General features: G+C 67.6%; 93 protein-coding genes. 44 read left to right on the forward strand and 49 right to left on the reverse strand.

Going from position 1 to position 95011, the window contains the following annotated elements:
* Positions 1 to 190: 190 nt before the first annotated feature.
* Positions 191 to 1060 carry a pyridoxal kinase gene (gene pdxY, locus ACN0T5_RS06770; protein WP_417767862.1) on the reverse strand — a complete coding sequence of 290 codons (870 nt, stop codon included), beginning with the start codon at positions 1058 to 1060 and terminating at the stop codon, positions 191 to 193.
* Positions 1057 to 2310, reverse strand: coding sequence for a flavodoxin-dependent (E)-4-hydroxy-3-methylbut-2-enyl-diphosphate synthase (gene ispG, locus ACN0T5_RS06775; RefSeq protein WP_417767863.1), 1254 nt, complete (start codon positions 2308 to 2310; stop codon positions 1057 to 1059). The genes pdxY and ispG overlap by 4 nt, the downstream gene beginning before the upstream one ends.
* Before the next feature lie 228 nt (positions 2311 to 2538).
* Here ispG and ACN0T5_RS06780 point away from each other — a divergent pair, with 228 nt between their 5' ends.
* The 4 genes from ACN0T5_RS06780 (at position 2539) to ACN0T5_RS06795 (ending at position 6335) form a co-directional block, all read left to right on the forward strand.
* Positions 2539 to 3450 (forward strand): 4-hydroxy-3-methylbut-2-en-1-yl diphosphate synthase, encoded by a 912-nt coding sequence (locus tag ACN0T5_RS06780; protein WP_417767864.1) that lies wholly within the window; start codon positions 2539 to 2541, stop codon positions 3448 to 3450.
* A gap of 121 nt (positions 3451 to 3571) precedes the next feature.
* Entirely contained in the window at positions 3572 to 4333 is a 762-nt protein-coding gene (locus tag ACN0T5_RS06785; protein ID WP_417767865.1) for a hypothetical protein, read from the forward strand.
* A gap of 176 nt (positions 4334 to 4509) precedes the next feature.
* Complete coding sequence (locus ACN0T5_RS06790; protein WP_417767866.1) at positions 4510 to 5292, forward strand: 3-hydroxybutyrate dehydrogenase; 783 nt, start codon at positions 4510 to 4512, stop codon at positions 5290 to 5292.
* 26 nt (positions 5293 to 5318) lie between these two features.
* The gene (locus ACN0T5_RS06795; protein WP_417767867.1) at positions 5319 to 6335 is read left to right on the forward strand and encodes a patatin-like phospholipase family protein; all 1017 of its coding nucleotides are present in this window, start codon (positions 5319 to 5321) and stop codon (positions 6333 to 6335) included.
* A 385-nt stretch (positions 6336 to 6720) separates the two neighbouring features.
* Here ACN0T5_RS06795 and ACN0T5_RS06800 read toward each other — a convergent pair whose 3' ends face one another.
* Positions 6721 to 7218: a L,D-transpeptidase gene (locus tag ACN0T5_RS06800; protein ID WP_417767952.1), complete on the reverse strand. Its 498-nt coding sequence runs from the start codon at positions 7216 to 7218 to the stop codon at positions 6721 to 6723.
* Positions 7219 to 7448: 230 nt separating this feature from the next.
* On the opposite strand from ACN0T5_RS06800, the gene ACN0T5_RS06805 reads away from it, so the two are divergent.
* Both ACN0T5_RS06805 and gluQRS read left to right on the forward strand, forming a co-directional pair.
* Entirely contained in the window at positions 7449 to 8306 is an 858-nt protein-coding gene (locus ACN0T5_RS06805) for a pentapeptide repeat-containing protein (RefSeq protein WP_417767868.1), read from the forward strand.
* A 56-nt stretch (positions 8307 to 8362) separates the two neighbouring features.
* Positions 8363 to 9238 (forward strand): tRNA glutamyl-Q(34) synthetase GluQRS, encoded by an 876-nt coding sequence (gluQRS, locus tag ACN0T5_RS06810; protein WP_417767869.1) that lies wholly within the window; start codon positions 8363 to 8365, stop codon positions 9236 to 9238.
* A 21-nt stretch (positions 9239 to 9259) separates the two neighbouring features.
* Here the strand turns inward: gluQRS and ACN0T5_RS06815 are convergent, their stop codons facing one another.
* Positions 9260 to 10213 (reverse strand): AEC family transporter, encoded by a 954-nt coding sequence (locus ACN0T5_RS06815; protein ID WP_417767870.1) that lies wholly within the window; start codon positions 10211 to 10213, stop codon positions 9260 to 9262.
* Positions 10214 to 10337: 124 nt separating this feature from the next.
* On the opposite strand from ACN0T5_RS06815, the gene ACN0T5_RS06820 reads away from it, so the two are divergent.
* Positions 10338 to 11597 carry a response regulator gene (locus ACN0T5_RS06820; protein WP_417767871.1) on the forward strand — a complete coding sequence of 420 codons (1260 nt, stop codon included), beginning with the start codon at positions 10338 to 10340 and terminating at the stop codon, positions 11595 to 11597.
* A 20-nt stretch (positions 11598 to 11617) separates the two neighbouring features.
* Here ACN0T5_RS06820 and ACN0T5_RS06825 read toward each other — a convergent pair whose 3' ends face one another.
* The 7 genes from ACN0T5_RS06825 to ccmA all read right to left on the reverse strand — a co-directional run bounded on the left by ACN0T5_RS06825 (position 11618) and on the right by ccmA (position 16665).
* Positions 11618 to 12505 (reverse strand): cation diffusion facilitator family transporter, encoded by an 888-nt coding sequence (locus ACN0T5_RS06825; protein WP_417767872.1) that lies wholly within the window; start codon positions 12503 to 12505, stop codon positions 11618 to 11620.
* 142 nt (positions 12506 to 12647) lie between these two features.
* A complete protein-coding gene (locus ACN0T5_RS06830; protein ID WP_417767873.1) occupies positions 12648 to 13340 on the reverse strand; it encodes a DUF1223 domain-containing protein in 693 nt (230 codons plus the stop codon).
* Between the two features lie 266 nt (positions 13341 to 13606).
* On the reverse strand, positions 13607 to 14248 hold the full coding sequence (locus ACN0T5_RS06835; RefSeq protein ID WP_417767874.1) for a DsbE family thiol:disulfide interchange protein: 642 nt from the start codon (positions 14246 to 14248) through the stop codon (positions 13607 to 13609).
* Entirely contained in the window at positions 14245 to 14472 is a 228-nt protein-coding gene (ccmD, locus tag ACN0T5_RS06840; protein ID WP_417767875.1) for a heme exporter protein CcmD, read from the reverse strand. The genes ACN0T5_RS06835 and ccmD overlap by 4 nt, the downstream gene beginning before the upstream one ends.
* Complete coding sequence (locus tag ACN0T5_RS06845; RefSeq protein WP_417767876.1) at positions 14469 to 15227, reverse strand: heme ABC transporter permease; 759 nt, start codon at positions 15225 to 15227, stop codon at positions 14469 to 14471. Before ACN0T5_RS06845 ends, ccmD begins: the two co-directional genes overlap by 4 nt.
* Positions 15228 to 15322: 95 nt before the next feature.
* Positions 15323 to 16024 (reverse strand): heme exporter protein CcmB, encoded by a 702-nt coding sequence (ccmB, locus tag ACN0T5_RS06850; protein ID WP_417767877.1) that lies wholly within the window; start codon positions 16022 to 16024, stop codon positions 15323 to 15325.
* Complete coding sequence (gene ccmA, locus ACN0T5_RS06855) at positions 16021 to 16665, reverse strand: heme ABC exporter ATP-binding protein CcmA (RefSeq protein WP_417767878.1); 645 nt, start codon at positions 16663 to 16665, stop codon at positions 16021 to 16023. Before ccmA ends, ccmB begins: the two co-directional genes overlap by 4 nt.
* A 362-nt stretch (positions 16666 to 17027) precedes the next feature.
* On the opposite strand from ccmA, the gene acnA reads away from it, so the two are divergent.
* The 4 genes from acnA to acs all read left to right on the forward strand — a co-directional run bounded on the left by acnA (position 17028) and on the right by acs (position 23045).
* Positions 17028 to 19775, forward strand: a complete 2748-nt coding sequence (acnA, locus tag ACN0T5_RS06860) for an aconitate hydratase AcnA (protein ID WP_417767879.1) — start codon at positions 17028 to 17030, stop codon at positions 19773 to 19775.
* 145 nt (positions 19776 to 19920) lie between these two features.
* On the forward strand, positions 19921 to 20469 hold the full coding sequence (locus ACN0T5_RS06865) for a hypothetical protein (protein WP_417767880.1): 549 nt from the start codon (positions 19921 to 19923) through the stop codon (positions 20467 to 20469).
* A gap of 58 nt (positions 20470 to 20527) precedes the next feature.
* Positions 20528 to 20926, forward strand: a complete 399-nt coding sequence (locus ACN0T5_RS06870) for a DUF1761 domain-containing protein (protein WP_417767881.1) — start codon at positions 20528 to 20530, stop codon at positions 20924 to 20926.
* Between the two features lie 178 nt (positions 20927 to 21104).
* Positions 21105 to 23045: an acetate--CoA ligase gene (gene acs, locus ACN0T5_RS06875; protein ID WP_417767882.1), complete on the forward strand. Its 1941-nt coding sequence runs from the start codon at positions 21105 to 21107 to the stop codon at positions 23043 to 23045.
* Between the two features lie 317 nt (positions 23046 to 23362).
* On the opposite strand, the gene ACN0T5_RS06880 is transcribed toward acs, so the two are convergent.
* From ACN0T5_RS06880 to ACN0T5_RS06930, 11 genes are all read right to left on the reverse strand, one after another.
* The gene (locus tag ACN0T5_RS06880) at positions 23363 to 24766 is read right to left on the reverse strand and encodes a pilus assembly protein TadG-related protein (RefSeq protein ID WP_417767883.1); all 1404 of its coding nucleotides are present in this window, start codon (positions 24764 to 24766) and stop codon (positions 23363 to 23365) included.
* Between the two features lie 170 nt (positions 24767 to 24936).
* The gene (locus tag ACN0T5_RS06885) at positions 24937 to 25509 is read right to left on the reverse strand and encodes an HNH endonuclease (protein WP_417767884.1); all 573 of its coding nucleotides are present in this window, start codon (positions 25507 to 25509) and stop codon (positions 24937 to 24939) included.
* 176 nt (positions 25510 to 25685) lie between these two features.
* Complete coding sequence (gene leuC / locus ACN0T5_RS06890; RefSeq protein WP_417767885.1) at positions 25686 to 27098, reverse strand: 3-isopropylmalate dehydratase large subunit; 1413 nt, start codon at positions 27096 to 27098, stop codon at positions 25686 to 25688.
* A gap of 107 nt (positions 27099 to 27205) precedes the next feature.
* A complete protein-coding gene (locus ACN0T5_RS06895; RefSeq protein WP_417767886.1) occupies positions 27206 to 27367 on the reverse strand; it encodes a hypothetical protein in 162 nt (53 codons plus the stop codon).
* Between the two features lie 178 nt (positions 27368 to 27545).
* Positions 27546 to 28838, reverse strand: a complete 1293-nt coding sequence (locus ACN0T5_RS06900) for a TRAP transporter large permease (RefSeq protein ID WP_417767887.1) — start codon at positions 28836 to 28838, stop codon at positions 27546 to 27548.
* Between the two features lie 94 nt (positions 28839 to 28932).
* Positions 28933 to 29457, reverse strand: a complete 525-nt coding sequence (locus tag ACN0T5_RS06905) for a TRAP transporter small permease (protein WP_417767888.1) — start codon at positions 29455 to 29457, stop codon at positions 28933 to 28935.
* Positions 29454 to 30467, reverse strand: coding sequence for a TRAP transporter substrate-binding protein (locus ACN0T5_RS06910; RefSeq protein WP_417767889.1), 1014 nt, complete (start codon positions 30465 to 30467; stop codon positions 29454 to 29456). The genes ACN0T5_RS06905 and ACN0T5_RS06910 overlap by 4 nt, the downstream gene beginning before the upstream one ends.
* A gap of 32 nt (positions 30468 to 30499) precedes the next feature.
* Positions 30500 to 32041, reverse strand: a complete 1542-nt coding sequence (locus ACN0T5_RS06915; RefSeq protein ID WP_417767890.1) for an AMP-binding protein — start codon at positions 32039 to 32041, stop codon at positions 30500 to 30502.
* On the reverse strand, positions 32038 to 33309 hold the full coding sequence (locus ACN0T5_RS06920) for an acyl-CoA dehydrogenase family protein (RefSeq protein ID WP_417767891.1): 1272 nt from the start codon (positions 33307 to 33309) through the stop codon (positions 32038 to 32040). The genes ACN0T5_RS06915 and ACN0T5_RS06920 overlap by 4 nt, the downstream gene beginning before the upstream one ends.
* Positions 33306 to 34112 carry an alpha/beta fold hydrolase gene (locus tag ACN0T5_RS06925; protein ID WP_417767892.1) on the reverse strand — a complete coding sequence of 269 codons (807 nt, stop codon included), beginning with the start codon at positions 34110 to 34112 and terminating at the stop codon, positions 33306 to 33308. The genes ACN0T5_RS06920 and ACN0T5_RS06925 overlap by 4 nt, the downstream gene beginning before the upstream one ends.
* Entirely contained in the window at positions 34109 to 35155 is a 1047-nt protein-coding gene (locus ACN0T5_RS06930) for a peptidase M29 (protein ID WP_417767893.1), read from the reverse strand. The genes ACN0T5_RS06925 and ACN0T5_RS06930 overlap by 4 nt, the downstream gene beginning before the upstream one ends.
* Before the next feature lie 226 nt (positions 35156 to 35381).
* Here ACN0T5_RS06930 and ACN0T5_RS06935 point away from each other — a divergent pair, with 226 nt between their 5' ends.
* From ACN0T5_RS06935 to ACN0T5_RS06945, 3 genes are all read left to right on the forward strand, one after another.
* Complete coding sequence (locus ACN0T5_RS06935) at positions 35382 to 35873, forward strand: flavin reductase family protein (RefSeq protein ID WP_417767894.1); 492 nt, start codon at positions 35382 to 35384, stop codon at positions 35871 to 35873.
* Positions 35874 to 35899: 26 nt separating this feature from the next.
* Complete coding sequence (locus ACN0T5_RS06940) at positions 35900 to 36379, forward strand: MarR family winged helix-turn-helix transcriptional regulator (protein WP_417767895.1); 480 nt, start codon at positions 35900 to 35902, stop codon at positions 36377 to 36379.
* A gap of 204 nt (positions 36380 to 36583) precedes the next feature.
* The gene (locus ACN0T5_RS06945) at positions 36584 to 37360 is read left to right on the forward strand and encodes a class I SAM-dependent methyltransferase (RefSeq protein ID WP_417767896.1); all 777 of its coding nucleotides are present in this window, start codon (positions 36584 to 36586) and stop codon (positions 37358 to 37360) included.
* Between the two features lie 40 nt (positions 37361 to 37400).
* Here the strand turns inward: ACN0T5_RS06945 and metW are convergent, their stop codons facing one another.
* Both metW and metX read right to left on the reverse strand, forming a co-directional pair.
* A complete protein-coding gene (metW, locus tag ACN0T5_RS06950) occupies positions 37401 to 38030 on the reverse strand; it encodes a methionine biosynthesis protein MetW (protein WP_417767897.1) in 630 nt (209 codons plus the stop codon).
* Positions 38027 to 39247, reverse strand: coding sequence for a homoserine O-acetyltransferase MetX (gene metX / locus ACN0T5_RS06955; RefSeq protein ID WP_417767898.1), 1221 nt, complete (start codon positions 39245 to 39247; stop codon positions 38027 to 38029). Before metX ends, metW begins: the two co-directional genes overlap by 4 nt.
* A gap of 283 nt (positions 39248 to 39530) precedes the next feature.
* Here metX and hisC point away from each other — a divergent pair, with 283 nt between their 5' ends.
* On the forward strand, positions 39531 to 40637 hold the full coding sequence (gene hisC, locus ACN0T5_RS06960; protein ID WP_417767899.1) for a histidinol-phosphate transaminase: 1107 nt from the start codon (positions 39531 to 39533) through the stop codon (positions 40635 to 40637).
* Positions 40638 to 40694: 57 nt separating this feature from the next.
* On the forward strand, positions 40695 to 41663 hold the full coding sequence (locus ACN0T5_RS06965) for a prephenate/arogenate dehydrogenase family protein (RefSeq protein ID WP_417767900.1): 969 nt from the start codon (positions 40695 to 40697) through the stop codon (positions 41661 to 41663).
* A gap of 9 nt (positions 41664 to 41672) precedes the next feature.
* Here ACN0T5_RS06965 and folK read toward each other — a convergent pair whose 3' ends face one another.
* From folK to ACN0T5_RS06985, 4 genes are all read right to left on the reverse strand, one after another.
* A complete protein-coding gene (gene folK / locus ACN0T5_RS06970) occupies positions 41673 to 42176 on the reverse strand; it encodes a 2-amino-4-hydroxy-6-hydroxymethyldihydropteridine diphosphokinase (RefSeq protein ID WP_417767901.1) in 504 nt (167 codons plus the stop codon).
* Positions 42173 to 43042, reverse strand: coding sequence for a dihydropteroate synthase (gene folP, locus ACN0T5_RS06975; protein ID WP_417767902.1), 870 nt, complete (start codon positions 43040 to 43042; stop codon positions 42173 to 42175). The genes folK and folP overlap by 4 nt, the downstream gene beginning before the upstream one ends.
* A 134-nt stretch (positions 43043 to 43176) precedes the next feature.
* The gene (locus ACN0T5_RS06980; RefSeq protein WP_417767903.1) at positions 43177 to 44535 is read right to left on the reverse strand and encodes a Bcr/CflA family efflux MFS transporter; all 1359 of its coding nucleotides are present in this window, start codon (positions 44533 to 44535) and stop codon (positions 43177 to 43179) included.
* On the reverse strand, positions 44532 to 44987 hold the full coding sequence (locus tag ACN0T5_RS06985) for a MarR family winged helix-turn-helix transcriptional regulator (RefSeq protein ID WP_417767904.1): 456 nt from the start codon (positions 44985 to 44987) through the stop codon (positions 44532 to 44534). Before ACN0T5_RS06985 ends, ACN0T5_RS06980 begins: the two co-directional genes overlap by 4 nt.
* Before the next feature lie 167 nt (positions 44988 to 45154).
* On the opposite strand from ACN0T5_RS06985, the gene typA reads away from it, so the two are divergent.
* The gene (typA, locus tag ACN0T5_RS06990; protein ID WP_417767905.1) at positions 45155 to 46978 is read left to right on the forward strand and encodes a translational GTPase TypA; all 1824 of its coding nucleotides are present in this window, start codon (positions 45155 to 45157) and stop codon (positions 46976 to 46978) included.
* A gap of 65 nt (positions 46979 to 47043) precedes the next feature.
* Here the strand turns inward: typA and ACN0T5_RS06995 are convergent, their stop codons facing one another.
* Positions 47044 to 48465 (reverse strand): MFS transporter, encoded by a 1422-nt coding sequence (locus ACN0T5_RS06995; RefSeq protein ID WP_417767906.1) that lies wholly within the window; start codon positions 48463 to 48465, stop codon positions 47044 to 47046.
* On the reverse strand, positions 48462 to 53258 hold the full coding sequence (locus tag ACN0T5_RS07000) for an NAD-glutamate dehydrogenase (protein ID WP_417767907.1): 4797 nt from the start codon (positions 53256 to 53258) through the stop codon (positions 48462 to 48464). Before ACN0T5_RS07000 ends, ACN0T5_RS06995 begins: the two co-directional genes overlap by 4 nt.
* Positions 53259 to 53493: 235 nt before the next feature.
* On the opposite strand from ACN0T5_RS07000, the gene ACN0T5_RS07005 reads away from it, so the two are divergent.
* From ACN0T5_RS07005 to leuD, 3 genes are all read left to right on the forward strand, one after another.
* On the forward strand, positions 53494 to 54066 hold the full coding sequence (locus ACN0T5_RS07005) for a peroxidase-related enzyme (RefSeq protein ID WP_417767908.1): 573 nt from the start codon (positions 53494 to 53496) through the stop codon (positions 54064 to 54066).
* 123 nt (positions 54067 to 54189) lie between these two features.
* Positions 54190 to 55140: an N-acetyl-gamma-glutamyl-phosphate reductase gene (gene argC / locus ACN0T5_RS07010; protein ID WP_417767909.1), complete on the forward strand. Its 951-nt coding sequence runs from the start codon at positions 54190 to 54192 to the stop codon at positions 55138 to 55140.
* Between the two features lie 33 nt (positions 55141 to 55173).
* Positions 55174 to 55779: a 3-isopropylmalate dehydratase small subunit gene (gene leuD, locus ACN0T5_RS07015; RefSeq protein WP_417767910.1), complete on the forward strand. Its 606-nt coding sequence runs from the start codon at positions 55174 to 55176 to the stop codon at positions 55777 to 55779.
* A gap of 111 nt (positions 55780 to 55890) precedes the next feature.
* On the opposite strand, the gene ACN0T5_RS07020 is transcribed toward leuD, so the two are convergent.
* Entirely contained in the window at positions 55891 to 56379 is a 489-nt protein-coding gene (locus ACN0T5_RS07020) for a MarR family winged helix-turn-helix transcriptional regulator (protein WP_417767911.1), read from the reverse strand.
* Positions 56380 to 56567: 188 nt separating this feature from the next.
* Here ACN0T5_RS07020 and ACN0T5_RS07025 point away from each other — a divergent pair, with 188 nt between their 5' ends.
* Positions 56568 to 56990: an organic hydroperoxide resistance protein gene (locus tag ACN0T5_RS07025; RefSeq protein ID WP_417767912.1), complete on the forward strand. Its 423-nt coding sequence runs from the start codon at positions 56568 to 56570 to the stop codon at positions 56988 to 56990.
* Positions 56991 to 57262: 272 nt separating this feature from the next.
* On the opposite strand, the gene ACN0T5_RS07030 is transcribed toward ACN0T5_RS07025, so the two are convergent.
* Together ACN0T5_RS07030 and ACN0T5_RS07035 are read right to left on the reverse strand one after the other, a co-directional pair.
* Positions 57263 to 57784: a cyclic nucleotide-binding domain-containing protein gene (locus ACN0T5_RS07030; protein WP_417767913.1), complete on the reverse strand. Its 522-nt coding sequence runs from the start codon at positions 57782 to 57784 to the stop codon at positions 57263 to 57265.
* 75 nt (positions 57785 to 57859) lie between these two features.
* Positions 57860 to 58543, reverse strand: a complete 684-nt coding sequence (locus tag ACN0T5_RS07035; RefSeq protein ID WP_417767914.1) for a response regulator transcription factor — start codon at positions 58541 to 58543, stop codon at positions 57860 to 57862.
* A 423-nt stretch (positions 58544 to 58966) separates the two neighbouring features.
* On the opposite strand from ACN0T5_RS07035, the gene ACN0T5_RS07040 reads away from it, so the two are divergent.
* From ACN0T5_RS07040 to ACN0T5_RS07065, 6 genes are all read left to right on the forward strand, one after another.
* The gene (locus ACN0T5_RS07040; protein ID WP_417767915.1) at positions 58967 to 59539 is read left to right on the forward strand and encodes a L,D-transpeptidase family protein; all 573 of its coding nucleotides are present in this window, start codon (positions 58967 to 58969) and stop codon (positions 59537 to 59539) included.
* A 159-nt stretch (positions 59540 to 59698) separates the two neighbouring features.
* Entirely contained in the window at positions 59699 to 60616 is a 918-nt protein-coding gene (locus tag ACN0T5_RS07045; RefSeq protein WP_417767916.1) for a pirin family protein, read from the forward strand.
* 212 nt (positions 60617 to 60828) lie between these two features.
* Positions 60829 to 61737 carry a diaminopimelate epimerase gene (gene dapF / locus ACN0T5_RS07050; RefSeq protein ID WP_417767917.1) on the forward strand — a complete coding sequence of 303 codons (909 nt, stop codon included), beginning with the start codon at positions 60829 to 60831 and terminating at the stop codon, positions 61735 to 61737.
* On the forward strand, positions 61734 to 63020 hold the full coding sequence (gene mtaB / locus ACN0T5_RS07055) for a tRNA (N(6)-L-threonylcarbamoyladenosine(37)-C(2))-methylthiotransferase MtaB (RefSeq protein ID WP_417767918.1): 1287 nt from the start codon (positions 61734 to 61736) through the stop codon (positions 63018 to 63020). The genes dapF and mtaB overlap by 4 nt, the downstream gene beginning before the upstream one ends.
* 4 nt (positions 63021 to 63024) lie before the next feature.
* On the forward strand, positions 63025 to 64299 hold the full coding sequence (gene ftsY, locus ACN0T5_RS07060) for a signal recognition particle-docking protein FtsY (RefSeq protein ID WP_417767919.1): 1275 nt from the start codon (positions 63025 to 63027) through the stop codon (positions 64297 to 64299).
* Positions 64299 to 64943 (forward strand): septation protein A, encoded by a 645-nt coding sequence (locus ACN0T5_RS07065; RefSeq protein ID WP_417767920.1) that lies wholly within the window; start codon positions 64299 to 64301, stop codon positions 64941 to 64943. The genes ftsY and ACN0T5_RS07065 overlap by 1 nt, the downstream gene beginning before the upstream one ends.
* A 70-nt stretch (positions 64944 to 65013) precedes the next feature.
* On the opposite strand, the gene ACN0T5_RS07070 is transcribed toward ACN0T5_RS07065, so the two are convergent.
* From ACN0T5_RS07070 to ACN0T5_RS07085, 4 genes are all read right to left on the reverse strand, one after another.
* On the reverse strand, positions 65014 to 66273 hold the full coding sequence (locus tag ACN0T5_RS07070; RefSeq protein ID WP_417767921.1) for an alpha/beta hydrolase family protein: 1260 nt from the start codon (positions 66271 to 66273) through the stop codon (positions 65014 to 65016).
* Positions 66274 to 66354: 81 nt separating this feature from the next.
* On the reverse strand, positions 66355 to 66561 hold the full coding sequence (locus tag ACN0T5_RS07075; protein ID WP_417767922.1) for a DUF1737 domain-containing protein: 207 nt from the start codon (positions 66559 to 66561) through the stop codon (positions 66355 to 66357).
* 35 nt (positions 66562 to 66596) lie between these two features.
* Complete coding sequence (locus ACN0T5_RS07080) at positions 66597 to 67490, reverse strand: HpcH/HpaI aldolase/citrate lyase family protein (RefSeq protein WP_417767923.1); 894 nt, start codon at positions 67488 to 67490, stop codon at positions 66597 to 66599.
* 106 nt (positions 67491 to 67596) lie between these two features.
* Positions 67597 to 68514 carry a DMT family transporter gene (locus ACN0T5_RS07085; RefSeq protein WP_417767924.1) on the reverse strand — a complete coding sequence of 306 codons (918 nt, stop codon included), beginning with the start codon at positions 68512 to 68514 and terminating at the stop codon, positions 67597 to 67599.
* 193 nt (positions 68515 to 68707) lie between these two features.
* On the opposite strand from ACN0T5_RS07085, the gene ACN0T5_RS07090 reads away from it, so the two are divergent.
* Complete coding sequence (locus ACN0T5_RS07090; RefSeq protein ID WP_417767925.1) at positions 68708 to 69169, forward strand: GNAT family N-acetyltransferase; 462 nt, start codon at positions 68708 to 68710, stop codon at positions 69167 to 69169.
* 20 nt (positions 69170 to 69189) lie between these two features.
* On the opposite strand, the gene ACN0T5_RS07095 is transcribed toward ACN0T5_RS07090, so the two are convergent.
* Positions 69190 to 70239, reverse strand: a complete 1050-nt coding sequence (locus ACN0T5_RS07095) for a DUF2125 domain-containing protein (RefSeq protein ID WP_417767926.1) — start codon at positions 70237 to 70239, stop codon at positions 69190 to 69192.
* Positions 70240 to 70404: 165 nt separating this feature from the next.
* Here ACN0T5_RS07095 and ACN0T5_RS07100 point away from each other — a divergent pair, with 165 nt between their 5' ends.
* Complete coding sequence (locus tag ACN0T5_RS07100; RefSeq protein WP_417767927.1) at positions 70405 to 70950, forward strand: gamma-glutamylcyclotransferase; 546 nt, start codon at positions 70405 to 70407, stop codon at positions 70948 to 70950.
* Positions 70951 to 70956: 6 nt separating this feature from the next.
* Here the strand turns inward: ACN0T5_RS07100 and ureG are convergent, their stop codons facing one another.
* The 9 genes from ureG to ACN0T5_RS07145 are packed head-to-tail and all read right to left on the reverse strand — an operon-like array spanning position 70957 to position 77275.
* The gene (ureG, locus tag ACN0T5_RS07105; protein ID WP_417767928.1) at positions 70957 to 71601 is read right to left on the reverse strand and encodes an urease accessory protein UreG; all 645 of its coding nucleotides are present in this window, start codon (positions 71599 to 71601) and stop codon (positions 70957 to 70959) included.
* A 48-nt stretch (positions 71602 to 71649) separates the two neighbouring features.
* Positions 71650 to 72396 (reverse strand): urease accessory protein UreF, encoded by a 747-nt coding sequence (locus ACN0T5_RS07110; RefSeq protein WP_417767929.1) that lies wholly within the window; start codon positions 72394 to 72396, stop codon positions 71650 to 71652.
* The gene (locus ACN0T5_RS07115; protein ID WP_417767930.1) at positions 72386 to 72943 is read right to left on the reverse strand and encodes an urease accessory protein UreE; all 558 of its coding nucleotides are present in this window, start codon (positions 72941 to 72943) and stop codon (positions 72386 to 72388) included. Before ACN0T5_RS07115 ends, ACN0T5_RS07110 begins: the two co-directional genes overlap by 11 nt.
* Positions 72940 to 73548: a glutathione S-transferase family protein gene (locus tag ACN0T5_RS07120; protein WP_417767931.1), complete on the reverse strand. Its 609-nt coding sequence runs from the start codon at positions 73546 to 73548 to the stop codon at positions 72940 to 72942. Before ACN0T5_RS07120 ends, ACN0T5_RS07115 begins: the two co-directional genes overlap by 4 nt.
* A 30-nt stretch (positions 73549 to 73578) precedes the next feature.
* On the reverse strand, positions 73579 to 75291 hold the full coding sequence (gene ureC, locus ACN0T5_RS07125) for an urease subunit alpha (RefSeq protein ID WP_417767932.1): 1713 nt from the start codon (positions 75289 to 75291) through the stop codon (positions 73579 to 73581).
* Between the two features lie 34 nt (positions 75292 to 75325).
* A complete protein-coding gene (locus tag ACN0T5_RS07130; RefSeq protein ID WP_417767933.1) occupies positions 75326 to 75757 on the reverse strand; it encodes a lysozyme inhibitor LprI family protein in 432 nt (143 codons plus the stop codon).
* Positions 75758 to 75776: 19 nt separating this feature from the next.
* Entirely contained in the window at positions 75777 to 76082 is a 306-nt protein-coding gene (locus ACN0T5_RS07135; protein WP_417767934.1) for an urease subunit beta, read from the reverse strand.
* A 7-nt stretch (positions 76083 to 76089) separates the two neighbouring features.
* Positions 76090 to 76392: an urease subunit gamma gene (locus ACN0T5_RS07140; protein ID WP_417767935.1), complete on the reverse strand. Its 303-nt coding sequence runs from the start codon at positions 76390 to 76392 to the stop codon at positions 76090 to 76092.
* Between the two features lie 31 nt (positions 76393 to 76423).
* Positions 76424 to 77275, reverse strand: a complete 852-nt coding sequence (locus tag ACN0T5_RS07145) for an urease accessory protein UreD (protein WP_417767936.1) — start codon at positions 77273 to 77275, stop codon at positions 76424 to 76426.
* A gap of 485 nt (positions 77276 to 77760) precedes the next feature.
* Between ACN0T5_RS07145 and ACN0T5_RS07150 the strand changes: the two genes are divergently transcribed.
* Both ACN0T5_RS07150 and ACN0T5_RS07155 read left to right on the forward strand, forming a co-directional pair.
* Positions 77761 to 79143 (forward strand): D-alanyl-D-alanine carboxypeptidase family protein, encoded by a 1383-nt coding sequence (locus tag ACN0T5_RS07150; protein WP_417767937.1) that lies wholly within the window; start codon positions 77761 to 77763, stop codon positions 79141 to 79143.
* 43 nt (positions 79144 to 79186) lie between these two features.
* Positions 79187 to 80422, forward strand: coding sequence for a CobW family GTP-binding protein (locus ACN0T5_RS07155; protein ID WP_417767938.1), 1236 nt, complete (start codon positions 79187 to 79189; stop codon positions 80420 to 80422).
* Here the strand turns inward: ACN0T5_RS07155 and tesB are convergent, their stop codons facing one another.
* Positions 80423 to 81310, reverse strand: a complete 888-nt coding sequence (tesB, locus tag ACN0T5_RS07160) for an acyl-CoA thioesterase II (protein WP_417767939.1) — start codon at positions 81308 to 81310, stop codon at positions 80423 to 80425.
* 144 nt (positions 81311 to 81454) lie between these two features.
* On the opposite strand from tesB, the gene ACN0T5_RS07165 reads away from it, so the two are divergent.
* The 9 genes from ACN0T5_RS07165 (at position 81455) to ACN0T5_RS07205 (ending at position 88563) form a co-directional block, all read left to right on the forward strand.
* Positions 81455 to 82684 (forward strand): ubiquinone biosynthesis hydroxylase, encoded by a 1230-nt coding sequence (locus tag ACN0T5_RS07165; RefSeq protein WP_417767940.1) that lies wholly within the window; start codon positions 81455 to 81457, stop codon positions 82682 to 82684.
* A 51-nt stretch (positions 82685 to 82735) separates the two neighbouring features.
* Positions 82736 to 83614 carry an SDR family oxidoreductase gene (locus ACN0T5_RS07170; protein WP_417767941.1) on the forward strand — a complete coding sequence of 293 codons (879 nt, stop codon included), beginning with the start codon at positions 82736 to 82738 and terminating at the stop codon, positions 83612 to 83614.
* Between the two features lie 41 nt (positions 83615 to 83655).
* Positions 83656 to 83853: a twin transmembrane helix small protein gene (locus ACN0T5_RS07175; protein WP_306030909.1), complete on the forward strand. Its 198-nt coding sequence runs from the start codon at positions 83656 to 83658 to the stop codon at positions 83851 to 83853.
* Positions 83854 to 83884: 31 nt separating this feature from the next.
* Entirely contained in the window at positions 83885 to 84460 is a 576-nt protein-coding gene (locus ACN0T5_RS07180; protein ID WP_417767942.1) for a cob(I)yrinic acid a,c-diamide adenosyltransferase, read from the forward strand.
* Positions 84461 to 84562: 102 nt separating this feature from the next.
* Entirely contained in the window at positions 84563 to 85255 is a 693-nt protein-coding gene (locus tag ACN0T5_RS07185; protein ID WP_417767943.1) for a rhomboid family intramembrane serine protease, read from the forward strand.
* Positions 85256 to 85456: 201 nt separating this feature from the next.
* Positions 85457 to 86206 carry an electron transfer flavoprotein subunit beta/FixA family protein gene (locus ACN0T5_RS07190; protein WP_417767944.1) on the forward strand — a complete coding sequence of 250 codons (750 nt, stop codon included), beginning with the start codon at positions 85457 to 85459 and terminating at the stop codon, positions 86204 to 86206.
* Positions 86207 to 86231: 25 nt separating this feature from the next.
* Positions 86232 to 87173: an electron transfer flavoprotein subunit alpha/FixB family protein gene (locus tag ACN0T5_RS07195; protein ID WP_417767945.1), complete on the forward strand. Its 942-nt coding sequence runs from the start codon at positions 86232 to 86234 to the stop codon at positions 87171 to 87173.
* A 215-nt stretch (positions 87174 to 87388) separates the two neighbouring features.
* On the forward strand, positions 87389 to 88270 hold the full coding sequence (locus ACN0T5_RS07200; RefSeq protein WP_306030904.1) for a 3-hydroxybutyryl-CoA dehydrogenase: 882 nt from the start codon (positions 87389 to 87391) through the stop codon (positions 88268 to 88270).
* Positions 88271 to 88365: 95 nt separating this feature from the next.
* Complete coding sequence (locus ACN0T5_RS07205) at positions 88366 to 88563, forward strand: hypothetical protein (RefSeq protein ID WP_417767946.1); 198 nt, start codon at positions 88366 to 88368, stop codon at positions 88561 to 88563.
* A gap of 37 nt (positions 88564 to 88600) precedes the next feature.
* Here the strand turns inward: ACN0T5_RS07205 and tlpA are convergent, their stop codons facing one another.
* Positions 88601 to 89260 carry a thiol:disulfide interchange protein TlpA gene (gene tlpA, locus ACN0T5_RS07210; protein WP_417767947.1) on the reverse strand — a complete coding sequence of 220 codons (660 nt, stop codon included), beginning with the start codon at positions 89258 to 89260 and terminating at the stop codon, positions 88601 to 88603.
* A 43-nt stretch (positions 89261 to 89303) separates the two neighbouring features.
* Between tlpA and argH the strand changes: the two genes are divergently transcribed.
* The 4 genes from argH to ACN0T5_RS07230 form a co-directional block, all read left to right on the forward strand.
* Positions 89304 to 90701, forward strand: a complete 1398-nt coding sequence (gene argH / locus ACN0T5_RS07215) for an argininosuccinate lyase (RefSeq protein ID WP_417767948.1) — start codon at positions 89304 to 89306, stop codon at positions 90699 to 90701.
* A 133-nt stretch (positions 90702 to 90834) separates the two neighbouring features.
* Positions 90835 to 91047 (forward strand): LPS translocon maturation chaperone LptM, encoded by a 213-nt coding sequence (gene lptM / locus ACN0T5_RS07220; protein WP_417767949.1) that lies wholly within the window; start codon positions 90835 to 90837, stop codon positions 91045 to 91047.
* Positions 91048 to 91182: 135 nt separating this feature from the next.
* On the forward strand, positions 91183 to 92457 hold the full coding sequence (gene lysA, locus ACN0T5_RS07225; RefSeq protein ID WP_417767950.1) for a diaminopimelate decarboxylase: 1275 nt from the start codon (positions 91183 to 91185) through the stop codon (positions 92455 to 92457).
* A gap of 109 nt (positions 92458 to 92566) precedes the next feature.
* Positions 92567 to 95011 (forward strand): TIGR02302 family protein (locus tag ACN0T5_RS07230; RefSeq protein WP_417767951.1); only part of this gene is annotated, 2445 nt, incomplete at its 3' end.

A 95011-nucleotide genomic window follows, 5' to 3' on the forward strand; every position in this document is an offset into this window, starting at 1 on the left:
GGCATGTCGACCGCGATGGCCTTCAGCGTCGCATCGCCAATGAGCGCGGCGATGCGCCCGGCCATGACGAGCGTGGGGCGCGGGCCGGCATCCGGTTGCCGCGCGGTCCGCTCGCGAATGACGGCGATCCACCCCGCACGGCACCCGTCGACACCGGCAACGCGCAGGCCGGCACGCATCCTGTCGTCCTTCAGGCGCGCAGCGGCGCGTCGAGAACGCGCCGGCAGGAGACGAGCGCCATCGGGTTGACGAGGGCCGCCTGTTCGGCAGCGATCAGCAGGTCGCGCGCGCCATGCTTGACGGAGCGGGCGACCAGTTCGAACACCGACGCGGCGGCACGTTTCAGGGCGGTCTCGTCGTCGAGACCGGCGAGCAGGTTGGCCGTCAGGAGGGCGGCGATCAGGTCGCCGGTGCCTTTCGGTGCATCCGGCACCAGGCCGTGCTCGGCGGCAATGGCGCCGCGCGCGGTGACCAGCAGGTTGGCGACCGAGTTGCGGCGCAGGGCCGGCGACGAGGTGACCAGCACCCGCGCCGGGCCGAGCGCACGGGCTGCCGCAATCGCCTGCGTCTCGCTTTCCAGCCGGCCGCCGGTCATCCACTCCAGTTCGAAGAGGTTCGGGGTGGCGACATCGGCAAGCGGCAGAAGCCGGTCGCGGATCGCGGCGGCGGTTGTCTCGGGCACGTAGAGGCCGGACTGGTCGCCGATCACCGGGTCGCAGAGATAGAGCACATCCGGATTGGCCTTGCGCACCGCGCCGACAAGTCGCGCCACCTCGTCCGCCTGGCCGGGGCTGCCGAGATAGCCGGAGATCACCGCGCCGACATTGGCGAGCGTGTCCGCGCCGGCGATATTGGCGGCAAGGGCGGCAAAGCTGGCGTCGGCCGGCACTTCGCGATGGCCGATGCCCTGCTCGGGCTGCCAGGGCAGCAGCACGGTGGGCAGGAACCAGACGGGAAAGCCGAGGCGTTCCAGCGCGAAGACGGAGGGGCGACCGCCGACGGCGCCGCGCACGACCTGCGAGGTGATGACGAGGATCTCGCCTCCCGGCCGCGCGCTCATTCGGCTGCGTTTCGCTCGGCGCCGCCGAAGCGGGCCTCGATATAGTCGTCGACCATTGCCTTGAAGTCGTCGGCGATGGTCGGGCCGCGCAGGGTGGCGACCTTCTTGCCGTCGACGAAGACCGGCGCGGCCGGGCTCTCGCCCGTGCCCGGCAGGGAGATGCCGATATCGGCGAACTTGCTCTCGCCCGGTCCGTTGACGATGCAGCCCATCACCGCGACGTTCAGGGTCTCGACGCCGGGATATTTTTCCCGCCACAGGGGCATCGAGACGCGGATGTTCTCCTGGATGTCCTGGGCCAGCTCCTGGAACACGGTCGAGGTGGTGCGGCCGCATCCCGGGCAGGCGGCGACGATCGGGACGAAGGCGCGGAAACCCATCACCTGCAGCAGTTCCTGGGCCACCTGCACCTCGCGGGTGCGGTCGCCGCCCGGTTCCGGCGTCAGCGACACGCGGATCGTGTCGCCGATGCCCTGCTGCAGCAGGACGCCCATCGAGGCGGCGGAGGCGACGATGCCCTTGGTGCCCATGCCGGCCTCGGTGAGGCCGAGATGCAGCGCATAGTCGCAGCGCGCGGCGAGATCCGCATAGACCTGGATCAGGTCCTGCACCTGGCTGACCTTGGCCGACAGGATGATCTTGTCGCGGCCCATGCCGAGGTCCTCGGCGCGGGCGGCGGAGAGCAGGCCCGAGCGGATGATCGCCTCGCGCATCACGGCGGAAGCGGAGACGGGGGCCGCGCTCCTGGCGTTCTCGTCCATCAGGTGGGTGAGGAGTTCCTGGTCGAGCGAGCCCCAGTTGACGCCGATCCGGACCGGCTTGTCGTGTTTCAGCGCGATCTCGATGATGTCGGAGAACTGCCGGTCGCGCTTGTCCTTGAAGCCGACATTGCCCGGGTTGATCCGGTATTTCTCCAGCGCCTCGGCGCAGGCCGGATGATCGGTGAGCAGCTTGTGGCCGATATAGTGGAAGTCGCCGACCAGCGGCACATGGCAGCCGATGCGCGCCAGCCGGTCGCGGATCTTCGGAACGGCGGCGGCGGCCTCGTCGCGGTCGACGGTGATGCGCACGATCTCCGATCCGGCGCGCGCCAGCGCCGAGACCTGGGCGACGGTGGCATCGATATCGGCCGTGTCGGTATTGGTCATCGACTGGACGACGACGGGCGCGCCGCCGCCGACCGTCACCGGGCCGATCTTCACGGGCACCGAGACGCGGCGCGGCGCGGGACCGGCAAGGGTCTCCCTCATCGTGGTTTCCGCGGCCGGCGGGCTTTTGGCCAGTGCTCCGGGGTTGGAAGTGCCGCTCTGCATGGTGCCGGTCCGTCCGATCTCGCGGCGCATCGCCTTGCGCCGCCAACTGGGGATACTGCCGATTGAATAGGGCGCGCCGGGCCTCCTTGCAAGGCGGGCGGCCCGTGTGTTCTTGACGCGGGGGGCACCAGAGCGCATCTGAAGGAGGCAAAGGAGCCCCGCCCCATGCTGCTTGTCGTCCTCAGTCGCACGCTCGATCTTGCGCGCCACCGGTTGCCCACGCTGTTTTCCGCCGGCTGGGGCTACATGCTGGTGCTCGTCGCGCTGAATGTTGCGATCAGCCTGCAGATGATGCCGGAAAACGGGTTCACCACAGGCTCCTACATGATGGAGCCGCTGACGGCAACGGGTGACGCGGCGGCCCGCGAGAAGGCGCTGCGGGGCCTTGCGGTGCTTGCCAATATCCTTGCCGGCTTTTCCATCGCGGTTGCCTATCTGCGCCGGGTGCTGCTTGGCGAACGGGGCTTTCCGCTGGCCTTCGGGGCGCGCAACATCCGCGTCGCCTGGAAGCTCTTGGTGCTCGGCCTCCTCGGCGTGCTGATGTTCCTGCCGCTGCTGCTGCTCGGCGGGCTGCTGACGCCGCTTGCCGGGCCGGTCGGGGCGCTGGCGATGCTGGCCAGCCCTTTCGTTGCCCTGATGCTGGTGCAGCGCATGTCCCTGGTGCTGCCGGCGGCGGCGCTCGATGACGAGATGTCGCTGAAGGAGTCCTGGCGGCTGACCTCGGGCATCGGTTGGGCGCTGGCGGCGGCGGCCATCGTCGTCTCGCTGCTTGCCGGGCTCGGCATCGGCGCGCTTGCCGGCGTTCTGGCGCTCACCGATCTCTTCCTGTCGGGCACCGGGCCGCTGGCGCCGCTGCGCTCGGCGCTGTTTCCCATGGGAGCGATGGTCATCCTTACCTGGCTTTTCGCCTCGCTGCACGCCACCGCCTACGCCCTGACGCGCGAGCGCTTCGTCGAGAAGGCGGGCCTGCGCATGGCGGATGCGGAACGGGTGGCGGCGCGGCGGGAGGAGGTGCATCGCGACAAGGCGCGGCAGGCGGTGCGCTCCGTTCTCGGCCCCCGGTCGCGGCGCGACTGAGGGTCCCGCCAGCCCCGCCTCAAGGGCCAATTTTCTTGCCTTCACCGCTCTCCGGTTGCAGTTTGCCCCTTGAAAATTGTGCCGCGCCGATATCGCGCGGCGAAAGCCATTGGGGGCAGGGATGTTTGCAAGGGTTACCGGCCGGCTGTTCACCGGCACGTTCAAGGCATTGTTTTCCGATTTCGACGCGTTCATCCGGATCGTCTGGGCCTGGTATCTGCTGGTCGCGGTGCTCTCCGTCGCCGGCCGGCTGTTCGCCGCCCAGTCTGTCGCGGTCACCGCTGTCACCGCGCTGGTCTTCCTCTGCGCCTCCGCGTCAATCTCTGTGGCCTGGCATCGCAACCTGCTGCTGCGGGAAAGCCCGGCCTCGATGCATCTCGCCTTCGGCCGGCGCGAGGTCTCCTACGTGCTGAAGACCGTCCTGATCCTGTCGATCATGGTGGTTCCGGCGACAATCCTCGTCATGCTCGCGGTGCTGTTTGCGAACAAGGGATCACTTGTCACGTTTGTGATTGCCGCGGTGCTCATATCGCTGCTGCTGACCCCGCCCTTCATGCGGATGTGCCTTGTCCTGCCGGCCACAGCGCTCGATGAAAAGCTTGGCATTGCCGAGGCGTTCCGCGACAGCGAGGGCCTCGGCCTGCCGATGGCGATCGCCGGCATCGCGGTCGGGCTCATCGTCAGTGCCCTTCAGTACGGCCTTGGCTGGTTTGCCGGTCTCTTCGGCACCGGGTCGCTGTTCGGTGTCGTTGCCCTCTTCATCCTGTCGGTGGCGCTGCAGATCGCGGTGACCGCCCTGCAGATCGGTGTGCTCACCGGCGGCTACTACATCCTGCGCGAGCGCCAGATGGCCGAGCCGGGAGGCCCCCCGGCCGCCGACTGAGCCGCGCTTCCGGCCCCGCCGGGTGCTGCCAGCCCCTTGTTGCGGTGCAGCGCGATCTCATGTTCTATGTGGCGGGCTTTCCAAGGGGCGCTGCCAAGGGCGCCCGCCGTGCCAGAAGGCGCCGCAAGGGCGCCGGCCGGGCGTCCCTCGCCCGGCAGGACAGGAGATCGTTTCGCATGCTGACCAACAAGACCGCCCTCGTCACCGGGTCCACCTCCGGCATCGGCCTTGCCATTGCCCGCATCTTCGCCGCCAACGGCGCCAATGTGGTGATCAACGGCTTTGGCGACGCCGAAGCGATCGAGAAGGAACGGTCCGGGATCGAGAGCGAGTTCGGCGTCACCTGCCGCTATTCGGGCGCCGACATGACCAAGCCGGACGAGATCGCCGCGATGATGGCGGAGGCGGAGGACGTCTTTGGCGGCGTCGACATCCTCGTCAACAATGCGGGCATCCAGCATGTCGCGCCGGTCGAGGATTTTCCGGTCGCGAAATGGGATGCGATCATCGCCATCAACCTGTCCTCGGCCTTTCACACGACGCGGGCCGCCGTGCCGGGCATGAAGAAGAAGGGCTGGGGGCGGATCATCAACACCGCCTCGGCCCACGCGCTGGTCGCCTCGCCGTTCAAGAGCGCCTATGTGGCGGCCAAGCACGGCATCGCCGGCTTCACCAAGACCATCGCGCTGGAAGTGGCGCAGTCCGGCGTCACCGTCAACGCCATCTGCCCGGGCTATGTCTGGACGCCGCTGGTGGAAGCCCAGATCCCCGATACGATGAAGGCGCGCGGGATGACCGAGGAAGAGGTGAAGCGCGACGTGCTTCTCGCCGCCCAGCCGACCAAGGAATTCGTCACCGTCGACCAGGTTGCGGCACTGGCGCTTTATCTGACGGGTGACCAGGCCTCGGCGATCACCGGCACGATGCTGCAGATGGACGGCGGCTGGGTCGCCCAGTGACGGCCGGCACGGGCCGGGAGACGGAGATGGACGGCGCGCCCAAGCCGATCAACCTTGCCCTGCAGGGTGGCGGCGCCCATGGCGCCTTCACCTGGGGCGTACTGGACTGGCTGCTGGAACGCGAGCTGTTCACCATCGAGGGCGTCAGCGGCACCTCGGCCGGGGCGATGAACGCGGTGGTGCTGGCCGCCGGCATGCACGAGGGCGGCGAGGAGGGCGCGCGCGCCGCGCTCCACCGCTTCTGGAAGGCGGTCAGCGATCGCGCCTGGCTGAGCCCGATCCGGCGCACGCCGCTTGACGTGATCATGGGCCAGTGGAGCCTCGACATGTCGCCGAGCTTCCTCGCCTTCGACATCGCCTCGCGCTTCGCTTCCCCTTACGAGTTCAATCCGCTCAACATCAACCCCTTGCGCGAGGTGGTGGAGGAAACCGTCGATTTCGACGCGGTCAATGCCTGCCAGGCGATCCGGGTCTTCATCAGCGCGACCAATGTCCATAGCGGCAAGATCAAGGTCTTTTCCGGCGAGGAGATCACGCTTGATGCGGTGATGGCGTCGGCCTGCCTGCCGCATCTCTTCCAGGCGGTGGAGATCGACGGGGTGCCCTACTGGGACGGCGGCTACATGGGCAACCCGCCCCTGTTTCCGCTGTTCGGCACCACCGGAACGCCGGACACGGTGCTGGTGCAGATCAACCCGGTGGAGCGCCGCGAGACGCCGCGCACGGCGCGCGAGATCCTCAACCGGCTGAACGAGATCACCTTCAACTCGACACTCTTGCGCGAGATGCGCGCCATCGAGTTCGTCACGCGGCTGATCGAGGACGGCAAGCTCGACCGCAAGGACTACCAGAAGGTCCATATCCACCGGATCTCGGCGGAAGGACTCAAGCCGTTGCAGGCCTCCTCGAAGGTCAACGCGGAATGGCGCTTTCTCACCCATTTGCGCGACATCGGCCGTCAGGCGGCCGAGCAATGGGCGGGCGCGCATTATGATTCGGTCGGCACCCGCTCCAGCGTCGATCTGCGCGAGGAATTCATGTGAATCCCGCTTCCCGGGGGCCTTTTGAGCGGCTTCGTTAACGCGCCTTTACCACCGCTCGCATCCCGCCTTGCGAAATGCGTCGCAGGAGAGGTTAGCAAAGCCCTAACAGCCTCAACATGTTGTGGAAAGGGAGGGTCGCGCGCGCAGATCCTGTGGGATCGGCGTGCCAACGATTTGGCAAGGGTTTTGCTCCATCATTGGCACGCTGATAGTAGGTAGTGCGTCGTCAGCGATTGGCGGACGAGGGAAGGCGGCAAATGCGACCCCGCTGTCTTCCTTCGTCCCGCCAGCCTCCTCCCGCTTGCGCGGCGGGAGACCGATCGCTTCACTTTATGCGCCCCGTGCCGTTCCGAAAAGGGGGCAGGCACGCGATCGCCGGTAAAGGTTACCGGGTGATAACGATTCGCGCATTGCGTTTTCCCGACTGGCGGATCATCGAGAAGAGTTTCCTTGCATTGCCGGGATGCAGGCGGATGCAGCCATGCGAGGCCGGTTGCCCGAGCCGGCGGATCTGGTCGGTGCCGTGGATGGCGTAGCCGCCATGAAAGAACACCGAGTGGGGCATCGGCGCGCCGTTGTATTTCTTCGAGAAGTAGCGCTTGTACATGCGCCCGGGACGAAAGGTTCCCACAGGCGTGCGGTAGCCGCGACGGGCGGTGGAGACCGGCCAGGAATAGGCTCGCCGGCCGTCGACATAAACGCGCATGCGCTGGTCGGACAGGTCGATGCGGGCGACGATTTCCGCAGCCCGGGCCGGGGCCTCTCCCATTGCCGCGACCGCAAGCAGGGCAGCGGCAAGGAGACCGGCGAGGCGCGATGCCCGTCCGCGCGGGCCGGTTCCGGCCCCCTGTCCGGCCTTGGGGAATTTCAGAGGGTTCTTCATTGCAGCCACCCCGGTTCTCCTGACAATATTCACAGGATACTAACAAGTTGACCGCAGAGAGTCCCCGGCTTCTTCCACAAGGCTGCAACTGCAAGGGCTCCGCGCGGTTAACCCGATGTGCAGGTGTCCCGCCCTTAAAATGGCCGTGGTGGGTGCCTACCTGAGAGATATATATCGAGGATGATGTGTTCCGGTTTGGGGCGGCCGGACGTACGGGAGGACTGTCCGGGATGGCTTTGGGTTCACGTGTTGGCCGTCTTGGCCGCTTGGCCTTGGCGATGGCGCTTGCCGGGTTCATGGGCACAGTGCTCGCCGGCATGGCGGCGGCGGAGAGTGATGTCGAACGTCTGAAGCGCACCGGCGAATGCGCGCGCTGCGACCTGCGCCTGTCGGAGCTGCGCGGTCTCAAGCTGGAGAAGGCAAGGCTTTCGCGTGTCATCCTGCGCGAGGCCGACCTCAAGGAAGCTTCGCTTGTCGGTGCCGACCTGCGCGGAGCCGACTTGCGGCGTGCCGAAGTCGAGCGCTCCGATCTTTCGGGCTCCGACCTGACAGACGCCTCGATGCGCGGCGTCGATATGGAAAAGGCGGTACTGGACGGGGCCCGGCTCGATGGGGCCGACCTGCGCAACGCCGACCTGAGCGGGGCGACACTTACCGGCGCGAGCCTTGCCGGTGCGGACCTGCGGCTGGCGATGTTGATCCGCGTCGAGGCGGCGGGCGCCAGTTTTCAGGGCGCCAAGATGACTGGCGCCAATCTGGAACGCGGCGATCTGACGAATGCCGACCTGTCGGACGCCCGGCTTTCCTTTGTCGATTTTGACCGGGTTAAGGCGATCGGCGCGAACTTTCGCGGGGCGGATCTGTCCGGAGCGCGTTTCTCCAGCGCCGACCTGACGGGCGCCGATCTGTCCGGCGCCAATCTGGACGAGGTCCTGATGCGGCGGACGCGACTGGTGGGCGCGGACCTGACCGGTGTGCGCGGGCTTGACGCCGCGCGCATGGTCGGGGCCTGCGGAGATCCGACGACGAAACTGCCGAAGGGTGTCTACCTGAAGACCTGCAGCGACATGGACGACGCCGACCGCTGATCGTCGGGCCGACCGGCATTGACCGGAACCTGCCAGTGCCGGACAACAGGGGCGACATGACACGCCCGGTTTTTCGTTTCGCTCCCTCGCCAAACGGCCGCCTGCATCTCGGCCATGCCCTGTCCGCCCTGCTCAACGCCGACATGGCGCGGCGGGCGGGCGGACGCCTTCTGGTCAGGATCGAGGATATTGACCGCGCGCGCTGCACGCCGGAGCTCGAGGCGGCGATGCTGGCCGACCTCGCCTGGCTTGGCGTCTCGTGGGAAGCGCCGGTGCGCCGGCAGTCCGAGCATTTTTCCGACTACGCGGCGGCTCTTGCCCGGCTCGAGGCGATGGGCCTTCTCTATCGCGGCTACCTGACGCGCGGCGAGATCCGCCAGGCGGTTGCCGATTTCGAAGCGCGCGAGGGCACGCCTTTTCCCCGCGATCCCGATGGCGCGCCGCTCTATCCGGGCGATGCCGCCGTGCTGCCTGAGGAGGAGATCGGGGCGCGGGCGGCGGCGGGCGCGCCTTTTGCGCTCAGGCTCGACATGAACGCCGCGCTTGCCCGTCTTGCCGCGCCGCTCGCCTGGAAGGAACTGGGCGAGGATGGGCGCGTCGCGGAGATTGCCGCCGATCCGGCCCGTTGGGGCGATGTGGTGCTGGCCCGCAAGGACACGCCGACGAGCTATCATCTTTCCGTTGTTCTCGACGATGCGCTGCAGGGCGTCACCCATGTGGTGCGCGGACGCGATCTCTTCGAGGCGACTGCCGTTCACAGGCTGCTTCAGATGCTGCTGGGGCTGGGCGAACCCGTCTACCGCCATCACCGCCTGGTGCTGGACGGGGACGGGCGCAAACTGTCGAAGTCCCGGGGAGACACGGCGCTGGCGGAGCTCAGGGCGCAAGGGGCGGGGCCGGCGGACATCCGCGCCATGGTCGGGCTCGCCTGATCGCCGTGCAGGCGTCCGGCGTCAGAGCCCCAGAAACGCCATCCAGGCACCGGTGGCGACCACGGCGAGGGCCGTTGTCAGGGTGATCGAATTGGCCGACATGGCGTGCCCGGTGCCGTAGCGGTTGGCGAACAGGAAGGCGTTGATGCCGGTCGGGCAGGCCGCGGTCAGTGTCGCCACCGAGATCCACAGCGGTGGCAGGTACACCACATGTGCGGCCATCACATAGACGACGGCCGGCATCACCACGATCTTCAGCACGCCGAGGACGAGGCCGGGGGCGAGATTGCCGCGAATGCCGTAGGCGACCATGCTCATGCCGAGCGAGAACAGGGCGATCGGGATCGCCGCGCCGGCGATGCGGCCGAGCACGTCGGCGAAGATGCCCTCGACCGGCAGTCCGGTAATGCGCCAGATGCCGCCGGCCAGGATGGCGATGACGATCGGGTTGGTCGCAAGGTTGCGGGCGATGCCGGCGAGCAACTCGCCCAGCGGCTTGGCCTCCTGGGTGCCGTCGAGAACGGCGGCGCGCTCCATCAGGACGGCGCAGACGATGGTCAGCACGGGCAGGTGGATGGAGATCAGCACGAAGAGCGGCACGAGGCCGGCCTCGCCGTGAAGCGCGGTGATCAGCGGGATACCGACCAGCACGGTGTTGGCGAAACCGGCATTGATGCCGCCGATGACGCCGGCGCGTGCCTCGCGCTTGAAGACCTTGCGGATGATCAGCGTGCCGGCCGTCCACACCACCGCCACGCCGGTGAAGTAGGAAATCCAGAAGCCCCAGGGCGACACGCCGTCGAGCGAGCTTGTCGCCAGGATCCGGAAGATCAGCACCGGGATCGCGATCACATAGACGAACTGGCCGAGCGCATCGCCGACACGGGCGTCGAGCAGCTTGATGCGGGCGGCGATGTAGCCGATCGCGATCAGCGCGAAAACCGGCAGGACGATGGCAAGGATCTGGTCAACCATGATGGGTCTTTCGCATGGGTCCGCCCCGACGACAAGATGTAGGCTTGATTCGGCTGGCGGCTCGGTCACAGTGCCCGGCATATCGTGCGGGCGCGGGCGCGCCCGCATCACGGAAGGAGACGGCATGTCCGCAACGACCGGAGGAGAGGACGAACGGCGCGCGGCGGGATCGCACGAGGGCCCGTCAGGTCTTCTCGACGGCGCCGCGGACGGGTCGGCGCTTGCGGGCGGGGAGGCTGCCCAGGACGCGCGCATCTCGATCCTGCTGCATGACCTGCGCACGCCGCTTTCGGCCATGCGCACGGCGGTCGAGATCATCGACACCGAGCCGACGACACCGCGTCAGACCTCGGCGATCCGCACGCTGGAAATGGCGATCGACGCGCTTCTGTCGATGACGGCGGAAGGGCTCTCGGGGGTGGAAATGCCGCGCGCCGACGATACGCGCGATCTGGTCGGGATCATCCGGTCGGTCACCGATCTGTTTGCCGCCGATGCCCGGGCCAGGGGGCTGTCCAGCCGGTGCGACATCGCCGCGGAGCTCGACGCCTACCGCGTCGCCGACCCGCTGGCGCTCAGGCGCGTGCTGTCCGTGCTCTACGACAATGCGCTGAAATACACCGGCGAAGGGGGCATCGCGCTCACCGCCAGTCTGGAGCCTGGCGGGGCCCGCCCGGTCGTGGCGATCCGGCTGGCCGATACCGGGATCGGCATTCCGGACGAGGAACAGCCGTGGCTGTTCAGGGCCCGCCGGCGCGGCGAACTGGCCCGTGGCACCGCCTCGGGCTCGGGGCTCGGCCTGTGGAGCGCGGCGCGGCTTGCCGCCGCGCAGGGCGGAGGGCTGACGCTTTTTGAAAGTTCTCCGCAAGGCAGCTGCTTCGAGTTGCGCCTGCCGCTCCTCGCGCCGGCGGCGACCCGGCCCGGGGCCGGCGATGCGGACGAGGGGGAGCGTCCGGCATTCGCGGGGGCGGCCGGCGTTCCGGCGCGCGGGAATGTCCGCAAGATCGCCCGGCGCCGCCTGCTTGTCGTCGACGACAACGAGGCAAACCGGCGGATGATGGAGGCGATGCTCGGCGCGTTCGGATGCGACACGGTGCTGGCCGAGAGCGGCGAGGCGGCGCTCGAGCGGCTTGACGCGGAACCTTTCGACGCGGTGCTGCTCGACATCAACATGCCGGGAATGGACGGTGTCGCGACGCTGGCCGGCATCCGCTCGCGCGCTGCCACCGCCCGGCTTCCGGTGATCGGGATCACCGCGGCGGCGCTCGCCGACCGTCCCGGACTGGAAACCGCGGGCTTCGACGCGCTCATGGAAAAGCCGGTGCTGCCGGCGATGCTGTTTTCCGCGCTCGACCGGGCGATCCTCGGTCGCGCCGCCGGCTGACGGGCGGTCCTGTCTGTCGTTCAGATGACGACGATGCCGGTGTGCTTGGCCTTGTGCTCCGGCTCCACATGGATGGTGCTGCGGGCGCCCGGCACATCCGCGGAGATGGCCTCCTCGATCCGGTCGCAGATCTCGTGGGCGCGTTCGACCGTCATGTCGGCGGGCACCACCAGGTGGAAATCCACGAAGATCACGTGTCCGGCCGAGCGGGTTCTGAGATCGTGCGCCTCGATGGCGCCGTCGCCGGCCGAGGAGATCACGTCGCGGATGCGGTCCTGCAGCGCCGGGGCGACGGCCTCGTCCATCAGCCCGCCGAGCGATTCCTTCATCAAGCCCCAGCCCGACCACAGGATGTTGAGGGCGACGAGGCCGGCAAGCAGCGAATCGAGCGCCTGGATGCCGGTCGCGAAGACGAGCAGCACGCCGAAAAGCACGGCGAGCGAGGAAACGACATCGGTGGTCAGGTGCTTGCCGTCGGCGACGAGCGCCATCGAGCGGTGGCTTCGCCCGACGCGGATCAGCACGAAGGCCCAGGCGCCGTTGATCACGCTGGCCAGCGCGTTCATGCTAAGACCCTCGGGCGTGAAGGCGACCGGCGGCGGATCCTGATAGGCCAGCCAGGCCTCGCGGGCGATCGACAGCGCGGCGAGCACGATCATCACGCCGACGAGCACGGCGGCCATGTATTCGGCCTTGTGGTGGCCGTAGGGATGATTGCTGTCGGCGGGCTTGGCGGCGAACCAGACCGCCAGGAAGGCGGCGATCGCGGAGGCGACGTTGACCACGGATTCGAGCGCGTCGGAATAGAGCGCGACCGAGCCGGTCCACCAATAGGCCAGGAATTTCAGCCCGAGCACGATCAGGCCGACAAGGATGCTGGCAAGCGCGACGCGCAGGCGAAGTGACATGGCGGGCGGCCTTCAGCACGAAACCGGAGACGCCGGCCTGCCGGAAGGCGCGGGCGTCGGGAACTGTCCCCCGGCAGGCCGGCGGCGGCAAAGGCCTACCCTGTTTTCCCGGGAATGACAAACCCGCGCATGTCGGCGGACTTCAGTGAATCGCGGCGCCGAGGATCGCCCCCGGACGCCCGCCGTCCTCGATCTGGACGAGCACGGCGCAATGGCCGGCCTTCATCTTGGCCATCTCGCTTTTCGGCAGGCGGTAGGTGGCCGGCCCGCCTTCCCACATGCCGACGGCGCGAATGCCGCGCACGACATGGTGATAGGTCACCGCGCGGCCGCCATTCTCGCCGCGGCCGATGTCGACGGTGACGGGTTCGGCAACGAAGACGAAATAGACGGTGGCCATCTTCCGGCGCGGCGGCAACGCCCCGTCGACGCGTGCTTCCAGCAGGTCGCCGGCCATGCGCAGGTCGACCGTGACAGGCAGCGACGGCCGGCGGGAGAGCTCGCGCTTCAGCGCCGCGCGGTCGCTGCCGATGACATGGGCCGGGCCGTTGACGATGATCTGCGGCGTGTAGACGGAGCGGTCGCCACGGGCCTCGGCATAGGCACGCTGACGGGCGCTGTTGTCGCGCGAGGCGAGCGTGTCGCGCCAGCCGAGATAGTCCCAGTAGTCGACGGGATAGGAGAGCGCGACGAGATCGCGGCGCCCGGCCAGTTCGCCCATCAGCTTGTCGGCGGGCGGGCAGGAGGAGCAGCCCTGGCTGGTGAACAGCTCCACCACGGCGCGCTGGTCGCCGGCACGGGCGGTGCCGGCCTCCATGGCCAGAAGCAGAAGCATGAAAGCAAGGAACCGGGACACTGTCCGCATTGCGCCTGTCGCACTGTTGTCCGGCGCCACGATGCCGTGAACGGCCGTGTCGTCCGGTTGACCTTCGGCGCCGGCCCCGTGCCGGTGCGCCGCCCTCGCTGCGGACAATAGGTTGCGTTGCCGGGGAAGGCCACTCACGAGGACTTGAGATCACGCAAACGGGAAGATCGCGCGCGAACCCTTGTTCCGTCGAGGGGTGCTTGCGGAACCTGTCGCCAGCCCCGCTCGCGCGGGGCCTATCCTTGCGGAGTGGCGAGAACCTTTTCCAGCTCCGGCAGGAAGGCGCCCTCGTAGGTCTGCGGCGAAAGCGGACCTATGAACTTGTAGCGGATGGTGCCGCGCGCATCGACGATGAAGGTTTCCGGTACGCCGTAGACGCCCCAGTCGATGGCGGCGCGGCCGTTCTCGTCGGCGCCGACCAGATCGTAGGGATTGCCCAGCGTGCCGAGGAAACGGCGGGCGTTTTCCGCCTTGTCCTTGTAGTTGATGCCGATCATCTGCGCCTTGCCGGAGCGGGCGAGGTCCTCCAGCAGCGGGTGTTCCTGCCGGCAGGGCGCGCACCAGGAGGCAAAGATGTTGACGACGCTGACCTTGCCGAGAAGGTCGGCGCGCGCGACGCCTGCAACGCCGGCTCCCTCCCGCGTGAGCCCGTCGACCGGCGGCAGGGTGAATTCCGGGGCCGGCTTGTCGATCAGCGCGGAGGGCACCTGGGAGGCGTCCTTGCCGCTGAGCAACTGCACCAGAAAGAGCGCCGCCAGCAGCGAGAAGACGATCAGCGGCAACAGCGCCAGCAGCGGGATGCGGCGGCGCGGCGCGGCGCCCTTGCCGTCTGGCGAAACATTGCCTGCCGGATCGCCGGTCGTCTCCACCTTGCTCATCGCCCGGCTCCCGTCGCGGTTTTCCTGGGTTCCGTGCCGTCGCCGGCCGCTGCCTGCCCTGATCGCCGGCGCACGCCCTGGGCCTCCAGCCGTGCGAGCGCGGCGACAAGCCGGGCCCGGTCAGAGCGCAGCCAGAGGAAGAGGCCGGCAACGGTTGCCAGCGTGATCGCGTAGCAGGCGAGGATGAAGCCCGCATGGGGGCCTAGGTCGGAAAGGACGGTCATTCGGCGGCCTGCGGGCGGGCTGTGGCGGTGCGGGCGCTGGCCGCGCCGAGCTGCAGGGTGCGCAGCCGGCGGCGCAGCACCTCGTTGCGCATCGCCATCATGTGCATGGTGAAGAACAGCAGGGTGAAGGCGAGCGCCATCACCAGCAGCGGCCACAGGATCGTGGGATGGATGGCCGGCCCGTCGAGGCGCACGACGCTTGCCGGCTGATGCAGCGTGTTCCACCAGTCGACGGAGAACTTGATGATCGGCAGGTTGATCGCGCCGACCAGCGTCAGCACGGCGGTTGCCTTGCCGGCGCGGATCGGGTCCTCGACCGTGCGCCACAGCGCGATCAGGCCGAGATACATGATGAACAGCACCAGCACGGAGGTCAGCCGCGCGTCCCACACCCAGTAAGTGCCCCACATCGGCTTGCCCCAGAGAGAGCCGGTGATCAGCGACAGGAAGGTGAAGGCGGCGCCGATCGGGGCCGCCGCGCGGGCCGAGACATCGGCGAGCGGATGCTTCCAGATCAGGGTGCCGAGGGCGGAGACCGCCATCACCGAGTAGCACATCATGGCAAGCCATGCGGCGGGCACGTGCAGGAACATGATCTTCACCGTCGCGCCCTGCTGGTAGTCGTCGGGGGCGACGAAGAAGGTCATGTAGAGGCCGGCGGCGAAAGCAAGCGCGCAGGCCGCGCCCAGCCACGGCAAAAGCCGGCCGGACAGGGCCATGAAACGGGTCGGGTTGGCGAGGTCTGCGATTGCCATCGAACTGTTCTAATGTCGGGGCGGTCCGCTTTCAATGCGGCATGCGGTGCACATTCGTGCCAATCCGGGTCAAGCCGGCGCGAGACACGTGCCGTTCAGTCGGAGGAAAACCGCAGAGCCATGGCGGCGGCGAAGGGGCCGACGACGGATGCGACCAGCGTCAGCGCACAGAGAAAGAGAAACGGCGCCAGGAACGGGGCAGGGTCGGTGATCGCGCCGTCGGCGGCGCTGACGCCGAAGATCAGCACCGGAATGCTGAAGGGAATGACGAGCACCGCGAGCAGCAACCCGCCGCGGCGCAGGGAGACGGTGAGCGCCGCGCCGATCGCGCCGATCAGCGTCAAGGCCGGTGTGCCGACGGCCAGCGTCAGGGTCACCGCGCCGGTCGCCAGCGGCTCCAGGTTGAGAAAGATCGCAAGCACCGGGGCGGCGATCACCAGCGGCAGTCCGGTTCCGGCCCAGTGGGCCAGGCACTTGACCAGCACGACGAGTTCCAGCGGCCGGCCCGCCATCAGCATCAGGTCGAGCGAGCCGTCGTCGCGGTCGGCCTGGAACAGCCGGTCGAGGCCGAGCAGCGTGGCGAGCAGCGCGCCGATCCACAACACTGCCGGGCCGATGCGGGCCAGAAGGTTGAGGTCCGGTCCGACGCCGAAGGGGATGACGGTGATCACCGCCAGGAAGAACAGCACGCCGATCAGCGCGCCGCCGCCGACGCGGACGGAAAGGCGCAGCTCGCGCGCGAACAGCGCGCCGACCCAGGTGCCGGTGACGCCGCTGTCAGACGCCGACCCGCTCATGTGGCAGCCTCCAGATGCAGCGTTGCGACCCTTCGGGGGCCGGTGCCGAGATCGAGCGGCTGGTGGGTGGCGGCGACGATCATGCCGCCGGCTTCGACATGGGTGCGCATCAGCCCCGTCAGGGTTTCCTCGGACGCCGCATCGAGGGCGGCGGTCGGTTCGTCGAGCAGCCACACCGGTCGGGGGGTGACGAGAAGCCGCGCCAGCGCCAGCCGCCGGCGCTGGCCGGCGGACAGATAGGCGGCGGGCAGGTCGGCGACATGGCCGATGCCGACCCGTTCCAGCGCCGCGTCCGGATCGCACGGGGCAAGGCCGAGGAATGCCGGTTGGGCGGGCGCGGACAGGAAAGCACGCCAGAAGAGAAGGTTCTCGGCAACGCTCAAGGCGGGCTTCAGCGCATCGAGATGGCCGGAATAGTGGCAGTGCTCGCCCGCTGTCGCCTCGCTGTCGCCGTTCTCGATGGCGACACGTCCCTCTGCCGGCTGGACGAGGCCGGCCAGCACGCGCAGCAGGCTCGACTTGCCGACGCCGTTGGGACCGGTGACGACGAGGGCCGTGCCGCTTTCGAGGGACAGCCCGACACCGGCAAAGACACGACGGCCGCCCCGGTCGCAGGCAAGATTTTCGGCGATCAGACGCATGGCGTTCCGGTTTCGAGGGCGGCGAACGGTGCGAAAATGCCCGCCCGCGGAGTCGAGCCATCGCATGGGGAGGCAGGGCGATCAAGGCGCAAAGCGCCACGGCAGGGCGCCGGTTTTCCCCGTGATCGGACCTGACCATATTGAGAATGTCGGCGGCGGCGCTATCCACTGGCCCCCGGCGCTGAAATTCGCTATACGGGCGCCGACCCGTGCGCGGATGCCCAAGTCCGCGCGCGCGAGACGGCGAGCCCGGCTTTCGGCGTTTTTCCAGGACGACGACCGCAAGGCGGGCGAACGCATTCGTTGGGCGCGACGCGGCCATGGGGTCAGCCGCGCCCGAGACAACAAGGGGACCGCCAGCCGTGACCAAATCGCTCGACAGTTTCAAGGCCAGGAAGACGCTTCAGGTCGGAGACAAGACCTACACCTATTTCTCCATCCCCGAGGCGGAGAAGAACGGGCTGGAAGGCGTTTCCAGGCTCCCCTACTCGCTCAAGGTGGTGCTGGAGAACCTGCTGCGCTTCGAGGACGGGCGGACGGTCACCAAGCAGGACATCCTGGCCTGTGCCGAATGGCTGAAGACCCGCAAGTCCAGCCACGAGATCTCCTACCGCCCGGCGCGCGTCCTGATGCAGGACTTCACCGGCGTTCCGGCCGTGGTCGACCTTGCGGCCATGCGCGATGCGGCCGTCAAGCTCGGCGGCGACCCGAAGAAGGTCAACCCGCTGGTGCCGGTCGACCTGGTCATCGACCACTCGGTCATGGTCGACTATTTCGGCACCGCTGGCGCCTTCAAGCGCAATGTCGAGCTTGAATACGAGCGCAACAGCGAGCGCTACGAGTTCCTGCGCTGGGGCCAGTCCGCCTTCGACAATTTCCGCGCCGTGCCGCCGGGAACCGGCATCTGTCACCAGGTTAACCTGGAGTATCTCGCCCAGACCGTCTGGACCAAGGACGAGGACGGCGAGACGGTTGCCTATCCCGACACGCTGGTGGGCACCGACAGCCACACGACCATGGTCAACGGCCTTGCCGTTCTGGGTTGGGGCGTCGGCGGCATCGAGGCCGAGGCCGCGATGCTCGGCCAGCCGATTTCCATGCTCATTCCCGAGGTCGTCGGCTTCAAGCTGACCGGCGAATTGAACGAGGGCATCACCGCCACCGATCTGGTGCTGCGCGTCGTCGAGATGCTGCGCAAGAAGGGTGTGGTCGGCAAGTTCGTCGAGTTCTTCGGCCCGGGCCTCGACAACCTGAGCCTCGAGGATGCGGCGACGATCGCCAACATGGCGCCGGAATACGGCGCCACTTGCGGCTTCTTCCCGGTCGATGGCGACACGCTCCAATACCTGCGCTCCACCGGCCGCGATGCGGAGCGCGTCGCGCTGGTCGAGGCCTATTCGAAGGCGCAGGGCATGTACCGCTCGGGCGGCGAGGAGCCGGTCTTCACCGACACGCTCGAACTCGACATCTCGACAGTTGTGCCCTCGCTTGCCGGCCCGAAGCGTCCGCAGGACCGTGTCGCGCTGGACGAGGCAGCGGTGAAGTTCGCCGAGGCGCTGAAGGAGATCAAGGGCGGCGGCAAGGACCCGGCGGCGACGCCGGAATCGCGCGGCGAGTCGCGCTTTGTCGGCGAGGGCGCCACCGGCGTCGTCGACAAGGCGCGCCAGCGTTACGACGTCAACGGCCGCGATCACGGACTTGCCGACGGTGACGTGGTGATCGCCGCGATCACCTCCTGCACCAACACCTCGAACCCGAGCGTGCTGATCGGCGCCGGCCTCGTCGCCCGCAATGCGCTGAGGAAGGGGCTCAAGGTCAAGCCGTGGGTGAAGACCTCGCTGGCGCCCGGCTCGCAGGTGGTCACCGACTATCTGGAAAAGGCCGGCGTGCAGGCCGATCTCGATGCGCTGGGCTTCAACCTGACGGGCTACGGCTGCACCACCTGTATCGGCAATTCGGGTCCGCTCGACCCGGCCATCTCGCAGACGATCAACGACAACGATCTGGTCGCCTGTTCGGTGCTGTCGGGCAACCGCAACTTCGAGGGCCGCGTCAATCCGGACGTCCGGGCGAACTACCTCGCCTCGCCGCCGCTTGTCGTCGCCTACGCGCTTGCCGGTTCGATGCACATCAACGTCGCCGAGGACCCGCTTGGCGAGGATCAGGATGGCAACCCGGTCTATCTCAAGGACATCTGGCCGACCAACGAGGAGATCACCGACCTGATCCGCTCGTCGATCACCGAGGAGATGTTCCGCACCCGCTATTCCGACGTCTTCAAGGGCGACGAGCACTGGCAGGGGATCAAGGTCGAGGGTGGCATGACCTATGGCTGGCCGGGTGGCTCGACCTATGTGCAGAACCCGCCCTATTTCGAGGGCATGACCATGGAGCCGAAGCCGCTCGAGGACATCGAGGGCGCGGCGGTTCTGGGTCTCTTCCTCGATTCGATCACCACCGACCACATCTCCCCGGCCGGTTCGATCAAGGCCGAGGCGCCGGCGGGCACCTACCTGCAGGAGCACCAGGTCGCCCGCAAGGACTTCAACTCCTACGGCGCGCGACGCGGCAACCACCAGGTCATGATGCGCGGCACCTTCGCCAATATCCGCATCAAGAACCAGATGGTGCCGGGCGTCGAGGGCGGCGTCACCATGAAGGACGGCGAGCAGAAGTGGATCTATGACGCGGCGATGGAGTACCAGGAGACGGGCACGCCGCTGGTCATCTTCGCGGGCAAGGAATACGGCACCGGTTCGTCGCGCGACTGGGCGGCGAAGGGCACGCGCCTGCTCGGCGTGCGCGCGGTGATCGCGCAGTCCTTCGAGCGCATCCACCGCTCCAACCTGGTCGGCATGGGCGTCCTGCCCTTCACCTTCAAGGACGGGGAAAGCTGGCAGTCGCACAACATCGCCGGCACCGAGAAGGTGACGATCAAGGGCGTCGCCGACCTGAAGCCGCGCCAGATGGTCGATGTCGAGGTGGAATATGCCGACGGCACGAAGAAGGTGATCGAGCTGCTTTGCCGCATCGATACCGAGGACGAGCTGGAATATGTCCGCGCCGGCGGCATCCTGCATTACGTCCTCAGGAACCTCGTCACCTCCTGATCCGCGACTGGCGGAACAGGGTGACCGACTGGCAGGCCGCCGGCGGATTTTCGCCGGCGGCCTTTTCGTGTCGGCGGCACCGCGCTCAGGCTGTTTTCGATTTTTTACACTGGCGAGAGTTCACGATACGTTCTAGATTGCCGACATGAAACAACCGGCCTCACCGGCGCGGCAGGCTCCCGGCGAAGGCGGGGCGCACCGCGCCGCCGATACGGCTTTGGCCGACGATACGCCGTCTTCGGCCTCTCCGGCGCGGGCGCCGGACGATGCCGCGCCTGTGGCAGGGCAGGGACGCGCCGTCGAGGCGCCGCGGGCGGCGGAAGATCTCGGGCTTGGCGACCGCTACCGTTATCTGGCCGGCGCCTCCGGGACCCGCTATCTCTTTTCCCTCGTGCCGACCGACGCGCTCGAGGATTTCCGTAACGCGGTTGTGCTGATCGAGCTCGGCCCGCGCCGCCGTCGGGGCAAGCCGGACGGGTCGGGGACGGGCGGCCAGGACCAGCCGCGCACCGTGTGGATCGGCGAGCTCGACCGCTACGGGACGCGGCGCGGACCGCCCCTGTCGGCGGCAGAGCTGCGCGGGCGCGAGGCGCTGGTCCATCTGCTTGCCGGGCGCTCGGCCGAGCGTCGCCAGGTGCTGGAGGATCTGGTGGCCGCGTTCGAGGACGGCGCCACGCGGGTTCTCTTCGGCTGACCGCAACAACGGGCGGCGATAGCGGACGGAAACAGGTTTTTCACGGGAGGTGTCCGGGATGATGTTCGACGGGATCAATCTGGTCGCGGTGCTGGCTGCGGCTGTCGCGTCCTTTGCGGTCGGAGCGCTCTGGTACGGCGTTCTCGGCAGGGCCTGGATGCGCGCCGCACGGCTCGGCGAGGAGCATTTCAAACCAAATCCGCTTTTGTATGCCGGTACTTTCGCCTGCCAGCTGGTCATGGCCTTCGTCTTCGCCGGCATCATCTATCACGCCGGGCCGGTGACGCTTGGCAACGGGTTCCTTTCAGCGGTTCTCGTGTGGGTCGGCCTGCTCGCCACCAGCCTCATCGTCAACCACCGTTTTCAGGGCCAGTCCTGGGCGCTGACGGTCATCGACGGCGGCCACTGGCTTGCCGTGCTCATCGTCCAGGGCTGCGTGATCGGCCTGTTCGGCTGACGGCGTCCGGCGCACGCGCCGGAGTTTACGCGGGGGCGGGTACGGGTTCCTGCGAGCCTACGAAAGAACGATTTCAGCGAAGTGGACGGCCCGGGCCGCGATCCTCATAATGCGCGGCGATCACAAGGGGCGCGGATGGCCAGCCAGCGCCCCCGGAAAACACCTCGGGAGGGTCCGTATGTCCGAAAATCTCTATCCGGTCCCGGCGGAAATCGCCGCCGCCGCCTATGCCGACCACGACAAGTACCAGGAGATGTATGCGGCATCCGTCTCGGATCCCGACGCGTTCTGGGGCGAACATGGCAAGCGGATCGACTGGATCAAGCCCTATTCCAGGGTCAAGAACACCTCCTATGACCCGCACAACGTCTCGATCAAGTGGTTCGAGAACGGCACGCTCAACGTCTCGGCCAACTGCGTCGACCGGCATGTGGCGAGCCGCGGCGACAAGCCGGCGATCATCTGGGAGGGCGACGACCCGTCCGAGCACAAGGTCATCACCTATCGCCAGCTCCACGACGAGGTGAACCGCTTCGCCAACGTGCTGAAGGATCTCGGTGTCTCGAAGGGCGACCGGGTGACGCTCTACCTGCCGATGATCCCGGAAGCGGCCTATGCGATGCTCGCCTGCGCCCGTCTCGGCGCGGTTCATTCGATCGTCTTCGGCGGCTTTTCTCCCGACAGCCTGTCGCAGCGCATCACCGGTTGCGACAGCAAGGTGGTGATCACCGCAGACGAGGGCCTGCGCGGCGGACGCAAGGTGCCGCTCAAGGCCAATGTCGACAAGGCGGTGGAGAAGCTCGCCGTCGACAAGGTGCTGGTGGTGCGCCGCACCGGCGGCGACGTCGCCATGAAGGACGGCCGGGACGTGTGGTATCACGAGGCGGCGGCCGGGGTCGCGGCCCATTGCGAGCCGGTCGAGGTGAATGCCGAGGACCCGCTGTTCATCCTCTACACCTCCGGCTCCACCGGCCAGCCGAAGGGCGTCTTGCACACGTCGGGCGGCTATCTGGTCTATGCCTCGATGACGCATCAGTATGTCTTCGACTGCAAGGACGAGGACATCTACTGGTGCACCGCCGACGTGGGCTGGGTGACCGGGCATTCCTACATCGTCTATGGCCCGCTCGCCAACGGCGCCACGACGCTGATGTTCGAGGGCATCCCGACCCATCCGTCTCCGGCCCGGTTCTGGGAGGTGGTCGACAAGCACAAGGTGACGATCTTCTACACCGCGCCGACGGCGATCCGCGCGCTGATGGGAGCCGGTGCCGAGCATGTGAAGTCGACCGACCGCTCCTCGCTCAGGATCCTCGGGTCGGTCGGCGAGCCGATCAATCCGGAAGCCTGGGTCTGGTATCACGAGCAGGTCGGCGACAAGCGCTGCCCCATCGTCGACACCTGGTGGCAGACCGAGACCGGCGGCATCCTGATCACCCCTCTGCCCGGCGCGACGGCGCTGAAGCCGGGTTCCGCGACGCGGCCCTTCTTCGGCATCCAGCCGGCGCTGGTCGACGCGGAAGGCACGATCCTGGAAGGGGCCGGCGAGGGCAATCTTGTGATCACCGACAGCTGGCCGGGGCAGATGCGCACGGTCTACGGCGATCACGAGCGCTTCGTGCAGACCTATTTCTCCACCTACAAGGGCATGTATTTCACCGGTGACGGCTGCCGGCGCGACGAGGACGGCTATTACTGGATCACCGGCCGCGTCGACGATGTTCTCAATGTTTCCGGCCATCGCATGGGCACGGCCGAGGTGGAATCGGCGCTGGTTGCCCATCCCAAGGTGTCGGAGGCGGCCGTGGTCGGCTATCCGCACGACCTCAAGGGGCAGGGCATCTATGTCTATGTGACGCTGATGGCGGGCGAGGAGCCGAGCGAGGAGCTCGCCAGGGAGCTGCGCGGCTGGGTGCGGCAGGAGATCGGTCCGATCGCCTCGCCGGACCTGATCCAGTTCGCACCGGGCCTGCCGAAGACCCGGTCGGGCAAGATCATGCGCCGCATCCTGCGCAAGATCGCCGAGGACAGCTTCGACAATCTCGGCGACACCTCGACGCTCGCCGATCCGGCGGTCGTCGACGACCTGATCCAGAACCGGCAGAATCGCGGCGCCTGACAGGGTCGACGCGCGCTCCTTTCCTGACCAGGAGAGGAGCGCGCGCGGGCATGGTGCTTGCCTGCCATGCACGGGCCATACTTGCGGGCCTGTCCCCGGCGCGGCTGTTGCGCCGGGGCGGGACGCGGGGCGCGACCTTCCCCCGGGCCGTCATCCCGGCCAAGCGTCAGCGCAGAGCCGGGATCCATCGGCAACCCCGGCAGGCGTGAAGGCTCTCATCGGTCGCGGCAGGCAGAGGCCGAGACCGGCTCAAGCAGCTGCCCGACCGCTACACGTCATCCGCCGCGAGCGGAAACAGCGCCCGCCGCCCGTCTGCCTCAGCGCGACAGATAGGTGGTCTTGATCTGGTTGGCGATGGCCGAGAAACGGGTTTTCAGTTCCTCGTCGTTGTCGGCGAGGTAGTAGTCCGCCGGCGAGGAAGCGCACTGGCTCATCACCTTCTTGGCGTTGGCCAGACTGCCGATCTGGAAGCCGACGGTGATGATCTTGATGCCGGAACTCTTGGCAGCCGCGCAGAGCTTGATGGCCCGGTTGGTGGATTCCGAGCTGCTTTGCTCGGCGATCCAGTCATAGGTCTTGCCCTTCACCTTGGTCGGGCCGTCGAACCATGTGTTGAACTCGCCATCCGTCATCAGCAGCATGTATTTCAGCACGCGCTCGTCGGTATAGGGGGCGGGCTTGCTGCTTGCCGGCCACAGGGCGGACCAGGAACTGGACAGCGTGTACCAGCCCCAGGCGACGCCGGTCTGTCCGGCGGTGTTGCCGCTGGCCGGCAGGTTGGCGATCGTGTGCAGCGGTGTGCCGGACTTGGTGGCCGAGCCGGGGTCGAGGGTCAAGGGGACGAGCTCGACACTGGGGCAGACGTAGCCCGCGCTGTCACTGATGTCCCCTGATGAGTTGCGGTAGTAGCCCTTCTTGTTCGACGCCTGCTGGGGGCCCGGTCCGACGGACGCGGTGATGTAGCCGGCATCGGTATAGGCCTGCGCGCCGTCGCGCTCGGTGACGCAACCCGTGTAGGAGGTCCGGCTCAGGTTGGCGCCCTTGGTGGCGAGCGTTGCCCGCGTCGTGCCGATATTGACGCCGGAGGCATAGGGCACGACGGCGATCTTGACCTTCTCGTTGCTTGCCACGGCATCGGGGGGAATCAGGGTGTTGACGAAGGTTGTCGCGGCCTCGCGCAACGCCTTGATCTTGCTGCCGCCCATCGAGCCGGTGACGTCCAGGACCAGCACGGCCTCGACGCTCTTGGGGTAGACGGCCTGCGCGTTGACGCTGACATTGAGCACATCCGGTCCGATGCCGGCGAGATGGATGAAATAGGTCGGTATCTGGGAGCTTGCCGAAACTTCGATCTTCCGCGTTTCGGTGTCGATTTTCGGATCGTCGATGACGATCGTCGCGTCCTTGATGCCGGAGCCTGCCGCGTTGGCGCCGAAATACGCCTCGTAATTGCTGTCGAGATAGGCCTTGATCTCGGCGGAGGACATGTTGCGCACCGAGAGTTCGCGGGCCACCGCGAGCATCGCCGCGTCAAGGCCGCGCGCGACCGCCTGGCGCTGGTTGATGGCGCGGCCGAAGTCGAGCCCGGCGCCGGCCGCGACGATGATCACGACGATGACGATTGCAAGGAACGGAAGGATCGCGCCCCTGCGGTCCTGCCGGAAGGCATCGAGAAGGCCGGAGGCCCGCTTCAGGATCGGATGCTTGTCGCGCGCGTTCATCTGTCGTCCCACTCCCGTTGCCGGCTTCCGGCGACGTCCTTGGGGTTGAAAATGGCAGCAAGAAGCGACCGGTTGGTTAAACCGATCTCCGAAACCCGGGCCTTTCGGCGACTGGGTTGAGAAACCGTGAACGGGAACGGCGACAGCGGAGGGCGTTTTCGGGGCGCGGTCTACGGCTCCAGCTCGGTGTCCCAGTAGAGAAAGTCGAGCCAGCTGTCGTGCAGGTAGTTGGGCGGGAACATCCGGCCGTTGTTGTGCAGGTCCTGGACCGACGGCGGGAAGGGCATGTGCATCGGCCACATGCCGATGTCGGAGCAGGCCTTGTTGGCCTTGCGCAGGTTGCAGGGCGAGCAGGCGGTGATGACATTGTCCCAGGTGGTCTGCCCGCCCCGGGACCGGGGAATGAGATGATCGAAGGTGAGTTCCTCGCGGGAGCCGCAATACTGGCACTGGAAGCGGTCGCGAAGGAAGACGTTGAAACGGGTGAAGGCGGGGTGCCGGCTCGGCTTGATGTAGCTCTTCAGCGAGACGACGCTGGGCAGGCGGAATTCGCTGCTCGGACTTCGGACCGTGACGTCATATTCGGAGACGATGTTGACCCGGTCGAGAAACACGGCCTTCACGGCATCCTGCCACGCCCACAGCGAAAGGGGGTAGTAGGCCAGCGGTCGATAGTCAGCGTTGAGCACCAGGGCCGGGTGAGCACCTGGAGAGATGGCGACATTCACACCTTCGCTCCTCATGCCTGCTTGGCCGGAATCACCTGGATCAGGCAAACCCGACACGGCGATAGTGTAGAGCGACAGTGACAGTCTTGTGAAGCCCGACAAATGGCGCGACAGGGCCGCGCCATGCGGAAAGGGCGCAGCTCGCGCCGCGCCCTTCGGTCAATGCATGCTGCGGGACGCCGTCGCCCGGTTCAGGCCTTCGGCCACTCGCGGATGTCGACGAAATGTCCGGCGATCGCGGCTGCCGCGGCCATGGCCGGAGAGACGAGATGGGTGCGGCCCTTGAAGCCCTGGCGTCCCTCGAAATTGCGGTTCGAGGTCGAGGCACAGCGCTCGCCGGGAGACAGCTTGTCGGCGTTCATGGCAAGGCACATCGAACAGCCCGGCTCGCGCCAGTCGAAACCGGCCGCCTTGAACACCTTGTCGAGGCCCTCGGCTTCCGCCTGCGCCTTCACAAGGCCCGAACCCGGGACGACCATGGCGTTGACGGTGCCGGCGACCTGACGCCCGCCGATGACGGCGGCGGCGGCCCGCAGGTCCTCGATGCGGCCGTTGGTGCAGGAGCCGATGAAGACGCGGTCGACGGCGATCTCGGTGATCGGCGTTCCGGCGGTCAGGCCCATGTATTGCAGCGCACGGCGCTTCGAGGCGCGGCGGTTCTCGTCGGCGATTTCTTCCGGATCGGGCACGCGGCCGGTGACGGCGATGACGTCTTCCGGGCTCGAGCCCCACGTCACGATCGGCGGCAGGTTGGCCGCGTCGAGGCGGATCTCCTTGTCGAAATGCGCGCCCTCGTCGGTGAACAGCGTCTTCCAGTAGGCGACGGCCTGGTCCCACGCGGCGCCCTTCGGCGCCTTGGGGGTGTCCTTGATATAGGCGAAGGTCTTCTCGTCCGGCGCGATCAGGCCGGCACGGGCGCCGCCTTCGATCGACATGTTGCAGACGGTCATGCGGCCTTCCATCGACAGGGCGCGGATCGCCTCGCCGGCATATTCGATCACATGACCGGTGCCGCCCGCCGTGCCGATCTCGCCGATGATGGCAAGGATGATGTCCTTGGCCGTGACGCCGTCGGGCAGGGTGCCGTCGACCGTCACCCGCATGTTCTTCGCCTTCTTCTGGATCAGCGTCTGGGTGGCGAGCACATGCTCGACCTCCGAGGTGCCGATGCCGTGGGCGAGCGCACCGAAGGCGCCATGGGTGGAGGTATGGCTGTCGCCGCACACGATGGTCATGCCGGGCAGGGTGAAGCCCTGCTCGGGGCCGACGATGTGGACGATGCCCTGGCGGGCGTCGGTCTCGCTGTAATACTCGACGCCGAACTCGGCGGCGTTGTTCGCCAGCGTGTCCACCTGCAGGGCCGATTCCGGATCGTCGATGCCGTGGCTGCGGTCGGTGGTCGGCACGTTGTGGTCGACCACGGCCAGCGTCTTGCCGGGCTGGCGCACCTTGCGCCCCGTCATGCGCAGCCCCTCGAAGGCCTGCGGGCTCGTCACCTCATGGACGAGGTGGCGGTCGATATAGAGGAGCGAGGTGCCGTCCTCCTGCGTCTCGACCACATGGTCGTCCCAGATCTTGTCGTAAAGGCTGCGCGGGCTGCTCATCTGTCTCTCCTGAAGGATGTGTCGGGGGCTTGCTGGAGCCTTGGCCCCGGATGCCGCCATGACGGTGATGCGGTCGGGCGGCGAAACGGTCGGATGCGGGCGTGCGGTTAAGCGCGCGCGAGGCCGTAGACGGCGGCGAAGCGGGCATGGAAGCGCGAGGGGAGCCTGTGGCGATCACAGATCTCGACGCGGCACCAGCGGCGCGCGCGGGTGCGATCCGCCATCGCGGTGCGGGCATTCGTCGGGGTTGCTGCCGTGGCGACCTGCATGGGCTCCAGCTTCCGGCCGTGCCGCCCGCGTCCTGAACATGGCGGGCGGGCCGGCCCTTTGTCCGAAACGGGCACAAGCATCGTGCCCGCGCCCTGAAAGGGAGCGCAGCGTGCCCGTTTCTTTCATTTGCGCGCAATGACGGCCCGGGTCAAGACCGGAATCGCCGCGCGGGCCGCATCAGCGCATCAGGTTCGGCAGTGCAAGGACCAGCGCCGGGAAGGCGACGATCACCGCCAGGCGGACGATGTCGGCGAGGATGAAGGGCACGATGCCGCGGAAGATCCGGCCGAGCGGCACGTCCGGCATCACCGTCTTCAGCACGAAGACGTTGAGCCCGACCGGCGGGGTGATCAGGCTGATCTCCGTCACCACCACGACGACGATGCCGAACCAGACGAGATCGTAGCCGAGCGCCGCCATCATCGGCGCGAAGATCGGCACGGTGAGCAGCACCATGGAGAGGCTTTCGAGCACCATGCCGAGGCACAGATAGACGCCGAGCACGGCCAGCAGGATGGCCCAGGCCGGCAGCTCGGAGGCGTTGGCCATGCCGGACAGTGCCGAGGGCAGGCCGGCAATGTTGACGAAGTTGGAGAAGATCAGCGCGCCGATCAGCACCATGAACATCATCGTCGTCGTGGCGGCCGTGTCGGCAAGCGTTTCCAGCAGGTTGGCGAAGGTCAGCCGGCGGCGGAAGAGGGCGATGGCGAAGGCGCCGCTGGCGCCGATGCCGGCGGCCTCGGTCGCGGTGAAGATGCCGGCATAGATGCCGCCGATGACGAGGACGAAGAGCGCGGTGATGCCGGCGACGCCGGACAGGGCGCGGAAACGCTCGCGATAGGGCAGGCGTTCGGCCGGCGGGCCGGCCTCCGGACGGTGCCAGCAGACGAGGCGCACGGCGGCCATGTAACCGAGGATGCCGAGAATGCCCGGCACGATGCCGGCGATGAAGAGCCTGGCAATGTCCTGCTGGGCGGTGACGCCGTAGAGCACCAGGATGACGGAGGGCGGAATGAGAATGCCGAGCGTGCCGCCGGCGGCGATGACGCCGCTTGCCAGCCCGTCATCGTACTTGTAGCGGCGCATCTGCGGCAGGGCGACCTTGCCCATGGTCGCGGCGGTGGCGAGAGAGGAGCCGCAGACGGCCGAAAAACCGCCACAGGCGACGGCAGTGGCCATGGCGAGCCCGCCCCTGCGGTGGCCGAGCCAGGCATGGCAGGCGGCGTAGAGCTCGTCCGAGAGGCCCGCCCGGGTGACGAGATTTCCCATCAGCACGAAGAGCGGCACCACGGAGAGCGAATAGGACAGGCCGGTGTCGAACGTGGTCTGGCCGACGATCGCCATGGCGGGCGTGAAGCCGAGAATCATCGTCAGGCCGAGACCGCCGACGGCGGCCATGGCGACGGCGATCGGCACGCCGGCGAACATCACGACGACGAGTATGACGAGGCCGGGAAGCCAGGTTTCCATGGTCTTGCAGGTTCCGGTCGCGCGGGGTGGGGGAAAGGGGGCGGCGGTGCCGCCCCCGGAACACAATGCGTAGGCGGCGCCTGTCCGGTCCGTCCTAGTTCCGGCGGAACAGCAGGACGCCGGCGACCAGGGCCGCGAGCCCGGTGAGGCCGGCCATGATGCCCGCCACCGGTCCCAGCGGAATGCCGAGATAGACGGTGGCATCGCCATAGGCGGAAAAGTCGCGCGCGCTGGTCGCCAGCCGCCAGGCGAGCAGCGCCAGCACCAATCCGGTCGCCAGTGTCGCCAGCCAGGCAAGTGCCGCTCTCAGGCCGCCCGGCAACCTGCCGGTCAGAAGGTCGACCGTGACATGCTCGCGCCGCGCGGTGACGATCGGCAGGCCGACGAAGACGACCAGCGCCAGCAGCACCTCGGTCAGCTCGAAGGCACCGGGAAGCGGCGCGTTGAACAGGTAGCGGCCGATGACGTCGATGAAGGTCACCGTCATCATCACCAGGAGCAGAACGGCTGCCACCAGCTGCAACACACGGGTTCCCGCACCAGGAAGACCGGTAACCAGCCGGGCGGGGAGGGAGGTCTCCCGCCCGGCCGTGGCGCTGTCGGGCTTCTCTTGGCTCATTTCGCCGCGGCGATCTCGGCCTTGAGCATCTCCATCGCGGCCGCGCCGTCGATGCCGCCGGCCTTGGCCGCCTCGAGGAAGCCGTTCTCGACGCCGGCGAGCTTCTCGGTGATCGCCGCGGTCATCGCCGCGTCGGCCTCCGTCAGGGCGACGCCCTTGTCGGTCATCACCTTGGTGCCGGCCGCGTCCGCCGCGTCCCATGCCTTGCCGGCCATGCGGGCCATCGCCTCGCCGGAGACCCCGTCGATCGCCGCCTTGTCGGCGTCGGAGAGACCGTCCCAGCTGGCCTGGTTCATGACGACGAAGAACGAGGTGTTGTAGAGCCCGCCAGGCACCGAGACGCCGTTGCGGATGACCTCGTCAATGCGGAAGAAGGGCACGGATTCTGCCGGGAACAGGATGCCGTCGGCGACGCCGTTGGAGAGGATCTCGTAGACCTGCGGCGAAGGCGCCTGGACGCCGACCATGCCGAGCCGCGAGGCGATCTCGGCGACGATGCCGCCGCCGATGCGCATCTTCAGGCCCGCAAGGTCGTCGACCGAGGCGACCGTCTTGCCGGTCGTGTAGATCATGCCGGGGCCGTGGGTGAAAACGGTCAGGAGCTTGACGCCGTCATGCTCGCCGGCCTTGGAGAGCATCTCCTCCTGCACCTTCCAGTAGGCGACGGAGAGCGCCTCGGCGCTGTCTGCCAGGAACGGTCCCTCGACCAGCGGCGTCAGCTTGAAGCGGCCCGGCGTGTAACCGTGCACGCCATAGCCGACATCGGCCGCGCCGCTCTTGATCAGGTCGAACTGTGCCGGCGGCTTGCCGATCGGCGCGGCCATGATCTCGACCTTGACGCGGCCGTCCGTCGCGGTCGCCACCTGCTCGCCCCAGGGCACGAGGATGTCCTTGACGATCGGATGGGAGGGCGGCAGCCAGTTGGAGACCCTGAGCGTGGTCTCGGCGGATGCGGCGGTGGCAAGTCCCAGCGCCGCGACGGCGGTCAGCATCCCGATGAATTTGCGCATGCTAGTCCCCTCTGTCTTCTGGTTCGGTTCGGTCAGGCTCGTTGTTTTTCACTATCGTTGCCGAGGACATCCTCAGCCATTTTCCTGACCTTATCCAGTTGGATCTTGCCGAGCGCGTTGCGCGGCAAGGCTTCCACGAACACGACGGATTTCGGGTGCTTGTAGCGCGCCAGATGTCCGTCGAATCCTTTCAGCACCGTTTCCGCGCTGATCAATGCCTGATCCTCCCGCACCACGACGGCGACCGGGCTCTCGCCCCAGCGCAAGTCGGCAACGCCGACGACGGCGGCCTCCTTCAGTCCCTCGATCTCGCCCAGCACCCGCTCCAGCTCGGCCGGATAGATGTTCTCGCCGCCGGAGATGATGACGTTCTTCAACCGGTCCTTGAACCAGAAGACGCCGCCCTCGTCGGCGAGCGCCAGGTCGCCGGTGCGGAACCAGCCGTCCCGGAAGGTGTCGGCATCGGCGTCGGGCCGGTTCCAGTAGCCTGTGGTGATGTTGCCGCCCCTGAGTTCGATCTCGCCGATCTCGCCCGGCTCGGCCCGGCGGTCGCCGACCATGATGCGGGCGCGCGTGTGCAGCCCGGCACGGCCGATCGCGCCGAATTCCTCCTCGCTGTCGCCGCGTCGCTGATAGATGGCGACAGGTCCGGTCTCGGTCGCGCCATAGACCTGCAGCACCGGCACGCCGCGCCGGATGAAGGCGCGCATCAGCATGTGCGGCACATCGGAGGACCCGGTCGCCACGGCGCGCAGCGACGACAGGTCGGTTCTTTCCCAGTCGGGATGGGCGATCATCGCGGACAGGGTGGCGGGCACCAGCACGGTGAGGTCGGGCCGCTCGTCGCGGATCGCGGCAAGGGTCGTCGCCGGCGTGAAGCGGTCATGCAGGATGACGCGTGCACCGGTGTAGAGGGCCGGTGTCGTCTGGATGTTGAGCCCGCCGACATGGAACATCGGCAGCACCGTCAGGATCGTGTCGGTGGCGGTGATCTCCTGCATGTGCACCGCGTTGAGCGCGTTCGTCTCGAGGGCCTTCTGCGTCAGCACCGCGCCTTTCGGGCGACCGGTGGTGCCGGAGGTGTAGACGATCAGCAGCGGGTCGCTGGCGCGCCCGCCGCCGGTGGCCCCGGCGACGACCGGGAGGCTGTCGGCGGTGCTCGTCGAAAGCCCGCCGGTCGCGGGATCGCAGAGATGGGCGGGCGGCATCGCCGCGACCGCAGCCATTTGCGAGAAGGTGGCGGCAAAGGCCGGCTGGTGGATGACCAGCGATGCGCCGCTGTCGGTGACCGCATGGGCGAGTTCCGGCGGGGCAAGGCGCCAGTTGAGCGGCACCAGCACCGCGCCGATCCGGGCGGCGGCGAAGAGCAGCAGCAATTGGTCCGGGGCATTCAGGCCCAGATACGCGACCCGATCGCCGTGGCGGACGCCGCGCGTGTGCCTCAGCCAAGCGGCGACCCGGCCGATCGCGCCGGCCATGTCGCCATAGGTCAGCGTTGCGCCGCCGAAGACGAGCGCCGGCCTGTTCGGCGTGAAGCGCGCATGCGCCTCGATCCAGTGGTCGATCGACGTCACTCGTCCGTCTCTCCGGGCAGGTAGAGGCTCTCCCGGCCGATCCTGTCGAGGCAGATCTCGGCCGTCCAGGGCAACATCAGCGCGCCGCACCGGCTGTCGCGGAAGAGCCGCTCCAGCGGCAGCGATTTCAGCATCGACTGGCCGCCGCAGGTGCGAATCGCAAGCTGGCAGATCTCGTTGGCGTTTTCCATCACCGTGTAGTGGGCCGCCCAGGCGCGCAGCATCTGCTCGCGCGTCGGGTCGGGGCCGGCTTCGGTGATCGCCTGGAACCACAGCGCCTTGGTCTGTTCCAGCATCAGCTGCATCTGGGCAACGCCCATCTGCTTGGTCGGGAACATGCGGCGCTTGACCGGCGGCAGGCCGGGCCATTCGCCGCGCAGGTATTTGACCGTGAAGTCGAAGGCCGCCTGGGCGATGCCCATATAGGTCGGCGACAGGGTCATGAACATGTGCGGCCAGCGGCTGGCGGCCTGGTAGTAGACGCCGCGCGGCATCAGTTCCTCGTCGTCGGGAACGAAGACATCCTTGAACAGCAGCGTGCGCGAGACCGTGCCGCGCATGCCGAGCGGGTCCCAGGGTCCGACGACCTCGACGCCGTCGGCGTTTGCCGGCACCGCGATATACATCGTGTCGCGGCGCGAGGGTCGTGTCCCCTCCTTCATCTCGCCGCACAGGATGCCGTAATAGTCGGCATGGCCGGAGAGCGAGGCGAAGATCTTCTTGCCGTTGATCAGCCAACCGCCGTCGACCTTGCGCGCCTCGGTCGAGAACGGTGCCGCGCCGGCCGCGGCCGCGCCACCTTCGGAGAAGGGCTGCGAGTAGATCGCGCCGTCCTTGAGGATGCGCTGATAGTGCTTCGAGCGGCGGTCCAGATGGGTTTTCCGGTCACCCTCGCTCATGTCCAGGTCGTCGGTCAGCGCGCCGGTCCACAGGCACGAGCAGACATGCATGTTCCAGGTCAGCGCGGTGGCGCCGCAATAGCGGCCGATCTCGGCCGCCGTCATCATGTAGGCGCGGAACGGAGCGCCGTGGCCGCCGTCCTCCTTCGGCACGCAGATGCCGAGCAGGCCGGCCTCGTGCATGTCGCGGTAATTCTGCGTCGGGAACACCGCGTCGCGGTCGATCGCCTCGGCGCGCGGGGCGAAACGCGACTTCGCCACCTTGCGGGCGAGCGCGGTCAGTTCGGCCTCCTGGTCGCTCAGGCGAAAGGCGGCCGGATCGAAGATCGGGCGGTCGATATCGAGCGTATCGGGATCGGCGACGGTCATCGGACTGCTCCCTCTTGCGGCGTCTTCGCGCCGTCGGTTCTGGTCAGGAAATCGCGCAAGGTGGCCACATAGGCGTCCGGGCATTCGAGCGGCGCCAGGTGGCCGGTGCCGGCAAGCTCGACATAGCGGGCGTCCTGCATCTTCTCCGCCATCCGCCGCATGGTCGGGGCGGGCGCGTTGCTGTCGACCTCGCCGGCGACGAGCAGCGTCGGCGCGGCGATCTGGCCGAGCGTCTCGCGGGCGTCGAACGTGGCAAGGCAGCGGATCGCCTCGCGATAGGTCTCCTCCGGCACCTTGCTCATCGCGGCGATGGCTGTCGGCACGGCATCGGCTGCGGCAGCCGGGCCGACGAGGTCCGGCACGAATTCGCGGGCCAGCTCGGGCACGGTGCGCCCCCTGTCGAGCGGGGCCAGCCGCTCCGTGACGAAGCGCTTCTGGAACTCGCCGTCCCGGCTGCCGAAGGCGGCGGTGGTGGCGGACAGCACCAGTGTGCGGACCCGGCCGGGATGGCGGGCGACGAAGTCCTGCGCCAGCATGCCGCCGATCGAATGGCCGAGCAGGGCGACCCTCTCCAGGCCGAGCCCGTCGAGAAAGGCAAGGAGCGTTGCCGAAAGCCCCGGGAAGGTCATCGGCGCCAGCAGCGGGGTGCCGCCATAACCGGGAAGGTTCCAGCCGATGACGTCATGGTCGCGGCCAAGCGCGTCGATCACGGGGGCGAACATCTCGGCGCCGGCACCGATGCCGTGCAGCAGGACGATGGCTCGGCTGCCACCGGTCTTGCGGACGTGGCCGGGCCGGCTCATTGCAACGCCTCGATCAGTTCGCCGTCGATCACCACGGGCTCGCCGTCGAGCGCGATGGTGCAACCGCGCACCGGAATGTCGAAATGGCCCTTGGTGAAGCGGCCGGCGAACTCGTTGGCACCGGTGGAAAACAGGAAATTGCCGGAATAGGCCCGCACTTCCGTGCCGTTGGTGTCGCGCTGGTCATACATGGCAAGAGCTTCGTAGCGCGCGGCCCGGTTCATGCCGAAGCCGACATGCGCCACCGCATAGGCCTCGCGATCGCCCCAGGCGGCAAGGTAGCGCCGGGTCAGCTCCGCGTCGGTGCCCTCGCCCTCGATCTGCGTCACGTAGTCGTCGACGATGGTGAGCCGCACGGGGCGTTCCAGATAGCGCTTGAAGGTCAGGTTGATGTCGCCGGCGTCGAGCACGAGCGTGCCGTTGACGCTGTGGGCGGCGGGGAAGGAGACGACGAGGCCGGCCGGCCAGTGCGCGACCGATCCCGGTCGGTCGCACCAGCCCCAGACGCCGACGGTGGAGGCGCCGGCCATGGCAACCCTGAGGTCGGTGCCGGCCGCCGAGGTCACCGTCATCTCGCTGGCGGCGCGGAGCCGTGCGACGGCGTCGCGGACGCGGGTCTTGTCGCGCTCGGCCGGCAGCAGCCGTTCCAGCGCGTCCGGGTGCTCGTTGGAAATCATCAGCACGCGGGCGCCATTGCCGATGACGCGGGGCAGTTCGGGTGCGTGCAGCAGGCCTTCCACCGTCAGGTCGACGACCATGCCGCTGGCGGCCAGCGCCGCGATGGCCGCGTCCTGGCCGGTCAGCGCGGCACTGGCTCCGGTCGAGCGCACCGGCACCGGCGCATCTTGCCGGGGCGTCGGCACCACCACGTGGAACGCGTTGGCGCCAAGGCGCAGCAGGGCAAGCTCGGCGATATGGACGTTGAGCGTGCGGGACTGGGTTTCGGAGAGGATGGCGACGGTTTCGCCTTGCGCCACCTTGCACAGCGAAAAGACAGCCGCGAAGGCGTCGATCCACTTTTCCTCGATCCTGTCGGCGAGCATGCGACCCCTCCTGATCCCGCGTCGGCCCTGGCCCCTTCCGGGCCGGATGCAACCGCATGCGGCGAGGCGGACGGGCATGCATATGTTGCGCGCCGGTCCGGTTTTTCGCAGCAAGCGAAAAGAACTTGGAGGAACCTAGCAACTTCGTTATTGTATGAAAAGGCATATTTTTAGGCATAAACTTAGTGTCCGGTGTTCGGCCGGAGCCCTAACGCGAGGACCAGCCATGATGAGCGATCACCGCAGCTTCCGGAACGCGCTGGGGCGTTTCGTCACCGGCGTCACGATCGTCACCACGCTGGACGAGGCGGGGCGCCCGGTGGGGCTGACCGCCAATTCCTTCAACTCGGTCTCGCTCGACCCGCCGATGGTGTTGTGGAGCCTGGCGCTGCGCTCGCGGAACAGGCCGGTCTTCGAGGCCGCCCGGCACTATGCGGTCAACATCCTGGCCTCCGACCAGCACGGGCTGTCCGACCGGTTCGCCCGTCCCGTTGCCGACCGTTTCGCCGGCGTTTCCTGGAAGGCCGGCCGGTGCGGGGTGCCGGTTCTCGACGGCGTCACCGCCGTTTTCGAATGCGTCAACGACACGCGGATGGAAGGGGGCGACCATCTCGTCTTCCTCGGCCGGGTCGAGGCGTTCGACCATTTCGACAAGGAACCGCTGATCTATCATTCCGGCCGCTACGCGACGCCGGACTACCTGCCCGCGCCGCGATGAGCGGAACCTCGGAAAAACGGGCAGGCGTGCCCAGCGGCCCGGATGCCGGCGCGGATGCCGGCGCGGCGGGCGGGGCGCGGTTCGTCGACACCTATCTGCTCTACCTGCTGGCCCGGGCCTCGAGCGTTGCCAGCGCCGAGTTCCACGAGGAGGTCCGCGCCCGCGGCGTTCCCGTCACGGTCTGGCGCATCCTCGCCTCGCTGAAGGGGACGGCCGGGCTTACGGTCGGCGATCTGGCCAGGAGCTGTCTTGCCAACCAGCCGGCCATTTCCAAGATGGTCGACAAGCTGGTCAGCCGGGGATTGCTGTCGCGCCAGACCGATGGCGACGACCGCCGCCGGGTCTGGGTGCGGCTGACGGCGACGGGCGAGGCGGAGGTGGACGGTCTCATCGCCGCCGCCGAGCGGCACCAGGCGCGGTTGCTGGATGCGATCGGTCCGGGCGAGGCCGCGGTGCTGAAGCGGGCCCTGACGCTCTTGATCGAGCGGGCCGCGCCCGAGAGCTGACCCTCGACGAGGCATCGAACAATCTCGATAAAAAAACCGGCAATATTGCGCAAATTCTGCGCAGAACTTGTCGAAATTGACTGATGGCAGCCGGATTTCGGGCGTCGCCCGCCTGCGCCCGGCGCGCGTGCCTGTTGCATCTGGTCTGCGCAGCGGGTTCAATTGATCCGCAGGCCCCGTCGGGGGCGGTCGTAGCGGATCTCCATGTATCTCGACGTCCAACACCAGCGCACCTTCTACGACCTGCCTCTCGGCCGCATGCTGCGGGTGCTGGTGGGCGCGCGGATCCGCGCCCGCTGGCCGGAACTGACCGGGCGCAGGCTGCTCGGCGTCGGCTATGCCGCGCCTTACATGCGCCCCTATCTGGAAGAAGCCGAACGCTGCGTTGCGGCGATGCCGGCGGCCCAGGGCGTCGTTGCCTGGCCGCGCGGGGGCCGCAACTCGGCGACGCTGGTGGAAGAAACCGACCTGCCGTTTCCCGATCATGTCTTCGACAACGTTCTGGTGGTTCACTGTCTCGACCATTGCGGCGACGCGGAGGCGTTGCTGCGCGAGGTCTGGCGGGTTCTTGTCCCCGGCGGGCGGATGATCGTGGTGGTGGCGAACCGGCGCGGATTGTGGGCCCGCTCGGAATTGTCCCCGTTCGGTTATGGCCGGCCGTTCTCGCGCGGCCAGATCGAGGGGCTGCTCAGGGCCTGCCAGTTCCGGCTGACGGCGGGCGACGAGCCGCTCTGCCAGCCGCCGCCACGCTCGCGGCTGTTGCTGCGCGGCGCGCCGGCCTGGGAGCGGATCGGCCGGCGGGCGTGGCCGGCCTTCGCCGGGCTTCTGGTCATCGAGGCGGAAAAGCAGGTGTTTCGCGGCCTGCCGGCGGGCGAGAAGCGCCTGATCAAGACGCTGCGACCGATGTTCGTGCCCGAGGGCGCAGCTCCCGGACTGAACAGGAAGGGACTGAACAGGGGCGGCCTGAACGGGGAAGGCTGAAGCGGCGAACCAACCGCCTCCGGCCCGGGAAGTCCGGGCCTCAGGAGCGTTTCAGCAGGAACAGTGCCTGTTCGCCGATCAGGTTCCAGACCCACCAGGGCGCGGTGAAGCCGACCGGCTCGCCGCGCGCGTTCAGGGCCATCGAGCGGACCATGCGGGCATCGACCTCGCCGCACATGGAGACGAAGTCGCGGATCGTGCAGAAGTGGATGTTCGGCGTGTCGTACCACGAGTAGGGCAGATAGTCGGTGACCGGCATGCTGCCCTTGAACATGAGCTGCAAGCGGTTGCGCCAGAAACCGAAATTCGGAAACGAGACGATCACGTTGGAGCCGATGCGCAGCAATTCCTGGAGCACCTGGCGCGGGGCGTGGGTTGCCTGCAGCGTCTGGCTGAGAATCACGAAATCGAAGGCATCGTCCGGATAGTCGGAAAGGTCGCGGTCGGCGTCGCCCTGGACCACCGACAGGCCCCTTGCGACGCAGGCATTGACGCCCGCCTGCGACAGTTCGATGCCGCGTCCGTCGACCTGTTTCTCGCGCACCAGAAGATCGAGCAACTCGCCGTCGCCGCAACCGATGTCAAGGACACGGGCCCGGGGCGTGACGAGGTCGGCAACGAGCCGGTGGTCGCCGCGTACGGTTCCGTGGGGAGCGGGCTGCAGGTTCATGCGAGGCCTCCCGCCGGCGGGGCGATGCCGCGTGCATGGGCGGCGCCGGTCAGGAAGCCGGTCACGGTGCGGAACATTTCCGGCTCGTCGAGCAGGAAGGCGTCATGGCCGCGATCGCTCTCCACCTCGACGAAGGAGACGTTGGCGGCGGCCGCGTTCAGGGCACGCACGACGGCCTTGCTTTCGGCCGTGGGGAACAGCCAGTCAGAGGTGAAGGACATCACGCAGAACCGGGTCGGCGAATGCAGGAAGGCGCGCGCGAGCGAGCCGCCGAAATCGGCGCCGAGGTCGAAATAGTCCATCGCCCGCGTGACATAGAGATAGGAGTTGGGATCGAAACGGTCGACGAAGGTCATGCCCTGGTGGCGCAGGTAGCTCTCGATCTGGAAATCCGCGTCGAAGCCGAAGGTGATGGCGTCGCGGTCCTGCAGGTTGCGCCCGAACTTGCGATGCAGCGCCGGGTCCGAGAGATAGGTGATGTGAGCCGCCATGCGCGCCACCGCAAGCCCCTTCGAGGGGCGCACGCCGCGTTCGAAATAGCGTCCGCCGCACCAGTTCGGGTCGGCCATGACAGCCTGCCGGCCGACCTCGTGGAAGGCGATGTTCTGCGAGGAATGGCGGGCGGCGGCGGCGATCGGCAGGGCCGAGAACACCCGGTCGGGATAGCTCACCGCCCATTGCAGCACCTGCATGCCGCCCATCGAGCCGCCAACGACGGCGAACAGCGTGTCGATGCCGAGATGGTCGAGCAGCACCGCCTGGGCGCGGACCATGTCGCGGATGGTGACCAGCGGCAGGTCGAGGCCCCAGCGACGGCCGGTCTGCGGGTTGGTGGAGGCCGGTCCGGTGGTGCCGAGACAACCGCCGAGCACATTGGCGCAGATGACGAAATAGCGGTCCGTGTCGACCGGCCTGCCGGGGCCGACAAGCATCGACCACCAGCCGGGCTTGCCGGTCAGCGGATTGGGGGAGGCGACATACTGGTCGCCGGTCAGGGCGTGACACACAAGCACGGCGTTGCTGCGCTCGGCATTGAGCGTGCCATAGGTCTCGTAGGCGATCTGCCAGGGATCGAGAAGGGTGCCGCAGTCGAGCTGCAGGGCCCTGTCGCCGCCAAACCGTTCGACCTTGCTGGACGGAGTGTCGGCCTCGTTCGCCGGCGCGGAAAGCGGCTCGCTCGTGCCTGCGCCAGGCTCGACGGTCGTCTTGTTCGTCATGATACGCCGGGTACCCTCCTGACCGCGCGGGCCCGTCCCGCCGTCGGCCGCGATCGCCGGCCGAGGGCCGGTACCGGGCTTCGGAGCCAACGAGAGGTAGGAGCCCGTCCGGGCGCCGTCAATGTTTTCTTTTGCCTTCCCATTCCGCTCTGCCTATGAGTAGGCGCGGGTGCGCGGCGCGTCCAACGACCGGGTTTCCGGGCTGCAGGCCCTGCTCGCCGACCCAGTAACAATACGTCTTTTCCGGGAACCGGAGAAGAAGGTGCAACCAGAGAGTTTTTCCATGCTCCAGCCTGCCGAGAGCCGTCCCACCCCCCGCCCTGGCGTCCTCGACATTGCCCCTTACGTGCCCGGTCGCACCAAGTCGACCGGCGGCGGCAAGCTGCACAAGCTGTCTTCCAACGAGACGCCGCTGGGGGCCAGCCCCCGCGCGATCGAGGCCTACGGCGCGTGCAGCGGGCAACTGGAGCTCTATCCCGACGGCGGCTCGACGGCCCTGCGCGAGGCGATCGCCGACGTCTACGGTCTCAACGCGGAGCGGATGATCTGCGGCAACGGCTCGGACGAGATCCTGGAGCTGGTGGCGCGGGCCTATATCGGGCCGGGCGACGAGGGTCTGTTCACCGAGCACGGCTTCCTCGTCTACAAGATCGCGGTGCTGGCCGCCGGCGGCACGCCGGTGATCGCGCCCGAGAGCGACCTGACGACCGATGTCGATGCGCTTCTGGAGCGCGTCACGCCGCGCACCAAGGTCGTGTTCCTGGCCAATCCGAACAACCCGACCGGCACATACATCTCCTTCGACGAGATCCGCCGGCTGCATGCGGGCCTGCCGCCGCATGTGCTGCTGGTGCTCGATGCGGCCTATGCCGAATATGTGCGCCGCAACGACTACGAGGCGGGCGTTGAACTGGCGGCGACGGCCGAGAACGTGCTGATGACGCGCACCTTCTCGAAGATCTACGGCCTTGCCGCGCTGCGGATCGGCTGGGGTTACGGGCCGGCGCATGTGATCGACGCGCTGAACCGGATCCGCGGACCGTTCAATGTCTCGGCCGCGGCCCAGGCCGCCGGCGTTGCCGCGGTACGCGACCGCGCCTTTATCGAGAGCGCGGTGGCGCATAACGAGACCTGGCTGCCGTGGGTGACGCGGGAGCTGGAAGCGCTCGGCCTGACGGTGACGCCGAGCGTCGGCAATTTCGTGCTGATGCATTTTCCGGAAATGCCCGGCAAGACGGCGGCCGATGCCGACCTCTATCTCAGCGACCGGGGTTGCGTGCTGCGTGCGGTGAATGCCTATGGCCTGCCGAATGCCCTGCGCATGTCGATCGGCTCGGAAGAAGCCAATCGCGAGGTCGTTGCCGTGCTGAAGGAATTCCTCGCGGCCTGATTGCCAGACCTGACGGGCGGCTCCGCATTCGGCCGCCCGCAACAGCAAGCCTGTTTCATGCCCGAACCGAAATTTCGTCGTCTCGCCCTGATCGGCATCGGCCTGATCGGCTCCTCCCTCGCCCATGTGGCGCGGCGCGAGGGGCTTGTCGGGGAGATCGCCATTTCCTCCCGCTCCGCGCAGACCCTGCAGCGGGCCGAGGAACTCGGTCTCGGCGACAGCTATCACCTCGACGCCGCCGATGCGGCGAGCGGCGCCGACCTCGTCATTCTCTGCGTTCCGGTGGGAGCCAGCGAGGCGGTGGCGAAATGGATCGCGCCGGTGCTGGCGCCGGGCGCCATCGTCACCGATGTGGGCTCGACCAAGGCCTCGGTGGTGCGCCAGATGGCGCCCCACCTGCCCGGGCATGTGCATTTCATCCCCGGACACCCGATCGCGGGCACGGAGGAGTCCGGTCCCGATGCCGGTTTCGCCGAACTGTTCCGCAACCGCTGGTGCATCCTGACGCCGCAACCGGATACCGATCCGGCAGCGCTTGCCCGGCTGACCGCCTTCTGGACCGCCTGCGGGTCCATGGTCGACACGATGGATGCCGAGCATCACGACCTGGTGCTGGCCATCGTCTCGCACCTGCCGCATATCATCGCCTACAACATCGTCGGTACGGCGGATGACCTGGAGGCGGTGACCAAATCCGAGGTGATCAAGTATTCCGCATCGGGTTTCCGCGACTTCACGCGCCTTGCGGCCTCCGATCCGACCATGTGGCGGGACGTGTGCCTGCACAACAAGGACGCGATCCTGGAGATGCTGGCGCGGTTTTCCGAGGATCTTGCCGCCCTGCAGCGGGCGGTGCGCTGGGGCGATGGCGAGGCGCTGTTCGAGCTCTTCACCCGCACCCGCGGCATTCGCCGCTCGATCGTCGAGGCGGGACAGGACACGGACAGTCCGAATTTCGGCCGCGACGCGGCAAAGTCCGGTCCGGTCGAACAAGCCATGCCCGGACAGGGGCTGTCCGAAGGCTGATCCGGCGCTTCAGATCTTGCGGACCTCGTCCTGCCCGGGGCAGTTGGCGAGCGCCTGGCTGGCCGTGCGCCCGTCGCCAAGAGGGGCGTCCGGCCAGATCTCGGCAAGCGGCACCAGCACGAAGGCACGTTCACTCATGCGCGGGTGCGGGATCGACAGCCCGTCCTGCTCGACCGCCTCCTGGCCGTAGACGAGCACGTCGATATCGATGATGCGCGGTCCCCAGCGAATGTCCCGGACGCGGCCCAGCTCCCGTTCGACCGCAAGACAGCGCTCGAGCAACGCCAGGGGCGACAGACGCGTCTCGATGACCACGCAGGCATTGCGATAGTCATCCTGCGGCACTGGCCCCCAGGGCGGGGTGCGGTAGTCGGACGAGCGGGCGACGACGACGATGCCGGGCGTCGCCGCGAGCGCGGCCAGCGCGGCGTCGAGATGGGCGCGGGTGTCGCCGATGTTGGAGCCGAGGCCGAGAGCGGCGCGGACCAGGTCCCCGTTCCGGGTTTCGCTCATTCGACATGCTCGCACAAGGTGGCATGGGCGATGCGCGCGGCATCGACATGCGGCTGGACATTGTGCACGCGGACCATTGCCGCTCCCTTCACAAATGCGATCGTGTGCAGGGCGAGCGAGCCGTACAGCCGGTCGTCCGTGTCGACGTCGAGAACGGCACCGATCAGCCGCTTGCGCGAGGCGCCGACGAGCAGCGGCAACCCGTGGCGGGCGAAATGGTCGAGCCGGTTGACGACCATGTAGTTCTGGTCGAGCGTCTTGCCGAAGCCGATACCCGGATCGAGCATCTGCCGCTCGGGGGGAATGCCGGCGCGTGCGGCAAGTTCCATCGAGCGTTCGAAGAAGCGATCCATGTCGGCGAGAATGTCGATATCCGGATCGGCGCCCTTGCGGTTGTGCATCATGATCACGGCGGCGCCGGCGGCGGCCACCGTGTCGGCCATCGCCGGGTCCTTCTGCAGGCCCCAGACATCATTGACGATGACGGCACCGGCCGCGCAGGCCCGCGCGGCAATCCCGGCCTTGTAGGTGTCGATGGAAACGGGCGTGCCGAACGCGGCGAGTTCGCCGATCACCGGCTCGAGCCGCTGCCATTCCTCGTCAAGGTCTACCGGAACGGCGTCGGGGCGGGTGCTTTCGGCGCCGACATCGATGACGTCCGCGCCATGAGCGATCATCTTGCGGGCGCTGGCGAGCGCGTCTTCGCGGGCCATGAAGCGGCCGCCGTCGGAAAAGGAGTCCGGGGTGACGTTGAGAATGCCCATCACGCGCGGCCGGTCGAGGGGCACCGCGCCGCCATTCCAGGCAAGACGCGGCGGCCTTTCAGGCTTCCGCGACCTGGCGTCTTCTCTTCCGGATGATGTCATGCGCGTGTCCCGGCGCTGGAATCCGGCTCCCGCGGCTCGATCGGCCGGGGTTGCCCTCATGCCGGGTCTAGCGACGTTCCCGCGGCCGCGTCAAGGCAGAAAGACGGCCTTGCCTTCGTCTCAGGCGGTGGCTCTCACGCGGTGCCCGGGGCATCGGCCCGGCGGGCGTTGACCCGGCCGAGCCAGAGATAGGCCGCGACCCCGGAAAACAGCATCGCCGGCGGGACCAGGATGATGCCGGTGAGCGGATCGCCGATTGCAGCGATCACCAGGCTGCCGAGCAGGCCGGCCCCGAACTGCAGGAAGCCCATCATCGCCGAGGCGGCGCCGGCCATGCGCGGGAAACCCTGAAGGGCGGCGGTCGAGACGGCGGGCAGCGAGACGGCGAGGCTGAATGCAAAAATCCCCACAGGCAGCATGGTGCCGAGGAAGCTTGGCGGGAACAGGGAGAGCGCGCAGAGCATGGCAAGGCCGGCGACGACCATGCCGCCCATGCCGAACGGCAGCAGGCGCTCGGCATCCATGCGCCGCATCATCTGCCCGGTGACGATGGTGCCGGAGATGAAGGAGCCCGACTGGATCATCATGCCGAAGCCGAACTGGGTCGCCGTCAGGCCGACCCGGTCGATGAGCACGAAAGGCAGGACCGAGGCGAGCGTGTAGATGGTGCCGATGCCGAGGCCCACAAGCAGGCTCGGCTGCATGTAGCGCGGGTCCGAGAGCAGGGTGGCATAGTTCCTCAGGAGTGTGCGCGGCCGCAGGTTGGCACGGTCGATATAGGCATTCGTCTCCTTCAGGCCCGACGCGATGGCAATCAGGAGGACAAGCCCGTAGACCAGCATCGCCCAGAAGATCTCGCGCCAGCCGAACAGCTCCAGTGTGACGCCGCCGATGGTGGGCGCGACGGCCGGGCCGATGGCCAGCATCATGGCGATGGTGTTCATGATCCGCGCCGAGGTCTGGCCGGTGAACTGGTCGCGCACGATGGCACGCGAGACGGCGACGCCGACGGACGCGCCAATGCCCTGCAAGGTGCGCGCGACCAGCATCCATTCGATGGTGGGGGCATAGGTGGCGACGATGGTCGAGGCCAGATAGAGCACCAGGAAGACGATCGTCACCGGCCGGCGGCCGAATGCGTCGGTGAGCGGGCCGCAGACGAGCTGGGTCAGCGCGAAACCGGCGAAATAGGCCGTCAGCGTCAGCTTGACCAGCGACTGCGAGGTGCCGAAGACATCGGCCAGAACCGGCATGGCGGGCGTGTAGAGCGCCATGGTGATGGGGCCGATGGCGACCAGCGCGGCGCCAAGGGCGGAGGTGCGGAACTGGGTCATCGGCGGGGACGCTGCGGGCGGCGTGCCGCTGCCGGCGAGCGTCATGGGGGCTGCGGAGACCGGAGAGGACGTCATGTCGGGGGCGGGGCTCGGTGCGGATTGCGCCTGAAGCGCGGTTGGCTGGGCAGGGGACGTCGTGCCGGCGGACGTGTCGGTCATCGCTCGGCCTCCGCCAGCGCGCCCAGATTGGCGCGCATGCGTTCCAGGAGACTGTAGGCGGCCTCCATTTCCGCCCGGCTCATTCCCTTGAGCGCAGCGCGGCGGATGGCGATCGCCTCGTCGTGGATGCGCTCGAGAACGGGCTCGGCGGTCGGCGACAGGGCCACCAGCTTGGCGCGACGGTCGCTCGGATCCGGGCGCCGCTCGATCAGGCCGGCGGTCTCGAGCCGGTCGAGAAAGCCGCACAGCGTCATCGGCTCGACGCCGAGGCGTTCGGCGAGCGCGCCCTGGCGCTGGTCGGGATAATGTTCGATGAAGGCGAGTGCGCGGGCCTCGGCGGCGGTCAGTCCGGTGTCGGCGGCGGCCAGCGCACGCTCGAAGCGGCGGCGCAGCAAACGCGCGATATCGCCGACCAGAAAGCCGAGCGGCCTTGTGGGGAGATCGGTATCCATAAGTGTTCCATATAATATGGCTTCCTTATTAACTGCGCGTGCCCCGTCCGAATGTCAAGGCTGACCTGCGTTTGCTGCGTTGCAAGAATCGGGTCCGAGGTTTATAGAGGGCGCGAAAATACGCGGGTCCGAGGGGCCCGCGTTCTCATTTCCGGAGCACCGTACACATGGACCTGCGTAATATCGCCATTATTGCCCACGTCGATCATGGCAAGACGACGCTGATCGACGTGCTCCTGAAGCAGTCAGGCTCCTTCCGCGACAACCAGCGCACGGAAGAGCGGATGATGGATTCCAACGACCTGGAGCGCGAGCGTGGCATCACCATTCTCGCCAAGGTCACCTCGCTGAACCACGGCGACACGCGGATCAACATCGTCGACACGCCGGGCCACGCCGATTTCGGCGGCGAGGTGGAGCGTATCCTGCACATGGTCGACGGCGTCGTGCTGCTGGTTGACGCGGCCGAAGGGCCGATGCCGCAGACCAAGTTCGTGCTCGGCAAGGCGCTGAAGCTCGGCCTGCGACCGATCGTGGCGATCAACAAGATCGACAAGCCGGACCAGCGCGCCGAGGAAGTTCTCGACGAGGTGTTCGACCTGTTCGCCGCGCTCGACGCCAACGAGGAACAGCTCGACTTCCCGGTTCTCTACGGTTCGGCGAAACAGGGCTGGATGGCCTCCGATCCGTCGGGCCCGCAGGATTCCATGGATCCGCTGTTCGAGCTGGTGCGTGCCCATGTGCGTGCGCCTGAGGCGGAGCCGGGCGCGTTCCGCATGCTGGCGACGACCGTGCAGGCCAATCCGTTCCTCGGCCGCATCCTCACCGGGCGCATCGTTTCGGGCGAGGCGGTGCCGAACATGGCGGTCAAGGCCCTGTCGCGCGACGGCAAGGTCGTCGAGACCGGCCGCATCTCCAAGGTGCTCGCATTCCGCGGGCTCGAGCGCCAGCCGATCGACAAGGCCGTGGCGGGTGACATCATCTCCGTCGCGGGCCTCTCCGAGGCGACCGTTTCCGACACGATCTGCGCTCCGGAAGTGCCCGATGCGCTTCCCGCCCAGCCGATCGATCCGCCGACGCTGTCGATGACCTTCCGCGTCAATGACGGGCCGCTTGCCGGAACGGAAGGCGACAAGGTGCAGTCGCGCGTCATTCGCAAGCGGCTGATGGACGAGGCCGAGGGCAATGTCGCGCTGAAGATCGAGGACAGCGCCGAGGCCGATGCCTTCATCGTGGCGGGTCGCGGCGAGCTGCAGCTCGCCATCCTGATCGAGAACATGCGCCGCGAGGGTTTCGAGCTTTGCGTCGGGCGTCCGCGCGTCGTCTTCCAGACGGGCGAGAACGGCGAGCGGCTGGAGCCGATCGAGGAAGTGATCATCGACGTCGACGAGGAGCATTCCGGCATCGTCGTGCAGAAGCTCTCCGAGCGGAAGGCCGACCTTCTGGAAATGCGTCCGTCCGGCGCGGGCCGCACCCGGCTCGTCTTCCATGCGCCGACGCGCGGGCTCATCGGCTACCAGTCGGAGCTTCTGTCGGACACACGCGGCACGGCGATCTTCAACCGCCTGTTCCATGCCTATGCGCCCTACAAGGGCGAGATCCCCGGCCGCCACACGGGCGTGCTGATCTCCAATGGCGACGGCGAGGCGGCCGCTTATGCGCTGTTCAACCTGGAAGACCGGGGACCGATGCTGATCGATCCGGGCGTCAAGGTCTATCGGGGCATGCTGATCGGCGAGCACATGCGCGGCAACGACCTCGAGGTCAACGTCCTGAAGGGCAAGCAGCTCACCAACGTGCGCGCGTCCGGCAAGGACGAGGCCGTGCGCCTGACGACGCCGATCCGGCTGTCGCTGGAGGCCGCGCTCTCCTACATCAACGACGACGAGCTCGTCGAGGTGACGCCGAAGAACATTCGCCTGCGCAAGGCGCTGCTCGATCCGAATGACCGCAAGCGGGCCGAGCGCGCCTCGACCAAGCAGAGCGCCTGACACATTCGGCGCCTGGCCGGTCATCACATTCGAACGGGCGGGGGAAACCCCGCCCGTTTTGCGTTTCAGAGGGGCTTTCGAGTGTCCTCGATGCGGGACAGAAGCAGCAGGCCGGCGGCGAAGAAGACAAGGATCACCGCCATGCCTGCCGCCTGGCTGGCGGTGGCGGCGGTGACGAGGCCGACGGTCAGCGGCGCGAGGAAGCTCGTCACCTTTCCAGAGAGGGCGAAAAGGCCGAAATACTGGGTCAGGCCGGCTTGCGGCGACAGATGCACCAGCAGCGTGCGGGAGGCCGCCTGAAGCGGGCCGGCGGCGGCTCCGAGAAACCCGCCGAGAACCAGGAAGACCTGCTCGGGCAGGGTCGAGAACAGGCCGGCGCCGGGCGCGGGCGCTGCCGTGTCGATGACAAAGAGCACCGTGTCGCGATCGACGGACACGAGGCCGAGGCCGCAGGCGATCAGCACCACGAGAGCGCCGGAGATGACACGCCTGGACCCGAGCCGGTCGTCGAGCCGGCCGCCGATGACGGCGCCGAGCGTGCCGGTGACGGTGAGCAGGATGCCGAAGGTGCCGATCTCGATCGACGACCAGCCGAGCACGCCGCCGGCATAGATGCCGCCAAAGGCGAAAAGCGCCACAAGGCCGTCCTTGTAGACCATGTTGGCGATCAGGAAGGTCATCACCTGCCGGTTCGCCCGCGCCTGGCGAAGGGTGGCGGCAAGATCGTGCAGGCCTTGCCGCACCGCGCCGGAAAGCGGAACGGCCCGGCGCGGAACGTCCGGAACGAACAGGAACAGCGGCAGCACGAAGATCAGATACCAGAGTGCCGAGAAAGGCCCGGACGCCCGGTCGCCGGCGCGTGTCGCGGGATCGAGACCGAGGACGGGCTCAAGACCCAGAAGGGTGAGACCGGTTGCCGGATTGGCCGCCATCAGGCCGAGCGCGATGACCAGCGAGAGGAGCCCGCCGGCATAGCCGAGCGCCCAGCCGTTGCCGGACAGCCGGCCAAGGCGCGCGCGCGGCACCAGATCGGGCATCATCGCGTTGGTGAAGACAGTGGCGAACTCGACGCCGAGCGTGGCGAGGGCGAAGCCGCAGAGCGCGATGGCAATGCTCCAGGGCTCGCCGGGCACGGCCAGCCACAGGGCGAGCGAGCCGACGACCAGCGGCAGCGAGAAACCGGCGATCCACGGCTTGCGCGCGCCCGTCCGGTCGGCGATCGCGCCCAGAACGGGAGCCATGAGGGCGATGGCAAGGCCGGCGGCGGCCGTCGCATAGCCCCACAGCGCCTGCCCCCGGGCTGGCGTATCTGCCAGCGCGGAGGCGAAATAGGGGGCGAAGACGAATGTCGTCACCAGCGTGAAGAAGGGCTGCGCCGCCCAATCGAAGAACAGCCAGCTTGCGACCGCACGGCCCCCGACCGGCGCCGGTTGCCCGGCGCCGGTATCCTGCCCGCTCCGCCTTGCGGCGGCTGCCAGGTCGTTCATCGCGCGAGTTCGGCGAGCAGACCTGCCGCGACCGAGAATTTCGACACGGACAGGTCACCCTCGATGATCTCGCCGGCGGCGCGCGCCGTGCGGCCGACCCGCGCCTCGTTGGCCGCCAGCCAGGCGTCGAAGCCGCCCGCGGTAAGCGCCTCGGCGGTAACGTCGCGATGGGCGCCGGCCAGCGTCGCCCTGGCGCGATCGAGCGCCAGACCGTCGTAATAATCGGAGATGCGCAGGCCGCGGGCCTTGGCGTCCATCGCGCCAAGCCGGAAATGGCCGGCGACCTTGAAGAACACCTCCGCCACCTCGGCAAGGTCGCGGTCCGTCTCTTCGGCGATCAGGACGATGTCGGGCAGTTCGGCTTCCACCGGCAGCCGGGCGATGCGCGCGGCCAGCGGTTCGGGCACATTTGCCTCGCAAAGACGGGTGGCCTCGGCCTCGATCTCCGCCTTGAGCGTGGGCTGGACGAGGCCGGGCAGTATGGGGGCAAGCGCGTCGATGCCCGCGCCGAAGCGCGCGATAACGGCCTCCAGACCGGTCTCGAAGGTGACGTTGCGCAGGAACCAGACGGTCTGTTCGAGCACCAGGTCCTGGACCGCGCGATAGAGGTCGAGCTGCAACTGGCCGTCAACGGACGTGTCGAGTGCGTCGATCTCGCTGTTGAGGGCGGTCAGTCCGTAGGCATCGCGCACGGCCGCGAAAGCCTGTGCGACCTGGGCCGGATCGGCGCCCGTCTGGTCGGCGATGCGTGTCAGGAAGGTCGGGCCGCCGCGGTTGATCATCGAGTTGGCGAGCATCGTCGAGATGATTTCACGCCGCAGCCGGTGCCCCTCGACCTCCCCTGAATAGCTTTCCTGCATCTGCCTGGGGAAGTAGCGGAACAGCTCCCGCGCCAGATAGCTGTCGTCGGGCACGGTGCTGTCGAGCAGCCTGTCGAACAGCGTGATCTTGGCATAGGCAAGCAGCACGCCGATCTCGGCACGGGTGAGGCCCGTATCCGCCGCCGCCAGTTCGTCGAGCGCCGCCTCGTCGGGAAGCTGTTCGACGCTCCGGTCGAGCAGGCCTTCCTGCTCGAGCTGGCGCATCATGCGGCGCTGGTAACCGAAATCCTCCATGCCGCGGGCTTCGGTCAGGCTGATCGCCAGCGTCTGCAGGTAGTTGTTGCGCAGCACGAGGGCGGCGACTTCCTCGGTCATCTCGGCCAGCAGGATGTTGCGGTCGGCGAGCGACAGCCGGTTGCCGCGCACGGCCGCGCCGAGCGCGATCTTGATGTTGACCTCCATGTCGGAGGAATTGACGCCGGCCGAGTTGTCGATGGCGTCCGAATTGCTGCGCCCGCCGCGCCGGTTGAAGGCGATGCGTGCGAGTTGCGTCATGCCCAGATTGGCGCCTTCGCCGATCACCTTGGCGCCGACTTCGGCGGCGGTGATGCGGATCGCGTCATTGGCGCGGTCGCCGACATCGGCGTCGCTTTCCGAGGCGGCGCGGATATAGGTTCCGATGCCGCCGAACCACAGCAGGTCGACCTGTGCCCTGAGGATGGCGTTCATGACCTCCTGGGGGGTTGCCTTCGCCTTGGGCAGGTTGAGCAGGGCCTGTATCTGGGGGCTCAGCGGGATCGACTTGGACTGGCGCGAGAAGACGCCGCCGCCTTCCGAGATCAGCGCGGTGTTGTAGTCGTTCCAGGACGAGCGGCCGAGGTCGAAGACGCGCTTGCGCTCCTCCCAGGTCGTCTCCGGGTCCGGATCGGGGTCGATGAAGATGTCGCGATGGTCGAACGCGGCAACGAGGCGGATCGCCTTCGACAGCAGCATGCCGTTGCCGAAGACGTCGCCGGACATGTCGCCGACGCCGGCGACCGTGAACGGTTCGTTCTGGATGTCGCGGTTCATCTCGCGGAAGTGACGCTTCACGGCCTCCCAGCCGCCGCGCGCGGTGATGCCCATCTTCTTGTGGTCGTAGCCGGCCGAGCCGCCGGAGGCGAAGGCATCGCCGAGCCAGAAGTTGCGGCTTTCGGAAATGCCGTTGGCGGTGTCGGAGAAGGTTGCCGTGCCCTTGTCGGCGGCGACGACCAGGTACGGGTCGTCATCGTCGTGTCGCACGACCCTCTCGGGCGGCCAGACATCGTCGCCGGACAGGTTGTCGGTGACGTCGAGCAGCGAGGAGATGAAGATCTTGTAGGCCTTGGTGCCTTCGGCGAAGATCTCGTCCCGGCTGCCGCCGGCCGGCAGGTTCTTGGGCACGAAGCCGCCCTTGGCACCGACAGGCACGATGACGGCGTTCTTCACCTGCTGGGCCTTGACCAGGCCCAGCACCTCGGTGCGGAAGTCCTGGGCGCGGTCCGACCAGCGCAGTCCGCCGCGCGCGACCTTGCCGAAGCGCAGGTGGACGCCCTCGACCCGCGGGCTGTAGACGAAGATCTCGCGGAACGGACGCGGCAGGGGCAGATCCTCCACGCGGTGCGGGTCAAGCTTGAAGGCGAAGGTCTGCTTGGGCAGGCCGTGGGCGTCGAGCTGGAAGAAATTGGTCCTCAGCATCGCCGCGATGATGTTGCCGAAGCGGCGCAGGATGCGGTCGTCGTCGAGGCTGTCGACATGGTCGAGCGAGTCGGAAATCTCCTGCTCGACGCGTGCCGCGCCAAGCGAGCGGTCGGACCCTTCCAGCGAAGGATCGAAGCGCAGGTGGAAGAGTTCGACGAGCCTGGCGGCGATGTCGCTGTAGCGGTTGAGTGTCCGCCACATGTAGTCCTCGGAAAAGCGGATGCCGGCCTGGCGCAGGTAGCGCGACAGGGCCCGGAGCATGGCGATGTCCCGCCAGGCAAGGCCCGCATTGAGCACCAGGGCATTGTAGCCGTCGGATTCGGCCCGGCCGCGCCAGATGGCCAGGAACAGGCTTTCCAGCCGGTTCCTCAGGTCGTCCGTCAGGTCGATGTCGTTGGCGCCGGCCGGTTCCAGCGACAGTTCGTGCAGATAGGCGAGCGGCCGGTCGGCCGGAGTGATCCGGTAGGTGCGCTCGTTGATCACCCGGAAGCCCATGTTCTCGAGGATCGGCACGCGTGCGGAGAGCGGGATCGGCACCAGGTGGTGGTAGACCTTGAGAACGACGCGGTTGGGCGCGTCCTGCTGGCGTCTGGAGAAGGTGAGCGCGGTGTCGGCGCTGTCGTCGAGCTTCTCGACGATGCGAATGTCCTCCAGCGCGGTCTCGCCCCCATAGACCTCGCGATAGCCGGCCTGGAACGCATCCCCGTAGCGGGTCGCCTGTTCCAGCGCCTTGTTGCCGCCATAGGCGGCGCGCAGCGCCTCGCGCAGGCCGTCGGCCCAGGTGCGCACGATGCCGGAGACGGCCTGTTCCATGTCTTCCTGCGCCGGATCGGGCGTCTCGCCCTGGTCGCGGCCAACGATGAAATGGACGCGGGCGAGCGGGCCTTCCGGATAGGACACGTACCAGGCCGAGAGGCGGCCGTCATAGACCTTGGCCAGATAGGCGCCGATGCGGAGGCGCACCTCCGTCGTGTAGCGATCGCGCGGCACGTAGCAGAGGATCGACACGAACCGGTCGAAGCGGTCGCGGCGGGCGAGCACGCGGATGCGCGGGCGCTCGTCAAGCTGCAGGATCGCGGTGGAGAAATGGTACAGGAGATCGGGATCGATCTGGAACAGTTCGTCGCGCGGGTAGCTTTCCAGCACGTTGGTCAGCGCCCGGCCGGAATGGCTCTCGGGATCGTAACCGGCGCGGGCCAGAACGCTGTCGACCTTGCGCCGCAGGAACGGGATGCTGCGTGTCGAGAGGGTGTAGGCCGTCGCGGTCAGGAGGCCGACAACGCGCAGTTCGCCGGCCAGTTCGCCATTGTCGTCGAACAGCTTGATGCCGACATAATCCATGTGCACGCGGCGGTGGACACGGCTCTTGACGTTCGCCTTGGAGACGATCAGCGGCTCCGGCTTCATCAGGAATTCGCGGATCTCCGGCGTGATCACGACGAATTCCGAGCCACGCCGCAACACGCGCACCTCCGGATCGGCGAGCAGGCCGAGGCCGGTGCCCTTGCGGTGCGACAGTTCGCCCTTGGCGACGCCACCCTCGAAATAATACTCGCGCATGCCGAGCAGGATGAAGTTGTCGGCGGCGATCCACTCCAGGAACTGGATCGCCTCGCCGAGTTCGTCGACGGAAACCGGCGGAGGGGTGTTCTTGTAGGTGCCGATGGCGGCGGCGAGACGGTCGCGCATCGGCTCCCAGTCGCGCACGGCCGAGCCGACATCCTTCATCACCAGTTCGAGACGTTCGGCCAGCTGCTCGCGCTCGAGGCTGGTGTCGATCCGCGCCACGTGGATGTGGATGAGACTTTCGCGGCGGATGCCGGCCTCGCGGGCCTTGCTGGTGCCATGGAAGGCGACGAGCTTGCCGGCGTCGTCGCGCTCGACGGCGAGGATCGGATGCAGCACCAGGCGCGCCTCGAAGCCGCTCGCCTGCAGCTCGCCCATCACCGAATCGACCAGGAAGGGCATGTTGTCGTTGACGATCTCGACGACCGTCACGTCGTCGGCGCGGCTGCCCTCGCCCGTCGGTTGCGGATTGTAGATGTGGACCCGGTGCGTGCCGAGCGGGTGGGTTGCCATCTCCGACCAGGCGGTTCGTGCGATCGCGACAAGATCCGCCTCCGTGTAGCTGACGAGATCTTCCGCCGCGCCGCGCGCGAACAGGTCGCGCGCGAAGGCGCCGATATCGGGCTCGAGCCCCGCGACCACCGTTTCGATCAGTCGGGCTTTTGCGTGCTCACGTGCTTCGGGCATTGGTCCCCCATCATCCGGGTCTGTCGATCAGCGATCGTTCTCAAGCGCAATCCGCCCGGTTCCGTTGTTTCCGCCGCGCTTTTTCCGCGAACCGTCTCGCGGTCGCCGTCGGTAACACGGCATGCTAGAGCGAGATGGCAACGGATGGAATCCTTTCCGAGGCGGGATACACGGTATTCGGGTTGGTCCGTGCGGGAGTGATGCGCGCTGGCAACCCTTAAGGGAGGAGCATGACATGAGCGATACGAAACGGCCGATCGCACTCGACATCGCGGACGAGACGCCGCTTGGCGATGCGACGCTTGCCTATTTCGACAAGTGCCGGGAAAAACTCGGCATGGTGCCGAACGTTCTGGCCGCCTACGCCTTCAACGAGGCGAAGCTTTCCGCCTTCACGCAGATGTACAACGACCTGATGCTCGCGGACAGCGGGCTTTCCAAGCTCGAGCGCGAGATGATCGCTGTGGCGGTGTCGGCGGTGAACCGTTGCTATTACTGCCTGACCGCGCATGGCGCGGCCGTGCGCCAGATTTCCGGCGATCCCGAACTCGGCGAGTTGATGGTGATGAACTACCGCGTCGCCGACCTGTCGGACCGCCACCGGGCGATGCTGGATTTCTCGGTCAAGCTGACGGAAATGCCGCAGGAGATCGTCGAGGCCGATCGCCAGGGCCTGCGCGATGCCGGCTTCACGGACCGCGATATCTGGGACATCGCCTCCGTCGCGGCCTTCTTCAACATGTCGAACCGGGTGGCGGCGGCAACCGACATGCGCCCCAATCCCGAGTATCACGCGATGGCGCGTTGAGCGGGGTGCGGGCCGGGGCCCGCCGCCGGCCCGCAGGGGCATGACAAGGGCCCCTTGCGTGGTGTAGAAAGCCCCCCTTGCCGGGGAATTTCCCGGTTGCCATCCCTATCTGGAGTTGGAGCCATGGTCGCGAAAGTGTTCATCGACGGCGAAGCCGGCACGACGGGTCTGCAGATCCGCGAGCGCCTCGCCCGTCGCCGCGACATCGAACTCCTGTCGATCGCGCCCGAGCGGCGCAAGGACCTTGGTGCGCGGGCCGAGCTGCTCAACAGCGCCGATGTCGCGATCCTGTGCCTCCCGGACGACGCGGCGCGCGAAAGCGTGGCGCTGATCGAGAACGACACGACGCGGGTGATCGACGCCTCCACCGCGCATCGTGTCGCCGAGGGCTGGGACTACGGCTTTGCCGAGATGACGAGTGCGCAGGGTGCGGCGATCGCCGCCTCGAAGCGCGTCGCCAATCCCGGCTGCTATCCGCAAGGGGTGATCGCCTGCCTGCGCCCGCTCATCGATGCCGGGCTGTTGCCGGCGGATTATCCGGTGACCGTGAACGCCATTTCCGGCTATTCCGGCGGCGGCCGGCAGATGATGGAATCCTACGAGGCGGCGGGCGCGCAAAAACCGCCCTTCCTGCCCTATGCGCTGAGCCTCAACCACAAGCACCTGCCGGAGATGACCCGCTATGCCGGCCTTGCCTCGACACCGGTCTTCGTGCCGGCGGTCGGCAATTTCGCGCAAGGCATGGTGACGGCGGTGCCGCTTCGGCTGGAGGGGCTTGCCCGGGTTCCGACCGGCGCCGAGATCCATGCGGTTCTCGATGCGCATTTCCGCGCGCTTTCGGGGTCCTTCGTCGATGTGGCGCCGCTGTCGGATGCCGACAAGGCGCCGGATCTCGATCCGGAGACCTTCAACGGCAGCAACCACATGCGCCTGCATGTCTTTGCCAGCGACGCGCGGGCCCAGGCCGTGCTGATGGCCGTCTACGACAATCTCGGCAAGGGCGCGTCCGGCGCCGCCGTGCAGAATCTCAACCTGATGATCGGCGTCGACGCTGCCACCAGCCTCGCCGCCTGATCACGCCCGTTTTCGCAGGAGACCGAAGAGACCATGGAAAAATTCGACAAGCTGACGGGTGTCGCCGCGCCGCTGCCGATCATCAACATCGACACGGACATGATCATCCCCAAGCAGTTCCTGAAGACGATCAAGCGCACCGGCCTCGGCACGGCCCTGTTCCACGAGATGCGCACCAATGACGACGGGTCGGAGAATCCGGATTTCGTGCTCAACCAGCCGGCCTACAAGGGCGCCAGCATTCTCGTGGCCGGCGACAATTTCGGTTGTGGCTCGAGCCGCGAACATGCGCCCTGGGCGCTGCTCGACTTCGGCGTCCGCTGCGTGATCTCGACCAGCTTCGCCGACATTTTCTACAATAACTGCTTCAAGAACGGCATCCTGCCGATCGTCGTGTCCGAGGACGATCTGGAGAAGCTGATGGACGACGCGCGGCGCGGCGCCAATGCGACGCTGACGGTCGATCTCGAGACGCAGGAGATCAAGGGCCCCGACGGCGGCACGATCACCTTCGACATCGATCCGTTCCGCAAGCACTGTCTGCTGAACGGTCTCGACGACATCGGCCTGACCATGGAAAAGGCGCCGTCGATCGACCGTTTCGAGAAGGTCACGGCGGAAAGCCGCCCCTGGTCGTAATACCCTCGGACAAGACAAAGAAGGCCGGCGGTTTCGCCGGCCTTTTCTTTTGCGCTTTTCGGGCTGCGCGATGGCTGCTCCTGCCGCTTGCGCGCACCGCGTCAACGCGGTTCAGGGAGCCTCCGCCCCGCTTTTCGTCAGCGCGGACCTGAGTGCTTCCAGGTCGGACTGGAGTGCGTCAAGGGCGACCCCCGAACTGCCGCAGGCGGCGTGAATGGCCGCCGGGATGCCGGCCGCCTCCTCGCGCAAGGCAAGGCCCGCCGGCGTCGGTTCGACCAGCACCCGCCGCTCGTCGCGCGGATCGCGCGCGCGGCGAACATGGCCGGCCTGTTCAAGGCGCTTGAGCAGCGGTGTCAGGGTGCCGCTGTCGAGGAGCAGGGCCGCGCCGAGGTCGCCGACCGACAGGCGACCGCGCTCCCACAGGACCAGCATGGCCAGATATTGCGTGTAGGTGAGGCCGAGCGGGGCGAGCACCTTCTGGTAGACGCGGCCAAGGGCCAGCGTCGTCGAGTGCAGCGCGAAGCAGAGCTGGCGCGACAGGAGCAGGTCCTGCGAGCTGTCGGTGCCGGTTCGGTCTTGCGGGGCCGGGGTCTCGTCCATGGGCGGTCCGTTCATGTCATGCGCGGTGCCGGCCTGCTTCGCGGGCAGGGCGGCTTCTGTCAAGCAGTATTGCCCATAAACATATTGCGCACAATTTAATTGTGCATTATGTAAATCGGAGCGGCGATGGCCGCGACAGTCAACGAAGCGGACGCCGGACGGCGCCGTCATCGAGGAAGGATACAGCGATGCCCATTCTCTACACCGCACACGGATCGGCGACCGGCGGACGCACCGGCGCGGCCAAGTCCGACGACGGCCGGCTGGAAATCACCCTGTCGACACCCAAGGAGCTTGGCGGCGACGGCGGTCAGGGCACCAATCCCGAACAGCTTTTTGCCGCCGGCTATTCGGCCTGTTTCCTGGGAGCGATGAAGTTCGTCGCCGGCCAGCAGAAGCTGAAGCTGCCGGAAGACACCCGCGTCGCCGCCGATGTCGGCATCGGTCCGCGCGACGACGGAACGGGTTTCGGTATCGCGGTGACGCTGAACATCACGGTTCCGGGGCTGGACAAGGCCGAGGCGCAGGCCCTTGTCGACAAGGCGCATGTCGTGTGCCCCTACTCGCACGCAACGCGGGGCAACATTCCGGTGACGCTGAACGTCGCCTGAGGCGGGCTTAGGACGTGAACTCATAATTCTGGCGAGAAACGGTATGGGGGAACGGGACTGGATACCAGGAGCAAACCCGCAGGAAACCGCCCGGTTTTCAAGGGGGTGCGACGCCGTTGCCAGCCCGTTCCCTCTTACCCGGAGGGCGCCCGTCCGGCTTCGATCCGCGGCGTCAGACCGCTTGACCGGGGTCCCGCCCCGGCCATCGCGGCCTTTCTGGCGGATCATTGCCGGACCGGGCGCCGTTTCCGGCACAATTATAAGTCCACGTCCTAGTTGCCTTCGTCGCCGATGCCACCGGCCCGGCGGCGCTCCTCGCGGAAGGCCTGGTGCTCGCGCTCGATCTGTTCGAGCACCGTGCCCACCCGGGCCAGCGCCCCGGCGGTGGTGCGGAAATGCGCGGCCCGCGCCTCGAACAGGCGTTGGGCGATGTCGGGAAATTCCTGCAGCATGCGCTTGAACAGGGCCCGGCGGATGCGGATCACTTCCGTCGGGCCGACGGCCACGGCGCGGGCCGGCCGGCGTGTCTCGACCAGCAGCGCGGTCTCGCCGATCAGGCTGCCGGGACCATAGGTGCCAAGGTCCTCGCGTTCCTCTCCGTCGCTTTCGAGCGCGACCGAGCCGGAGGCGATCACCAGGCCTGCATCGGCCCGTTCGCCGGAGATGAACAGCACCTCTCCGTCGCGATAGGAGACGTTCTCCGCCGAGAAGGCAAGAAGCCGCATCTGCTCGTCCGGGAATTCGGAGAGCAGCGGCACCTGTCGCAGAAGATCCATGTCCCGGGCAAGACTCATGCCTTGAGCATTACGCCGAAGCCGCCGATTTGCACAAGTCCCGAAACGACCCGAGGCCTCGGGCGGACGTTCTGGTCAGGGGACAAGCTTGTAGCCGCCGGCCTCCGTCACCAGCAGTTCGGCGTTGGACGGATCGCGCTCGACCTTCTGCCTCAGGCGGTAGATGTGGGTCTCCAGCGTATGCGTGGTGACGCCGGAATTGTAGCCCCAGACCTTGGTCAGCAGCACGTCGCGGGTCACGGGCTTTTCGCCCGCCCGATAGAGGAACTTCAGGATCGAGGTTTCCTTCTCGGTCAGGCGGATCTTGCCGCCCTTGTCGTCGGTCATCAGCTTCTGGGCCGGACGGAAGGAGAAACGGCCGATCGTGAAGACCGCGTCCTCGCTCTGTTCGTGGCTGCGCAGATGGGCGCGCAGCCGGGCGAGCAGCACCGCGAACTTGAACGGCTTTGCGACATAGTCGTTGGCGCCGGCCTCCAGGCCAAGGATCGTGTCGCTGTCCGTGTCATGGCCGGTCAGCATGATGATCGGGGCCTTGAAGCCCTTCTTGCGCAGCAGCTTGACGGCTTCGCGCCCGTCGATGTCGGGCAGGCCGACATCCATCAGCAACAGGTCGACATGGCCGCTTTCGGCCGCCTGGATGCCGCTCGCGGCGGTCGCCGCCTGCTGGGTCTCGAACTCGTCATAGAGCGAAAGCTGCTCCACCAGGGCCTCCCGCAGATCGTCGTCATCATCCACGATCAGGATCTTGCGTGCGCTCATGGCCGGTCCTCTCCTCTATACTGCTTCGGAATCAAATCGATTTTCCCTCACTTAAGCAAGCAAACACGATTGCGCGAGCGCGCATTGACGTGTTTGCGCCAATCCGGCAACACATCTGCTCACGCGCGCTTGATGCGCGGGTGATGGAGCGCCCAAGGGTCAGGACCCATTGAATTGACGAAGATGGCGTTTGATATGACAAGAGATGCCAGGAAAAGCTCGAAGAGCGGGGTTGGTGCCCCGGTCGGGAGCTTTGACGCGGCAGATCGCCGTCAGATCGAACGTCCTTCGGATCGGGCGAATTTGCACGGGCGTCAGCGTCGCAAACCCTTGAAAGGCTTCAGCCTTCCTGCGGCCTTGCTCCTTGCCTCCGCACAAATTCGCTCCGACCATGTCCGCCAATTCAATGGGGCCAGACCCTAGATGTCCCTTGACCTTTTCGCCCCCCGTCTTGCCGCTCTGTCGGACCAGGGGCGCGAAAGGGCGCCGGAACTGGAAGTCGGCGCCCTTTCCGCGCGCCGGACCGCCGGCTGGCTGCGATCCGGGGCGCTCACGTTTGCGTGCGCGCTGGGCCGCGGCGGAATTTCGTACGCCAAGCGCGAGGGTGACGGCGCGACGCCGGCGGGAACGTTCCGGCTCCTGCATGTCTATTATCGCCCCGACCGGGTCGGACGGCCGCGCACCGCCCTGCCGGTCTCTCCCCTGCCGGCCGCAGGCTGGTGCGACGATCCCGGCCATGCACGCTACAACCGCATGGTGCCGCTGCCCTTCGGTGCCTCGCACGAATGCCTGTGGCGGGACGACCCTCTCTATGACATCGTCGTCGTGCTCGACTGCAACCTCTTTCCGGCGGTGAGGGGGAAGGGCAGCGCCATCTTCTTTCACCTGGCGCGTCCCGGCTACACGCCGACGGAGGGCTGCGTCGCGCTGGCGCGGCGCGACATGGAGAGCGTGCTGGCCCGCTGCCGCCCGGGAAGCGCGATGCGGATCGGCTGAGCCGAACTGTTCGACCAGCGAAAACCCGCGATCCGATTGTTCATCACCGGCTGAACACTGCGTCCAGCGTGCGGTGTCTGGTCGCTCGCGCGAGCGTGCCTATCTTGGGAGCAGGATGTTGAAGAAGGCTCGCGCCTTGCGCGAGAGAAAGGCAGACAGATGTCCGTCAGACCCGTTACCCATCTCGATACCGCCAAGCCGACCCTGGAAGGGGCCGGCGTGCATCTGCACCGCGCCTTCGGGTTCGGCGATCCGACCGCGCTCGACCCGTTCCTGCTGTTCGACGATTTCCGCAACGAGCGGCCCCAGGACTACGAGGCCGGGTTTCCCTGGCACCCGCATCGCGGCATCGAGACGATCACCTATGTGCTCGCCGGCACCGTCGATCACGGCGACAGTCTGGGCAACCGGGGATCGCTTGGCGCCGGCGACATCCAGTGGATGACGGCCGGCAGCGGCATCATGCACCAGGAGATGCCGCAGGGCGATGCTGCGGGCCGCATGCATGGCTTCCAGCTCTGGGCGAACCTGCCGTCCTCGCTGAAGATGACCAGCCCGCGCTACCAGGACGTGCCCTCGGCCGAAATCCCGGAGATCACCGATGACGACGGCACCCATGTGCGGGTCGTGTGCGGGGAGTTCTGGGGCAGGCGCGGGCCCGTCGACGGCATCGCCGCAGATCCGAGCTATCTCGACATCTTCGTGCCGGCCGGGCGCACGAAGCGTTTCAAGGTCGACACCTACCGCAAGGCCTTCGCCTATATCTTCGAGGGATCGGGGACGTTCCGCGATGCCTCGCAGCCTTCCGGCGTGCTGCTGGAGAAGGAAGTCGACGGCGAGGAGGTGCATATCCGCGACGAGAGCGGCGACCGGACGCTGGTGCGTTTCGGGACGGGCGACGAGGTGACGGTGACCGCCGGGCCGCTTGGCATCCGTTTCCTGCTGATTTCCGGTGCGCCGATCCGCGAACCCGTCGCCTGGCACGGGCCGATCGTGATGAACACCCGTCAGGAGCTGATCCAGGCGGTGAGCGAACTTCAGAACGGCACGTTTATTCGCGAAGGCGCCCGGACCTAGGATGCCGGGCGGGCATCCGGGAAGGTGCACCCGCTGAGGCGCTGCGAGACGGTTCCGACCGTCCCTGACTGACGGCATTGCGTGCGCGGCACTGGAACCGCGCGCGCTTTTCCGCCATATAGTCGGGAAACGGCGGGGCGCGCGGGACGCGCCTGCGAATGGCCGTCCGTGCGCGGATGCCGCGCGGACAGGCGAGATGGACGAATTTCGCTATGAGCGAGCGCAACATACCCTTTCTGAAGATGAACGGGCTCGGCAATGATTTCGTTGTCTGGGATGCCCGGACGGCACCCGTGCGCCTTGCCGCCGAGGCGATCCGCAGGATCGGCGACCGCGAGACCGGCATCGGTTTCGACCAGATGATCACGGTCGAGAAGAGCCCGGCCGGGGCGGACGCCTTCATGCGCATCCACAATCGCGACGGCAGCGAGGTCGACGCCTGCGGCAACGCGACGCGCTGCATCGGCCGGCTCCTGATGGAGGAGAGCGGGCTCGCCGCGGCCACCATCGAGACCAATGCCGGCCTGCTCAAGGCGGCGGCGACCGGGACGGCGCGGCGCGTCACCGTCGACATGGGCGAGCCGCGCTTTGCCTGGCACGAGATCCCGCTTGCCGAGGAGTTTCACGACACGCGCGCCATCGAATTGCAGATCGGGCCGATCGACGCGCCGATCCTGCACACGCCCTCGGTGGTCAATGTCGGCAATCCGCATGCGGTCTTCTGGGTGCGCGACCTTGATGCCTATGACATGACGCGTATCGGGCCGATGCTGGAAAACCACCCGATGTTTCCCGAACGCGCCAATATCTCGATCGCCCATGTGCTCTCCGACGAGGAGATCGAGGTGCGGGTCTGGGAGCGCGGCGTCGGGCTGACGCAGGCCTGCGGCACGGCGGCCTGCGCCGTTGGCGTTGCCGCTGCGCGCGACCGGCGCACGGGCCGCAAGGTGACCGTGCGGCTTCCCGGCGGACCGCTTCTCATCGAGTGGCGCGAGAGCGACAACCACATCCTGATGACCGGCGACACGGAAGTGGAATACGAGGGCGTGCTCGATCCCGACACGCTCGCCTTCGAAAAGACGGCGCCCGGCGACCGTCCGATCCTCGAGGTGGTCAAGTGAGCGTCGACGTCGTCACATTCGGCTGCCGCCTCAATGCCTACGAATCCGAGGTGATGAAGCGCGAGGCGGAGGAGGCCGGCCTCAAGGACGCCATCCTGATCAACACCTGCGCGGTGACGGCGGAGGCCGTTCGCCAGGCGCGCCAGTCGATCCGCAAGGCACGGAGGGACAATCCGGGGGCGCGTATCATCGTCACCGGCTGCGCGGCGCAGACGGAGGCGGAGACCTTCGCCGGCATGGAGGAGGTCGATCTCGTCCTTGGCAATTCCGAAAAGCTGGAGCGGGCCTCCTATGGCCGTGTCGCGCAATTCGGCATCGAGGACAGCGAGAAGGTCCGCGTCAACGACATCATGAGCGTGCGCGAGACGGCGTCGCACCTGATCGACGGGCTCGAGGGGCGGGCGCGCGCCTTCGTCCAGGTGCAGAACGGCTGCGACCATCGCTGCACCTTCTGCATCATTCCCTTCGGGCGCGGCAATTCCCGCTCGGTGCCGATGGGCGTCGTCGTCGACCAGATCGCCCGGCTCGTCGACAACGGCTACCGGGAAGTGGTGCTGACCGGGGTCGACATCACCAGCTACGGTTCCGACCTGCCGGGCACGCCGAAGCTCGGCGACCTCGTCGCCAAGATCCTCAAGCGGGTGCCGGGTCTCGACCGGCTGCGGCTTTCCTCGATCGATTCGATCGAGGCCGATCCGGCCTTGATGCGGGCCATCGCCGACGAGGAGCGCCTGATGCCGCATCTGCATCTTTCCCTGCAGGCGGGCGACGACATGATCCTCAAGCGGATGAAGCGGCGGCACCTGCGCGCCGACACGATCCGCTTCTGCCAGGAGGTCCGCAGCCTCAGGCCCGACGTCGTCTTCGGCGCCGACATCATTGCCGGCTTCCCGACCGAGACGGAGGAGATGTTCGCCAACAGCCTCGCCATCGTCGACGAGTGCGGGCTGACGCATCTGCATGTCTTTCCCTTCTCGCCGCGCAAGGGAACGCCGGCGGCGCGCATGCCGCAACTGCCCCGGCAACTGGTCAAGGAGCGGGCGGCACGGCTGCGCGACAAGGGCGAGGCCGCCCTTCTTGCCCATCTCGAGGCGGAGGTCGGGCTGACCCGGCGCGTGCTGATCGAGCGTGACGGGCTCGGGCGCAGCGAACAGTTCACCCAGGTCGAGTTCGCCGCCGAGCGGTTCCCGGACAAGGGCGCGGGCGATCTTGTCACGCTGCGCATTGCCGGTCATACCGGGCGGCATCTCTTGGGCGAAATCACCAATCGACAGGCGGCATGACGGCATGAGCGAGCAAAAGCGCGGCTTCCTCGGACGCCTTTTCGGCGGACGGGACGAGCCCTCGCGCCCCGAAACGCATGACGAGGCCGCGAAGACGGCACCGGACGCGGCGGATGCGGGCGAGGCGCCCGCCGACGCCCCCGTTGCCGCATCCGACGAGGCGGCGAACGAGACCGGCCCGGCTGCCGCGCCAGACGGGGCGACCTTGCGCGCAGGGCATGACGCGGAAGGCGAAGCGGCGTCGGCGACGGACCCGCAGGAGGATCTGACGCGGGAGGATCCGTCACCGGAACCGGAACGGAGCGAACAACCCGCCGACGTTCCGGCAGGCGCTGCCGCAGGGGACGCGCCGCGCGGCTCCTGGCTGTCGCGCCTGACCGCCGGACTGTCGCGGTCCTCATCCTCCCTGACCGGCGGCATCACCTCGCTATTCACCAAGCGCAAGCTTGACGCGGCGACATTGGAAGAGCTCGAGGACCTCTTGATCCAGTCGGATCTCGGTGTCGAGACCGCGATGACGATCACCGAGCGGATCGCCGAAGGTCGCTTCGACAAGCAGATCGCACCGGAGGAGGTCCGGCGAATCCTGGCAGAAGAGGTGGCCAGGGTGCTGGCGCCCGTCGCCCTGCCGCTCGCGATCGATGCCTCGCTCTCGCCGCATGTGGTTCTGGTCGTCGGCGTCAACGGCACCGGCAAGACCACCACCATCGGCAAGCTCTCCGCCAAGTTCGCGGCCGAGGGGCGCAAGGTGATGCTGGCGGCCGGCGACACGTTCCGCGCCGCCGCCGTCGAGCAGCTGAAGATCTGGGGCGCGCGCACCGGAGCCGAGGTGATCGCGCGCGACACCGGCGCGGATGCCGCCGGTCTCGTGTTCGACGCGATGCAGGCGGCGCGCGAGGCGAAATGCGACGTGCTGATGATCGACACGGCCGGACGGCTGCAGAACCGGGCCGAACTGATGGCGGAGCTCGAGAAGGTCGTGCGCGTCATCCGCAAGCATGACCCGTCCGCCCCGCACAGCGTGCTTCTGACGCTCGATGCGACGACCGGACAGAATGCCATGAACCAGGTCGAGATCTTCGGCCGCACGGCGGGCGTCACCGGCCTCGTCATGACCAAGCTCGACGGCACCGCGCGCGGCGGTATCCTTGTCGCCATCGCCGCCAAGCACAAGCTGCCGGTGCATTTCATCGGCGTCGGCGAGGGGGTCGAGGATCTCGAACCCTTCACCGCCGAGGACTTCGCCACCGCAATCGCCGGCAAGGGAGCAGGCAACTGATGGAATTCGAGCACGGCCCCAACGCCGCCGACCGCAAGGAACTGGCACCGCTCCTGAAGCTGGTGCTGGAACTGGGGCCGCTGGTCCTGTTCTTCTTCGCCAACGCCCGCGGGGAGGCGCTGGCCGAACGGTTTCCGGTTCTGGCCTCGGTCGGCGATCCGATCTTCCTGGCAACCGCCGTCTTCATGGTGGCGATCAGCGTGTCGCTGATCGTCTCCTATGCGTTGACGCGCCGGCTGCCGGTGATGCCGGTGGTCTCCGGGGTGGTGGTCCTCGTCTTCGGCGCGCTGACGCTCTGGCTGCATGACGAGCTGTTCATCAAGCTGAAGCCGACCATCGTCAACGTCCTGTTCGGAGCGGTGCTGCTTGGCGGGCTGGCGTTCGGCAAATCGCTGCTCGGCTATGTCTTCGACAGCGTCTTCCGGCTCGATGACGAGGGATGGCGCAAGCTGACATTCCGCTGGGGCGTGTTCTTCTTCTTCCTGGCGCTCGTCAATGAAGTGGTCTGGCGCAGCTTCTCGACCGACTTCTGGGTGTCGTTCAAGGTGTTCGGGGTGATGCCGATCACCATCGCCTTCACCCTGTCGCAGCTGCCGCTGATCCAGCGCCATACGCTCGACGGCGACAAGGGCAGCGCCGACTGAGATCGCGCCAACCGGGTCCCTCCGGCGAGGCGACCGCCGGATCCTGCCGGCGGCGCGCCTGTTCCGGGTATCAGCGCGTTGCGTCGAACCAGATCTTCCAGTCCGGCACGGCGCTGGCGAAGGTGCCGCGATGCGACGTGGGGCCGGTGGTGATCGCCTGGACGTTCGGGTTGCCGTTGCCGATCGCCTGCTGGTAGGTCATCGCCAGCCGGCCGAGACCCGTGGCGATGGCCTCGTCCGCCTCGCCGTAATAGGTCCGCACGGGCGTTGCATAGAGCCAGCGATAGACCTCCGTGTCCGCCACCAGCCGGCCATAGGCAGAGGCGGCGAAGAAGCGGGCATCGAAATAGTCGGCATTCAAAAGCTCGCGCAGGTCCGCCGGGATACTGGCGGGGTCGACCGGCTCGCGGGCATAGGCCTTGCGCGCCGCCTCGTAGTGCTCGTCCCTGATCAAGGAACGGGCGAGGCCCGGAACGCCGTAATAGTTCTCGAAGGAGAAGGCAGAGAGGATGAACAGGCTGTTGACCCAGTCGGCGTCGTTCTTGCGCGGATAGCCGAGGAAACCGTTGAGCGCGGCGAACACGTCGATCGGGGCGCTGGCGGTCGCGGTCGCCCGGACGGGCGTACCGGATTGTTCCAGCCGCTCCAGCATGGCGAGCGTGACAAAGCCGCCCTGCGACCAGCCGCCGAGATAGAGCCCGTCATCGGCAAGTCCCATATGCGCGATGACCGCGCGGGCGGCCGTCAGCATGTCCTGCGTCGCCTGCTGGTGGCTCGCCTTGACCATGTAGCCTTCCGGCTCGCGCGACGTGCCCAGACCGAAATAGTCCGCCCCGATCAGCAGATAACCCTGCCCGGCGAACTGCGCGATCATCAGCAGCGTTTCCGGTGACTGGTCGGCGAAGGAGGGCACCTGCTGCTTTTCGTAGACAGTGCCGTGCTGATAGGAGACCAGCGGAAAGCGTGTCCCCTCAATATCCGGCACCGCGAGCAATCCGCTGGCGAGCGTCGGCCGGTTGTTCTGCTCGGGGATCAGGGACGCATAGGTGACCCGGTAGAGGCGCACCGCGTTGGTTGCGGGCGTGTACGCGACCTCGACACCGAAGAATTTCGGCGTGTCGACCGCCAGGATCCGGTTGAGCGCGTCCGTGTCGAGCCGTCCGACCAACTGGTAGCTGACAGTGGAGCTGACCTCCACGGGAGGTTCGAGCGGAGCGGCCGGCGCGGTGGCGGATTGCTGGGCGCCGGCGCCGGGCGCGGCAAGGGCACTGCCGAGCAGGAACGCCAGGACGGCGACTGCGCGACAGGGCAACAGACGGGCAAGCTGCATGATATCCGGTCCCCGATGACGCCCCTGATGGGCGCCTCATCGGTACACTGGATTTGCAAAGATATCCTTGCTGTGGACGCCTCAGTAATCGCCGAGCTTGATGTCGGGCGTGTAGTCGACGCCCTCGACTTCCTTGACGACGGCCTGGCCGCAAACCGTGACGCCGCGCACGGCATCGAAGGACAGCTGCGGCGAGCCCTGCAACATCCAGCCCTTGTTGAGCGCGGCGGTGACCCGGTGGCAGAAGGCGCTGTCGTCGGGTCCGGTGATGAAGCGGTAGAGTTTCATGATCTGATCTTCCGTTCGATTGTTCGGGCGTGGTGTCACTGACCCCGGGCGGCGATCGCATCGGCGATGGCGACAAGCCTTGCGCCCATCTGCGCATGCAGCCGCTCGACCATCCGGCCCTCGACCTGAATGGCGCCTTTCGAGGCGTTTTCCGGCTTTTCGAATTCGGCGATGATGCGCCGCGCCCAGGCGATGTCCTCGTCCGCCGGCGAGAAGGCGGCGTTGCAGGGGGCGACCTGCCGGGGGTGGATCAGCGTCTTGCCGTCCATGCCCATCTCCACGCCTTCCTGGCACTCGGCGGCAAAACCCGCTTCGTCGTCGAGCGTGTTGTAGACGCCGTCGACAATGTCGATCCCGTAGGCGCGGGCCGCGGCGACGCAGGTCATCAGCCAGGGGTGCATCGGGGCCCGGCCCGGCACGAGCGCGGCGCGCGTTTCCTTGGCAAGGTCGTTGGTGCCCATGACGAAGCAGGAAAGCCGTGTCTCCGGATTGGCGGCGGAGGCGGCGATCGTGGCGGCATTGAGCATGGCGAGCGGCGTTTCCATCATCGCCCAGAGCGCGGTGCGGGCCGGCACCCGGGCGGCGTTGAGCTTGTGGGCGACGCGCTCCAGATCCGCCGGCGAGGACACTTTGGGCAGCAGGATCGCATCCGGCCTCGCGGCGATCGCCATGTCGAGATCGGCGGCCCCCCAGGGGGTGGCGGGCCCGTTGACCCGGATGACCAGTTCGCGCGATCCGTAGCCGCCGGCGGCGAGCGCCTCCCTGACCTGCTCGCGGGCCGTGTCCTTTGCATCGGGGGCAACGGCGTCCTCGAGGTCGAGGATGAGCGCGTCGACATCCAGCGTCCTGGCCTTTTCCAGGGCGCGGGCATTGGAGCCCGGCATGTAGAGCACGCTGCGGCGGGGGCGGATGGTGGCTTCTCGTGTCATTCGGCCTCGGCTCCTTCGCTTTTGTCAGGCGCTGTCCGGTGCTGTTCGCCCTGGCCGCTCCGCCATGGCTCGCGAGAGCGGTGACGCGCAGCGCCTCCGCTATCGTCTAAGGGCTCGTCCTGTCTTCGACCAGTCGTCTTTTGCTTGCGCGCATGAAAATCATGTCCCGGGCAGCGACAAGCGCGCCGACGGTGACGAGCCCGCAGGCAATGGCGACGATGAGCGTGAATTCGCCGAAACCGAAAGCAATGAGGAGCAGCGTCGACAGGATCGGAGCCGCATAGGCGCCGGCACCCAGAACCTGGATGTCGCCGCGTTTGACCCCGTGGTCCCAGACGAAGAAGGCAAGCCCGACGGGGAAGGCCGCGAGCCCCAGGACCGCGCCCCATTCGCCGGCGCCTTGCGGCCAGACCGTCGTCTCGAAGGCGAGATGAGCGGCAAGCGACAGGACGGAGGTCCCCAGACAGAAACCGGCAACCGCTTCCGTCGGCACCGCGCCCAGCCGCCGCGACAGGACGGAATAGCTGGACCAGAAGAGCGCCGAGGCGCAGGCCGCCAGATAACCCGGCACCTGTCCCGGGTCGAGTGACAGCCCCGTCCCGCGGGTGACGAGCAGCGCCGCGCCGGCAAGCCCGAGCAGCGTGCCGACGACGTGATGCGCCTTCAGCCTTTCACCTGGCAGGAACGCGGAAAACACCACGATCAGAAGCGGCCAGGTGTAGTTGATGAGGTTGGCATCCACCGGCGGCGCGTTGCGGATCGCGGTGAAGTAGAAGAAGTGAAAGCCGAACAGGCCGAATATGCCGAAGGCGAGCACCCGGAACGGTTGCCGCATCAGGAAAAGGCGGCCACGGGCGGCGATCCAGGCTGTCGCGACGATTCCGGCGAGACCAAAGCACACGGCATTGAGCAGGAACGGCGGAATGCCGCCGGAGGCCGCGCCGAAAAGCCCCAGCGTCGACCACATCAGGACGGCCGTGAGACCGATCAGCGTTGCGCGCAGGCGCGGGGCGGAACTGGACATCTGGGGCTCGGCCTGGCTGGAGGACAATGCGGGAGCGCGACTATGTCCGGGCGACCCGCCAGCGTCAATCGCCCGCGAAGGGATGCGGGTCCGGCACTGCGCAGATCGGACAGTTGAAATCTCCGTGCCATTCGGGGAAGGTGTCGACCCGGTTCGGCCCTTGGCGGGGCTGTCATCCTTTCTCGGAGATTTCATGAGCAAGATCGCCATCAAGCAGCTCGGCCCCGACGATGCCCTGTCGCTCGCCCCGCTCATCGCGGAATATGCGCAGGCCTTGAAGCGCGGCGCGCCGCGCCGGCCCGACCAGTTTTACGCCGAGCGCATCCTTGCCGACCGCACTGCCGAGGTGATCGGTGTCGAGACGGACGGGCGGCTTGTCGGTTTCGCGATCTATTTCGACCTGCCCGAGATCGTCTCGGGGCTGCGTACCGGGCAGCTCGACGAGATCTATGTCCATCCCGATGCGCGCAACAAGGGGCTCGCCCGGCGGATGATCGAATGGCTGGTCAGCGAGGGCGGCAAGCGCGGCTGGTACGAGCTGCGCTGGATCGTTCCGGGCAAGAACGTGCCGGCGGTGGCGCTCTACGACCAGATCGCCGAGCCGGCCGACTGGAAGGGCTACGTGCTGGCCATCGATCGCGGCGGCGCGGAGTGACCTGACCGGCGCCGCGCACCTCAGCGCAGCGGCGGAACCTTGCCGAGCGGTATGATCCCGACGCGGGCGACACCCGCGTCGAAGGACAGCGGCACCGTGACCGCCGGCGCGCCGTCGAGCGTCGCGGGCTTGCCAAATCCCATCACGGCCCCGGCAAGGGTTGCCGGCACGTTCGAGCCCTCGGGGAAATAGGGCGCGAGCAGCGGCGGCAGCTTGTCGGCACCGGCAATGGTCAGCGGCAGGGCGCCATTCAGAAAGCCGGCCGGATCGAGCCACAACGTGCCGGTTGCCGCCAGCGCCACCTCGCCGGAGGAGACGCGCGCTTCGCTCACCTCGACCGCCTCCTCGTTTTTCAGCAGGGCGATCAGATCGGCACCGCGTCCCGACAGCAACACGGCGCCGCCCTTCAGCGTGAGGCCGGCCCGCGCATCCAGGGCGAGCGGTGCCGCGCCGGGCGCTGTGACACCGGTCAGCGAGACGGCGATATCCGCATCCGCGTCCCGTTGCGGCGTGCGGCGCAGATGAAGGCTCGCCGTTTTCGCCGTGAGCGCCGCGCCGGCCCCCGGAACGGCAAGGGCAAGGTCCGGGGAGGTCAGTTCGATATCGGCCCGCTCGATGGACGAGGTGCCGACGCGAAAGCTTGCCCGTGCTGTTTCCCACGTTCCTGCAAGCCGGCTGGCGGGCGCGAAGTCGACAGTGGCCGGGCTTTCGGCCTCGAGAATCACGTGCCAGGGATTGTAGGCCAGCGCCACGGCGCGGAAGGCATCGAAGCCGGCGCTCTCTCCGCGCGGCGAGCGGAGCGAAAGAGGGGCGCAGTCGAGCTGCAGGTGAAACGGGAACCCGCCAAGGCGCTGGCCGCCGCAGGCGATCTCGCCCCCTTCGACGCGGGCCGCCTCGGTGACATTGCGCAAGACATCCATCGCCATGCCGCGGGCAACGGTCCAGTAGGCGCTCCACAGTGCGACAGCCAGCACCACCAGGGCAATGAGCCAGATGTAGCCGCGCCGCGAACCTTTGCGTTTGGGAGTTTTCGAGGAGGCGGTTTCGGCGCTGGTCGGCGTGTCGGTCATGAGCGGTCTTTCGCTGGGCGGTTTTTCTGCCTGCCTGTAAGCATGGCGGGAGGGCCAATTCAAGGCGGAAGCGGCGGCCTGCCATGTCGCTGCGACGGTTGCCACAAGATGCCGGGCTTGCTAGGGCGTTTGCTGTCGATTGCAAGAAATCCGCAAGGGACGGGGATGCAGGATCTGTGGGTGTTCGGCTACGGCTCGCTGATGTGGCGGCCGGGTTTCGAGTTCGAGGAGGCGGTGCCGGCGCTGCTCAATGGCGCGCATCGCTCGCTTTGCATCTATTCCTGGGTCCATCGGGGAACCGAGACGCGGCCCGGTCTGGTGCTGGGTCTTGACCGGGGCGGGGCCTGCCGGGGCATGGCGTTTCGCGTCGCGCATCGCCGCCGGGACGAGGTCGTTGCCTATCTGCGCGCGCGCGAGCAGGCCACCATGGTCTATGTCGAGGCACATCGGCGGGTGCGCCTCGCCGGCGGGCCGGCCGAGCCGGTCACCGCGCTCACCTATCTCGTCGACAGGGCCCATCCGCAATATGCGGGCGTCTTGTCGCTGGAACGGCAGCTTGAGCTGGTTCGTGGCGGCGTCGGCCAGTCGGGAGCCAATCCCGACTATGTGCTCAACACCGTCGATCACCTGTCGGAACTGGGCATTCGCGATCGCGGGCTCGAGGAGCTGGGGCGGCATCTGCGCCAGGGCGTGCCCGCCGCCGCCGGCTGACCGGCCTCAGGCGGCGCCGGCGGTTGCAAGGCCGCCCCGCGAGACGATGAAATCCAGCACCTCGTCGACACCCTTGCCGTCCTTCACGTTGGTGAAGGTGAAGGGGCGTTCCTTGCGCATCAGCCTGGAATCGCGGTCCATCACCTCGAGCGAAGCGCCGACCAGCGGAGCGAGATCGGTCTTGTTGATGACCAGAAGGTCCGAGCGGGTGATGCCGGGTCCGCCCTTGCGCGGGATCTTGTCGCCGGCCGACACATCGATCACGTAGATCGTCAGGTCGGCAAGCTCGGGCGAGAAGGTCGCCGCGAGATTGTCGCCGCCGGATTCGATCAGGATCAGGTCGAGCCCGGGAAAGGCCGCCTCCAGCTCGGCGACGGCAGCCAGGTTGATCGAGGCGTCCTCGCGGATCGCCGTATGCGGGCAGCCTCCGGTCTCCACGCCGCGAATGCGTTCGGGCGCCAGCGCGCCGGAGCGGGTCAGGAACTCCGCATCCTCCTTGGTGTAGATGTCGTTGGTGATGGCGGCGATTTCGAAACGGTCGCGCAGGCGCTTGCACAGCGCGTCCATCAGCGCCGTCTTGCCGGACCCGACGGGGCCGCCGATGCCGACGCGCAAGGGGCCGTTCAGGGATGTCATGCGGTGCTCCTTCATTGTCCGGTGCCGGTGCTGTTTGGGTCTGCCGTTGGCAGCCGGCGGTGCCTAAGACCGGAACAGGCGGGTGTACTGGGTTTCGTGGTTCATCGAGGCGATGTCGGCCGCAAAGGCGCAGCCGCCAATGTCGGAAAGCGGCGCAAGAAGAGCCTCTCCGGCAACGATGCGGATGGTGGTTCCAAGCCGGCTGAGAACGCGTTGGCCGTCGGTCTGGCCGAGCGGCACGGCGCGCACGGCCGCCGACACGAGATTGGCGGCGAAGGCATGCAGGCTGGCGGAGACGACCGTGCCGGCCGGCAGGCCCCGCGCGGCTGCGGACGCGGCGAGCGCCAGGCAATAGGTCCAGCCACCGCGCGGGATCGCATCGGCGCCGCTTGTCAGCCGGGCAAAGAGCTGGCCGGCAGGCGTGTCGAGGGGAGGGGCCCAGGCGGCCGCCACGGCGGAGGCGAAGGCATCGCCCTGGGCGCTGGCCTCGAGCCGGCGCTCGCTTGACGGCTGCAGGGCGAGCGACAGCTCCAGCAACTCGCGGAAGGTCTTTTCGTCGCCGGGCGTGGCGGCGGACATGGCATGGGCGAGCAGCACCGCATCGCTTCGTCCGGCGCCATGGCGCAGCACGCCGTCGAGCCAGGCGTAAAGGGTGGCGGCATCAAAGACGTCGCCGTCCTCGATGACGCGTTCGAGGCCGTGGCTGTAGGTATAGGCGCCGACAGGGAAGGAGGGAGACATCCAGGCCAGCAGCGCATGCAGTCCGCCGGCCGTGAGACCGTCTCCTGTCCCTCCGGTGTCACTTGCCATGCGGACGGGACGGTTCATGGGCGTGTGAGTGGGCGTGTGAGTGGGCATGTGCGTGTGCGTGATCGCGGGAATCGGCATGCCCGTGCGAATGCGTGTGGTCATGTCCCTCGACCGTGCCGTGGCCATAGGCCCCGCCCTCGGGATCGAAGGGCGCGACAAGCGGCATCATGCGGCCGCCAAGGCGCGTCACCAGATCCTCGATGACATGGTCGCGGCGGATGCGCAGCGCGCCGGGCACCAGCTGCGTCGGCAGGTGCCGGTTGCCGAGATGCCAGGCGATGCGCAACAGGTCGTCGGCACTCGCCGCCTCGATCTCGACGAGATCCTCGGCCGCCGCGAGAATGGCAACCACCCGCCCGTCCTCGAGCACCAGCGCGTCGCCATGGTGCAGGTGGACGGCCCTTGGCATGTCGAGCAGGACTTTCGTGCCGCCGGCGCAGTCGAGCACCGCGCGCCGGCGGTGCCGGTCCTCCCGGTCGAGGACGACACTGTCGACCGGAGCCCCTTCCCAGGTCCCGGCCGCGAGAATTTCCCGCACTTTCATCATGAAGTGGCGTTCGCCCCCCGTTTCTGCGCCGCCTGCAGGGCCGGGCGGCTTGTGACGCGCGCGAAATAGTCGGCAAGCACCCCTTCCGACGGCAGGGAGAATTTGGCCGCCTGTGCCCACTTGCTGCAATGACCGAGCAGAATGTCCGGCACGGTGAACACCTCGCCCATGACGAAGGGCCCCTCGCCGAGCGTTTGGGCCAGATATGCCAGCCCGGCCTCGAACTCCGCCGCGCAAACCGGCTTCACGGCGGGAACGCGCAGGTCCTTGGGGTGGATGAAGCTGTTCTTGGCTGCCGTCCAGAGCGCGCCCTCGAGCACGTCGACCGCAAACTGGGTGAAGCCGTCCTGGCGGGCCCGCTCCACGGTGCCGGCGGGAAAGGTGAGCTTTCCGTGCCGGTCGGCGAGAAACTGGCAGATGGCGACGGATTCCGTCAGCACCCTGTCGCCCACCTTCAGCACGGGCACCTTGCCCGACGGGTTGAGCGCGGCCACGTCCGGACTGTGAGGGGCTGCGGGAACGAGGTCATAGGGCTCGCCCAGTTCCTCCAGCATCCACATGACACGGATGGCACGGGTCGTCGGTGCGCCAACAAGTGTATACATTCGCGGTTCTCCCTGTTCGTTTCCCCGAGCCTAGAACAGGAAATAGCGCTGGGCCATGGGCAGGCTCTCGGCCGGTTCGCAGGTCAGCAGCTCGCCGTCGGCGCGCACTTCGTAGGTCTCCGGATCGACCTCGATCACGGGCGTTGCGTCGTTGAGCACCATGGACGCTTTCGAGATCCCCGAACGGGTGTTGGAAACCGGCAGCACCAGCCGGTCGAGCTCCAGCCTGTCCTTGATGCCGGCCTCAAAGGCTGCCTGCGACACGAACGTGACGCTGGAGGCGGTCATCGAGCGGCCATAGGCGCCGAACATCGGCCGGTAGTGGACCGGCTGCGGCGTCGGGATCGAGGCATTGGGATCGCCCATCGGGGCGGTGGCGATGGTGCCGAGCTTCATGACAAGGTCCGGCTTCACGCCGAAGAAGGCCGGATCCCACAGGACCAGATCCGCGAGCTTGCCGACCTCGACGGAGCCGATGTGTTCGGCAAGGCCGTGGGCGATGGCCGGGTTGATCGTCACCTTGGCGATGTAGCGGCGAACGCGCAGATTGTCGTTCTCGCCGCTTTCCCCGGCAAGGCGGCCGCGCTGCACCTTCATCTTGTGGGCCGTCTGGAAGGTGCGGATCAGGACTTCGCCGACACGGCCCATGGCCTGGCTGTCGGAGGCGATGATCGAGAAGGCGCCCATGTCGTGGAGGATGTCCTCGGCGGCGATCGTCTCCTTGCGGATGCGGCTTTCGGCAAAGGCCACGTCCTCGGGGATCGAGCCGTCGAGATGGTGGCAGACCATCAGCATGTCGAGATGCTCGTCGATGGTGTTCACCGTGTAGGGACGGGTCGGGTTGGTCGAGGAGGGAATGACATTCGCCTCGCCGCACAGCTTGATGATGTCGGGCGCGTGGCCGCCGCCGGCGCCTTCCGTGTGGAAGGCGTGGATGGTGCGGCCCTTGAAGGCGGCCGTGGTGTTTTCCACGAAGCCGCTTTCGTTGAGCGTGTCCGTGTGGATCATCACCTGGATGTCATGCGCGTCCGCGACGGCGAGGCAACAGTCGATGGCCGCCGGCGTCGTGCCCCAGTCCTCGTGCAGCTTCAGCGCGCAGGCACCGGCCAGCACCTGTTCCTCGAGCGCGGCCGGCAGCGCGGCATTGCCCTTGCCGGCAAAGGCGAGGTTCATCGGAAAGGCCTCGGCCGCCTGCAGCATGCGCTCGATATGCCAGGGTCCGGGCGTGCAGGTGGTGGCGTTGGTGCCGGTGGCCGGTCCCGTGCCGCCGCCCAGCATGGTGGTGACGCCCGAGGTCAGCGCCTCGTCGACCTGCTGGGGGCAGATGAAATGGATATGGACGTCCAGCGCCCCGGCGGTGACGATCTTGCCTTCGCCGGCGATCGCCTCGGTGCCGGGGCCGATGATGATGTCGACACCGGGCTGGATGTCCGGGTTGCCGGCCTTGCCGATGCCGGCGATCCGTCCGTCCTTCAGGCCGATATCGGCCTTGTAGATGCCGGTGTGATCGACGATGACCGCATTGGTGATGACCGTGTCGACCGCGCCTTGCGCGCGGGTGCGCTGCGACTGGCCCATGCCGTCGCGGATCACCTTGCCGCCGCCGAACTTCACCTCCTCGCCATAGAGGGTGAAATCCTTCTCGATCTCGATGAAAAGCTCGGTGTCGGCAAGACGCACCCGGTCTCCCGTGGTCGGTCCGAACATGTCCGCATAGGCGGCGCGGGGCATCTTGAACGGCATGCTCGTCTCCGGCGTTTGCTCGTCTTGGTCGGGATCAGTTTCCCAGTCCGGTGGCCAGTTGTTCCAGCTCGCCGGTGCGGTTCGTCGTCAGGTCGGCGTAGCATCCGTAGATCAGCATCGGCTCCATGGTTCCGCCGCGAGCCAGGAAACCATAGGCGGCGCAGGCCTTGTCGCGATAGGCGACCCAGGCGCGCTGGGCCTCGCGCAGGGTCTCGACCGCGCCCTTCATCTCCCCCGGCAGGTCCGCATCGATGCGGCGCATCGCAGCGATCGCTTTCGCGTAGGCGGCGTTGAGGTCCTTGTCGGCGGCCTGCCAGGCGAGCTCGGCGCAATAGGTCATTTCCATCTGCACCTGCGGTGCATCGCAGTCGACGGTCTGCTGGGCCCGCAGGGGAGCGGGCGACATGCACAGGGCGCCAATGACGAGAGCGGGCATCAGCGTCACGGTGGTGGCAAAGCGGGTCATGCGAAGGCCTCCGGATGGGTCACAGCGTGCCCATCACCTTGCCATTGAAACCGTAGACCGCGCGATCCCCCACATAGGCAACGAGGGAGACCTTGCGTGTCTGCCCCGGCTCGAAACGGATGGCGGTGCCGGCGGGGATGTCGAGGCGCAGGCCACGGGCGGCCGCGCGGTCGAACGACAGCGCCGGGTTGGTCTCGGCGAAATGATAGTGGGAACCGACCTGCACCGGCCTGTCGCCGGTGTTCGCGACCTCGATCTCGATCACGCGGCGTCCGGCGTTGAGCTCGATGTCGCCGTCGGCGGGAATGACTTCTCCAGGGATCATGACGGCCTCAGCGGATCGGTTGATGAACGGTGACGAGCTTGGTGCCGTCGGGGAACGTCGCCTCGACCTGCACGTCGTGGATCATCTCGGCGATGCCCGGCATCACCTGGTCGCGGGTGACGACATGGGCGCCGGCGCTCATCAGGTCGGCGACCGTGCGCCCGTCCCGGGCGCCCTCGACGACAAAGTCGGTTATCAGCGCGACGGCTTCCGGATGGTTGAGCCTGACGCCGCGGGCGAGCCGGCGGCGCGCGACCTCGGCGGCCATCGAGACGAGCAGCTTGTCCTTTTCCCGGGGCGTGAGTTTCATCCTGCAATCCTCATGTGATCAGCATCCAGCCTCAGCAATACCATGTTCGAGGCAGCGCCGTGCCGCGCCAGCGCTCCAGCAGCGCGACCAGCCCGGCGCGCAGGTCCTGACCCGTATCGGCAAGGAAACGGAAGACAAGCAGGCCGGGCAGCGCGCTGACACCGCCCCGGAACTTCTCGCCGCGCTGGGCGTCGACCAGCTCTCGCGCGGCGGTGACCATGCCGGCGGCGTCCTCGCGGCAATCGACCAGGGGGGCGAAGGCGCGCGCCCCGGCGGCCGTCGCGGACCCGGCGAGAATGTCGGGCCCGGCGCCGTCGATGCGGGCCTCGTCGGCGAAGACGAGACGCCCGTCCCGGCGGATCCGCCAGCGGTCGCGAAAGGCCAGCGCACGGACATCCTCGCCCATCGCCTGACGGCCGAGCACGACGCTTTCCACGGCCAGCAACCTGGCTCCGGGGGCGAGGTCCACGCTGAGCGAGCGGGTCAGCGAGGACCGGTCGAAGAGGATTGTTTCCTGCGGCAGCCACTCGAGAAGGGCGTCTTCAGCGGCCGACAGGGCGCTTGCCACCTCGGCCGGCCCTTCCGGGCTGCGGTAGATCCGCTCCGCCGCCTGGGTCGTCAGGATCGCATGGGTGCCGGACCCGGTGGCGGCGTCGAAATCCAGCCGGTCGCCGCCGGTCAGGCCGCCGGCGGTGTTGAGGAAAACCGCGACGGGAGCTCCGCCATGGGTCTTCGGCAGGCGGATCTTGGCCGAACCGCTCTGCTCGAGATCCGCCAGCCGGGTGACGCCGCCGCCCAGGGCGAAGCGCACGCGCGCCTTGCCCCGGACCCGCTGCAGGGCGGGGGGCGATGCATGGACCGGCACGGCGGAATCGAAGGTCATGCGAGGCCTTTTCGGTTGTTTTCCAGAGCCATCCGGGGATGGACGGGTGGCGCAGTCCGGGCCGCTTCCGGGAGCGGGTCGCCCCCTCCGTTCGGCGGTCGTGGCCGCGACTACCTGCTTAGCAAGAGTGAGGCCAGTTGCCCCGCGCGGCCGCGGATGACGGCGGGCCGGGCCGTCGCCGCCGGCGCGTCCACCCGCCCGTCGCGCAATTGCCGCTTTTTTGCGCAAATGCCGAAACGGCAGGCAGTGTTGCCGGGACGGTGCCGGCCGGAAGCGCGCCTGTTGTCTTCAGCCCTTGCGGATTTTTGCATTCCGTCCCCCGGATCGGCTACATATGTGGACAGGTCCTGCATGAAAACGGCATCCGCCGGGACACGCGGGCACGGCTGTTAAGACGCGCATCGAAACACAGGTGCACCGAAGTACGGGCGCATCGCGATGAGTATGCACCGCCCGCGACGGCGGCGGAGAACCGGAGGCTGAACGTGCTGTTTTCCCCTGCAGGCGGGATGTCGCGCTTTGCGCGATGGATCGCGACGGCTGCGTTTCTCGCCGCGCTTTGCAGCGCGGGAGGCAGCACCGGCGCCCGGGCCGATATCGCCTCCTGGATCGTCATCGACGCGGAGACCGGTGCGGTGCTGGAGCAGAAGGATGCCCTCCGGCAATGGTATCCCGCCTCGATCACCAAACTGATGACCGCCTATCTGGCCTTCAAGGCGATCCGTGACGGGCGCGCGACGCTCGACAGCGCCGTGGCCATCAGCGTCAACGCGCGGGCCCAGCCGCCGAGCAAGATGGGCTTCAAGCCGGGAACGCAGATGACGCTCGACAGCGCGCTGAAGATGCTGATCGTCAAGTCGGCGAACGACATCGCCGTGGCGGTCGCCGAATCCATCGGCGGATCCGAACCCGCCTTCATCGAGATGATGAACGCGGAGGCGCGCCGGCTCGGCATGACCTCCACCCGGTTCGTCAATCCGCACGGGCTGCCCGACAACCGCCAGGTTTCGTCCGCCCGGGACCTGGCCGTGCTCGGCCGCGCCCTGTGGCGCGAGTTTCCGCAGTATCGCGGCTATTTCGGGCTGAGCGCGATCCGCGTCGGCAAGAAGACGCTGCGCTCGGCCAATCGCGAATTCCTGGCGCGGGTGCGCGGCGCGAACGGCATGAAGACAGGCTATATCTGCAATTCCGGCCTCAACGTGGTCGTCTCCGCGACGCGCGGGGGACGCACGGTGATGGCCGTCATCCTGGGATCGGCCTCCGGCGTCGAACGCGCCGCCAAGGCGCGCAAGCTGATCGATGACGGTTTCCGCAAGCGGTCGGGCCGCAACATCGACGCGCTGACCGGCTCCGCCGGCGGGCCGCCGGCGGACGGGTATTGCAAACGCAACGCCCGGCCGAGTGCCGAGGAACTGATGGCGACCTTCTCCGGGCCGCAGCTGCGCCCGTCCTCCGCGCTGTCCTTTGCGCAGGGTGACCTTGCCTCCGGCGGTGTGCGTCGTCCGATCGTGCTGCAGACCCCGGTCGTCGAGGCCGACGGGGACGACGACGTGCCGACCCGCGAGGACGGCAAGACCGATTGGGGCAAGGTGATGGACGAGATCATCGGTCCGCGCCAGCGCAGCATCGAGGCCGTTCAGGTCAGCCTTGGCATTCCAAAGGGCAAGGTGGGGACGGCCGCGGCCGTGGCGGCCATCGCCAATGCACCGCTGCCGCGCGACAAGCCGATGGCGGAAAAGGCCTCGCTGCTGCCGGCATCGGCCGTTGCGGCGGAAGCGCCGTCCGCCGGCCAGCCCCTGCCGGGAGCGATCTTTCGCGGCAAGCCGCTCTTGATCGCGCCGGTCCCGCCCCCAAATCCCCGTCCATGACGTCGCCGCCGCCCCTGGCGGCGGGCGCACGAGGAACGCAGCCGTGACAGATACCCCAGACGCAGCCGTGGCGCCCGCGCGGCCGCGCGGCCCGAAGCCGCCGATCCCGCTGACCGTGATCACCGGCTTTCTCGGGGCCGGCAAGACCACACTGCTCAACGCCCTGCTGAAGGATCCGGCGCTGTCCGACGCGGCGGTGATCATCAACGAGTTCGGCGAGGTCGGGCTCGACCATCTCTTCGTCGAGGGCGGCAGGGAGGGGATCGTCGAGCTCTCCTCGGGCTGCCTTTGCTGCACCATTCGCGGCGATCTGGTGACGACGCTGGAGGACCTCCTGCGCCACCTCGACAACGGCCGCACCGAGCGGCTGTCGCGGGTGGTGATCGAGACGACCGGGCTCGCAGATCCCGCGCCTGTCCTGCATACGATCATGCAGCATCCCTATCTGGTGATGCGCTACCAGCTCGACGGCGTCGTCACGCTGGTCGACGCGGTCAACGGACTTGCGACACTCGATGCACAGGAAGAGGCGGTGAAGCAGGTGGCGGTCGCCGACCGCATCGTGCTGACCAAGACCGACCTGGCCGAAGGGGTCGCTGGGCGCGATGCCGGCAGCGCGCTCCGCAAGCGCATCACCCGCCTCAACCCGGCGGCGCCGGTGCTGCTTGCCGCCGAAGGCGAGGCAGAGGTGGTGTCGCTGATCGGCACGGGCCTCTACGATCCGGCGACCAAGACCGCCGACGTGGCGCGATGGCTCAACGAGGAAGCCTATCGCGACGACCACGATCATCACCATGCCCACCACGATCATGCGCACCATGGTCACGACCACGATCATGACCACCACCACGGGCACGATCACCACCACGGGCATGGCCATGACGTGAACCGGCACGGCGACGATATCCGCGCCTTCTCGCTGTCGACCGACCGGCCGATCACGACGGGCGCGCTGGAGATGTTTCTCGACCTGCTGCGCTCTGCGCACGGACCGAAGCTGTTGCGCATGAAGGGGATCGTGCGGATCGCCGAGGATCCGGAGCGGCCGGTGGTCCTGCACGGCGTGCAGCATGTGTTTCATCCGCCGGCGCGGCTCGCCGCCTGGCCGGACGCGGACCGGCGCACGCGGCTCGTGTTCATCACCCGCGACCTGCAGGAAGGTTTCGTCCGCCGGCTCTTCGATGCCTTTACCGGAACGCCTGCGACCGACACCCCGGATGCCGCCGCGATGACGGACAATCCGCTGGCGATCACCGGCTTCAGCGGCAGCTTTCGCTGATCAGGAGGCCCCGCCGCGATCCTTGCGGTCCTTTCGCACGCGGATCAGGCCTTCCTGCGCCACCGAGGCGACCAATGCGCCGTCGCGGGAGAAGAGCGATCCGCGGGTGAAGCCCCGCCCGCCCGACGCGGACGGGCTGTCCTCGGCATAGAGCAGCCAGTCGTCGGCGCGGAACGGGCGATGGAACCACATGGCATGGTCGAGGCTCGCCACCTGGAGATCGGGATCGAAGACACTGGTGCCATGGGCAAAGAGCGAGGTGTCGAGCAGCGTCATGTCCGAGGCATAGGCAAGCACACAGGTGTGGATGCGCGGGTCGTCGGGCAGCGGCGCACTGGCGCGAACCCAGACATTCTGGGCGGGCGTCAGTTTCTTGCGGCTGAAATAATGCGTCATGTCGACGGGGCGCAGTTCGATCGGCCGGTCGCGTTCCCAGTAGCGGCGCACCGGCTCGGGCGCGTTGGCCAGGAATTTCTCCTTCAGCTCCGCCTCGCTCGGCAGGTCCTCGGGCGCGGCGACGTCCGGCATCTCCGCCTGGTGGCCGAACCCGTCCTCGAAGGCCTGGAAGGAGGCCGACATCGAGAAGATCGCACGGCCGTGCTGGATCGCGACGACACGCCGCGTGGTGAAGCTGCCGCCGTCGCGGATACGGTCGACTTCGTAGATGATCGGCACGGCCGGGTCGCCGGGCCGCAGGAAATAGGCGTGCAGGGAATGCACGAAACGGTCTTCCGGCACGGTGCGCGAGGCGGCGACAAGCGACTGGCCGATTACCTGGCCGCCGAACACCCGCTGCCAGCCGACCTGCGGGCTCATGCCGCGGAAGAGGTTGTGTTCCAGGGGCTCGAGATCGAGTATCGAAAGAAGGTTGTCGACGGCTGAGCTCATCAGGGCACCTGTTCGCGGAAAAATGGATAGGGTCGCCAGCGAGCCTTCCGGCGGGCGGGCGGCAAAGTCAAGATTGACCCAAGGGCACGTGGCGCACCCAATCGGCCGGGCGCGCCGGCTGAAACGGACAAGCGGAGTGGGACGATGGCGGAGCACGGCGAACTTCTGGACGTGCTGGTTGGCGGCGGCGGATATGTCGGCCTGTCGCTCGGCGTTGCGCTGAAACAGGCCGATCCGGCGATCAGGGTCGCCGTCGTCGACATGCGGCCGCGCACCGCTCTGGAAAACGATCCGCGCGCCTCGGCGGTGGCCGCCGCCGCCAGCCGCATGCTGGCGCAGCTCGGCGTGTGGGACGAGATCGCCCCGCATGCGCAGCCGATGACGGAGATGATCGTCACCGATTCGCGCCTGCGCGATGCGGTGCGGCCGGTGTTCCTGACGTTTGACGGCGAGGTCGAACCGGGCGAGGCCTTTGCCCATATGGTGCCGAACGGGCGCATGGTCGCGGCCCTTGCCGACCGCGCGGTGGAACTCGGTGTCGAACTCATCGCGCCCGATACGGTGCAGGGCTTTTCAGGCGGGGCGTCGGATGTGGAGATCCGGCTCGGGTCCGGCGGTGTCCGCAGGGCGCGACTGCTCGTTGCCGCCGACGGGGTGCGCTCGAAGCTGCGCGAGCTTGCCGGCATCGGCACCGTGCGCTGGGACTACGACCAGTCGGGGATTGTCACGACCGTGCGCCACGAGCGTCCGCACAACGGCCGCGCCGAGGAGCATTTCCTGCCCTCCGGCCCCTTCGCCATCCTGCCCCTGAAGGGCAACCGCTCCTCGCTGGTCTGGTCGGAGAAGCGGCTGGAGGCCGAGCGTCTGGTGAAGGGCGATGAATTCACCTTCGAGCTGGAGCTCGAGCGCCGCTTCGGCCATCACCTCGGCAAGATCGGGCTCGACGGCCCGCGCCATGCGTTTCCGCTCGGGCTGACCCTGGCGCGCAGCTTCGTCAAACCGCGCCTGGCACTTGCGGGAGACGCGGCCCACGGGATTCATCCGATCGCCGGCCAGGGGCTGAACCTCGGTTTCAAGGATGTCGCGGCACTCGCCGAGGTGCTGGTGGAGGCCCGGCGCCTGGGCGAGGATATCGGCGCGCTCGACGTGCTTGAGCGCTACGAGCGCTGGCGCCGTTTCGACACGTTCCAGATGGGGGTCGTCACCGACGTCTTGAACCGCCTGTTTTCCAACGATATGGATGTGGTGCGCGCAGTGCGCGACGTCGGTCTCGGGTTCGTCGACCGCTTGCCGTCGCTGAAGCGGTTCTTCATCCGGCAGGCGGCCGGCCTGGAAGGAGCCGTTCCACGCCTGCTCGCCGGCGATCCGATCTGAGGATCGGCTGAGATCCGATCCAACGACGGAACGCGGGAGAAGACCGGAGACATGGACGGATCACAGGCCGCCAAAGAGGATCGGCCGCAAAGGATCATCCTGATCACTGGCTGCTCGTCCGGGATCGGTGCGACCGCCGCGCATACGTTGCGGGGCCGTGACTGGCGTGTCTTCGCGACCGCGCGCAACCAGTCCGACGTGGAGCGGTTGCAGGATGCGGGCTTCGAGAGTTTCCGTCTCGACTACGAGGACGAGAACAGCATCCTTGCGGCGGCAGATGCGGTCCTGGAGAGCACCGGCGGTCGTCTCGACGCGCTTTTCAACAACGGGGCCCATGCCATTCCCGGCGCGCTGGAGGATATTCCCACCGACGCGCTGCGGTCGCTGTTCGAGGCCAATTTTCTCGGCTGGCACACGCTGACGCGCGCTGTCCTGCCGCATATGCGCCGGCAGGGCCATGGCCGCATCGTCCAGTGCTCGTCGATCCTCGGCTTCATCGGCATGCCGTTTCGAGGCGCCTACAACGCCTCGAAATTCGCCCTTGAGGGGTACAGCGACACTTTGCGCCTGGAACTTGCCGGCACGGGGATCCATGTCTCGCTTATCGAGCCGGGGCCGATCGCAACGCGCTTCACCGAAAACGCGCTCGCCAATTTCGACCGGGTGATCGGGGAAGCGGGCATGGCGGCCTCGCCGCACCGGGAGGCCTACGAAAAACGGCTGGACCGCATGCGTGCGGGCGAGCCTTCGCCCTTCAAGCTGCCGGCGCGCGCGGTGGTGAGGCATCTGGTGCACGCGGTCGAATCGACCCGGCCGAAGGTGCGCTACCGGGTCACCGTGCCGACGACGGTGATGGCGATCGCCAAGCGGCTTCTGACCTCGCGCGGGCTGGACCGCGTGCTGGGCAGGGCGGCGAAAACCGAGGAATAGTTGCCGGCGGCAGGTGTGCCGCCGGCCCGAAAGGACGTTGGATGGCTGAATTCCTTCGCATGGTTGTTCCCTTCGCCGTGGGTGCAGTGGCGATCGTCTTGCTGCTCGGCCTGTGGAACATGATGCGTGGCGGCTCGTCCTCGCGCTCGCAATTGCTGATGCGCTGGCGGGTCGGCTTGCAGTTTCTCGCCATCCTCATCGTGATGGCGGTGCTCTATCTGTCGGGGACGACACCGTGACCATGTCGCGCAGGCTTCGGGAGGCAGGACAATGGTAGTGCTGAACAAGATCTACACGAAGACCGGGGATGGCGGCACGACGGCGCTCGCCTCCGGCGACCGCCGTCCCAAGCACGATCTTCGCGTCGAGGCCTACGGGACGGTCGATGAAACCAACGCGGTGCTCGGCCTGGTGCGGCTGGTGACGGGGGAGGCTCATCCCGATCTCGACGCCGTGCTGGCGCGCATCCAGAACGATCTCTTCGACCTGGGCGCGGACCTTGCGACGCCGGAAAGCGACGAGCCGCCGGCCTATCCGCCCCTGCGCGTCACGGCAGCGCAGGTCTCCGCCATCGAGGCGGTAATCGACCGGTTCAACGCCGATTTGCAGCCCTTGCGGTCTTTCGTGCTGCCGGGCGGTTCGGCGGCGGCGGCGCATCTGCACATGGCCCGCACGGTCTCGCGCCGGGCGGAGCGGCTGATGACGGCGCTTGCCGAGCGCGAGCCGGTCAACCGCGATGCGGTCGTCTACATGAACCGCCTGTCGGACTTCTTCTTCGTGGCGGCCCGCTGGGCGAATGCGCGCGGCGAGGGCGACGTGCTCTGGGTGCCGGGCAAGAATCGCTGACGACGGACACCGGTTTCGCCCATATGCGGTGTCGCGTGGCTTGACGCGGGCGTCGGTCCGGCGAATTCTCACGCTCCGCAACAGGACGACGGGCCCCCGCGCATGTTCATTCCGCTCTACGATCACAAACCGCTCGTCCACCTGCGGCGACAATATGTCACATGGGGCCTGATCCTCGCCAATGTGGCGGTCTTCGTGCTGTTGCAGCGCGGCGGGCTTTCGGAACCGGCCATGCAGGCCTCGAGCCTTTCTTACGGTCTTGTTCCGGCGGTCCTGTTCGACCATCGCGACCTTGCAGCCGAACTTGCGGTGCTGCCGGAAATGGCCTCGCTCGTGACCTATGCGTTCCTGCACGGGAGCTGGATGCACCTGGGCGGAAACATGCTGTTTCTCTGGGTCTTCGGCGACAATGTCGAGGATGCGCTGGGGCATGGCCGCTTCCTCGTCTTCTACCTGCTTTGCGCGGCGGCGGCGGGCTACGGGCACGCCTTGACCGAACCCGTGTCGATCGCGCCGCTGATCGGCGCGTCGGGGGCGGTCGCCGGGGTGATCGGGGCCTATCTGATGCTGCACCCGAAGGTTCGGGTGTGGGTGCTGGCCTTCGGCCGGTTGCCGCTGCGCCTTCCCGCAGCCTGGGTCCTCAGCGCCTGGATCGCCTTCCAGCTCGTGATGGCCTTCGGTTTCGGCGACACGCAGGTCGCCTGGTGGGCGCATGTCGCCGGCGCTCTTGCCGGCGCGCTGCTGGTCGTGCCGATGCGGCGGCGCGGCGTGCCGCTGTTCGACCGGGGGGTATAGGGGAAGCCCATGCGAGCCGGCATCGCGACGCCCGGGTGACCTTACGTGGCGTTGACAGTCCCTGAGCGCATCAGTACGGTCCCGGCCCGACGAACGAAACCGGCAGATTTCGGCGGTTACCGGGTGTCCTGACACGATGCGGATACACAAGACGACCGGCGGCGCACAACGTGGCCGCTTGAGCGGGAGGTTGAAAAACCCATGAAGATCCTTGTCCCCGTGAAGCGGGTGATCGACTACAACGTGAAGGTGCGCGTCAAGGCGGACGGGTCGGGCGTCGACCTTGCCAACGTCAAGATGTCGATGAACCCGTTCGACGAGATCGCCGTCGAGGAGGCGATCCGTCTGCGCGAGGCCGGCAAGGCGGAAGAAATCATCGTCGTCTCGGTCGGGCCGCAGCAGGCGCAGGAGACGCTGCGCACCGGGCTCGCCATGGGTGCCGACCGCGGCATCCTGGTCAAGACCGACGCGACCACCGAGCCGCTCGCCGTCGCCAAGATCCTGAAGAAGATCGTCGAGGAAGAGGCTCCCGGCCTCGTCATCCTCGGCAAGCAGGCGATCGACGACGACTGCAACCAGACCGGCCAGATGCTCGCCGCGCTGCTCGGCTGGGCCCAGGGCACCTTCGCCTCCAACGTCGATCTCGGTGAGGGGACGGTCGACGTCACCCGCGAGGTCGATGGCGGCCTTCAGACGATCAAGCTGAAGATGCCGGCGGTGGTGACCACGGACCTGCGCCTCAACGAGCCGCGCTACGCCTCGCTTCCCAACATCATGAAGGCGAAGAAGAAGCCGATCGAGGAGAAGTCACCCGAGGATTACGGCGTCGATGTCGCGCCGCGTCTCGAGGTGCTCAAGACGGTCGAGCCGCCGGCACGCCAGGCCGGTGTCAAGGTGGCCGATGTCGCCGAACTGATCGCCAAGCTCAAGAACGAAGCCGGCGTGCTTTGATCGGACCGACAGGGAGAACGACACGATGACCATCCTTCTTGTTGCCGAACACAGCAACGACGCGATCAATGACGCGACCCACAAGGCGATGACCGCGGCTGTCGCCATGGGCGGCGATGTCCATGTGCTGGTGGCCGGCCAGGGCTGCCGCGCGGCGGCCGAACAGGCTGCGAAGATTTCCGGCGCGGCCAAGGTGCTTCTGGCGGAGGGCGAGGGCCTTGCCCAGCAGCTTGCCGAGCCGATGGCCGATCTCGTCCTGTCGCTTGCCGACAGCTATGACGCGATCGTCGCGCCGGCCACCGCGAACGGCAAGAACATCCTGCCGCGCGTTGCGGCCCTGCTCGACGTGATGCAGCTTTCCGACGTGACCGCCGTCATCGACGGGTCGACCTTCGAGCGGCCGATCTATGCCGGCAACGCGATGCAGACGGTGAAGTCGAACGACGCCAAGAAGGTCGTGACGGTGCGCACCTCGACCTTCGCGGCGGCCGAGGAGGGCGGTTCCGCCCCGATCGAGGACGTCGCCGCCACCGCTTCGGACCTGTCCAGCTTCGTTGGCCAGGAACTGTCCAAGTCGGACCGTCCGGAGCTGACCTCGGCCAAGGTGATCATCTCCGGCGGCCGGGCCCTCGGCTCGAAGGAGAAGTTCGAGGAGGTGATGCTGCCGGTCGCCGATGCGCTCGGTGCCGCCGTCGGCGCCTCGCGTGCCGCCGTCGATGCGGGCTATGCCCCGAACGACTGGCAGGTCGGCCAGACCGGCAAGGTGGTCGCTCCCGATCTCTACATCGCCTGCGGCATTTCCGGCGCGATCCAGCATCTCGCCGGCATGAAGGACAGCAAGGTGATCGTGGCGATCAACAAGGACGAGGAAGCGCCGATCTTCCAGGTCGCCGACTACGGGCTGGTGGCGGATCTCTTCGAGGTCCTGCCGGAGTTCAAGGCGGCCGTCGAGGCGGCCAAGGGCTGAGCCTCCCGGCCCCCGGCGGACCGCGCGCGAAACCCCGGGAGGGCCTGCCTTGTGGCGGGCCCTTCTGCGTTGGGCGCGGCGCCTGGTGACCCGTGACCGCGGACGCCCCGAAAAAGCGTCCTCGGGTTCTTGCGGTGGGCTCGCGAAGTTGCGATGAATAGCCCTCTCTTTCCCATGGCGCATGGTGGTGCGCCGTAACGAAATCGGAACGGACGATGGTGGTCGATATCAAGAAGGTCGGTGTGATCGGCTCGGGCCAGATGGGCAGCGGGATCGCGCATGTCTGCGCGGTAGCCGGTTTCGACGTCGCGCTCAGCGACATCTCCCGCGACCGGATCCAGTCGGGTCTCGCCTCGATCAACGGCAACATGGCCCGTCAGGTCTCGAAGGGGCAGATCACCGAGGAGGAACGCGCCACGGCGCTCGGCCGCATTGTCGCCGCCGACAGCATGGACGAGCTTGCCGACGTCGATCTGGTGATCGAGTCCGCGGTCGAGAACGAGCAGATCAAGCGCAAGATCTTCGCCCAGCTCTGTCCGCTGCTGAAGCCGGAGGCGATCCTCGCCACCAACACCTCGTCGATCTCGATCACCCGCCTTGCGGCGACGACCGATCGTCCCGAGCGGTTCATCGGCATTCATTTCATGAACCCGGTGCCCCTGATGGAGCTGGTCGAGCTGGTGCGCGGCATCGCCACCGAGGACGAGACCTTCGAGGCGGCCAAGAAGTTCACCCGCACGCTCGGCAAGACCATCGCGGTCGCCGAGGATTTCCCGGCCTTCATGGTCAACCGCATCCTGCTGCCGATGATCAACGAGGCGATCTACACGCTCTACGAGGGCGTCGGGTCGGTCGAGGCGATCGACACGGCGATGAAGCTCGGCGCCAACCATCCGATGGGGCCGCTGCAGCTGGCCGACTTCATCGGCCTCGACACCTGCCTGTCGATCATGCAGGTGCTGTATGAAGGCCTTGCCGACACCAAGTACCGTCCGTGTCCGCTGCTGGTGAAATATGTCGAGGCCGGCTGGCTCGGCCGCAAGACGCAGCGCGGCTTCTACGATTATCGCGGCGAGGTTCCCGTTCCCACCCGCTGAGCGGGGCACGGACGCCCGAAAGATTAACCCTGTCTTAACCTTGCCGGTGGCAAGGTCCGGGTCCTGACGCCCCTGACCTGCCACCGGAGCCGTTCATGTCCAGTGTCGCCGCCGCAATGGTCGGCTTTTCCCAAAGCCAGACCCAGACCTCCCTCGCCACGACGTTCATGAAGCAGAACGCCAGTGCGGAAGCGGGGATCGCGGCTGTCCTGGAGCAGAACGCGCAAAGCGCCACGGCGGCCGCCAAGGCGCCGCCCGCCGGTCTCGGCGGGGCTGTCGACGTCACGGTCTGAGCGCCGCGCGCGGGCTTCCGCCCCGACCCGGGCCTGTCTATTTCTCTCCGGTTTCCATCGCGGCACGCACAAGCGCCAGCGCATCGGGCGAATCCCATTCGGCCGGCCCCATCAGCGCGCCGATCTCGCAGCCCTCGCCATCGACCAGAAGCGTGGTCGGCAGGCCGGGCGCGCGGCCGTAGGACCGCACCTTGTGGAAGATCCCCATCGTCGGATCGGAATAGAAGCCGAGGCTCGTCACGCCGATCTCGGACAGGAAGGCCTTCGGCTTGTCCGGGCTGCCCTGGTCGACGCTGACCGCGACGACCTCGAAGGTCTCGCTGCCGAGTTCCGCCTGCAGCCGGTCCAGCGCCGGCATCTCCTTGCGGCAGGGCGCGCACCACGTCGCCCAGAGGTTGAGAAGCACCGTGCGGCCGCGGAAATCGGCAAGCGTCACCTCGCGCCCGTCGGGCGCCAGGAAGGCGAGGTCGGAAAGGGACTGTGCCTTGGTCGCGGGCAGGAAGGCGGCGACCTCGCCCCGGGCGGCGGAGCCGATCGAGGCGGCACGCGCCACCGTTTCCGAGCACGCGCCGGCCTGCTGCCGGTTGCCATCTGCCCCGCCGATCACGTATATCCCCGCCAGTCCCGCCACAAGGGCCGCGGCGGCCAGGGCGAAAAGCACCGGGCCGCGTCGACGTGGCTGCGTTTCGTTGGTCATAGATCCATCATCCGTCCGTTGAGGGCGCCAGAAAGGCACGTTCATGAGCAATCGCATGTGGGGAGGCCGGTTTGCCGAAGGGCCGGACGCCATCATGGAGGAGATCAACGCCTCCATCGATTACGATCGCAAGCTCTACCGGCAGGATATAGAGGGTTCCAAGGCCCATGTCCGCATGCTGGCGGCGCGCGAAATTGTCGCCGCCGACGATGCCGAGAAGATCGCTCACGGTCTAGACACGATCCGGTCAGAGATCGAGGCGGGGGAGTTCACCTTCTCCCGGGCGCTCGAGGACATCCACATGAACGTGGAATCGCGCCTTGCCGAGCTGATCGGACCGGCGGCCGGCCGGCTGCACACCGCGCGCTCGCGCAACGATCAGGTGGCCACCGATTTCCGCATCTGGGTGCGTGACACGCTGGACACGCTCGAGGCCCAGTTCACCGACCTGATCCGCGCGCTTGCCGAGCGGGCCGAGGAGCATGCCGGCGACGTGATGCCGGGCTTCACCCACCTGCAATCGGCCCAGCCGGTGACCTTCGGCCATCACCTGATGGCCTATGTCGAGATGTTCGCACGCGACCGCTCGCGCATGCGCGATGCCCGCAAGCGGATGAACGAATGCCCGCTCGGTTCGGCGGCGCTGGCCGGCACCTCCTTTCCGATCGACCGCGAGATGACGGCGGCGGCGCTCGGCTTCGACCGGCCGACGGCGAACTCGCTCGATGCGGTCTCGGACCGCGACTTCATCATCGAGGCGCTCGGCGCGGCGTCCATCGCGTCGATGCACCTGTCGCGGCTGGCCGAGGAGATCGTCATCTGGTGTTCGGCCCAGTTCGGCTTCGTCACCCTGTCGGACAAGTTCTCGACCGGCTCCTCGATCATGCCGCAGAAGAAGAACCCGGACGCGGCGGAGCTGGTGCGGGCCAAGACGGGCCGCATCTACGGCTCCCTGACGGCGCTGCTCGTCATGATGAAGGGCCTGCCGCTCGCCTATTCCAAGGACATGCAGGAAGACAAGGAACAGGCGTTCGACGGGTTGCCGAGCCTGTCCCTGGCGCTGGCCGCGATGACCGGCATGGTGCGCGACCTGACGCCCAACACGAAGGCGATGAAGGCGGCGGCCGGGTCGGGCTACTCCACCGCGACGGATCTCGCCGACTGGCTGGTGCGGGTGCTCGGCATGCCGTTCCGCGAGGCGCATCACGTCACCGGACGGGCGGTCGCCGTTGCGGTCGAGAAGGGCGTTGCGCTGCACAAGCTGCCGCTTGCCGAGTTGCAGGCGATCGAGCCGCGCATTACGCAGGACATCTTCACGGTGCTTTCGGTCGACAAGTCGGTGCGCTCGCGCACCAGCTATGGCGGCACGTCGCCGGTCAATGTGCGCAAGCAGGCGCGGCGCTGGCTGAAGACGCTCGAGCGCGAGGCCGCGCGCGACTGACGCGGATGCCGTGCCGCCGCGCCGAAAGGGTTGCGGCGGGCCGCGCCGCATGCGAGGAAACGGCAAGGGGCAGCGCGGGCAATCGCGCGCCCGGGCTGGCGAGACCGGACTGGCGAGAGGAGTTCCGCTGAACATGGCGAAGGGTGTCATATCCCCGTTTCTGCGCGGCGGCGTGCTTGCGGCCGTCGTGCTGGCGCTTGCCGTCGGCGCCTGTGGCCGACGCGGGGCGCTTGACCGGCCCGATGCTGTCGATCCGGCGGTCAAGGGCGGCACCTATCGCACGCCGGACACGGAGCCCGCGCCTGCAAAACCGGACCGCCCCTTCATTCTCGACGCCATCATCTGATATCGGGCGCTGTCCGACATCGGGCACTGGCCGGCAGCGCGGCGATTTCGCGCGGACGGGCCGCCTGTTCTCTCCCCGGTTCCGGTAGCGCCCTGCGGCGCGGTGCCGGCCGGGATCCAAGCCGGGACCACGATCTTGCATCACTTTCACTATGTCGACGACCGGCTGAGGGCCGAGGATGTACCGGTTGAACGGATCGCGGCCGAGGTCGGAACGCCGTTCTACTGTTATTCCACCGCGACGCTCGAGCGCCACTACCGGGTGTTCAAGGAGGCTTTCGCCGGCATCCCGACGCTGGTCTGCTACGCCATGAAGGCCAATTCCAACCAGGCTGTGCTGGCGACGCTGGCACGGCTTGGCGCGGGCATGGATGTTGTCTCGGAGGGCGAGTTGCGCCGGGCCCGGGCCGCCGGGGTGCCCGGCGAGCGGATCATGTTCTCCGGTGTCGGCAAGACGGCGGGCGAACAGGCCTTCGCCCTCGACCAGGACATCCTGTGCTTCAACGTGGAGAGCGAACCGGAACTCGTGCAGCTGTCGCAGGTGGCAAGCGGCAAGGGGCGGACCGCCCGGGTCTCGGTGCGCATCAATCCGGATGTGGATGCCCGCACCCATGCGAAGATCGCCACCGGCAAGGCGGAGAACAAGTTCGGCATCCCCTGGGAGCGCGCCCGCGAGGTCTATGCGCTTGCCGCCAGCCTGCCGGGCATCGAAGTCTCCGGCATCGACATGCATATCGGCTCGCAGATCACCGAGCTGGAGCCGTTCGACGCCGCCTTCTCGCGTCTTGGCGGTCTGATCGCCGCCTTGCGCGGCGACGGCCATGCGATCGACCATGTCGATCTCGGCGGCGGGCTCGGCATTCCCTATCAGGACAACAACGAGCCGCCGCCGCACCCGGACGCCTATGCGCAGGTGGTTCGCAAGCATGTCGAGAACCTCGATTGCACGGTGATTTTCGAGCCGGGGCGGATGATCGCCGGCAACGCGGGCATCCTCGTGACGCAGGTCGTCTACGTGAAGGAGGGCGCCGCCAAGACCTTCGTCGTGGTCGATGCCGCGATGAACGACCTGATCCGCCCGACGCTGTACGACGCCTATCACGAGATCCGTCCGGTGCTGCGTCCGGGACCGGAGCATCCGCGCATGCATGCCGATATCGTCGGACCGGTCTGCGAAACGGGCGACTATCTCGGCCAGGACCGGGACATTCCCGCGGTCGCTGCCGGCGACCTGCTCGCGGTGCATTCCGCCGGCGCCTATGGAGCGGTGCAGGCCGGCAGCTACAACAGCCGCCTTCTGGTGCCCGAGGTCCTGGTCAATGGCGACCGGTACGCGGTGGTGCGGCCGCGCCCCACCTACGAGGACCTGATCTCCGCCGACCGGCTGCCCGACTGGCTCGCCGGGGAGTGAGCATCGGGCGGTCCATCCGCCGTTGCCCTTGCCAAAGGGCCTGAAACGCCCCACCCTACCTGTTCGGGGGCAGTTTGACCGGACGGGCCGGGCCGCGGAGGCAGGACAGGTGAACGACGCGACGACACCGGAGGATGCGGGCCGCTCCCCCGGCAGCGATCCCCACACGACGAGCGGAGCGACGCATTTCGCGCGTACCGGAGAGGACTCCTTGACGCAGGAGCCCTGGCGCCGGCTTGAGCGGGCGATCCTGCAGACCCGCCTTGCCATCTTCTGGGAACGGATCTGGCCACCGCTGCACAATGCCCTCATCGTTGTGGCGCTTTATGTCGGCCTGTCCTGGGCCGGCCTGTGGACGGTGCTGCCGGTCTGGCTTTCTTCCGTTGTTGCCGTTGCCTTCCTTGTTGTCGCCTGCCGTGCGGGCTGGCCGCTCGTGGCTGCGCGAATGCCGTCGCGGGCCGCCGCGCTGTCGCGCATCGAGCGGGTGTCCGGGCTGAGCCACCGGCCGCTCGCGGCCCTCGACGACCGGCTTTTCGATCCCGGCGAGACACCCGCCACCAGCGCCTTGTGGGAGCTCCATCGGCGCCGGGCACGGGCCGCGCTCGCCTCGGTGAAGACCGATCCGCCCAGCCCCCAGGCGTTTCGCCGCGATCCCTTCGCGCTGCGGGCTCTGGCGGCAATGCTCCTGCTTGTCGGTTATTTCGTTGCCGATGGCGTGCACCTGCAACGCCTGTCGCCGGTGGCCGGCGCAGGCGGCGAGCCGGTTGCCGCGCCGCTTCGGATCGACGCCTGGATAACCCCGCCCGTCTATACCGGCCGCGCGCCCCTGTTCCTGACGGGGGAGGTGGCGGAGTTGCGCGACCCCGCCCAGCCCTTGAGCGTGCCGGAGGGCAGCGAGCTGATCGTGCGGGCGCAGGGCGTCACTGATCTCGGCGTGCAGCTTGTGGGCGCCGGCACTGCGACCGACCTTGTCGCCGAGGCGGGCGCAACAGTCGGCTCCGGCGGTCTGCGCAGCCGGCTGGAGACATCCGCGACGCTTGAAATCCGCAATGGCGAGGAGCTCGTCAACAGCTGGCGGATCGCGATCGAAGCGGACGACGCGCCGACGATCCGCCTGCTGAACGACCCGGAAGAGCAGCTCAGCGGTGCGGTGAAGTTCACCTATCTGGCGGAGGACGATCACGGGGTGGTGTCTGCCAGGGCGGAGATCAGTCCCGTCCAGGTGACCGGCCTCGACAACGACCGCGCCGCGCGGCCCCTGGTCGAGGCGCCGGGCTTTCCCCTGTCGCTGGCCGGCGGCGAGCGCAAGACCGGGGCCGGCGAAACGATCCGCGACCTGACCAGCCATCCCTGGGCCGGCTCGCGGGTTGAACTGGTGCTCAGCGCCGACGACCATGCCGGCCAGACCGGCCGGTCCGAGCCGCATCGCTTCACGCTGCCGCAACGCCGCTTCGCCAAGCCCCTGGCCCGCGCCATTGTCGAGCAGCGCCGCGATCTGGCGCTGGATGCGAACGCGCAGGTGAGGGTGCTCGATGCCTTCGATGCGCTGATGCTGGCGCCGGAAACCTTCATCGACAATGCCAGGATCTATCTCGGCATGCAGTTCGCGCGCGGCCAGCTGGTCGCGGCACAGCATGACGAACAGTTGCGGGCGGTCGTCGATCTGCTTTGGGAACTGGCCCTGAACATCGAGGATGGCGATCTGTCGATGGCGGAGCGGGCCCTGCGCGACGCGCAGGAAGCGCTGCGCAAGGCGCTTGAGGAGGGAGCCTCGGACGAGGAGATCGCGAAGCTCACCGAGGAGCTGCGCAAGGCGCTGAGCGATTACATGCAGGCGCTGGCGGAGCAGATGCGGCAGAACCCGCAGGCAATGCAGCCGATGGACCCCAACGCGCAGAACCTCAGGCCGCAGGACCTCGACGAGATGCTTTCGCGGATCGAGGAACTGGCGAAGAACGGGTCACGGGACGCCGCGCGCGAGCTTCTGGCGCAGATGCAGCGGATGCTGGAGAACCTGCAGGCCGGCCGGCCGCAGCAGATGCCCGACGGCATGACCCAGGAAATGATGCAGGCGCTCAACGAGCTTGGCCAGATGATCCAGCGTCAGCAGGAGCTGATGGACCAGACCAACCGGCTCGACCGGCAGCGCAACGGACAGCAGGGCGAGCAAGGAGAACAGGGTGGCTCGCAAGGCCGGCAGCAGGGCGGGCAAATGACGCCCGAGCAGCTGGCCGAGGCCCTGCGCCAGCTGCAGGAAGGGCAGGGCGAGCTCGGCCAGCGGCTGCAGGAACTGATGGACCAGCTGGCGCGCAACGGCGTGCCGCAGAACGACGAACTGGGCCGGGCGGGCGAGGAAATGGGCAATGCCCGCGACAGTCTGGGCCAGGGCCAGTCGGGAGAGGCTGTCGGGCAGCAGGGCAATGCGCTCGATGCGCTCAGGCAGGGCGCGCAAGGGCTCGCCGAGCAGATGCTCGGGCAGGGGCAGGGCGAAGGGCCGGGCATGGCGGGACGTCAGGGCAATCCCATGGACGAGGATCCGCTCGGACGCCCGCGC

It is taken from the genome of Stappia sp., assembly GCF_048261845.1.
Taxonomy (GTDB): Bacteria; Pseudomonadota; Alphaproteobacteria; order Rhizobiales; family Stappiaceae; genus Stappia.

What these genes read in the sequence shown, in the direction of transcription:
- ACN0T5_RS06785 (WP_417767865.1), top strand. Translation starts at nt 3,572, where the DNA reads ATGTTTGCAAGGGTTACCGGCCGGCTGTTCACCGGCACGTTCAAGGCA.
- ACN0T5_RS07110 (WP_417767929.1), bottom strand. Translation starts at nt 72,396, where the DNA reads ATGGCAAGTGACACCGGAGGGACAGGAGACGGTCTCACGGCCGGCGGA.
- ACN0T5_RS07165 (WP_417767940.1), top strand. Translation starts at nt 81,455, where the DNA reads ATGGCGGAGCACGGCGAACTTCTGGACGTGCTGGTTGGCGGCGGCGGA.
- ACN0T5_RS06885 (WP_417767884.1), bottom strand. Translation starts at nt 25,509, where the DNA reads ATGAGGAGCGAAGGTGTGAATGTCGCCATCTCTCCAGGTGCTCACCCG.
- leuC (WP_417767885.1), bottom strand. Translation starts at nt 27,098, where the DNA reads ATGAGCAGCCCGCGCAGCCTTTACGACAAGATCTGGGACGACCATGTG.
- ccmD (WP_417767875.1), bottom strand. Translation starts at nt 14,472, where the DNA reads ATGACCGTCCTTTCCGACCTAGGCCCCCATGCGGGCTTCATCCTCGCC.
- gluQRS (WP_417767869.1), top strand. Translation starts at nt 8,363, where the DNA reads ATGACACGCCCGGTTTTTCGTTTCGCTCCCTCGCCAAACGGCCGCCTG.
- ACN0T5_RS07180 (WP_417767942.1), top strand. Translation starts at nt 83,885, where the DNA reads ATGGTAGTGCTGAACAAGATCTACACGAAGACCGGGGATGGCGGCACG.
- ACN0T5_RS07030 (WP_417767913.1), bottom strand. Translation starts at nt 57,784, where the DNA reads ATGAGTCTTGCCCGGGACATGGATCTTCTGCGACAGGTGCCGCTGCTC.
- ACN0T5_RS07085 (WP_417767924.1), bottom strand. Translation starts at nt 68,514, where the DNA reads ATGTCCAGTTCCGCCCCGCGCCTGCGCGCAACGCTGATCGGTCTCACG.
- ccmA (WP_417767878.1), bottom strand. Translation starts at nt 16,665, where the DNA reads ATGCGTCTGATCGCCGAAAATCTTGCCTGCGACCGGGGCGGCCGTCGT.
- ACN0T5_RS07045 (WP_417767916.1), top strand. Translation starts at nt 59,699, where the DNA reads ATGTCCGTCAGACCCGTTACCCATCTCGATACCGCCAAGCCGACCCTG.
- metX (WP_417767898.1), bottom strand. Translation starts at nt 39,247, where the DNA reads ATGACGAACAAGACGACCGTCGAGCCTGGCGCAGGCACGAGCGAGCCG.
- ACN0T5_RS07130 (WP_417767933.1), bottom strand. Translation starts at nt 75,757, where the DNA reads ATGACCCGCTTTGCCACCACCGTGACGCTGATGCCCGCTCTCGTCATT.
- ureG (WP_417767928.1), bottom strand. Translation starts at nt 71,601, where the DNA reads ATGAAGGAGCACCGCATGACATCCCTGAACGGCCCCTTGCGCGTCGGC.
- ACN0T5_RS07195 (WP_417767945.1), top strand. Translation starts at nt 86,232, where the DNA reads ATGACCATCCTTCTTGTTGCCGAACACAGCAACGACGCGATCAATGAC.
- ACN0T5_RS07185 (WP_417767943.1), top strand. Translation starts at nt 84,563, where the DNA reads ATGTTCATTCCGCTCTACGATCACAAACCGCTCGTCCACCTGCGGCGA.
- ACN0T5_RS07170 (WP_417767941.1), top strand. Translation starts at nt 82,736, where the DNA reads ATGGACGGATCACAGGCCGCCAAAGAGGATCGGCCGCAAAGGATCATC.
- ACN0T5_RS07080 (WP_417767923.1), bottom strand. Translation starts at nt 67,490, where the DNA reads ATGACACGAGAAGCCACCATCCGCCCCCGCCGCAGCGTGCTCTACATG.
- ACN0T5_RS07070 (WP_417767921.1), bottom strand. Translation starts at nt 66,273, where the DNA reads ATGCAGCTTGCCCGTCTGTTGCCCTGTCGCGCAGTCGCCGTCCTGGCG.
- ACN0T5_RS06935 (WP_417767894.1), top strand. Translation starts at nt 35,382, where the DNA reads ATGATGAGCGATCACCGCAGCTTCCGGAACGCGCTGGGGCGTTTCGTC.
- ispG (WP_417767863.1), bottom strand. Translation starts at nt 2,310, where the DNA reads ATGAGGGAGACCCTTGCCGGTCCCGCGCCGCGCCGCGTCTCGGTGCCC.
- hisC (WP_417767899.1), top strand. Translation starts at nt 39,531, where the DNA reads ATGCTCCAGCCTGCCGAGAGCCGTCCCACCCCCCGCCCTGGCGTCCTC.
- dapF (WP_417767917.1), top strand. Translation starts at nt 60,829, where the DNA reads ATGAGCGAGCGCAACATACCCTTTCTGAAGATGAACGGGCTCGGCAAT.
- ACN0T5_RS07120 (WP_417767931.1), bottom strand. Translation starts at nt 73,548, where the DNA reads ATGTATACACTTGTTGGCGCACCGACGACCCGTGCCATCCGTGTCATG.
- ACN0T5_RS06870 (WP_417767881.1), top strand. Translation starts at nt 20,528, where the DNA reads ATGATGTTCGACGGGATCAATCTGGTCGCGGTGCTGGCTGCGGCTGTC.
- ACN0T5_RS06825 (WP_417767872.1), bottom strand. Translation starts at nt 12,505, where the DNA reads ATGTCACTTCGCCTGCGCGTCGCGCTTGCCAGCATCCTTGTCGGCCTG.
- ACN0T5_RS06795 (WP_417767867.1), top strand. Translation starts at nt 5,319, where the DNA reads ATGGACGGCGCGCCCAAGCCGATCAACCTTGCCCTGCAGGGTGGCGGC.
- ftsY (WP_417767919.1), top strand. Translation starts at nt 63,025, where the DNA reads ATGAGCGAGCAAAAGCGCGGCTTCCTCGGACGCCTTTTCGGCGGACGG.
- ACN0T5_RS06910 (WP_417767889.1), bottom strand. Translation starts at nt 30,467, where the DNA reads ATGCGCAAATTCATCGGGATGCTGACCGCCGTCGCGGCGCTGGGACTT.
- ACN0T5_RS06920 (WP_417767891.1), bottom strand. Translation starts at nt 33,309, where the DNA reads ATGACCGTCGCCGATCCCGATACGCTCGATATCGACCGCCCGATCTTC.
- ACN0T5_RS06845 (WP_417767876.1), bottom strand. Translation starts at nt 15,227, where the DNA reads ATGGCAATCGCAGACCTCGCCAACCCGACCCGTTTCATGGCCCTGTCC.
- ACN0T5_RS06930 (WP_417767893.1), bottom strand. Translation starts at nt 35,155, where the DNA reads ATGCTCGCCGACAGGATCGAGGAAAAGTGGATCGACGCCTTCGCGGCT.
- ACN0T5_RS06895 (WP_417767886.1), bottom strand. Translation starts at nt 27,367, where the DNA reads ATGCAGGTCGCCACGGCAGCAACCCCGACGAATGCCCGCACCGCGATG.
- ACN0T5_RS06800 (WP_417767952.1), bottom strand. Translation starts at nt 7,218, where the DNA reads ATGAAGAACCCTCTGAAATTCCCCAAGGCCGGACAGGGGGCCGGAACC.
- argC (WP_417767909.1), top strand. Translation starts at nt 54,190, where the DNA reads ATGGTCGCGAAAGTGTTCATCGACGGCGAAGCCGGCACGACGGGTCTG.
- ACN0T5_RS06790 (WP_417767866.1), top strand. Translation starts at nt 4,510, where the DNA reads ATGCTGACCAACAAGACCGCCCTCGTCACCGGGTCCACCTCCGGCATC.
- leuD (WP_417767910.1), top strand. Translation starts at nt 55,174, where the DNA reads ATGGAAAAATTCGACAAGCTGACGGGTGTCGCCGCGCCGCTGCCGATC.
- ACN0T5_RS07140 (WP_417767935.1), bottom strand. Translation starts at nt 76,392, where the DNA reads ATGAAACTCACGCCCCGGGAAAAGGACAAGCTGCTCGTCTCGATGGCC.
- ACN0T5_RS06780 (WP_417767864.1), top strand. Translation starts at nt 2,539, where the DNA reads ATGCTGCTTGTCGTCCTCAGTCGCACGCTCGATCTTGCGCGCCACCGG.
- ACN0T5_RS07040 (WP_417767915.1), top strand. Translation starts at nt 58,967, where the DNA reads ATGTCCCTTGACCTTTTCGCCCCCCGTCTTGCCGCTCTGTCGGACCAG.
- ACN0T5_RS06900 (WP_417767887.1), bottom strand. Translation starts at nt 28,838, where the DNA reads ATGGAAACCTGGCTTCCCGGCCTCGTCATACTCGTCGTCGTGATGTTC.
- ACN0T5_RS07025 (WP_417767912.1), top strand. Translation starts at nt 56,568, where the DNA reads ATGCCCATTCTCTACACCGCACACGGATCGGCGACCGGCGGACGCACC.
- ACN0T5_RS07205 (WP_417767946.1), top strand. Translation starts at nt 88,366, where the DNA reads ATGTCCAGTGTCGCCGCCGCAATGGTCGGCTTTTCCCAAAGCCAGACC.
- ACN0T5_RS06880 (WP_417767883.1), bottom strand. Translation starts at nt 24,766, where the DNA reads ATGAACGCGCGCGACAAGCATCCGATCCTGAAGCGGGCCTCCGGCCTT.
- ACN0T5_RS06820 (WP_417767871.1), top strand. Translation starts at nt 10,338, where the DNA reads ATGTCCGCAACGACCGGAGGAGAGGACGAACGGCGCGCGGCGGGATCG.
- ACN0T5_RS07175 (WP_306030909.1), top strand. Translation starts at nt 83,656, where the DNA reads ATGGCTGAATTCCTTCGCATGGTTGTTCCCTTCGCCGTGGGTGCAGTG.
- ACN0T5_RS06985 (WP_417767904.1), bottom strand. Translation starts at nt 44,987, where the DNA reads ATGGATACCGATCTCCCCACAAGGCCGCTCGGCTTTCTGGTCGGCGAT.
- ACN0T5_RS07020 (WP_417767911.1), bottom strand. Translation starts at nt 56,379, where the DNA reads ATGGACGAGACCCCGGCCCCGCAAGACCGAACCGGCACCGACAGCTCG.
- ACN0T5_RS07200 (WP_306030904.1), top strand. Translation starts at nt 87,389, where the DNA reads ATGGTGGTCGATATCAAGAAGGTCGGTGTGATCGGCTCGGGCCAGATG.
- ACN0T5_RS06830 (WP_417767873.1), bottom strand. Translation starts at nt 13,340, where the DNA reads ATGCTTCTGCTTCTGGCCATGGAGGCCGGCACCGCCCGTGCCGGCGAC.
- ACN0T5_RS07145 (WP_417767936.1), bottom strand. Translation starts at nt 77,275, where the DNA reads ATGACCTTCGATTCCGCCGTGCCGGTCCATGCATCGCCCCCCGCCCTG.
- acs (WP_417767882.1), top strand. Translation starts at nt 21,105, where the DNA reads ATGTCCGAAAATCTCTATCCGGTCCCGGCGGAAATCGCCGCCGCCGCC.
- ACN0T5_RS07100 (WP_417767927.1), top strand. Translation starts at nt 70,405, where the DNA reads ATGCAGGATCTGTGGGTGTTCGGCTACGGCTCGCTGATGTGGCGGCCG.
- ACN0T5_RS07190 (WP_417767944.1), top strand. Translation starts at nt 85,457, where the DNA reads ATGAAGATCCTTGTCCCCGTGAAGCGGGTGATCGACTACAACGTGAAG.
- ACN0T5_RS06905 (WP_417767888.1), bottom strand. Translation starts at nt 29,457, where the DNA reads ATGAGCCAAGAGAAGCCCGACAGCGCCACGGCCGGGCGGGAGACCTCC.
- ACN0T5_RS07035 (WP_417767914.1), bottom strand. Translation starts at nt 58,543, where the DNA reads ATGAGCGCACGCAAGATCCTGATCGTGGATGATGACGACGATCTGCGG.
- folK (WP_417767901.1), bottom strand. Translation starts at nt 42,176, where the DNA reads ATGAGCGAAACCCGGAACGGGGACCTGGTCCGCGCCGCTCTCGGCCTC.
- folP (WP_417767902.1), bottom strand. Translation starts at nt 43,042, where the DNA reads ATGACATCATCCGGAAGAGAAGACGCCAGGTCGCGGAAGCCTGAAAGG.
- pdxY (WP_417767862.1), bottom strand. Translation starts at nt 1,060, where the DNA reads ATGAGCGCGCGGCCGGGAGGCGAGATCCTCGTCATCACCTCGCAGGTC.
- ACN0T5_RS06865 (WP_417767880.1), top strand. Translation starts at nt 19,921, where the DNA reads ATGAAACAACCGGCCTCACCGGCGCGGCAGGCTCCCGGCGAAGGCGGG.
- ACN0T5_RS06805 (WP_417767868.1), top strand. Translation starts at nt 7,449, where the DNA reads ATGGCTTTGGGTTCACGTGTTGGCCGTCTTGGCCGCTTGGCCTTGGCG.
- metW (WP_417767897.1), bottom strand. Translation starts at nt 38,030, where the DNA reads ATGAACCTGCAGCCCGCTCCCCACGGAACCGTACGCGGCGACCACCGG.
- ACN0T5_RS07005 (WP_417767908.1), top strand. Translation starts at nt 53,494, where the DNA reads ATGAGCGATACGAAACGGCCGATCGCACTCGACATCGCGGACGAGACG.
- ACN0T5_RS06945 (WP_417767896.1), top strand. Translation starts at nt 36,584, where the DNA reads ATGTATCTCGACGTCCAACACCAGCGCACCTTCTACGACCTGCCTCTC.
- ACN0T5_RS06925 (WP_417767892.1), bottom strand. Translation starts at nt 34,112, where the DNA reads ATGAGCCGGCCCGGCCACGTCCGCAAGACCGGTGGCAGCCGAGCCATC.
- ACN0T5_RS06965 (WP_417767900.1), top strand. Translation starts at nt 40,695, where the DNA reads ATGCCCGAACCGAAATTTCGTCGTCTCGCCCTGATCGGCATCGGCCTG.
- lptM (WP_417767949.1), top strand. Translation starts at nt 90,835, where the DNA reads ATGGCGAAGGGTGTCATATCCCCGTTTCTGCGCGGCGGCGTGCTTGCG.
- typA (WP_417767905.1), top strand. Translation starts at nt 45,155, where the DNA reads ATGGACCTGCGTAATATCGCCATTATTGCCCACGTCGATCATGGCAAG.
- ACN0T5_RS06995 (WP_417767906.1), bottom strand. Translation starts at nt 48,465, where the DNA reads ATGAACGACCTGGCAGCCGCCGCAAGGCGGAGCGGGCAGGATACCGGC.
- ACN0T5_RS07095 (WP_417767926.1), bottom strand. Translation starts at nt 70,239, where the DNA reads ATGACCGACACGCCGACCAGCGCCGAAACCGCCTCCTCGAAAACTCCC.
- ureC (WP_417767932.1), bottom strand. Translation starts at nt 75,291, where the DNA reads ATGCCGTTCAAGATGCCCCGCGCCGCCTATGCGGACATGTTCGGACCG.
- ccmB (WP_417767877.1), bottom strand. Translation starts at nt 16,024, where the DNA reads ATGAGCGGGTCGGCGTCTGACAGCGGCGTCACCGGCACCTGGGTCGGC.
- ACN0T5_RS06980 (WP_417767903.1), bottom strand. Translation starts at nt 44,535, where the DNA reads ATGACCGACACGTCCGCCGGCACGACGTCCCCTGCCCAGCCAACCGCG.
- ACN0T5_RS07115 (WP_417767930.1), bottom strand. Translation starts at nt 72,943, where the DNA reads ATGATGAAAGTGCGGGAAATTCTCGCGGCCGGGACCTGGGAAGGGGCT.
- ACN0T5_RS07135 (WP_417767934.1), bottom strand. Translation starts at nt 76,082, where the DNA reads ATGATCCCTGGAGAAGTCATTCCCGCCGACGGCGACATCGAGCTCAAC.
- ACN0T5_RS07090 (WP_417767925.1), top strand. Translation starts at nt 68,708, where the DNA reads ATGAGCAAGATCGCCATCAAGCAGCTCGGCCCCGACGATGCCCTGTCG.
- tlpA (WP_417767947.1), bottom strand. Translation starts at nt 89,260, where the DNA reads ATGACCAACGAAACGCAGCCACGTCGACGCGGCCCGGTGCTTTTCGCC.
- ACN0T5_RS07075 (WP_417767922.1), bottom strand. Translation starts at nt 66,561, where the DNA reads ATGAAACTCTACCGCTTCATCACCGGACCCGACGACAGCGCCTTCTGC.
- ACN0T5_RS07000 (WP_417767907.1), bottom strand. Translation starts at nt 53,258, where the DNA reads ATGCCCGAAGCACGTGAGCACGCAAAAGCCCGACTGATCGAAACGGTG.
- ACN0T5_RS06835 (WP_417767874.1), bottom strand. Translation starts at nt 14,248, where the DNA reads ATGAGCAAGGTGGAGACGACCGGCGATCCGGCAGGCAATGTTTCGCCA.
- ACN0T5_RS07065 (WP_417767920.1), top strand. Translation starts at nt 64,299, where the DNA reads ATGGAATTCGAGCACGGCCCCAACGCCGCCGACCGCAAGGAACTGGCA.
- tesB (WP_417767939.1), bottom strand. Translation starts at nt 81,310, where the DNA reads ATGAGCTCAGCCGTCGACAACCTTCTTTCGATACTCGATCTCGAGCCC.
- argH (WP_417767948.1), top strand. Translation starts at nt 89,304, where the DNA reads ATGAGCAATCGCATGTGGGGAGGCCGGTTTGCCGAAGGGCCGGACGCC.
- ACN0T5_RS06815 (WP_417767870.1), bottom strand. Translation starts at nt 10,213, where the DNA reads ATGGTTGACCAGATCCTTGCCATCGTCCTGCCGGTTTTCGCGCTGATC.